Origin of the sequence: Photorhabdus hindustanensis (assembly GCF_002968995.1) — a bacterium.
Taxonomy (GTDB): Bacteria; Pseudomonadota; Gammaproteobacteria; order Enterobacterales; family Enterobacteriaceae; genus Photorhabdus; species Photorhabdus akhurstii.
This window is the reverse complement of sequence record NZ_PUWT01000007.1, coordinates 1-92101: the sequence shown is the minus strand read 5'-3', so window position 1 is coordinate 92101 and position 92101 is coordinate 1. Positions and strand designations below refer to the sequence as shown.

Genomic DNA, 92101 nt, shown 5'->3' with positions numbered 1-92101 from the left:
GCCTTCTGCGCCCGCAATCACGGCACACAGTGACGAAAACAGGATGTCAAATAAAGGATAGGTGACTTTCGCACTCTGGCGAGGGTCTTGGATTGCCGAAAAATGAAGGGTAAAGTTCTCAAGGCACATGATATAGGTTTTCACTCTCAAAAGAGAGTATAAGATCACAGTGCTTTATTTGAAGCAACCTATTTTATTTTTGGCTAAAAAACATTCGTGATCTTGCCCTGATTCACTTTATGATCTTCAAAAATACAGCAAAGCAATAGCCGAACAAGCAGATATTATGTTTAACGATATTCTAATTGCCGCTCTTAATAACTATAACAGTGAAGATTTTTATGAGCCAGAGACACAGGCAAAGCGCTCAATGATATATTGGACAAGTGACTATACTAATATTCAATCCCATTTAACTTTTGGCGCACAACGAAAATCTTCGCGTGTCTGTTTAGATCCAAATGACACAGATAATTTATTTATCGACCATAACTACAATAATATTTTTCTCGGCGATGTATTTTTGAATGGTGGTAGGTCATCTAGAAAAGGTAGCTATAATTATCTTTCAGCAACAGAACCACAAACGTATGAAAGGGGCCCGACTCAAATTACCTTACAGGTTAAATCGGCAGGACGGTATCGTTTACGAATGTATTATGCCTATATGTCAGATTCATTCAATTTTGATTCGGCAATTCAAATGAAGCTAGAACAATCAAACAGCACTATTTTCGATCAAAATATCAAATTCTTTACCGAAAAAGTTTTAACACCTTATAAATCAGGTTCAAACTACGGGCCGGTTGTATATCGGACAACTGAGGTTGATTTAAAGGCTGGGCCTCTAGTGTTAACATTACATGAAGAAGAAGGTAAACGTCTATCTGGTGAGGGATTAATTCAGCATATTGAATTTTTAGGACTATAATATTGCATGAGATTGTTACCGAGACCTTGATAACAATCTCCTTTATTATGGCTTTAGCCAGTTTAAGTAGCGTCAGCTTCTTAAACATAAAACCACCCGCTATGCGGGTGGTTATGATTTTAAACTGTGTTAATTCTGCGCTAGGAATTGTAATAAAAAGCATCCTACGATTTTGATATCTTATTTAACCTACTACGTAGATCTGCGGGGGCAATATAATAAGTTGTTCGTCTTATTTTTATAGGAAAAAATATATTCATTGCCTCAAGCTCCCTAAGTAACTTTCTGGCTGTATTTTCACTAACATCATATACATTCTGAACCGATTTTACTTTAAACAATCTTCCGGGTTCTTTTACACCTTTTTTAATTAAATCTTTCTGAATGAAGGTTAGCTTACTTTTATACTTTGAATTTTCCAACACATCGACAATTTCATAAAATTCTTTTGTTTTTACTCTTAAATACTCTTGTAATTCATCAAATGCGTTTAGAATAACATTAACATTAAAATCGATAAAATAAGTTAAATCCCCATAATCCTTTTGAACATAAAGATATGACATACCATAGTCTTTAGCGTGCTCCTTGATAACCTTGCTTATTGAAATATATTCAAAAATATCATATCCATTCTTTAACATGTACCAATAAAATATTGCCCTTGCAGTTCTGCCATTCCCGTCTCTAAATGCATGTTCATACCCCATCATAAAGTGAAGAATAATCGCTTTTATTACTGGTGGTATAAATTTCCGGCCATCCTCTCCATTATGATTTTCGTTAGCAAAAGCACATAATTCTTCTAACCTATTTTCTAACTCCTCATAGTTTGGCGGGTAAAATAATGGATTGTCATCATTTCCAATGTATATATCATTATTGCATCTAAATTCCCCCGGTATATTTTCGTTTTCAGATACACCATTAGTCGCTATTCTATGAAATTCAAGCATCAAATCCCTTGTAAGGGGTTCTTGTTTTCTTTTATCCGCTAGCTTTAATAGCATATAATTATTCAGAATCATTCTTTCATCAGGAGTGCTGGGCGCTAATTCTTCCTCTAGCATTTTTTTTGCGTCAGCTCGGGTAGTTGCCGCACCTTCCAATTGAGCGCTAGTGATGGCTTCTTCCATCAGTAAAGATGATACTAAGTAATTCTGTTGAATATTATCTGATGCTTGAGATCCTGCAATTGCAGCTATTTTACCTGCACCAAGTTGTACAATTTTGTGCAACTTTGGTTCTAGTGCATCATGTATACAAAAACTAAACTCATTCCCGCTTTTATCAAATAAGCCCGTACTTTTTTTTGCCTGATCTCTACAGAACTTTACCGCATACCAGATGTGTTCAGCTTCTTTACTAGGAACTCGCCACTTAAGCTGACTCCAATGAAGGTATCTTCCCTGTTTATCAGCAATACTATATTCACTGAGGTATTCCCCGAATTTAACAAAATCTAAATTTGAGAAATTAAGTTTAGGTGATTGTTCTACAGGATGTTTCGCCATATTACCTCACATTTTAAAATTTGATGTATAGGTAAGTATGATAGTAAATCCTTAAGGAGATCAACACGAATAAACCAGATTCATGAACTGTTTGAAAAGGAAGATATCTTTTATAAAGGACTCATATAAAGCTTTAAAGTATATTAAACACATTTATGAGATTCATATAGAACTCTTAAATATCCATATTCTCATATTTAGATTCTTGCAAAATAAGAGGTATAATAGAGTCTCTTAACTATAAAATTTAAACTTAAGAGGTGCATTTGTGGCTTTAATGCTTTATACCGAATCAGAGTTGCTGGCAGAACTTGGAAACCGCCTGCGAGAGCACCGACTGCGGCGCAACATGCTCCAGACAGAGCTGGCGCTCAGAAGCGGTATTTCCGTCTCTGCGCTCAAAAAACTTGAGGCCAGCGGACAAGGCACGCTTGAGAATTTTATGAAGGTCGCCTTTGCCCTACGACTGGAAGATGAAGTAAAGTCCCTGTTTATGCCACAACCAGTCAGTATTGCACAGCTTGAAGCTATGAAGGCACCGGTTCGTCAGCGCGCCCGGCGAACCCCACGCTCGGCCCGGAAACCTTCCGGCAATGGCCGCGCTCATCAATCAGAAGGCTCAAAAAAATGACAACGCGAAACTTTCAGTACCGGTCATTAAACCGACTACAAGTGGTCTACAGCGGTCGAGGGGAACAGTGGGTGTTGGGTCATCTGGCCGAAAGTACTGTGCGTGGCCGCTATTTATTTGAGTACACCCAAGAAGCTCTTGATAATGACATCGAATTCTCGCCCCTGAGACTGCCACTTTCCACAGAGACTTACGCGAATTTTGAGCACTTTCAGGACTGGCTCCCTGGCTTTATCGCAGATTCCCTGCCGGATGGCTGGGGACGGCTGCTTATGGATCGGTTCCTTCGCCGTAATAATGTCGACCCTGGCCGGATTTCCGTCCTGGAACGCCTGGCATTATTGAGCAATAACACAATGGGGGCTATGACCTACCAACCTGCTCTGCCTTTACCGGACGACCAGGAAGACAAATACAGTATTCTGAACTTGACCGGACTGGCCCAGCAAATCCGTCAAGAAGTAACGGGTCAGGACTCAGAGGCACTGCGCGAACTTTTTCTGCTTGGCGGCTCGCCCCACGGCGCCAGACCAAAGGCACAGGTAGAATATAATCCATCCACCGGCCAGATGAAAACAACTGCGTTCCCTGAGAGTGAGCCTTGGCTGGTTAAATTTCCCGCAGCAGAGGAAAGTCCTTGGGTTTGTGCCCTTGAAGAAGCTTACGCCTGTACGGCCAGAATGGCAGGCATTGATTTTCCCACAAGTCGCTACTTCCGCCTTGAAGGGGAGCTTGCTGCTTTCGGTGTCCAGCGTTTCGATCGTGAGAATGGAATGCGAGTGCCGGTACTGAGTATGGCCGGCGCCCTACATGCCGACTTCCGATTACCCTGTATGGATTACATAGATATCTTACGGGCAACTGGCTTCATCACGCGCTCTGTTGTTGAGCGAGAAATCCAAGCCCGTCGTATGGTGTTCAACGTGTTGATGCATAACCGTGATGATCATGTGAAGAATTTCTCCTTCATTCTAAATGAAAGCAATGAATGGGTGGTGTCCCCCGCCTATGATCTGACCTTTGCGGACGGTCCCGGCGGACAACATCAAACCTCAGTGGGTGGTCATGGCACGAATATCACCCGCACCATGTTGCTTAAGGTTGCCAAAGATGCAAGCATCGCATCGGCCAGAATGAATAACATTATTGATGAAATAGCAGATGTCGCCGCTGACTTCACCCATACGGCACGGAATGTAACTGATGATATTCCCACTGACGAACTCCATCAGGTCACGAACTGCATTAACCGTAATCTGTCTTGTCTCAAACGATAAATTCAACATACGGGCCTTCTGAATTCTTCCGTTATCAGAAGGCCAAGCATGCACATCAGCCGCGTTTCGGCCATCTCTTGAAAAGGATTACAGCCCTAACTCAGATAATCCAGGATGATCATCAGGACGGCGACCTAATGGCCAATGAAATTTGCGTTCGGATTCTTTTATCGGAAGATCATTAATGCAGGCATAACGGTTGTACATCAAGCCATCTTCGTTAAATTCCCAATTCTCATTACCATATGAGCGAAACCAGTTACCGGAATCGTCATGCCATTCATAAGCATAACGAACCGCTATTCTATTATCAGTAAACGCCCAAAGTTCCTTAATTAATCGATATTCATGCTCTTTCGCCCATTTTCTGGTTAATAAACCCTGAGCTTCTTTACGGCTATGCACGAATTCAGCGCGATTACGCCAATGGGTATCCAATGAATAGGCCAATGAAACCTTTTCAGGGTCACGGCTATTCCACCCATCTTCCGCCAAGCGGACTTTTTGAATAGCGGTTTCCCGAGTAAATGGCGGCACTGGCTGACGAATTTCTTTTGTATTAGACATATTGTCTCCTAATTATAATTAAATTTCATTAACTCACATCGCATTTATTCAGCAATGCCTTGGCAATATTCATCGCCTCTAAAGCATAGTGTGTATCATTCATCACATGCGCAGTTGTAATAGCGCCTTCTATTAAGAGTAGGAGCTTCCTAGCTAAATCCACTGATGAATCTGGCGATATTTCTTCACAAATAGAAAGCACGTAAGTAAAAACTTTCTCTTTATGTTCTTTAGCAATTATCCTTACAGGATCATCTGGATTAGGCCGTTCACCGGATGTATTGATAAATGCACATCCTCTAAAATCATCACCTTCGAACCATCGTTGTAATACCAGAAAAATATTCAGCAATTTTTCTTTAGGTGTTTTATATTCGGCTATTGATGAAGTAAACCACCGCATCCAGCGTTCATCTCGCCGACGAAGAACTTCTTCAATCAACCCCTCTTTCGTACCAAAATAACGATAAATTGTCTTACGTGAAGAACCTGTCGTGCGCGTTATCAGATCGATACCTGTAGCCGCAATCCCCCTTGTGTAAATCAATTCCTCTACAACATCCAACATGTTTTCCCTGATGTTGGGCGCCGGCTCACCTTCCATGTTTTTCATGGTAGAACGATCATTCTCCACAGTCAACCTCTTTACTAAAAAAATGGATTTAAATTGTTATCTTTATGATTTAAAAAGCAATTATAATACTCATCGCCTTTTTCATCAAAACTGCTCATTTCCACATAATAGCTCTTTTAAATAAAAATATTATCAAAGAAACGAAGAAATAATATTAAATTTCCTACTACCGTTTATTGATTATTATATCAATTTAAAAATATAAATTTATTTTTAAAAGTAAATATAATGTCAAAATATTATTTTTCAGAATATTTAAAATAATCTATTTATTGTGAATTATCTTTAATTAATAAATTAAGAATATTATTAATAAATAATAAAAACACTACCAATAATTAGACCAAGAAAATAAAATGAACGAAGGGCGAATATCCGCCCTTCTGTCAACCACCAGCTAATTTAACTGTCATTCCTTTAGCTTCAAGTAACTGTTTCAATAAATCCCTTTTATCACCCTGAATTTCTATTTCACCGTCCTTTACTGAACCACCACAGCCACATTTTTTCTTCAATTCAGCCGCCAGTTTAATCAGTGCCTGATCATCAGCATCAATCCCGGTAATTATACAAACCCCTTTTCCTTTACGACCACTGGTTTGACGTTGAATACGAACAATACCATCTCCTTTTGAGCGCTGAGGTTTAACCGTTTCTTCCTGAATACGGCCTTTATCTGTGGAATAGACTAGACGCGAATTATTATCTTGCATTAATCACTCCCGCAATAGATTGATTAATCTGACGCAATGCTGCCGCAGGATCGACGGCACGGGTAATCGGACGCCCAATAACCATATAATCAATCCCAGCCAATACCGCCTGCTCCGGCGTCATGATACGGCGCTGATCGCCCGCATCGCTGCCCGTCGGGCGAATTCCCGGAGTAACTAATTGAAAATCCTGACCACAAACCTTTTTCAGTTGCTGAGCTTCATGCGCAGAACAAACTACGCCATCTAGCCCACATGCCTGAGTCAGTTTTGCCAACCTTTCAGCCTGTCGCGCTGGCGTCATATCAATGCCAATACCTTGTAGATCCGATTGTTCCATGCTGGTTAATACCGTGACAGCAATTAACAACGGAGCGTCATGACCATAAGGCAGCAGCGCCTCTTTCGCCGCTGTCATCATTCTGGCGCCACCACTCGCATGTACGTTTACCATCCAAACGCCCATTTCAGCAGCAGCGGCTACCGCTCTGGCGGCGGTATTAGGAATATCATGGAATTTCAAATCCAAAAATAGTTCAAAACCACGTTGGTGCAACAACTTAACAAACTGCGGACCATGCAGGGTAAACATCTCTTTACCCACTTTCAGACGGCAATCCTGCGGATCAATTTTATCGGCAAAAGCCAGCGCCGCATCCTGATTATCGTAATCTAAAGCAACAATGACAGGCGAGCTAATCTGTCTACCGAACGATGTTAAGGTATGAGATGTCATTTTTTAACCTTTTTGACTAACAAAGCAACATTATGATGACACGGTGTCACTGACCATCTAATCCGCGGATCGGTTTAATTGAATCCCACGAACGACATGATGGACAGTGCCAATAAAGTGAATGAGAAGTAAAGCCGCATTTATGGCAGCGGTAATTAGGTTTAGTTCGAATTTGCTCGCCAACCATGTCCCTCAACAAGATAATACTTTCTTTCGCTCGCCCCTCTTCTGCCTCAGCCAAATGGTAATCCATCAGGCGATAAAACAGGCGCATGGTCGGATGACGCTCTAATCGATGGTTGATATAAATTTGCGCGACTTCATGCCCTTTTTGCTGCTCGATAATATCAGCCAGCAAAAGTTCGGCCGTGGCCCCACAATCTTCCTCTACACAACGTCTCAGGAAATCTTCCCATTCATCAGTCTGATTCAGATGCTGGTAACACTCCTGGAGAATAGGCAACACCTCACTAACCAACTTTTTATCTTGCTCAAGAACAGATTTTAAAGCATCCGCCGCTTTGATGTACTCTTGTTGGGCCATAAACAGGCGCCCCAACATGATAGAAACTCTGGCGCAGTTTTTATCTGCCTGAACCGCTTTATTGAGATAACCGATTGCCTCATCAAGATCATCCCCGCTCATCTCCTGTAAAGCGAGTTCACAATAAAAATGGGCAATTTTTTCCCGTAAATCATGTTTACCGGACTTGACTAATTTCTCAGCAATATCGATGGCTTTTTTCCAATCACTGGTTGCCTGATAAATAGTCAGCAGCGATTGAAGCGCATTTTGCCGAAAATCTTTTTCATTCACCAATTGAGCGAACATATTTTCAGCACGATCATACAAACCCGCCGACATATAATCACGGCCCAATTGTTGCGTCGCAAGCAGACGCTGATCAAATGTCAGAGAAGCGCTTTCCATAAGAGATTGATGAATGCGGATAGCCCGCTCTACTTCCCCCCTGGAACGGAATAGATTCCCCAAAGTCAAATGAGCTTCAAAAGCGGAACTGTCCTCTTTAAGCATTTCAAGAAACAGATCCACAGCTTTATCTTGCTGGTTTGAAAGGAGAAAGTTAACCCCGGCAACATATTCTCGTGATAAGCGATCAGCATTTTGTTGCTTATCCTGTTGAGCACTTCTGCGCCCCATATACCAGCCATAAGCAGCGGCCACAGGAAGCAACAGAAACAGCAGCTCTAACATAGGAGTTTATTCCTTGCTAAGTGCAAGCGATGAATGAGTAACCGAAGGTTCAGCAGGTTGCTCCAGTTGCGCTTCAAGTCGCTTAATCTTTCGTTCAGCTCTTCCTAATGACAAACGAGCACGAAGATAAAATAATCCACAAATAACCCAACCTAACACGAAACCGCTAGCAAACAATACAGCCAAAAGTGTAGATACAGAGTAATTCCCTTTAGCAATCAGATAGTTAAATGTAACCACCTGATCATTATTTGATCCGAGAGTCACCGAGATGACGAAGATCACCAACACCAGTAATAAAATCAGAAAATATTTCACATTTTTTCCTGTTATCTATTGTTGCTTGGACATTATGCTGGATAACGGCCCATTAAATTAGCATTTCCAGTCTGGATAAAGGAAGCAATTTATCATGATAAATGCGTCTTTCAGCTTTTTTACGATATCTTCTCATCGATTAAGTGTAAATAAGAAGCAATTACACCGCCAAATCCTTTTTGTCGTTAATCAACCGCCATTTTTCTGTGAGATAACAAATAGCCATCACTAATACCGCACTAATTAGCGTTGATGTGATAATATCCTGCGGCCAATGCATACCTAATGCCATCCTGCTAATCAAAACACTCATTGCCCATATCGTCACAATTATAGACAAAATATAGCGACGACGCGGCCATAAAAAACCTACTAAAAGTAGTGACAAACTTGCAGCAAACAAGGTATGCCCAGAAGGAAAAGCATATCCGGTCTCTCTTTTCCAATGATTGAGTTGCCATTGTGGAATACGGTCATCAGCTTTTAAATTGCGTTGCAACAACTCAGCCCGCTGTTTTCGCGAATGTTGATAAAATTCACCTGCTGGCATTTGATAGTTTTTTTCTAACCAAACAACATAGGGGCGAGGCTCTTTAGTGGTATTTTTTACCAAAACTTTTATGCCTTGCCCCGTTAAAAGGAGCATCATAACAATAGCGAGCAATATTCCTCCCTGTCTGGCCGAAGTCGCGAACAACCATAGCATCCCTAAAATAAAAAACAGAAAAACCAGATAACACCACGGCTCACCGGAAGTATTAGTAATCCAATACAGTACTTCAAGCCATAAACACTCTCCCATAGGCTGCCATTGCCAACCTGCCATCAATACAGCTATAGGTGGTAACAATAAAATCAGGGTTGCGACAATAATAGGTTTGGTAAATTGATTCATATCTGGCACCGGATTATTTTTATACACAATTTTAAAAACTTGTTCAGCGTTAACATGTTAGTGTTATAACTGCCATTTATATATGATTATCTGAAAGTTTTTGACAGATAATTTGCCGTAAATATGGCAAAATATCGCCGCATTATAATCAGAGAAAATCTTTTATGCAGTGTCCCCTGATTTCCCAGACCGGTATTGTTTTTCACATCTATGTCTTGTAACGAGTCTGAATCAACATATGAACAATAAAATGCAATTAAAACGAGTCGCTGAGGCCAAGTTACCCACTCCCTGGGGAGATTTTTTAATGGTCGGCTTTGAAGAAGTCGCCACAGGTCAAGATCATGTCGCATTAGTATACGGCACTATTTCTGGCAATGAGCCTGTCCTTTCCAGAATCCATTCAGAATGCCTGACCGGTGACGCCCTATTTAGTCTACGTTGTGATTGCGGTTTTCAACTTGAAGCCGCCCTTACCCAGATTGCTAAAGAAGGGCGAGGTGTATTACTTTACCATCGGCAAGAAGGTCGTAATATTGGCTTAATCAACAAAATTCGTGCTTATGCGTTACAAGATAACGGTATCGATACTGTAGAAGCTAACCATCAGTTAGGTTTTGCCGCCGATGAGCGTGATTTCACTTTATGTGCGGATATGTATAAATTACTCGGCGTTCAAGCTATTCGCCTGCTAACCAATAATCCCAAAAAAGTGGAAATTATGACCGAAGCAGGTATTAATATCGTAGAACGTGTTCCATTAATTACCGGCCGGAATCCTAAAAACGCTTATTATTTGGATACCAAAGCCAGAAAAATGGGTCATTTGTTACCTGAGCAAAATTAGTTTTTCAGCAAACTAGCCGGAAAAGACGGCGCTTAAATAATCAGTGCCGTCTTTAGTATGCTGTAAAATCTATTTCAACATGTGGCGAATAACATAATGCAAGATACCACCGTGGTGGAAATAATCTAATTCAGTTCTGGTATCAATACGACTATGAGCATTAATGATTTCCTTACGCCCATCCGCATAAGTCACTTTCACCGGTACAATCTGTCCCGGCTTGAGGTTATTCATCCCTTCAATATCAATTGTCTCACCACCTTGCAGATTTAGCGTCTTACGATTTACGTCCTGAGGGAATTCCAATGGTAATACCCCCATACCAATCAGGTTCGAACGGTGAATACGCTCAAATGATTCCGCAATCACCACTCTAACGCCTAATAATCGGGTACCTTTCGCTGCCCAGTCGCGGCTTGAACCGGAGCCATATTCTTTGCCCGCAATAATAGCCAATGGTGTTTTTTCTTCCTGATAACACATAGCCGCATCATAAATTGCTAATTGTGTCTGTGACGGAATATGGCGAGTATATCCTCCCTCTACACCAGAAATCATCTCATTACGGATACGGATATTGGCAAATGTTCCTCGCATCATGACTTCATGATTACCACGCCTTGAGCCGTAGGAGTTAAAATCCTTAGGTTCAACGCCATGTTCTTGAAGGTAACGCCCTGCTGGACTGTCAGCCTTGATATTCCCCGCCGGAGAAATATGGTCTGTAGTTACCGAATCCCCAAGAATAGCCAATATATTCGCACCGTGAATATCCGTTATCGCTTCTGGCTCGGCAGTCATCTCACTAAAGAATGGCGGGTGACGAATATAAGTAGAATCAGGTTGGAAGTGATAAGTTGCAGAACTTTCAACATCCAGCGACTGCCATGTTTCATCACCATCAAAGACTTCCGCATACTCTTTGTGAAACATATCAGCTTTAATTCGCTCAACGGCTTCAGCAATTTCTTTGCTATCAGGCCATATATCCTTCAAATAGATATCATTGCCTTGTTGATCCTGACCAAGAGGATCTTTAGTCAAATCCTTTTTCATATTGCCGGATAAAGCATATGCCACGACTAACGGCGGCGACGCTAGCCAGTTAGTTTTTATCAGAGGATGGATACGACCTTCAAAGTTTCGGTTGCCAGAAAGGACGGCGCCGACGGTAAGATCAGCCTGCTTAATCGCAGTTTCAATAGATTCAGGCAGTGGCCCAGAGTTACCAATGCAAGTTGTGCAACCGTAACCAACCAGATTGAAGCCCAGTTTCTCCAGATATGGCATCAAACCCGCCAGTTCAAGGTAATCCGTCACCACTTTCGAGCCGGGCGCCAGTGAAGTTTTCACCCACGGCTGGCGTTTAAGCCCTCTCTCAACCGCTTTCTTCGCCAACAAACCCGCAGCCATCAGTACACTGGGATTAGATGTGTTGGTACAGGAAGTTATCGCAGCAATGACGACAGCTCCCTCTTCTAACTCATACTTCTGGTTATCCTGATTAACTGGCGCTGAGGCGGCTTGCCCCTGGGATTTATTCATTTCCAGATCAACGGCTGATTGAAATACTTGAGGTACTTGCGCTAAAGCCACTCTATCTTGTGGACGTTTCGGTCCAGCGAGGCTCGCTTCCACTGTCGACATATCCAGCTCAAGAGTGCTGGTAAATACCGGTTCATCACCGGGATTTCGCCATAATCCCTGAACCTTACAATAGGCTTCCACCAACGCGATCTGCTGTTCTGTACGCCCTGTCAACCGCATGTAGCCTAGGGTAATATCATCTACCGGGAAGAAACCGCAAGTTGCCCCATATTCCGGCGACATGTTGGCAATGGTTGCTCTGTCTGCCAGCGGCAAATCAGCTAACCCATCCCCATAAAATTCTACAAATTTCCCGACCACGCCATGTTTACGCAGCATCTGAGTCACTGTCAGTACCAAGTCTGTTGCGGTAATCCCTTCACGTAACTTGCCGGTAAGTTTAAAACCCACCACATCAGGAATAAGCATGGAAACAGGCTGTCCTAACATAGCTGCTTCGGCTTCAATACCACCTACACCCCATCCTAAAACACCGAGGCCATTGATCATAGTAGTATGAGAATCGGTACCAACTAAAGTATCAGGATAAGCCAGCTCCCGCCCGTTCTGCATTTCATGCCAAACCGTTTTTCCCAGATATTCCAGGTTTACCTGATGGCAAATCCCGGTTCCTGGCGGAACAACACGAAAACGGTTAAATGCTTTTTGCCCCCAGCGCAGAAAGAGATAACGTTCATGGTTCCGTTCCATTTCTAATTGAACATTTTGCTCAAAGGCTTTTTCCGTGCCGAATTTATCCACCATAACTGAATGGTCAATAACCAAATCAACGGGTGATAATGGATTAACTTGTTCAACATCACCGCCAAGACGCTGGACCGCTTCTCTCATGGCCGCTAAATCAACAACGGCAGGAACACCGGTGAAATCCTGCATCAATACACGTGCTGGTCGGTAAGCAATTTCTCTGTCTGCATGGCCGGTATTTTGCCAATCAACAATGGCTTTCAAATCATCATCAACAACAGAATTGCCATCAATATTGCGAAGAAGATTTTCCAGAAGAACTTTCATAGACTTGGGTAAACGGGAAATATCCCCCAAATGTTTAGCAACCAGTGGTAAGCTGTAATAATCATATTGTTTACTTGCAGCGGAAAGTGTTGAAACACAAACCTTTTTCAAATCAAACGACATAACTCCTCCTTCTTCTTATACTGGCATAACTCAAAGCTACCTTAACGATAATGGCACAAATTAAACATAACATATAAGCAAATATTTGTTTTTTATTACCGCACAATGTGTCAATTCAGTGTATCCATCAGAATTTCAGTAATAAATTTTGATAATTTAGTCGGGTAAACAATCGAATGATAATCAGATAGAATTAGCTCGCTAACAATTCAATTGGATTAAAATTATCAATTAAAAAAACAAGGACAAAATAATGGATATAAAAAACGCAATTACTCATAACCAGGAACATATCGCAAAAATCAATGAAGCTAATACCTTCTTTCACATCGATGACGCTTATTTCAGTATAGAAAATACCAATAAATATAACGAAAAAGATGGTTTAGTTCAGTTCATTATAGCCAAACAATTATCTGATAAACCAGAAGTTATAGAGAAAACCAATAGTTTAAGTAAAACATTAATTGCACTTTCCTCCATCGCAACCAATTATGTCAATAAATACGCGGAAAAGTATGGAGAGCAATATAAAACAGATATGGACTTTTGGAGTAAAGTGGTTGACAAGTTACCACTAATGGGCACCAGCAAAGTTGAATCGAAAAATTACACCGATTCATTAAATGGTTTAAGCATCTCAAAAAGTTTTCTTAATTTCATTATGAATGTGGTTGTATTCGAAAATACAGATATGCTGCCGGATTTCGCTAAGTTCCTTACTAAACAAGGGGAAACGATCCGCTTAGGTATACGGAAAAATAAAGGCTTCTATTCTACTGTGACACTGACGATTGCTATCGATACCTTAATTGTAGGAGATAAGACCGTATATATTCCGAAACTAAAACTCTATCGCGTTAATTTTGATAGCACTAATGCAAACTTTTTATCAAGTTGTGCTTCTAATGAAAATGTCAACATTGATTTTGAGTATTCATCCTTGATATCGGTCTTAGACTATGAAGCGCTCGAAAATCCTGAGATTAAAGCCAGTTTTGATAGTTTCATTAATAAACAAAGAAAAACATCAATAGAAGAGTCTGATGATTTCTTCAGTGGTGAGTTTGAATCCAACTGATAAGCAAAATTAGGGAACTAATAGCAATATTAGCTCCCTAATTATTTCATTATACGATTGGTAATTTGATATCTTTAAACATCATTTCGATATCTTCATTCGAACGTAGAGCAACCGCCTGATCAATCACATCACGCGTCAGGTGAGGCGCAAAACGCCACATAAAGTCATACATGTAGCTGCGTAAGAAACTACTGCGACGAAAACCAATCTTAGTTGTGCTATAGCCGAATTTATCACGCATATCAATGCAAACCAGATCTTTATCCTGTACCGGATCAACCGCCATGTTGGCAATAACCCCCACGCCTAACCCTAACCGGACATAAGTTTTAATCACATCAGCATCCGTCGCAGTGAAAACAATTTTAGGTTTTAAACCTACTTTATCGAATGCAACATCTAACTCAGAACGACCAGTAAAGCCAAACGTATAAGTGACCAGTTGATATTCAGCCAATTCTTCAATTGAAACACTCTCTTTACCTGCCAGCGGGTGATCCGACGTCACCACCAGCGTCCTGTTCCAATGGTAACAAGGCAACATTACCAAATCTTCATATAAATGGAGCGCTTCAGTTGCAATAGCAAAATCAGCATTACCTTTACTCACAGCTTCAGCAATTTGCGTCGGCGACCCCTGATGCATGTGTAAAGAAACCTGCGGATAACGTTCAATAAAGCCTTTAATCACAGGAGGTAATGCATAACGAGCCTGTGTGTGGGTAGTAGCAATATATAGCGAACCACGATTCGGATAAGTATGTTCACTAGCAACCGACCGTATTGCATCAATCTTAGATAATACTTCACGAGAAATTCGGACAACCTCTTCACCTGCGGGAGTAACATGCGTCAGGTGTTTACCACTACGGGAAAAAATCTGAATACCTAATTCATCTTCAAGCATCCTGACTTGCTTACTGATCCCGGGTTGAGATGTATACAATCCTTCTGCCGTAGATGAAACATTAAGGTTGTGGTTTACCACCTCCACGATGTAACGAAGCTGTTGCAATTTCATATAAACACCATCCCAAAATAAACGCTGTGAACAATTATGACTTAGAAACCTGGACTGATATTGCTGTTTGCTATTTATTATAACGAATAGAAATAATATTGTTGTCGCATATAACCACTATAACACGATTATATATTTATATAACGAATAATTGAAAATTCATAATGAATGTTTAGCGCGATTCTAATTCATATATTTTAAGATACTGCCTATAGGTGAAAAAAGCCAACCTATAAGGTTGGCTTAATAGAAGAAAATAATCCCTTTTCTAAGAAAAAGAGAGTGTTGATTCTATCAGAAATTGTTACTTTTTATCTTTCTCAACCCATTTTCCATCAACATAAAACACGCTCCAACCTGTCGCCTTGCCATTTTTCTCCGAAGAAGCATATTGCTGTTTAGTTTTACGGCTAAAACGGATAACTGTTTTATTGCCTTCGGCATCTGCCACAGGAGCATCAGCCAAGTAACGTAATTTCTCCGGCAGACGCTCTTTAAAACGCGCTAGCTCTTCTACCAACGGCGCTCTGGTTTCTCTAGATTTAGGGAAGGTATTCGCTGCTAAAAATACGCCAGCAGCGCCATCGCGTAATACAAAATAGGCATCAGATTTTTCACAAGGAAGCTCTGGTAACGGAACCGGGTCCTCTTTTGGCGGCGCTACTTCCCCACTACGCAAGATCTTACGCGTATTTTTACAAGTTTCATCAGTACAGCCCATGTACTTACCGAAACGACCCATTTTCAGGTGCATTTCAGCGCCGCATTTATCACATTCGATAACAGGACCGTCATATCCCTTAATGCGAAATTCGCCCTCTTCCACTTCATAACCATCACAAGCAGGGTTATTACCGCAAACATGTAATTTACGTTGGTTATCAATGAGGTAGCTGTCCATCGCCGTACCACATTTTTTACAGCGACGACGAGCTCGCAACGCGTTTGTTTCCGCCTCATCCCCTTCCAAGATATTAAGAATTTCATTCTCAGGGATAAGGTTTATCGTCTGCTTACAACGCTCTTTAGGTGACAACGCGTAGCCAGAACAACCCAGGAAAACGCCAGTAGTTGCCGTTCGAATGCCCATAGAACGCTGACATGTCGGGCATTCAATAGAGGTAATAACCATCGGATTGGGCCGCATACCACCCTCTTCCGGTTCTTTATTGGCGACGTCTAGCTGTTCACTAAAATCAGTGAAAAATTCATCCAAAACCCCTTTCCATTCAGCTTTGTTACTTGCAACCTGATCAAGCTGATCTTCCATTCGCGCAGTAAAATCATAACTCATCAGCTCGTTGAAATTCTCTTCCAGACGATCAGTCACAATCTCTCCCATTTTTTCTGAGTAGAAACGGCGACTCTCTACGCGAACATAACCACGCTCCTGAATTGTGGAGATAATGGAAGCATAAGTGGATGGGCGACCAATACTGCGTTTCTCCAGCTCTTTAACCAGAGATGCCTCACTATAACGTGCCGGTGGCTTAGTAAAGTGTTGGCTTGGGAGCAGTTGTTGCAAATCAAGTTCTGTACCAATTTCAACAACCGGCAACGTGCGGTCTTCGTCACCTTTGCGCAATACAGGCATCACTTTTGTCCAGCCATCAAAACGCAATGTACGGCCTTTGGCACGCAATTCAAAATCACCCGCCTGTACAGTCAATGTTGTGGAATCGTATTTCGCCGGTGTCATCTGACAGGCCACAAACTGACGCCAGATTAGCTGATACAGCTTCTGTGCATCCGCATCCATATCTTTCAGTTGTTCTGCCATGATATCAACACTGGAAGGACGAATCGCTTCATGCGCTTCCTGTGAATTCTCTTTACTACTGTAAGTATTGGCGGTTTTTGGCAGGTATTTATCGCCAAAATTATCACCGATATAACCACGAACCATATCCAGCGCATCCTGACTCAGGTTAGTTGAATCAGTACGCATATAAGTAATATATCCGGCCTCATACAAACGCTGAGCCATCATCATGGTCTTTTTAACGCCAAACCCTAAACGCGTGCTCGCTGCCTGTTGCAATGTAGAAGTGATAAACGGCGCACCTGGTTTACTGGATGTCGGACGATCTTCACGATCAAGCACTTTGTAACGGGCTTTTTCCAGTAAAGAGACGGCGGCTTGGGTTTGTTCACTGTTAACCGGCTTAAACGGTTTACCCTGCTGATGAGTCACTTCCATATGCAGTGAAATTTCGCCTTTCGCCAGCAAATCAGCATGTAATTGCCAATATTCTACCGGTACAAACGCTTTAATTTCACGTTCTCTCTCTACTACAAGACGTACCGCCACCGATTGCACCCGACCGGCAGATAGCCCTCTGGCGACCTTTTTCCACAGTAGCGGAGAAACCATATAACCCACAACTCGATCCATAAAACGACGAGCTTGTTGAGCATTTATCCGGTGAATATTTAATTCACCCGGATTATCAAATGCCTGTTTAATGGCATTTTTAGTGATTTCATTAAAAACAACCCGGCTAAAACGATCGCCATCACCACCAATCACTTCCCGCAAGTGCCATGCAATGGCTTCTCCCTCGCGGTCAAGATCCGTTGCGAGATAAACATGATCAACTTTTTCAGCCAGCGATTTTAACTCTGCCACGACCTTCTCTTTGCCCGGCAAAATCTGATAATTCGCTTCCCAACCACGGTATGGATCAACCCCCATACGGTTGACTAATGCAGCTTTCTCATCTTTTTTGACCTTCTTCTTAGACTTATCGGTAGATGAGCTCGAACTCTTTTGGCTGGCTGAGCCACTGGTCGGCAAATCACGGATATGACCAACGCTGGATTTCACCACGTAGTCACTCCCCAAATATTTGTTGATTGTTTTGGCCTTTGCCGGGGACTCCACTATTACAAGAGCTTTACCCATAGTTATCTTTACCTAATTATCTTTTCAGATGGTGGAATTCACTGCGCCATATCACGGTATTTAAAACCTCTTTTTATATTGCGATAGATTCTCAATATATCAACTTATTTTTATTCAGTTGATTTCCCCAAACTCGAAACATATTGAATTATCTAAGGTATTTTAGATACCGCCCATAAGCTATGCAAATGAATGAAGTAATCACCGTAAACAAAATCTTCCATCTGCATGATGAAAAGTTCACACTCTACCTGATAAAAAATGATGCGCAACAAATTATTTTTGATAAGGACAGGAAAAGATAAAACCGAACAACACCGATTAAAGGTGAACAATGATAAAAAAAACCAGCCATATCATCCGTCAACATGAAGGTTTTATTCATGGCATGTATATAAGCAGCGTAGAGCAAAAAGGAGATGTATTAGTATTGATGGTGAATCTTTTCTAAGCGGAAATGGTTTACCTATAGGTAAAAGTACTACTATTTTCAATATGTTCAAACATCTGAAGCATATCCTACCGAAACAATATTATCTCGAAAATTAATAACAAAAACTTATTGAGCAATGAATAGGCAGATATATGAAAACGATATAAAAATATATCTGCCGGGTATATAAAATACCGCTGATGACAAACTACAGGTATTAATTACATTTCTAAGGTGAGATCAGAGAAAAAACCCGCCATCAAACGATTAAACAGCTCTGGAGCTTCCCAGAATGGTCCATGTCCCAAGTGGAGCAAGTTATACACTTGATCAGTCCAGAGATTTTTGTAGGTTATTCCGTTAATATAGTCAATATTAACAAATAAATCTTCTGCACCATTAACAATAGCAAGTGGTGTTGGGTTTGTTTCAACCAATAACCGTTGATCCATAACGTCCGGTGAAACCGACGCTTCAGACATATATTGCCGAGCCAAACCATCGGTCCGAGCCACTGCGGCTCTTAAAAATGGCTCGCAAAGTGCGTTTTCTCCATACAACGCCAGGGTATAATCCGTAATTTCCTCTTCTGTCAGCAAAGCCTTACCAGATATTGCCATAAACCGGCTTGGTTTAAATCCAAGCCTGACATTCTCAGCACCTGGGCTAACCGGCGGCGTACCACAAATCATTAGCCCAACAATCCCAGGGAATCGCGGGATCAACTCCAAACCGATATGCCCCCCCAGTGACCATCCGAAAACAGCAACTTTATCGATGCCTAACTTTTCCAGTACTTCGATGATGCAAAGAGCATAGCCGGATATCGAATAGGTCCGGCGAGGGTCCACTGCATTTGATGAAGCACCATGCCCTGGTAAATCAATCGCTAAAATCCGGTATTCGTCACCAAAACAGTTAATTTGATGGCGAAAAACTTCTTTACAACTTGAATTACCGTGTATAAGGAGGACCGGTAATCCATCACCTCCCGTATCAGCAACAGAGATGACAGCATGACTGGTATGAATATCGTATTGTGAAATAGCCATAATACTTTATTTCCTTATGAATATTATTGTAAGTTGCCATTCTTCGGGGATTTGCATAGTGCGTTTAAAGACGCCAATAGCGCTGTGCAAAAGTGACTTGTACTTGTTTGAAGATCAGCCCGGCAGAACAGATAAACGCAAAGCCAGAGTATCAACTATTGGTGTAGAAAAGCCTGCGGCTCCTCACAAGCAGGAAGGGGGATGTAAAGCAAATTATGTAATACCTGTAATATTTTAACAGGACCAAAATAGCGGGTTTTTCAGGGGAATAACATCATGATAATAAGCGTCGCGCTGTACAATTAGCACATATAGTTAAGCAATATATCAAGGCGTCCCTGAACGTCAAAATAGAACGCCTTGGGATACGCCAAGATAATTGATTCAAAATAGCGGAACTTTAATTAAAGCAGAGGCTTCTCCCCTCTTTGCCACCAACGCAATAACAGTTTATCAATACTTTCCATTGCACTGCCGGTGAAACGCTCTACCATGCGTTTACGACGTGTATAACTAACGCCAATAACTTCACAATTATCTATTTGAGCAATCAACAGATCATCGCTGACACCAATTTCGTCAATCAATCCCTTCTCTTTCGCTTGTGAGCCGTACCAGTATTCACCTGTCGCCACACTTTCCACGTCAAGTGATGGGCGATGTGTATGAATAAACGCTTTGAATAGTTCGTGAGTCTGATTCAGATCTTCCTGAAATTTTTTCCGGCCCTGTTCTGTATTTTCTCCCAACACAGTCAGTGTACGTTTATATTCACCAGCCGTATGAAGTTCCACATCGATATCATTTTTCTTCAATAGCTTATGAATGTTCGGAATCTGAGCGACCACGCCAATAGAACCAATAATGGCAAAAGGTGCGGCAACCACACGATCAGCAACACAGGCCATCATATAGCCCCCACTGGCAGCAACTTTATCTACGACAATAGTCAAGCGAATGCCTTTCTGACGCAAACGGACAAGCTGAGAGGCTGCCAGCCCATAGCCATGCACCATTCCTCCAGGGCTTTCCAAACGTAACAACACTTCATCTTTTGCATCTGCCACGGCCAGAATTGCGCTAATCTCTTCACGTAATGAATCAACTTCATGAGCATCCATACTCCCTTTAAAATCCAGCACATAAAGGCAAGGTTTCTGTAATCCTTTATGACCGGTTTTAGCGTCACTCTTCTTCTGTTTGGATTCGAGTTTTTGTTGTTTATTAAACTCTTTCTGCCAGATTTTCCCTTCCGCTTCTGTCATGCGCGCCCGCTGCATTTGACGCTGCTTATCCCGATATGATTCACCGAGATCGGTGAGTTTCAATTCTCCTTTTAGAGAGGATTTCCGCATTCCTATGCCGATACCGAATATTGCCAGAGCAATAACCGCCAGCACCAGAGTAACTACTTTGGCTAAAAACAACCCGTAAAGAGATAAGTACTCCACAAAACCCACCTTTTGTTTCTTAGATTATGAATTTACAATAAATGTATTTAATTTTTTTCATTTAAAAACAATATATTATAATTAACTCGCATTCAATAAACACGAATATGTACAAATAAAAACGCCCAGTATATCGGTCTCTGTAGCCAATTCTACACCATTAGATCGAGAAATGGGGAACCAATTCAAAAATGAGGGATTAAATTGCAGAATCACAAAAAACCCGGCGTTTCAACCAAGCACTATGATCGCTACGACTACCTGAAAGAGAAACAGGAAATTATCGAACAGCAGGAAAAGAGACCGTTATCGCTATAAATGATGCAATGGTTCGCTCCCTTGCCGCCGCTATGCATCTTGAAATCCATAGGGTATAAATATTACGGACATAAAAACCACCAGTATTAACTGATGGCTATTAGTGTATTTCAATACAACTTTATATTGAGGTCATAAATAATTCAGGTTGTATTTAACTAAACAAAATCATTACATAGTTCTTGTAATTTATTAATAACACGCCCCACATGAAAACCGTCACAAGCAGCATGATGCACCTGAATTGCCAAAGGCAACCGAGTTTGATTTCCATCTTGGTAAAATTTTCCCATTGTAAATATGGGTGGAAAATAATCCGTAAAATTCGCAATATCCAAGTTAAATCCATCAAAACTTACCCACGGCACCGACGATATGTGAAAATGGTTTTCAGGTAGTTCTGGTTTAGAAAAAAAGCAAAGATTATCTTTATAGGTTTCATAATCAGCAGAATAGTTTTTCATAAATTCTTCCAGATCGGAATTGAATTCAGTCCAAATCGATGAGAATGTTTCGGTTTCCTTGTGAAAGATTGTATACGCAGGATTTACATCATCCCATACAATTAATTCTTCATCTTTTATGGACATTCTGAACTCAGAATAAAAGTTCACAACTTTTGATATTAAATAAATCATGGTTGGGTAGAATTTATATTGTTTTTCTACCAACGAAGATAACAAATGGGTAATATCAATTTTAGTTGTCAGACTAAATCCGCATTGCACGACATTACGATAATGCAAGAAATGCTCTTTCCTATCCCAGCGATCTATCTCAATCTTTGAGTAATTCATATTTTCCCCTTCTAATGTAAAATTTAACAAATTGATTAAATTAGAAGGGCTGCTTTTTCCGTTTGTATTGGACTCATAATCACTCCGGTATGAAATTGGATTAAATACTCACTCTCTGACGAAGAAAAATTATATATTAGCCAGAAGCAAATAACTACCAACACAGCATTATCTTTAATAAATCAGACAACAAAAGACTCCACGCCATAAAAACTTACACAAACCTCTATCAACCCGCCATATTTTCCGTTTATACCCTATGGATTTCAAGTTGCATCGCGGCGGCCAGAGAGTGAATCCCCGGGAGCATAGCAAACTATGTGACCGGGGTGAGCGAGTGCAGCCAACAAAGAGGCAGCTTGAAAGATGACGGGTATATCTCCTGAGCAATCAACCTTGGCAAATTTGACTCAATATATAACTTTCTGTTTTGATAGCCCGAACGGCCTCCGACGGTAACAAATCGCGCCGTCAACAATAGGAAATCTTCAAATGTTACATTACCAACCAAAACATGACCTCCTACAACAACGTATTATTCTGGTGACAGGCGCTGGAGAGGGTATTGGCCGTGAAGCGGCTTTGACTTACGCCCGTTATGGCGCACAAGTGATCTTACTTGGCAGAACAACACACAAACTGGAAGCTGTCCAAAAAGAGATTGAACAAGTAGGCGGCGCACCTGCAACTGTTTACACAATGGATCTGCTTACCGTCACAGCCGAAGAGTGCCAGACATTCGCTGACAATTTAGCGCAACATTATCCGCGTCTGGATGGCGTATTGCATAATGCCGGTTTACTGGGAGCTGTCGCGCCGATGGCGGAGCAACCCGTCCAATTATGGCATGACGTTATGCAAGTCAACGTCAATGCGACCTTTATGTTAACTCAAGCTTTGCTGCCGCTATTATTGACGTCGCCTGACGGATCACTCATCTTTACCAGTTCGAGCGTTGGCCGCAAAGGTCGCAGTGGCTGGGGTGCTTATTCTGCCTCTAAATTTGCAACCGAAGGCATGATGCAAGTTTTAGCCGAAGAATATAAACACGCTTCTCTACGCGTTAACTGTATTAATCCCGGCGGCACTCGCACAAATATGCGCGCCCGCGCATTCCCTAACGAAAATTCTGCTAAACTGAAAACACCGGCAGATATTATGCCACTGTATCTTTATCTTATGGGCAGAGATAGTCTGCATAAAACAGGCATCAGTTTTGATGCACAACCCGGACGCAAAGCAGGACCAGCCGAATAATGACAATCAATGACAACCAACATCAGAAAAGGCAACAACGCCTAAAAGAAAAAGTGGATTCCCGTATTGAAGCCGCCCAGTTAGAACGGGGTATCCTCATCGTTTTTACCGGCAATGGCAAAGGCAAAACCACCGCTGCATTTGGCACAGTGACCCGTGCGATAGGTCATGGGTTTCGCGCCGGTGTGATCCAATTTATCAAAGGTACATGGGAGAATGGCGAGAAAAATCTGCTAGAACAACATGGGGTGAATTTCCATGTTATGGCGACGGGTTTTACTTGGGAAACTCAAAGTCGGGAAACCGATACTGTAGCCTGCCGTCAAGTATGGCGCCATGCGTTAGAGATGTTATCTGATCCCAATTTGGATCTGGTCGTATTGGATGAACTGACTTATATGGTGAGTTATGGCTATCTTCCTCTGGAAGAGGTTATTACTGCGCTTAACCACCGACCGGAGCACCAATCTGTTATTATCACCGGCCGCGGTTGTCATCGTGAATTATTGGAAATGGCAGATACCGTCACAGAGATGCGTCCGGTAAAACATGCCTTTGACGCCGGTATTAAGGCACAAAAAGGGATCGACTGGTAAAAAGGTCCCGCTATGACACGAGACCCAGAAAACTTAACGGCCTTTTGGTGCGGTTGTTCGCCCCGCGTTCTGGCGCGAACTGCCCTGACGTTTTCCTGCCGATGGACGTGATGTTACCTGAGCATGGCGTTTAACTGCCCGGCGGATTTGGTTAGCTTTAAGCCGACGTTGATCAGGCCCCACTGCCACCTTGGAAACCGTTTCTTCATTCAAACCCACTAATTGGCGTAAATAGTTAGTCTGCTCCAGACCCAGTTCTGTCCATCCCCCGCGTGGTAAACCTTTTGGCAAGCCAATATCGCCATAACGCACACGAATAAGGCGGCTCACCTGTACGCCAACTGCTTCCCAAAGACGACGAACTTCACGGTTACGCCCTTCTGTCAACGTGACGTTATACCACTGATTCATCCCCTCACCGCCTTTAAACGCGATAGTGCGGAATGAAGCGGGACCATCTTCCAGTTGAATCCCCTTAGCCAATTGCTTCAATTTAGCATCATCAACTTCACCAAAGACACGGACTGCATATTCGCGTTCAACTTCACGGCTTGGATGCATCAAACGATTAGCCAGTTCACCATCCGTGGTAAATAGCAACAAACCACAGGTATTCACATCCAGACGCCCAACCGCTATCCAGCGGGAACCTAGCAATTTAGGCAGACGATCAAAAACCGTTGGCCGCCCTTCTGGATCATGACGAGTACAAAGTTCACCTTCTGGTTTGTAATAAGCCAAAACACGGCAAATCGCTTTTTGAGATTCTTTGATACTTAATATCCGGCCATCAAGGCGAATTTTTGTGGCGGGCTGAACTTCAAGGCGATCGCCTAAAGTCGCAATTTTACCGTCAACACTGACGCGCCCTTGTTGAATATAACCTTCTATTTCGCGGCGGGAACCGTGACCGGAACGCGCGAGAATTTTCTGTAACTTTTCAGATTTCTGTGTTTTACCGCTCATTGAGCAACCTCTATTGTCGCCTTCACAGGCGTCGTGTTATATATCAATCAATACGTTATGGTGGAATTCAATCATAACAAACTGATTTTAATACATTTGATAGCATAGGATGTCAAAAAATACATCATAATCCTAACTCCGTGGTGGCGCATTCTACACGAATTTTAAAGTCAATGATTCTATAAATATATTCGTTGTTAACCTCCTCTAAAAAATTAAGAGGAGGTTTCCATTTGTGACGTTACCAAATGAGTTTCAGCAGAAGGTGTTCAAGAGAGTTTGCTCTAATCTTATAAGTCTTTAGTTCCAAATCATTTTGTATATATCCTTTAACAGGCACTAGCCGCTCAAAACTGGGTCGATAATGCCCTGAGTGATTAACTAAGAAAATTTTATTACCCGCTCGGTGAAGATACCCTGCACTTATCACACCACTCTTACCTGCAATTGCAGCCAGTGCAGGATGGGACAACATCTTAGGATCAACCTCTTTACTGATGCTACCTATTGCCAACTTTCCTTCTTGGTTAAAAACAAATTTATGCGATCGAGTTGTATCACTAAGAACATCCAAATCACTTGTTTTATGTACTACGGTCACAGTAGCCTCACCTTCACGTTGGGCCCACCCAGCAAGATTTTCCTCTACAGGATAGAGTTTTTGCTTGGTATTTTCCAATGTTCCCTCCCCAAGACCTGATGTTTCTACGGCACCACTAACATTACCAGCCGCATCCATCGCACCGATTTCTCCCGCAGCCTCAACCCCTGTGTCAGCACCAACTTCTGCACCAATAACCCCAGCATCCAATGCCGCCTCTTCAGGTATCGCAGCGCCACCCGTTACTATCGCCGCCGCAATTTCCGTTGTTACACCCAGTAATACCTCAAAAAGATCGACTACAGGCCCACGACCCGACGGATCGGTATTATTGATCGGGTTGCCATTATCAAACTCGTAACCATTGAAGCCCCCTCTACCAAACGGACTGGCTCGGTCCTGCGACATAAAACACCCAATGCGCGGGTTATAGCCCCTGTAACCATTCCCCAGCAACTGATCACCGCTCACTGGGTCTGTAGGTTGTCCAATATAACCTTTGTCTGGAACAGACAGATTTTCACTGCTACCAATTTTTGGCGTGTATCCTAGAGGAGTGTAACTCCGGTAATTTGTGCTTGTACTGCCCGTGATTTGAATGACTGACCCTTGGTTGTCAGTTCCCAGAAGCTGGGCCTGCCACCTTTCACCGTCATTTGTCAATGAAGCTAACCCCAACAGACAAGCTGCTTGCATATTTCCCTGGATTTCATTCACCAATGTCTGTCCTTGGTACCAGAAAGTCCGTACTGGCTGCTCTACCGGTTGTAACGCAATTTGTCGCCCCAGTGCATCGTAAGCATAACGAGCAAGCAATGTGCCGTTATTCTCAAAGATAGCAGTACGTTGATTGAGGCTGTTATAAGTCAATTGCCGCCCCTGCTCATCCGTTAACATATTGCCATTGCCGTCATAACTGAAGGTAGCATCCTGTTCCGTGTTAGGAACGTTGCTGATACTGATGAGTTGTGTTGGATCGGTATCACTGTACTGGTAAGTCGCCGTGTTACTGCTACTATCTGAATAATCAGTGATTAATGTTGCCACATTGCCATAGAGGTCAAAACTAAAACCCTGTCTATAAATAGCTTTCCCAGTTATATCCACCGGATACTCATTACCTTCGCAGGTATAGGTTCCCAGTTGCCCCAGTAAAGTATAAATGTAGGTCTCTGTCCGAACAGACACTGTGTTACGTAATAGCTCGCGCTGCGTGATTTGGTTGAGGGTATTGTAACTTAGTATCAACGTTTGCTGGTTACTCTCGCCATTCACCGTCGTATAAAATGTGCGGATTTTTTCCCGGCCAAAAGTGTCATTGGAAAGTAACAGTATCGCTGTATTCCCTGTATCACTATCCACAGCAGTGACTTTTTCTGGTTGCCCAAAGAAATTATAAGCAATATCAACAGCCAACATTTGTTGCGTACAACTATTCAGACGACCTAATGAATCATAGTGCAAAGTTTGTGTATTTCCGCACACATCCGTATAGGTAAGCAGTTTTCCTTTCAAAGTATAGGTATATTGCGTATTTTTGCTTGGTTGCGGGACACTTTCAATTGTTAAATCAAAACGTTCCGACTTTAGCTGACCAGAGCTAAAATAAGTCATGGTTGCCTGATTGCTATTGCCTACGTCATCTGTCAGTAAAGCAGTCAGCATGATACCGCTGATATCATCATAGCTGTACTGAGCAGAAGGGGTGAAATTACCACCTGGATCTGGACCTGCGGAAAGCAGGACATTCATTAACCGGGGCTGGTAGTTCAGAGTGATATTATCCCCTACTGGCGTGATCATCTTTTGTGGCTGCAAATCACCACTATCATCGTAGGTATATTGTGTGATACGTCCCCCAACCGTTTCGGTTACGATGCGGTTGAATCCATCAAAGGTGCGCTCTCCGAGCGTAACAATCCCATCATTTTCTGAAGCACGGACACCCACAGTTATCGGCAGTGCCTGTGTACTACTTGGAGCGTACTGCGTAACATTCTGCGTAAAATCAGGCCGGATTTGCACTGTTGGACGTTGATACACATCATAATCTGTACTTGTCACATTTCCCTGAGCATCAATGACCTGACGCTGATTCCCAACGCCATCATATGCATAAGTTGTAATAGCATAATGCTCTCCATTTGCATTCTGCATTTCCGTTGTGATTGGGACACCCAAAAACGACGATGTTGTCAACGTACACTGTACTCTCAGTTGCTCTTGTGCATCTGGAGAACTTTGCAGATAACTGAATGTCGTGTTGAAGATAGGATCTTGTATTGTGATGTGCTGATGACCATCACTGTATGTGACAGCACTAACATTTCCCCAAACATCATAGGAACGGGTTGTCGTCGCAGACTGAGACGGGTTGGTAGACGTATCCCCTGGAACGTAATCTATTGATGTGGTGCTAATAACACTACCACCAGCATTATAGCTAAACCGACGAACAAGGTAGAAATCTGTAGGAGCCGCAACAACACCATCCACATCTAAGAGAAATGTTTGAATCGGGTGACCGGCACCGTCATAGAGGGTCTTTAATTGTCCATTTTTAGCATCAGTTTGCAAAAGTGTAGCAGGTGTCTGTATCGACGACAGATTGGCATCAAACTCAGCAAAATTATACTTGTATGTTCGGATAGCCGCGTAACTAGTGTTGATAGCCGCAGCTTCGGATACTACCCGACTTAATCCGTCATACTGATAATCCAGAGTCGTGCATGTCTCCGGCTGATGACTATTTTGTACGATCCGTAACGATTTCCCAGCAGTACTGGTTACCGACTGGGTTTGCTGCAACAGTTCTCCAGCAAATAGAGTCGTAGTGGTACTCACTAAACCGGTGTAATTCAGCATTGGAGCCGGTGTCTGTGTCGAATCTCCCGATACATAGGTCATTATCTGTTGGGATACCGTACTGACTGGTTGAGCTCCAGAATAATCATACAATGTCGTGCTTACACTTTTTTGGCGACCATACACTAAAGCACTGTCACTAGCATCCAAAGAATCGTAATAGGCATATTTGACATCACTGTATAAGGATTCGGTGCTATCCACCGTGTAATACTGACTCTGATGCGTCGTGACAATATATTGCAACTCAGTATTGTCGTAACACGGCATAACTGCGTATTGATAGTGCATTCGGGAAATCGGGGCATCATCAAATAGAATTCCTTGTTCGGTATTAACCGGCGCAGGGGTTACCACCTTATCTTTGATATGCAAGGAAAAGTTATTAGGGTCAGGCGGACACTGGTTGTCACCATCGCTCTCTCCAGTAGCCGAATAATAACTAAACTCTGTGACAGTACCAGCTTTATCGGTTTTACTGACCAACTGACCATTTTCACTCCAATCAAGCTGCGTGGTTTCGGTACGAAAGAGTGCCGGAGAAACACTATTATCCTGGTAAGTAGCATCAGCTTGCGTTGGGAGTTTATACCTCGGATCTTGTCCGGTAATGTCAGAACTCTCATTAACATAACCATAAGAACTGTTTAGTGTTTGTGTGTGAACGCTATCATCCCTCGTTACCACTTTTCTCAGTAGCGAATGAAATTTGTCGTAGGTCTGTGTTGTCACAACGGTAGTGCTGTCATCAAACACGGTCTTCTGTTGGTTGGTGTAACAGTACGCCTGTGTGACATGCAATAAAGTGTCAAGATTACTGGTTAACGAGACATTTGGCGCGCCATAGCCGAAGAAATTGTTGCCTGTGTTATCCCCCTCAATCCCAGAATCCCCTGTACCGTAGGTGTAGGTACTCACCAAGTCAGGTGTCCCTACCCCCGGTGACTGAGTATATTGGGTAACCCCCCAAATATAGGTAGGATAACCCGCTGGAGGATTAGGCAGAGGAAGTTGCGCCAAGTATTCAACATTCTCAACCATCCCTGTAGCATGCACCACCTGGGTCAAGTAATACATATGCACATTATTGGGTGACAAATCCTGATACGTCAGAGTGTAAATCAGAGACTCTGGATAGGTGACCTTGGTCAATAATGCATTTTGGGCCGTGAGTGTAACGACATAGCTATCAGGGTTGTTACTATCAGCCTCCCAAGTTGTTCCATTCTGTACTGGGTAAAACAGTACATTTCCTCCAAGGCAAGGACCGTTACTATCTACATAACACAGCACCATACCGGTATCATCAATGATAGACTGCAACTCACCGCTCCCGGGCACATATTGAACAGTCAAAGAGCGCCCATTGGCAGAACGAATCGATGTCAGCAACGCATCCTGTAGGCGACTGCTATCTAAGCTGAAAGTGTAAGTCAATATTGTACCGTTGGCATAGGTGACCGTCAGCGTTTGTCCATCCTGTGCAATATTCACACGCAACGTCAGCAATAAATGCCCATCCAGAGGTTTATCTCCCGAAGTTAAACCGTCCAATACCACCCAAGACATACCTTGGAGCAAACTGAGCTGCCCACTATTAGAATCACTATCAAAACTGTATCGGGGAACTGAAAGTGTCCAACCATAACCCCAAGGTTTTTCAGGGTAATTCCCGGCGCTTTGAGTATAGGCTTGGTCACTCCAGGCAGTGAGTGGATCAAAGGCTAACGTTAGGGCTAGTGAAGGTCCATTGCCGGCATTGCCAACAACACTTCCCAACGTAAAACGTTTACTGAATAAGCCGGTTCGTAAATCTGGCTGACCGGAGAGATAACTGCTTTCGTTAAAAGCACTAGAATAAATAGGTGATGCCATGAAAGTACCTCGCAATTTATAAGATTATGAAATTATGTTGCGCTCATATGGCAAAGAAAGTAACGGTATAGATCATCAGATAAATACCACGGCAGAATTAACGTGCCGTGGTGTTTTTCCTTGGGATATGCCTAATTGTCGTTATCAACCATTGCTGATTTTATGGCATAAGTGACCGAACCATATTCAGGCTCATAACGAACATCCCCAGCATCACCGTGAATATTGTAAGACGTCCATTCGGCAATAAATTGAAATTTAATGATGTTGCCGAAATTGTCCCGGGCACGAAGATACCCCATATTATTGTGTTCCTGTTTAAGGCTCGCCGGTGGGTGTTGAATAGATGATGTATCAATGATAGTCAACCGACTCACCATCATATCACCTGGAACATTTGGCTTATGGAGATACCCCGCCCCACCATTATTAGTTCGCACTACGATTAGTCCTAGCCTATTAGCTGTCTTGGAAATGGTGTTTTCCCAATCATCCGCAAACGCTCCCCACAGAGAAAAAGGATCACTACTGGTAAAAGGTGGAATATGAGGCGTATACCAGAAGTTATAATAATTCTCGTACCAGTCGCTCCAAACTGGTGTGTATGGATTGTTTTCATCATAAGTAGTGATAGGAGGAAGATAGGTATTACCTTTAGCAATATAAAATGTTGAGCAGGGATAAGAACCAAAATAATTTGAAGGTTGGTCTACAGGTTTGAATGTATTTAACGTAAATCCCATAAGAATAGATTCGTTTTTCCCTGATTCTGCAACATTACAATGTGTTGCAGAAGCCATATCATCAGTATTCTCATCCATAATCCAGTCAATAAAACAAAAATTGGATGATTGCCCTGTCCAATAATCAGCATAATTAATTTCATCAATACTGAGTGAACCTGGGGTATCTGAGCCAGTAGGAAGTTCTGCTCCGGCAGTAATAACATTGCTGGTATAAGTAAAATCACTCGTACTAAATGTGGGTACCTGGCACTCTACCGTTACTCTTGAGCTGCTGTAGGTGGAAGCCGGATTCGTGTTCGATGTAGGAGATTGGCTATTACCGTCAACGCAAACAAATGTTTGAAAGGTCTTAGCTCCCATTGTAGAAGGAGGTAAAAGATAAAATGGTAGACTACCGGTAATTATTTCATTTTGAACATCGACATTTAGGCTATCTGTGGTCAAGTTTTCGGCATAAATATCGTGAGCATAAGCGGCGCCCGGATCATTAGTTTGGTTAAAACTTTGGATATTTAATTCATTAGATATGATTTCAGAGGGATTATCGTAATCGTAAAAGCTAATATTCTGCTGAATATAACTTTCTACATCACTTTGAGTTTCACTGCCTGTTGGTGTGTATTGATATCCCACATAAACAACACCAGTCATGCATCCGTTAATGTAAATATTACGTGTTTGATTTGTTGGTGAAGATGGAGCACTGTTAGTAATGGAAACCCAAAGAATAGATAAGTTGCTGGGAGTAATGTCAACTTCGATATTGTAGTTAGACGGATTTTTTTTCATATATAACTCACCAAATAATTATGGTTTAAGTAACCGAAACGAGAAAACTAACCCAAGTCAAAAACTAAGATCTTACTGATGAACAACGGTTTTCTCTATTCGAGTAAATAGGACGGTCGTAATTATCAACAACAATAAAAATATCTTTTACCTAATATTTCATAGAAATATTGAATATAACTATCTTATTTAAGTTGGTAGATTTAGGTTCGTCAAGGATAGCTGTAATTTTTTTATTATATACAACCCAAAGATAATTAATAGAAATGAATTAATTATTTAATTAGATTTTTTATCTTGGCATTAATCTATTAATCAACAATGAAAATAGAAACATTATTTCAATCATAATAGAGATATGATTATAAATAAAATGAATAAATAACTTCGCAAAATAATCTATCACTTAAAAGGGAACTCAATCCGGTTTTTGCAATCTGAGCTCTCGCCGGATTGAGTTATGCTAATAATAGCATCTGGGCTAATTGCTTTTTATAACTACCTACTCCATTAGAGCTACTTTATTTTCTATTACTTTGTAATAATTAATTTAGCAAACCAAAAATTTCATCACTCTTGAATTGGAGATGGATTTGCAATACTTTTCAGTGAATCAGGGATGGTTTCACTGAGATACATATCGCTGATTTTTGGCAAATTCTTAACATAAAGATCATATGGCATCCAGAATGATTTCCCTTCAAATCGGCTATTCTGGAATATATCATTTTGCACGTCTTCTGGAATATTTTTCCATTCAGCAGAACCAGGGGAATATGGACCTTTGTATTTAACGACATTCCACGGATTATGCAGTCGTACTAACTTAATATCATTCCATTGTTGAGCATCTAATATTAAATAAGCATGACCTGATACCAAATCCGTAGACGAACCCGTTCCTTGATAAGTTACATGATGTTTTACTTTGAAGATATCGATAAATTTCTCATCCCAAATACGATCCTGATTATCCTGATTAATACTGGTATTCGCAGTCGATTCTATACCAAAATAGACTTCATTACCGCCGCCTAAATTCTCATAGCTACCATGCAATTTCGCAAATGCTTTTTCAATCAGGTAATACCAAAATTCATTTTTATCTTCCATAGCAGAGAAACTAACGCGAGGCAGATCATCGTCAATCAGTAAATAACCAATTTTCGATTGATTGATGATTCTAACGGAATAAACGCCCGTTGAATTATAAACTGGCGGATAAATGGAAGAGAATAACACATTATGCCCTTCTGGATGGGACGCAATTGCTCCAATGGTGCTAACAAAGCCGCAATTACCAAGATAGAGCTGACCCATATCGATCATCTCTATCCCTTTAATAAACATGCTAGGGAATTCAATAAAATCTTCAATACGGCTATGCTTATCAACGCCTCCACTTTGCCATTGTTCAGGAGGATATGAATCATCCAATAAATAACCATTCTTCTCTGATAATGCTTTAATTAGGGCCAATACCGGATCTTTTGCATATAGAGTAACTCCGTTAAAGTCAAAAGGTTCACAGGTAGCCAGAATATCATTTAATTCACTTAATTTTATCGCTTTATCAGGATCTCCGATCAATGCTTCTTGCACTGATTTTTCAGCATATGCGTCACGCCCACATGCGGTTAAATCCCTATCTGGTGATTTTGGCCAGGTATGAACATTACTGACATCAACTGGTTGATCGGAGAAATTAACAACTGACATTTTCAATATCCCTTGATTTTATAATGGATGGATAACCTTACGCTGTTATTTATATTAAATAGCCAGCCCAAAGGTTTTATACCTAATAATATGATTAAATAATTAGCAAATATACTTACCTTAGGTGCGGTAAATATTTCCTTATCACGTTATTAAAATCAACTTAATTATTAAATAGATGATAATTTTATTTTATTGAATCAGTATTAATAATTCGAAATAACAATAACCATTTCGATTCCATTAAAAAATCAAAAATATAAAGCCTGCGTATAATACACAGGCTCTATATAGATTCTGAAAATAATTACTGCGGGGCTTATAAGAATGGCGTGATATTGCCAGCCCCTTCCCGTATTACAACCGGCGTATCCTCAGTTAAATCAATCACGGTTGTAGGCTGTTGCCCTAAATAACCCCCGTGAATAATCAGATCAACCAACTTTCCCAAATTATCTTTAATTTCTTCAGGATCAGATTCAGCAAAATCATTGCCCGGCAAAATCAGGCTAGTGGACATCAATGGTTCACCCACTTGTTCAAGCAGCGCCAAAGCAATTGGATTAGATGGAACACGTAACCCGATGGTTTTCCGCTTATCATTCATCAAACGACGAGGAACTTCTTTCGTCGCACGCAAAATAAACGTGTAATTACCCGGCGTATTATTCTTAATCAGACGAAAAGCTGAATTATCGACATAAGCATAGGTCGATATTTCTGACAAATCCCGGCACATTAAGGTGAAATTATGATGACTATCTAACTGACGGATACGGCATATCCGAGTCATCGAATCTTTATCTTCCAGATGGCAACCAATCGCATAACCGGAATCTGTTGGATAAACAACTACCCCACCCTTTTTAAGCACATCCACACTTTGCCCTATTAAACGCGGCTGCGGATTATCAGGATGAATATAAAAAAAACTGGCTCATAAATTACCTCTTAATTTTATGCAGCCCCTACAGTGACCAGTTACGCCATATTGGTACCACATCACCGGGCAACCACAATTTACGCCCTAACTCTATCCATGAACAAGGCTGGTGAAAATCAGAACCTAACGAAGCCATCAAATCATATTCCCGCGATAATTGACCGAGATATTGCCGCTCGTTAGGCGCCTGCTGGCACTGTGCAACTTCCATTGCATCACCACCATGTTGTTTAAACCAGACAATCAGACGCTTCAACCATTTAGTCGATAAATCATATCGTCCCGGATGAGCAATGACTGCTTGACCACCTGATTGATGAATGGCATCAATAGCTTGTTCAATTGTACACCATTGAGGTGGAACGTATCCGATTTTTCCTTTTGCCAGATACTTTTTAAATACTTTCGCCATTGTTGGCTCTTTGCCTATTTCAATTAAATAACGGGCGAAATGGCCTCGCGTCACTTGTCCACCCTTCGCTAACCGATTCGCCCCCGCCCAGGCATCGGGAATACCTACCTTTGCCAATCTACGGCCTATTTCAATTCCTCTCTCTTTTCTGAGTTCAGCTTGTTTACCGAGTAATGTAGCCATTGCGTTTGATTGAATATCAATGTCTAAACCAACAATGTGAATCTCCATATTTTGCCACAGGGTAGATATCTCAACGCCTGATATCAGTTTTAATGGCAAGTTGTGTTGGCTGATATGTTCATTAGCGGGCAAAATAGCATCCGTTGTATCATGATCCGTCACAGCCAATACATTAACGCCCATTGCTACTGCCCGTTCGACCAACTCTGATGGTGAAAGTAAACCATCCGATGCAGTCGTATGGCTATGCAGATCATAAATTGTCACCCATTCAGTCGTTGAATTTGTCATTATTCCGTTCTCTGATTAAATAGCTAGGTATAGCTTAGCGATAAACGGTGACATTTTACAGAATAGAACCCTATTCAGCCCTAAAATATCGGGCTGAATAGAGTAATTTTAAGAATGAAGAAATTCACGGATGAGAAATGCAATATCCCTTGTTATTGACAGAGAAGAATTAATCAGCGTTTTTCTTCATCTAGCCAATAGATTTCAAATAATAGGGCTTACCCGGATTATAGAGTGGCCCCATGTCGATGGTCTCATCATTAGATTTAGCGACATAACCCATCCCTTCTCTGGCCGCGTTCGCCAATAAACCACAATCCTGATCGCCTGACCAAGAAAATATACCGCCCAGTTTATTCTTAGCGACATACTCCGCTTTCTGTTTCACCGTGCGTGGTGTATCTAATGAGATAAAGTGTCCTGCTGTTTCACTAAACAAGAAATCGGCGTCAGCATTGGTATCCGTCATTAGCACAAAGCCATTTTTCCCGGTCGCTAGGGTGTGTTCGCTATCCAGATAATTATTAACAATATCAAAGAACTCAGGTGAACCTTTTTCCATTGTTCCTAACGCATCGCCAGTTTTATTATATTCACGGGTTTCAAGCTTTGCCCCTTTGCCTGCACGACCATAATTAGCATAACCTAAATGAATTTTCTCCAAAGGTATGCCAAGATCCTGATGTAAGTAATTGATAGCAACTTCCGCAGATAAATCAGACGCACCTGATGGATCAGGATCTTTTGGCGAATAGAGATTAGTATGATGGCCGATATAAGGCGCCCATCCGGTACCAAAATAGTCGTAACTCATTAAATAAATATTATCCAAACCATTCTTGACTAATTCGGCAATATTGGAGGTTTCTAATTTCGTTTTTACACCACTACAAGCAATGGAGATCTCTTTTCTGTCCTCTCGCCCAAATCGGCTATCCAAAGACTCACGTAATTCTTTAATTAACAGAGCGTAATATTCCCCATCTTTCGGATCGTAAACATTGCCATCTTCACCTGGGCTTCCGGGATATTCCCAGTCAATATCGACACAACTGAACATAGGAAAGCGTTCAAAAAAATCAACAATACTGTCAACAAAAACGCCACGTTTTGTTTCATCAGCCGCCATCACAGAGAAATAACCGGACATACTCCAGCCACCAATACTAAAAGCCAGTTCAAGTTTATGACCCGCTAAACGCGCCGTTTTTTGTAATTCGCGTAATCCGCCTAATAAACCGGACGCTTTCTTTTGTTGATAAAAAGGCAAAAATGTTCCTGCATTAATATCAGTATTCGCACTTTCCTTAGGTAATCCCACATTACGGGCAGTACCTAAATCACCATAAGGATCAAGAGGAACAATATGGCCTTCGGTAATTTTTATTTCACTCTGGCTATTCCAGCCATCCGCAACTTCTTTAATCGTCTTCCCTTTTACACCAGTATCACCGTAAATACCCAAGAAGCTGAATATTAATTTATCATAAGCAGTCACATTGATAGTGCTTAAATCAAATCCTCTTCCCCGATCATCCGCTTTTTCATCCTTACCATCTAAGCGCGCATCATATTGGCACCAATCAGTAATATAAGCAGAAAGTTTCGGTCTGGATTTATCGCTTTCATATTCATTAAACATCGGCCGACAAACACGCGTCGCAGTATAAGAAAGGTTGCCCGCTGAACCATCTGGTTTAAAATTAACATCCGGCCGTTGATAGGTTTGTTCTGTAATAGCATCCGGCTGTAAAACCGGTGAAGGAATATCTTCTGTCGGATCAACGCGCCCATCGGTAGGATTTCCGTGCTCTTTTATCTCTTCTTCCGTCGCTTGACGAATATATTTCCAGGCGTTATGCGGTGTTCCCTCTTTAGCCGTAGGATCGGGAATATGCCAGCGCTCAACCCAATAGGTATTGGTATAAACACCACCATTAAAAATAACATTATAAACTTGGCCGCCTGCCTGATTTTTCCATGCGGTTAATGGCTCACCAATAATATCACTTATGTCGGACATGGATTTCGATGAGGTATAAGTATATTTGTTTACCATTTATAAACTCCAATGAAATTTATATTTAGCCTCCACATGGATAGAAGAGGCTAATTTGAATGTTAATGATAACGAGTAAGAATTTTAAATTCAGATGACTGATTCATTTAATTCTTAATTCCCGTCATACCAAATCTGGGTATTCCTTTTTCAATAATGCTTTAACAGCCGAGCCAAATGATGCAGACCCTTCTTGCGCGGTATATCGAATATGAAGAATTACATCCGTCAAACTTTCTAAATCCTGCGATGTATTGGTAAATTGGAAATTCCAACTCGAGCCTACCCCCACTCCCTCAAAGGGTAAGAAACGTTCATCATCGAAATTAAGTGTGAACATTCCGCTGTCATTAATCCCTGTAGATAAAGCGATTTGTTGATTGGGCTGGATGCTGCGGGCCGTATAAGGCGTTTCCGCACGAGTTCCCTCTTTCAACATTTTTTCAACGGTTTTAAGATCCGCTTTGGTCGTATAACTGCTCACACCTGACAAACTTAATTTGGCACAGATATCTTCATAAGGACCAATTAACATAGGCAGCGTCACTGAAACAGATTTAATCCGCCGATTAAATAAACCAGTATAATCTGGAACAAAATGTTTGGTTTCATCCAAATTAAACGTAATTTGGTTATGCGATTTCAAGGCTTTAAGTTTTGTATCCCACTCCTCACTCAATAAAGATTTAAGCGAAATCGTTTTGATAATTTCCAATTGACGTGAATTTTGCTCAACATAAGTACGTTCCATACGTTGCAACGCCAATTTTAGATTTTCACCGACCAACAGCCCTTGATAGAGATCATTCCAGCTCGCACCATCAATAAAATTCTGCTCGCCTAGCCCAAGCTCATATTGTAAAGAGGATTGTGCGGATAAACACAATGAAGAAACAGCATCATAAGCCTGCAAATAGAGGCTTGAGATCTGGCTAATCATCCAGGTATATAAACTTTCATTAGTAAAACGGCTGGAGAAATAAGCCAACAGTGCCTGAGATTGTTGTTGCTGCGCTTCAACCTGCGCCAAACGCTTACGTGCGGCACCGACCTGCAACTGCTGAATATTAATTTGCTGATCAATAGACTTTACTTCCCATTCAGCTTGTTTATATTGCAGTTCCCACTCCTGCCGACGGCGGCGATAAGATTCAGAAACACTGAGGCTATCGGCTTTAGTACTATCGGACTGATGTTTCAACGTTGCTATTTCAGCAACCGCATTTAAAGCAGCCCCCCAATGAGATCCCCCAACGGCCAATCCATAAATATTGGGAACTAAATCTAGTGCCGCCGCAGCCGTTCTTGATACTTGTGAAGCTAACAGAGCAGAAGACGCCTGAGCCTGTAATTCAATAACCTGCTGTTCCGTTGACGAAATATTTTCATCATAAAGACTTTTATAATGTTCGTACCGATCCTGAGCAGATTGTTTGCTCACCTGCAACGCATCAAGACTGGCCTGATTAATATTGATATCTTGTTGCTGGAGGTCAACCGCAAAACGGTAGAGATCATTATTCTGAACCATCTGGAATGATTCAAAACTCAAATTATCTTTCCGTTCCAACAAGCTTAACAATGTGCTACCAAATTGTATCAACGTATCGACACCCGATTTCGCCCGCGCCAACATCGGTTCAAAACGATAATTGGGTACTCTGAAATTCATTCTGCTGGCATTTCTGGCGGCAACCACTCGCTGATAACGCTGATTCATTAATCCACGAGGAGAAATTTTCGAATCATAAAGATCCATAGAAATTTCTTTACCATCCAGCGTTAAATTATGCCGTAAATTGTAAATCCGGTTTTCTATTCTATCCCACAGGGCCGTTAACTCTTCATTAATCGGTTTCATGAATAGATCATTATCCAGCGCACGAATAGTTCTATCATGAACCACCGGGGCATAAGGCAAGGGATAACTTATCATCTCCAATGCTCGTACCGCGCTATTCTTCTTATATGATGCATCCTCAAGGGTTATTGGCTGCCAGGAACTGGCTAATTGGAGATCAGGACGCGCACCTAATAATGAACTTGCCGTTGCATAGCTCAGACGAGCCACCGTTCTGGCCGTTGGCTGTAGCTTGCGATATTCCATATCACCCTGATCGATAATATTCTTAACGTAGAAGTTAAAAATCGCTTTACGATAATGAATAGGTTCACTGGCAGAAATTGCATCAGGATCAGCCGGTTCTACCAGACTACGTAACCTCTTTGGCTCGTCAATTATCGGGCGACTATTCCAATAACGTGGCTTATCTTGTTCCAGCGCCGGTTCGTCATTACTTTCAAAAGGATTAAAAATAAACTTAGTCCAACGACTGGCTTCCTCATAACGCTGTTCCACATTAAACCGCCAGGCCACCATAAATGGCATATGGAAGAATAATTCCCAAAAATAAATACCATTTGCCCCTTTAAGGTCGATAGGTTTTGAAACATTACCGGTAATCGGCTCTTCATGAATATTTTGCGTTTCCCAACTGAGAACTTTATCCAGTTTTTGACTCGCCTTACTAATTAACTCTTTTGCAAACAGGGTATTTAAACGAATCGCCTTGTCAGAATACCAACTTTCTAATGGTTCCTCTGGTTGCTCTTCTTTTGGAAATTGCAAATATTGAGTTTGTTTAGTCTGTTTAATTTGAACCTTATCGCGAAGTAATTTACCCACACTAAGTTTAGTCTTAATTTTACCTGCAACATCTCCCGTTTCCGACGGCAAACTAAAACCCGTAACAACCGTTACATCATTTCTATCACAACGGTTCAATGTGACACTCAGCTTTGGATCATAATCTTCTGGAGTCAGTATCTTATAATTCAGCCAACAGCGTTCACCCTTGCTATCTTCCAACCAAATACAATAAAGGATATTTTTGCTTCTGCTAAAATCATATTTATACGTTGAAGTGGACGTAAGATACATATTCAATGTCCCGTCAACATAAGTCGCATCCAGCTTAAAATCGTCTATTTTACCCAGTTGTCCTTCAAATGTTGGTGGTTCGGCTATCGGCCATTTCATATTATTATTAACGGGATAAAGCACCAATTGCTTATATTCATCCGGCCCACCATTCGAGGGTTCCCGAAAATAGAACCAGACTAAAGCCGCGCCATATGCGTCCAGATCGGATAGCGTTGAAGTGGATTTAGGTAAATCCGTTGCTGCCATTAATAGATTGTCACAAACATAGGTGAAAACTTCATCATAATCATAAGGCCCGGTCTTCTCATCTGTACCTTTCAAGCGCACAAATGCCACCAAAGCCAAGCGTTCAACATCTCCGGTACGATCGAGAACCGCAATTAACTCTTTCATAGAATGATCAAGTAAATCTTCACGAACAGTAGTGCCGGTACTCCAGGTACCATCAAACGCTAAATGAGCTAGATTAAGTTTGGTACGATATTTAATACTATTATCTTTATCTTGTTTTTCTTCAGAAACTTCAAACCAACTAATATATAATCGGTTATTCAGGATAATTGGACGAATAATACCGTTATATGCATTTTCTAAAGGAACATTAATCAGCTTCCACTCACTCCAGGCGGTAGGATAGAGTTCATCAGTCTGATTATTACGCTGTTTGGCATCTAAAGTTCGCCAAAAATAACGGTAAGGTTGAGTTCGTGTTTTAGCAATGAAATAGATCTTATCATCGGCAATATCAACACCATCTTCGTAGCCGGCAATCACCTCTAAATTACTGACCTCTTCGAAGTTATTCAAATATCCCAATATCGCTTTCTGAGCAACATCATCGGTGAGCTTACCTTGATTAAGCGCACTTTCAAGTTGAAAGAAGAATTCCGTTTTGGTTAAACGTAATGTGGGATCAACATAGACTTCCGGATAAATAGCCAGTTGCTGATTTGCCGCCCAATAACCATAACGATTAGCAAACTCCTGCCAATTATCCGCATCTTCCTGAGTCATCGATAAACCTGACTCTAAGTTCAAAACAATACGGTTAATATATTGTTGTACAGATTGAGTAACATGTGCGACACGGGCTGTTTTTACTTTAGAAGAAACCTGAGTATCTAATAATAGAAAATCATATAAATCATCCACATTTTGAATTCTTTCACGCAAGGATTGAAAAGCGCTATCATGCGGCACAATCTGACCAAGATAATAATCAACTAACGCATCACGCAAATTTTCCTGTAATTTTGCTTCAATTAAATTAGACATTCTCATCATCTCCTTGCGCTTTTAATGCAGCCATTACCGCTTCCCCGATACTTTGGAAAGCTTCAAAATCTGAATTAACATCAAGTGCGCCAGCACCTAATAAAGGCTCAACGGACAAATTAGTTTTCACAGAAAATTGTTGCAATCGTCGTATCCAATCTATTTGGGATAAGGTCATTGCACGTTCTTTATCTAATCCTCCTTTCTTACAAGCAAGAGAAATTTCATCAGGGTCCCAATCTAAAATCTCAGCCAGTAATTGCGCACATTTATAATTGTCATCATCCTCTTCTCTTGTCTTCGGTGAAGTTTCACTGTTAGCAAAAGTAAAATATTCTTGAATTTTATCCTCATTCTGTTTCGCATTTTCCAGTAAATCCTGATAGCGATTCAGCAGGAAAATTTCATCTAATGATAATGATATTTCCGTTGTTTCATCCACGTTTAAACCCAACCATTTAGGATTCGTCAGACGCAATAACAACAGATTATTACTTATGCTCAATGCATTAATTAATTGAGTATAAACTAACAGACTATAGGTCAGGTCCAGAAACTCTTTCTTAATATCTTCAACTTTTTCTGGCGTATTATCTAATACCAGTTTCAGTACTGAATAGACACCACTTCCTAACCAGCGCAGTTGTAGTGGAACAATATCCCTTGATACTCCATATTCTCCCGCAATAGCGCTAGATAATAGACTTTCTTGCGCGGTTTTAGCTTGCAATATGATCTGCACAACAATATTAATTTGATTATTATCTGGATTTATCTTCTTCTCATTTAAAATATCTTCAATCTTTTTCCGCAAAGATTCTTCATCTGTTTTTCCCCATACTAATGGGATATCTTTGATTAAACCGTTATTCTTATCAAAAACACCATTTTCATCTGATAGAATAGTCCACCAATCAATATCATTGATTTCTTGCCGATTAAAATCAGACTGTTGTAAACGCACATTATCAGTCAAACCATCGGAAATTCCCTTATAAAAGGTTAACATGCCACTTGTTGGCACCACGGGAAGCTGAGTTTTACCTAATAATAAGGAAAGTTTGATTGGTGTCAGCTTTGTTTTAGCCAACCAAGCAGTCAAAACCTCCATTTGAGCAATAACACTGAGAATGTCATCTTTCTGCTCATCTTTTTCTTTAAAGACCGGAATATTCGCCAAATATCCCTCTTCACCTGTCAAAATACCGGCTAGAATTAATCCATCCTCCGCAGAAAAACCAAATAATCGCGGAATAGTTACCAAGCAATAAAGTCTGGACACGACATCAAGATTACGCACCAATTTGCCAGAAGAGAGCTTCAATGCCTTCTCAACGATAGGTGCAATCACTTGAAACGTGGATAAAGAAATAGCTAACCCTGCACACAATTGTTTAACTGTTTTCGCGCCCTCTCCTTGATTTTCTGCATAGCTAAATTCTTTCCCATCCAGTATTAAAGGTTGGTCAAAAAGTTTAGACTGATTAAACAGTTGATCAAAAAATGGAATATTATTGCTGATAGCAAATGGCGTAATTTGATATATCCATCCAGCAAATGCTTCCGGTAATACTTTATATTGTATTGATAAATGACGGAATAAACCTAATGCTCTTAATGTATTATTGGAAATAGTCAGATCGGTATTATTGGGTTCAGCTTTTATTGCTGAAATTATTAATAAATCAAGCTGATGATAAGGTAGCTCTAACCAACGCTGTAAACGAATAAAACGATTCATTCGATCATAACGAAAATCAGAAACTGCATCTATTTCTCGTCCAGAGTCCGTTCTCACAATGCTTAATGCATCTAATTGCCCGGCATTTATATAAACACCGCCATAGTGATAAGGTGCAGGAAAGTGTTCTGACGTTTGTCCACTATCGAAAATAGGGTTAGAAAATAGCACATTTGGCGAAACTAAAGGCCGGAAATCACCACTACTAAACAAATGTTCGAGATCTGTCACTTTCGATCCTGTTTGTTGACCAAAAGATAGAATCTCTTTTAATTTCACACTGTCATCCGCGGAAAGACCATAATTATCTTGGAAGAATTGTTCAGCTTCCGGCAATAATTCTGCTTGCGCAGTACCTTGTTTCGCAATCGCGAAGCGGTAAGTCATGGTCAGGAAGTTAATACCTTCAATATTTACAGCGGTATTATTTGTGCTTTCTTTGGGTACCGCAGCATAAACTGTCATTGCACCAAAGAAAGGACCATTATCTAAATTACCAATTTCACTATTATCGCCTTCTACATAGGTTAACTTTAATTGCCGACTAAATGGAGATGAATTATTAAATGGTTCCATCCTCGCTTTTACACGATTATAGGTCAGAATATTTTCACCACGAAGTTTAACTTTGATCGTCTCTTTCGCTTTATTTTCGCAAGTAATAATAATCTCGTCATAAGCTTTATCCACATTATTACTTAACAATGTCGGACCAGTAACATTACCATCAGCAAGAATAATATAAGCATGTTTTGAAATATCACGTTCAGGCAAGATTTCGGTTGTGCTGGTGCTGAAATAACTCTTAATAAGTTGTTCACGTGATAAAAAATTTTGCGCAAATGGGCTTTTCTCTGTCAGTAAAGTCATTTGCTCCTTACTCAATTGAGTATAAGCGAGCAAAGCCTGATCACGCTTTTCAGTTAAGATATGCCAGGGAAATTGCTGATCCACTTGCTGAATAATCGTGCCTAATTCTGTCCCTTCTTCGGCCAAGCCTTTATTTATCTGTTGGGAAGGTAAACTATAAGGTAGTGTAAATGGAAAACGAGTCTCTCCCAAAACCTGATTAACCGGTTTATCCGCATGGCCCGTCTGATCAATATATTCCCTGGCACTTTTCGACAAAACATCATTCACAATAGAGATTGCTGTAATCTCTTTATAAAGATTATCACTATTAAGTAATAAATCAGGAATATCAGCACGCCTTTGCTCCAATCCCACAGCACTATTGGAACCATCCAACTCTATTTGTTGTACAAATTTATAAAGATCAAGCAGGTAATTTACCGGACTATCAAGGGCCTCAATAGCATCTGGCTGACAGAAATCATCCCAAGGTTCAGGAAATAAGTTGCTATAATCAGGCAACTTTTCTTCCTCATCAGTATTGTCACTAATATAAGTAGAATATCTTGCCTGATAACTCGCTTTTGTTAATGATGCGCCATCGTAATCTCTCAATTGTCTTTGCCGATAACTTTGTACCAATTGATTAGCCGCACTCACTGCTTTATCAAAAATTACCTCGGCATGACCTGATAAAGATTCGTTATGGCGTTTAATAAAGCGCTGTTTTGATACTTCAATAATATCAAAAATTGAGTGATATCCCAGACGTTGAAGTGTATTGAGTAGCGTGACAGTAGAATTGTCTTCCTTCTGTTCTGAGTTCGCCAACATATAACGTGTCGGCAATATTGGCGATGCTGATGACTTTATCTCTGCCACCGCAGATAATAATGGCGATACTTTTGTTATATCCTGTTTTTCACGAGAAATGCTTTTATATTTATCCATTGTATTATTCCCAACCTAATTAATCGGAAACACCTGAATAGCACAGTTATAGAGACTATAACCACTTTAAATAGTGAGATTTTTTTAACGCATAAATTCAATTTAATTTACATGCTTCACACTGTTTCTCTTTCGGTTTATCGTAAGAAGGAAGATCACCTTCAAAATAGAACGGGTCCATTTTGATAACTTCTTTAATTGCTTTACGACCCAATCCTTCATGAGCAGCATTTGTTAACAAACCATTATCCTGATCACCGGTCCAAATAAATAAACCACCAAGCCCTTTTTCTTTAACATAACGGCCTTTTTCTCTGACTGAACGAGGCGTATCTAATGACATAAATACTTTGAGATCTTTATTGTAAATATAATCGGCCTTCGCCACTGGATCATGGAAAACCGTATAGCCATTACGACCTATTTGATTTTCATAATCAACATAATTATAGATAATATCTGTCCATTCAATTACGCTGTATTCGAAACCTCCTACTGTGGATGTTCCGTCAGTATATTTTCCAACTAGTTGCTCATTATCCTTACTCTCTAACTCCGCAGTTCTGGCATTACGAGTATAACCAGAATAACCGATATAGATAAATTTCTTATTAATACCTAAAGAGATAAGATAGTTAACTGCATCATCGACTGAATATTTAGAATACTGGTCATCCTTATTGCGATGAAGATTGGTATGATGAGAAAGTTTTCCGTCACCCAATGTAAAAAAATCATAAGTCATTAAGTTGATTTCATTGACACCGGCGGCGATCAATTGTGGAATATTCGCTGCTTTTATTTTTTCTATATCGGCGGGAGCAGCAATACTAATTCCTTTTAAATTACTGATATTTGCATTTTTTAAATCCTTAATAAGCTCAGCAAAATACTTATAATCATCTTCATCAAATTGATTATTTTCCCCCGCAGAACCAGGATATTCCCAGTCAAGATCAATGTGGGTTAGCATGGGGAATCTGGTGTATAAATCTTTGACCCCTTCAACAAACCGTTGGCGCAGTTTCTCATCACGACAAACTTTATAAAAAGCACCACTCATTGACCAACCGCCAACACTGACAGAAATTTCCAGATCTGGATTTTCCTCCTTGAGTAAACGTAAACCTCCTAATACCCCCTGGGCTTTATCCTGCTGATATAAGTCTACAGGATTGCCTGCCCACTGAGTAAAACCACAATTAAGGTAGGCTGCAACATCTGCCCAAGGATCAATTGGAATCGGTTTGCCTTCGTGATTCTCTAAAATATCTTGTTCAGCATCCCCCATTTGCCATCCATCTTTACCCGCCGCAGCAATGATGGTTGCTCTCTTATCCCCGGCATCTCCAATAATACCTGCAAAACTAAAGATGATTCTCTTAAACGGTTTTCCTTTTTCTTTATCGCCCTTAAAGCGCATTAAATCAGCACTTCTGCCACCATACTTTTTAAAATCATCTTCCGTTGCTGTGTCAACCAAACGCGCATCATAGATTGACCAATCAGATAAATAGCAGAAAACGCCAAAATCATCTTTCTCCTCGTAAATATTAAAAACCGTTTTAGCAAGTCTTGTCGGTGTATATGATAATACGCCATCAGTTGTTTTAGGATCAAAACCATTTAACCGATAAGTTTTTTGCGCCGCGCCCTCTTCTGAATCCTTAACTTTATGTGGATCAGTTTCATACACCAATTGGCTATCTGCTTTTGGTTTATTTTCACTCATATCTCACTCCACTAGCGATACAATTGTTTAAACATCAGAGAGTTAAATCATGGCAACCCATGCCAGAATTAAGTAGAGTCTTATAAGTATTCAGAGTTAGAAACCATTCACCAAGAATACCTATAACGTATTGAATACAAAGAATTACATAGCTTTAACTTATAAAGATTTAAATTCTAAATAACACGATATGTTAGAGCCCTGAATATTACTTCTTACAGTAATATTAGCTAAACCTCTTTTTTTCATATACAGATATAAAAATTAACAGTCTCTTTTTTCCTTCGGCCTATTGACTCAAATAAAATCCAGCCAATTCTGCGTGTTAGTCAAAATCTGTTATCGTTAATATTCTTTTTTAATAAAACATGATTTATATATTTAACATTACTAAATATATATTATGACTATATTATAAAATGATAATATGCATTATTTGTGACAGTGAAGTAATAGTTTTATTAAAATTAATAATCCTATAATTATTTTATTTCTAACTATTTTTTGTTACACCGTAACGAATGTGCGTACCAATTAACCTTTGCAAAAAATACTTGACACATAAATTACGATCCAGTTTACTAGTACAAGAGTGAGAAAGATATTGTCTTGTATACCATCTATTTATTAATACTAAAGAGGCACTGAAAATGGCTGCATGTATGACGTCTATCCGTTGGTGGCATAACTTCCCAGTAAGGGCGGTATGGTCACGCACATAAATCAACAGTGCCAAATTACCAAAACCCGCCTAAACAGCGGGTTTTTTTATATGCGTAACTTATTAACAGGACGAGAAAATGACGGATAAACAACCAAAAATCACAGTAATCGAGCAGGAAACAGCTTATCAACCCGATCCTACTCTGCTATTCAACCAACTCTGCGGTGAACGACCAGCAACTTTATTGCTGGAATCTGCGGAAATTAACAGCAAAAAAAATTTAAAAAGTCTGCTGATTATCGATAGTGCCTTACGTATCAGTGCCAACGGCAATCAGGTTACTTTTGACGCGTTGACCGAAAATGGCCGAAATCTATTACCCATTTTGGCCAACAAATTGGCCAGCAATGTCCAATCTGAAATGACACATGATGCTCTTCAAGTTACCTTCCCGCCAATTAATCACAATATAGATGAAGATAATCGCCTGAAAGAGGTATCCGTATTTGATGCACTGCGTGCCCTGCTTTCTCTGGCGGAAGAGCCATCACCATACAATTCATTTCCATACAATACAGACGCAATATTTGTCGGCGGTCTTTTTTCCTATGATCTGGTGGCCGGATTTGAGCCATTACCAACCGTAAAAACCGTTCAACGCTGCCCTGACTTCTGTTTTTATCTCGCAGAAACGTTATTAGTGATCGACCATCAGAATAAAAATGCACGTTTGCAAATCTCCCTTTTCAGTGATTCTCAAGCAGAAGAGCAACGCCTTAAGCAACGATTAAAAATATTAGCAGCACTTATTACCGAACCCATTGAGCCGGTAAAACAGATCCCTCTGCCAGCCATGAAAGTTTCATACAATCGGGATGATAAAGCCTATGCAGAAATGGTGGCACAGTTGCAGCAATACATTCGTCAGGGAGATATTTTTCAAGTGGTGCCATCAAGACGCTTCTTTCTGCCCTGCCCGGCACCGCTTCATGCTTATCAAAAGCTTAAGCACCGCAATCCAAGTCCCTATATGTTCTTCATGCAGGACAAAGATTTCTGTCTGTTTGGCGCTTCTCCTGAAAGCGCGCTTAAATATGATGCATCCAATCGCCAGATTGAAATTTACCCTATCGCCGGCACTCGCCCCCGTGGGCGCAATGCGGCCGGCGAGCTGGATGCCGATCTGGACAGCCGGACCGAACTGGAGATGCGAACAGATCATAAAGAACTAGCCGAACACCTGATGCTGGTCGACTTGGCCCGTAATGACCTGGCTCGCATTTGTGAACCGGGCAGCCGCTATGTCGCTGATCTGACAAAAGTTGATCGCTACTCCTTTGTTATGCATCTGGTTTCCCGCTTAGTGGGAACATTACGCCATGATTTGGATATCTTTCATGCTTATCAAGCTTGTATGAATATGGGCACCCTTACTGGCGCACCGAAAGTACGCGCAATGCAGCTTATCGCTCACTATGAAAATGAACGCCGGGGCAGCTATGGTGGTGCTGTCGGTTATTTCACCGGCAAAGGAGATATGGATAATTGCATCGTTATTCGCTCTGCCTACGTGGAAGATGGCATAGCGACTGTTCAGGTTGGCGCAGGTATCGTGCTGGATTCCGAACCTTTAGCAGAATCCGAAGAGACTCGTAACAAAGCAAAAGCAGTCATTCGCGCAATTATTGAAGCTCATCAGGCAGAGGAGATTTTCTAATGGCAAATATTCTGCTACTCGACAACGTGGATTCATTCACCTATAACCTCGTCGATCAATTACGTAATCATGGTCATCAGGTGGTTATCTATCGCAATACCGTTGCAACTGAAATGATTATGCAGCAATTAAGCATGCTCTCTTCTCCGTTATTAATGCTTTCACCGGGACCAGGTAAACCGTCTGATGCCGGTTGTATGCCTCAATTACTCCAACAAATCATCGGCAAAATTCCAGTGATCGGCATCTGCCTTGGGCATCAGGCCATTATTGAAGCCTATGGTGGAGAAATTTCTGCTGCTGATGAAATCCTACATGGCAAAGCTTCTCTGGCAGAACACGATAATCAGGCTATGTTCGCTAATCTGACAAATCCTCTACCGGTTGCCCGTTATCACTCTCTCGCGGGTAATAAAATTCCATCCGAACTGACTATTTCTGCCCGTTGTGGTGATACTGTTATGGCGGTTCGCCATAACGAACATAAGGTTTGTGGATTTCAATTCCACCCAGAATCAATTCTCACAACTCAGGGCGCTAAATTACTTGAACAAACTCTGGTCTGGGCACTAAATTAAAGGGGAGATGAAAATGCAGGCTATTTTCAACAAATTGTTTAATGCGCAGACACTGACGCAACAAGAAAGCCAGCAACTATTTGCAGCCATTATTCAAGGAGAATTAAGTGAATCACAACTCGCTGCTGTACTTATCAGCATGAAATTACGCGGTGAACAACCTCAGGAGATCGCCGGCGCAGCCCAAGCATTACTGGCAAATGCCCTGCCATTTCCACGGCCGGATTACACTTTCTGCGATATCGTCGGAACAGGCGGTGATGGCGCGAACAGCATCAATATTTCAACCGCCAGTGCCTTCGTCGCCGCGACTTGTCAGATTAAAGTCGCCAAACATGGTAATCGCAGTGTTTCCAGTCGATCAGGTTCTTCTGATTTGTTGGCAGCGTTTGGTATCGCTCTTGATGTCAGCGCGGAATGTGCCCGTAGCGCATTAGATGAAATCGGCATCTGTTTCCTATTTGCACCTCAATATCATCTTGGATTCCGTCATGCGATGCCGGTACGTCAACAACTGAAAACCCGGACGCTATTCAATATATTAGGTCCTCTGATTAACCCGGCTCGTCCACCACTGGCTTTAATTGGCGTCTACAGCCCTGAGCTAGTTGAACCTATTGCCCGCACTTTACAGGTTCTCGGCTATCAACGGGCGGCGGTTGTTCACAGCGGCGGCATGGATGAAGTCGCACTACATGCGCCAACGAAAGTTGCAGAACTTAATGATGGAGAAATTATCCATTATCAATTAAATGCTGAAGATTTTGGTTTACAACATCATCCAATATCCGCATTAAAAGGAGGTTCACCAGAGGATAATCGTGAAATGCTCAGTTTATTGTTACAAGGGCGAGGCAAGAAAGCGCATGCTGATGCCGTTGCGGCTAACGTTGCCCTGTTAATGAAAATTCATGGACAGGAAAATTTACGTCATAACACCCAACAAGCTCTCGAAGCCATTCACAGTGGCCGAGCTTATGAACGAGTCATAGCACTTGCAACAAGGAGTTAATCATGCAAGCCACCATTTTACAGAAAATTGTTAATGATAAAGCCGAATATCTTATTGATCGCAAACAACAGCAACCATTGGAAGGTTTTATTGATGCCGTTGTTGCCAGCAATCGTCATTTTTATCAGGCGTTAAGTAGTGAACAGACGGTTTTTATTCTGGAATGTAAAAAGGCATCTCCTTCTAAAGGCATTATTCGTCAGGATTTTGATCCCATTCAAATAGCGAAAATTTATCAGCCTTATGCTGCCACCATCTCTGTATTAACTGATGAAAAATATTTTCAGGGTAGCTATGAATTTCTTCGCTTAGTCAGTGATACTGTTCACCAGCCGGTATTGTGCAAAGATTTTATTATCGATCCTTATCAAATTTATCTTGCCCGTTATTATCAAGCCGATGCAATTTTACTGATGCTTTCTATCCTTGATGATCAGCAATATATTGCGCTGTCTGAACTTGCGCATAGCCTGAATATGGGCGTACTGACGGAAGTCAGTTCAGAGGAAGAGCGAGCCAGAGCAGTGGTGCTAAAAGCTAAAGTGATAGGTATCAATAACCGTGATCTGAGAGATCTTTCTATCGATTTAAACCGTACCAAGCAACTTGCGCCACAGTTACCAAAAGAAACAATTGTTATCAGCGAATCTGGCATCCACCAGCATCAACAAATTCGTGATCTTAGTCATTATGCTAATGGCTTTCTCATTGGCAGTGCTTTAATGGCCCAATCCAATCTGGACTTAGCATTACGTCAATTGATTTTGGGTGAAAATAAAGTCTGTGGGTTAACGCGTCCACAAGATGCTAAAGCAGCATTACAGGCAGGTGCTGTTTATGGTGGTTTGATATTTGCTGAACATTCACCACGTAATATTAATATTCAACAAGCCCAACAAATTATCAATGCAGCAAATCTCAAATATGTAGGGGTATTTCAAAATCAATCATCTGCATTCATCAGTCATACCGCCCGTACCCTTTCTCTGGCTGCGGTGCAATTACATGGCGCAGAAGGCGAAGTTTATATTACGGAACTGCGAAAAACACTGCCTGAAAATTGTCAAATCTGGAAGGCAATTGATATGTCGAAAGAGGCATTTCACGTCCAAGCCGAAAATGTTGACCGTTATTTACTTGATAACGGCAAAGGTGGAACCGGCCAAAGTTTCGATTGGCAATTACTTGAAAAGCAATTACTCGCCAATGTCATGCTAGCCGGTGGGTTAAATGAAGAAAATTGCCAACAAGCAGCAAAATATGGCTGTTGCGGACTTGATTTTAATTCTGGCGTCGAAAGCGCCCCCGGTATTAAAAGCAGTCATAAATTAAATAAAGTGTTTCAGCTTCTACGCTGTTACCAATAAGCAACAATTTCCCAGTTAATTACAATCTTCCGATTAATTACAATGGACAAATAGAATAATGAGTAAGCTTAACCCCTATTTTGGTGATTTCGGTGGACAATTTGTACCACAGATCCTTATTCCAGCCCTTGAACAATTAGAAGCCGCATTTATTGCCGCTCAACAAGATCCCGAATTCCAGCAAGAATTTCAAGATCTACTGAAAAATTATGCCGGCAGGCCAACGGCATTAACGTTATGCCGTAATCTGACAAAAGGCACCAAAACTCGTCTTTATCTGAAACGTGAAGATCTATTACACGGCGGCGCTCATAAAACCAATCAGGTACTTGGTCAGGCATTATTGGCGAAACGCATGGGCAAAAACGAAATTATTGCGGAAACCGGCGCTGGTCAACATGGTGTGGCAACCGCCCTCACTTGCGCACTTTTAAATATGAAATGCCGCATTTATATGGGTGCTAAAGATGTGGAGCGCCAATCCCCTAATGTTTTCCGCATGCGCCTGATGGGAGCCGAAGTCATTCCGGTCCACAGCGGCTCTGCTACCTTAAAAGATGCCTGCAATGAAGCATTACGTGATTGGTCTGGCAGCTACGATAAAGCCCACTATTTATTAGGGACTGCCGCTGGACCCCATCCCTATCCAACGATGGTTCGAGAGTTCCAGCGTATGATCGGCGAAGAAGCCAAATCCCAAATTCTGGCAAAAGAGGGACGCCTACCCGATGCCGTGTTGGCCTGTGTCGGTGGAGGCTCCAATGCCATTGGCATGTTTGCCGAATTTATTCCTGAAACATCAGTTCGCCTCATCGGTATTGAACCTGCCGGGCTAGGTATTGAAACCGGTAAACATGGCGCTCCACTGAAACATGGCAAATTGGGGATCTATTTTGGTATGAAATCGCCAATGATGCAGACAGATGAAGGCCAGATTGAAGAATCTTATTCTATTTCCGCCGGTCTGGATTTCCCTTCCGTCGGCCCTCAACATGCCTATCTGAACAGTATTGGGCGGGCTGACTATGTTTCTATCACCGATGATGAAGCATTAGAAGCGTTCAAAACGCTTTCCCGTGAAGAAGGTATTATTCCAGCCCTCGAATCCTCTCATGCGCTGGCTTATGCTTTAAAAATGATCCATCAAGCGCCTGATAAAGAGCAACTACTGATCGTTAATCTATCCGGTCGCGGTGATAAAGACATATTTACTGTCCATGATATTTTAAAATCCAGAGGGGAAATCTAATGGAACGTTACGAGCAGCTATTTAAACAACTGGAAAGTCGTAAACAAGGTGCTTTTGTCCCCTTTGTCACACTAGGCGATCCAAACCCGGAATTATCACTGGAAATTATTGATACTCTGATTGCAAGTGGCGCTGACGCTCTTGAGTTAAGTATTCCTTTTTCTGATCCACTGGCTGACGGCCCAACCATTCAGAACGCTAATCTTAGAGCCTTCTCCTCAAATGTAACCCCCACACTCTGTTTTGAGCTATTAACAAAAATTCGGGCAAAATATCCTGATATTCCTATTGGTTTATTAATGTATGCCAACCTAGTTTTTCATCATGGCATAGACGAGTTCTACCGCCGTTGCAAAGATGCAGAGGTCGATTCAGTATTAGTTGCAGATGTTCCCATATCAGAATCACGACCATTCCGTACCGCAGCGATGAAACATGGTATCGCTCCTATTTTTATCTGCCCTCCCAACGCGGAAGATGAACTATTACGTGAAATTGCTTCTTATGGACGAGGATATACCTACCTATTATCAAGAGCAGGAGTGACCGGTATAGAAAGACGAGGTGAAAAACCGTTAAATCATTTAGTCAATAAACTACGGGAATATCATGCTGCGCCACCGTTACAGGGATTTGGGATTTCAGAACCTAAGCAGGTAAAAGAAACATTAGCAAGCGGCGCAGCGGGAGCCATTTCAGGATCTGCCGTTGTTAAAATTATCGAAGAAAATCTTCTCCAGCCAAAAATAATGCTGGAAAAACTGGCTGAATTTGTATCAAAAATGAAGTCTGCCACTCAACTTTAATACAAAAAATGGGGCAAAATCTGCCCCATTTTTATATTAAAAGTGATAACCAACCCCAAACATAAATACCCACGGATCAAGCCGGGTATCAATTTTATATTGCTGGTCACCTGCTTTAAATTTCACATCCGTTTCAATGTTTACCCACCACACAGAGGCGTTCAACATCCAATTCTGATCTAACTCATAATCCAGACCAACCTGCCCCGCAACACCCCAGGAATCCTTCAAATCCAGACTATGTAAGTTATTATCTTTAACAGCCGAATTGCCGTTGAATTTTTCGTTAAAGAAAGTGGTGTAGTTAAGACCAACACCAACATAAGGACGGAAACTACTTTCTTTAGAACCGAAATAGTATTGCGCCATTAATGTCGGCGGGAGATGTTTTACTTTAGCAATATCACCAACACCCGGTAAACTTACCCGATGCTGGAAGGGTGTCCCTGCCAGTAATTCAAAACCAATATTATCGGTAATCATATAACTGAAGGTTAAACCCATCTGGGTATTATTATCCGCACTCAAAGAACCCACCCCTAATACATTGTCAGACCCCGTATTAGGTCTTACCGTCGCAGTACCTGTGCGGAAAATAAAATCACCCGCTTCATGAGCAAAAGCGAATGATGGTGCTAAAGTTGCCGCTGCTAATACAAATGCAGAAATTTTTTTCATTATTCATCCCATTACTGTGATTTAAAGTCAATTAAAATATACTCATATATTAGAATTTATGATCCAAGACAGATCACATCTTTCAAAGAATTTCAGTAAAACCGCATATTTATGATATTATTATTTCAATTAGGGATTATTTTAAATTGATCAAGATCAAAATTTATTTATTATTAATCAGTTATAAATCTTTTATTTATATATTCATTCCGACGTTTTATCTTTCCTTACCATTATATTTCAATTATGTTTTAATAAGGTTAATTTTATGTTTATTTTTATCTTAAGAATATAAAGTGAAGAACTTTTTTTCTACTATCAACAATCACAGTTAACCATTAATTTATCCGTATCATCTCGTTTCTACTATCCACATTTCCCCATAACAAGGTACAATCACCCCTTATGCATTGTTGTTTAACCTGATAGGAGCTGTCTTCATGCCAATCACGGCGAATACCCTGTACCGTGACAGTTTTAACTTTTTCAAAAATCAACTGTTAAGTACCCTGACTTTGGCCGTTCTGGCGGCTCTGGTTACCACCTTATTGGGGCACCTGTTTATTCCTGACAGCGAACAGATGAAGTTGCTGACAGAAGCAGAATTTACGTTTGCCACTTCAGGCAAGGCCGGTATTCAGGAGCTGGTGTCTCAAATGACCCCAGAGCAACAGTCAATGATCATGCGAGCGGGAATCGGGACCATTTTCTCAAGTATGATTGGCAGCGTGCTACTGGTCGGCGGCGTACTGACGCTGGTCGCGGCAGTTTCAGCGGGAAACCGTATTTCTTCATTACAGGCAATTGGTTTATCAGCAAGCCAATTACCGAAACTGTTCCTATTACTGCTTATCTGCACCCTGTTAATTCAACTGGGCTTGATGCTTATGCTAGTACCAGGCATTATTTTGTCTATCGCCCTGGCTTTATCACCCGTTATTATGACTGCTGAACGTCGCGGCGTTTTTGCTTCTATGAAAATAAGCTGGAAACTGGCATTTGCTAATATTCGCCTGCTGGTTCCGGCAATTCTTTTATGGCTGACCGCAAGGCTCTTGCTGGTATTTATTATTGACCGCCTAACATTCATTCACAGTGAGATGGCAGGGATTATTCTTGGTGTGTTCAATAACCTCATTTCAGCTATTTTGCTGATTTATCTGTTCCGGTTGTATATGTTGATTGCCTCTCCACAACCAAAATCAATATAAAGCAACTATTCAAACAAAACCCCATAGTGATAAAACTATGGGGATAAACAGAACAAGCTGTTATATCTGGATTGAACTAAAACGCAAAAAAATTCCCTGTTTTTCAACAGGGAATTCTATAGAAAAGGGAACTAATTAAATATTAATTAGAGAATTTCGGTTAGAACCGATAACCAACACCAACTACCCAAGTGCCTATTTTAATATCATTCAGTTTTGAATATTCATAGGATGTGTCAATAGTCCAATTTGGCATAGGGTTAAACTGTAATCCTAGGCCATAAGCCACTGATGTCTTATTGTATTTAAAGTCAGAGTTAGAGTTAGAACCTTCACTCTTTACCTTTCCATGTGCAGCACCAATCAGACCGTATGCACTGACATATTCATTAAAACGATATGTAGGACCCGCCATTAGAGAATAATAATCCATATCAGCTTTAACAGAAGGCATCGGTTCGATCCCCTTGTGTGTATATGTGAATGAACTAATAACCCCAAAATTATTATCCAATTCGTAGCGATATTTCAAGTTAAAGCCTTTTAGGTTTTCATCAAGATCAAGCTTTTTATCATTAACTTTATCAGCTTTCACATGACCCTGAGCATAACCACCCGAAATCGTGTGTTCACCGGCATTTGCCGCAAATGCAAATACAGATAAACTCGCTGCCACCACTGACGCTACCAATGTTCTTTTCATTGAAAATCCCTAATGTTATATAAAAATATAGAAAAGATTAATTACGGACCGCAATTATTTATCAGCAACCAATAGAAAACAACTCAATACTGTTTGTTGTTAAGTTTCCGTTTAACAAGATCAAGTAATAACGGTTTCCCACTTTGAGCAGAAGAATTTCTCCATTTTAATCGGATGTTTTTTGTACTTATTAGAATTTCATCATTTCACTATTGAGATAAAAGCAAAAAAATTCCCTGTTTTACAACAGGGAATTTTGTCTAGAATAATAGTGATAACTAATAAAGGAATAATCTTCAGATTATATGGCTAAACATGGACTAACAATTTCAACTAAATAGATATATGGAGACTAAACCAATACAAATCTATAAATAAGATTTTCTGACAAAAAGTAGTCACAAACATATATCCGGTTTTAATAATCCCTGATGAAAATCCGTACTCCCTGTCCTCATTATTTCGATAGCCTTGATGGATAAACTATCTGCCAAACTAAGCTAACAGGGAGTCGGTTCTAACATTACTTTATTATCTTCAGTCACTTAATGAGATTGCACAGAGCGCAAAAGTTGGACTGAATTCCCTTTAAAGGAACGACTACATTGGAAATACTATTTAGAATCGATAACCCGCACCAATTACCCAAGTGCCTACTTTGTAGTTACCTACTTTTGAATATTCATAAGACGCGTCAATAACCCAATTTGGCATAGGGTTAAACTGCAATCCTAAACCGTAAGCAGCAGATGTCTTACTTTCTTTATAGTCAAAGTCATAGTCATAGACAACACCCAACGCAGAAGTTTCACCCTTTACCTTCCCATGTGCAGCACCAACCAGACCGTATACACTCACATATTCATTAAAACGGTATGTAGGGCCAACCATCAAAGAATAATAATCTAAATCAGCCGTACCCACTTTGCCGCCATAATCGTAGAAATCATAGCCCTGATGTGTCAGCGTGAATGAACTAATAACACCCCAATTATTATCCAGCTCGTAGCGATATTTCACGTTAAAGCCTTTTGGGTTTTCATCAAGCTTTTCACCATCAACTTTCACATGACTCTGAGCATAGCCACCCGAAACCGTGTGTTCACCGGCATTTGCTGCAAATGTGAATACAGATAAACCAACTGCCACTGCTGAGGCTATCAATGCCTTTTTCATTGGAACGTCCTAAATAGTTATTGTACAAGTAATAATGATTTGCTTTGTTAAAATATACTTATCGAAAAACAAAATGTAATGTGGTATTAAATACTTAATGCTTCAATCATATTGTTTTTTAAAAAGAAATTTTAAAATAAGGCAGGTATTCAGAATCTGACATCTCAGATAATAGAAGAATAACGCTCAATAATCATACGTTCAGGAATTAATAACTATTTTTTCCAATTATAATTATCAAATGTGATTATTTTATTTCTCGTATTCACTCGCGGTTTTCAATAACGCTATTACAGTTGAATTATTATTCAATCAGACCCCACAGTGATAAAACTATGAGGCTGAAAGTTATAGACAAATTTACGTTGTGTTAATTTACATAGTATTAAATTTTCGATTTCAAGCTGCTATATTTTTAGCCCCACAAGATGACATAACCCTTTCATTAATTTCTTGCTCAATTTTTATTTCAAAATCAGTAAACAGTGCCTTTGGTTTTACACTTTTATTACTTTTTTCAAGCGTGACAAAACCATGTCGGCTAAGCGTCTTTAATGTGACTGACAAGTTGCTTGGTTTCCTTCCTGACAGATTAGCCAGCTCTGCGATTGTCTCTGGTTTGTGCTCATCGATAAGACGCAGAAGCGCAATATTGTCACTGCTAAGTACTTGAGCAAGCGCAATCATGGAAGTAAACCAGATTTTAGGCTCATCAGGTTGAACAACATATTCACCTTTAATAATAGCCAATGTGCGCTTGCGTATAAGCTCTTCATTCATCACGCCAATGAGTGCTTTCATCGTATTACCCTCTTTTTTCGCGTTCAGCGATAATTTCATCAATGACTCTCTGACCATGCAACCCAAGTAAGACGTCCAAACCTGAATCAAATTGCATGACTAAAACCTCCTTGTTTATTATGATCTAATCATATTCTTTTATTCAACGAACTTCAAGTGAACAACCAACTGTAAATTATTATCTTTTAATGTAATTCGAGTACCATTCAGGCTTACTTTGGATCATTCGTACCGCAAAATAGAGATCGGGCACCACAATCAGATCGTCATCACTACTTTGCAGTCTATTTTGTTTTATCCAACGGGTAAGTTCTGTCCGGCGTCCGGCGAGCACCAATGTGACATCTCTTACTTTCAATTCATTAATCAACTCATCAATGGCGGCAAATACACTGACATCATCATGGGTAAAACTCACAGCCGCATCGACAACCAGCCAACCCGGATGTTTTTGAGTTTTGTTAAGTTTTTGAATCCTGTCAACATGCTGCAACACCCGCTTTTTAAAATAGCTGACATTGAAATAAGTCAATGGTGAATTAAATCGATACATCATTACGCCATCTATTGGTTTAATATCATTGCCATGATTAATTGAATGAATCATTCCTTGGTCATTCACCCCTAAGAGCTGATCTGTCGGGCGGAATATAGTTCGCAAAAACTGTAATAAACCAAGCAAAACGGCGAAACCAACACCGTTAATCAAGCCAACCACCAGCACGGCAATTAATGTAAATAGTGATAAAGTAAATGCCTGATGATTTCTTTTCCTCAGTGACCAGATCCGCCGTAAGTCCAACAGTGACGATGCCGAATAAATCAACACCACACCAAGCGATGACAACGGGATATAAGCCAGGAAACTTGTCATAAATAACAAAATCAGCAGAATAATGGTCGCTGCGATAACCGAGACCAATTGCGTTTTCCCACCAATCGCATCATTAACCGCAGTACGACTGCTGGCAGCACTGACAGCAAATCCTTGTGATAAAGCAGAAGCGATATTCGCAATGCCTAAAGCTCTAAGTTCACAATCTGCATCAATCTGATAACCATTTTTACTGGCAAAGCTACGGGCCGTCATCATAAAACTGACAAAACTGATAACAGCAAGGTTCAACGATGGGATAACTAGCTCACGCATAATGCCTGGCTGGAAATCGGGCACTGGTACAACTGGTAATCCCCCACCGCTGACACTACCAACAATCTGGATGCCATATTTTTCCAGACCAAATTGCCAGCTTAAATAAGTCGCTAATACCATTGCCAACAAAGGCCCCGGCCAAGTCGGACGCAAGAAACGCACAGCGAGCAAAATCAACACCGTAGCAACAGACATTGCTAGCGTCGGTAAATGCGTACCCATCAGTTTGGCAGGTAATGCGATCACCCGTTCAATCAATCCCGCCGGAACGCCAGCAAAACCAAACACTTTAGCTAGCTGATCCACAATGATTGTCAATGCAACACCGTTCATTAATCCTTTCAGGATCGGTTTGGAAAGAAAATCAGCAAACGCGCCTAATCGGAAGTGACTGGCGAGAACACACCATATCCCGGTCATTAAGGTCATTACGATTGTCAGCTGCCAGCGTACATCTTCATTATCAAAAACCAATGGCGCGACAGCCGCTGCAATAACGGCACACGTTGCTGCATCTGGTCCGACAATCAACTGTCTTGAGGTACCAAATAATGCATAAGCGAACATAGGTAAAATGCATGCATAAAGGCCGATAATTGCACTTATTCCCATCAATTCAGCGTAAGCAATCGCAACCGGCAGCGCAACTGCGGCGACAGAAAGCCCGGCTCTTAAATCATGACTAAACCATTCCTTGCGATAATGAGAAAAATTGCCCAACCCTGGCATCCAACGCTGTAGTTTTTTCCACTGCATCTGGTTTATGCCCTCTTATTTTTCAACGGGTTTTAGCTATAATGCTGCGTTATATGCTCACTGACAACCGGAAGTTAATTACGCCGCTCTTTATGATAGAATTCTGCGAAACCGATCGATAAAAATCTTTTTTATTGAGAGATATACCCTATAGATTTCAAAATGACTAAAATCGGATGATAATCAGATGCCGGAATTACGATAGGTTCAAATATGAAACAACTTTTAGACTTTCTACCTTTAGTCGTCTTTTTTGTCGTATACAAAATGTATGACATTTTTTACGCTTCTGGAGCGCTGATCGCCGCCACCGGTTTAGCTGTCGCTATTACTTATTTCATTTACCGGAAAGTAGAGAAATCTTCCCTGATCACTTTTATCATGGTGGCTGTCTTCGGTACTCTGACTTTAGCTTTCCACAGTGATCTATTTATCAAATGGAAAGTTACAGTCATCTATGCATTATTCTCATTAGCCTTGTTAGGCAGCCAATGGTTTATGAAAAAACCACTGATTCAGAAAATGCTAGGAAAAGAGTTAGTTTTACCTGATCTTGTCTGGAACAAACTCAATATGGCGTGGGCGCTGTTTTTTATCGCCTGTGCGCTGGCTAATATTTATGTCGCATTTTGGTTACCACAAGATGTCTGGGTTAATTTTAAAGTATTTGGTCTGACTGCCCTGACTCTGGTTTTCACCGTGCTCAGTGTAGTATATATTTACCGTCACCTGCCACGCGAACAGAAGTAACCCCATTCCAATGGATACCTGCCTGCCATCGTCAGTAGGCAGGTATTATTTTTTCATCAAATAAAGTAAAGTTTTCAATGACACAACAACAATTACCTAACGGAGAGTTAGTCCTCCGCACACTGGCTATGCCCGCTGATACCAACGCCAATGGAGATATTTTTGGTGGATGGTTAATGTCACAAATGGATATTGGTGGTGCAATTCTGGCAAAAGAAATTGCGGAAGGCCGTGTTGTCACTGTCAGAGTAGATGGTATTACTTTCCTGAAACCTGTCGCCGTTGGTGATGTCGTCTGCTGCTATGCACACTGTCTCAAAACCGGTAACAGTTCGATTACCATCAACATCGAAGTCTGGGTGAAGAAAGTCGCCTCTGCACCTGTCGGTCAACGCTATCGTGCAACCGAAGCGGTATTCACTTATGTTGCGGTTAATGAAGATAATGCCTCCCGTCGATTGCCAGAAGGCAAAACCCACTTTCAACTCGCTAGCAGCACTAACGAATAAGGCTAATTATTAATGGAAAAAGGAGCGTGTTAATAATGCTCCTTTTTTATTTCCATTTCCCCGACAATCAGGATTGAGATATACCCGTAATTTTGAATTCAACGGTTGTGATATAACCAACCGCAGGTATTTTTTCAAAGCGCCATTTTCTCATCGCTTTTTTCACCTCCCTTTCAAAAATATTGGGTGGATTAGCGCCAATGACTTCTATATTTCTTACCCGTCCATCTTCATCAATATCATATTTGACTTTCACATAGCCTTCGGTACCCAATGCTGAAGCCCTGGATGGGTAGACAGGTAACGCTTTACTTAATGCCCTTGGCCCATTCTGCGGTTTAACCACCGGTTTATTCTGATTATTATCAGTACGGTTAGCCAGCGCATTCTGATTAAACTGCGGTTTTTCCGGTTGTTCAGCTCTCTTTTCAACGGGTTCAGATTGCTTTTTAACAACCTTCTTCTTCACTTCTGGTTTCGGTTTCTTCACCTCTGGTTTTGGAATTACCGGCTCCGGAACAGGTTCCGGTTCCTCCGGCTCTGATTCAGGCTCAGGCGCTGCCGGCTCCGAAACAGGAGCTTCTTCAGCCGCTAACTGAATCATAGCGACAGACATAAGTGCAACATCAGACTGTTTTTCCGGCATTGCAGAACAAAAAAGGGCGGCAGCAATAGAAATGTGCAAACAAACTGATAACAATATTGGCCAACGTATCCAGCGCATAAGGGAATTCTTGATTAGCAGCATAATAGTCAATCCTCGAATGACTGCTAGTTTAAATGCAAATAGCAATCATATTCAATAAAGATTGTAGGTGAGCGTGAATATAAGGCCAAAAATATTATTTTTTCAATGTATCCATTCGCCATGCTGAACAAACAATAAAGCTCGACGCTGTTTATAACCATTTAATTTACGTAGTGAATAAATGCGTAAATTACGTCTTGATTGCCCTTCCAGCCAACGGCGCCGACGGTTAGAATTCTGGCGTAACATCCGCCACCGCCCTACTTCATTCCGACTACGTTTCATAAAGTCATACCTATAAAAATATCACGCTCATTATAAGCCTTTAAAAAAGATATCCAAGGCGTATCTGGATAGTACTTTTTATATCAATAATGCGAAATGACCAATATCAAGTATGATGCTTGCAGTATATTTGCCGATTTTTTGGTAAATTCATCGGGTTAATTAGATCGTTTATATCCCGATCTTGAGGAAACTGTGTCAAACGCCACCAAAGATGTCTGAACAAAACAGGATTGATTGCCGAATATGACAACCTTTTATTCCGTCCTAAGTTGGCTTGCTATTTTCTTTTATTGGTTGATTGTTGCCAGTATCACCTTACGCATTCTGATAAAGCGTCGGCCGGTCACCTCCGCTATGACCTGGCTGTTGATTATTTATATCCTTCCCTTAGTTGGAATCATCGCTTACCTGTCGTTTGGCGAGCTGCATTTGGGAAAGCGCAGAGTTGAACAAGCAAAAGCCATGTGGCCTTCAACAACCGTATGGCTTGAAGAACTGCGTAAATCTCGTCATATCTTCGCCACGGAAAATAGCGAAGTCGCGACGCCTTTATTCCAGCTTTGCGAACGACGACAAGGGCTTGAAGGCGTTAAAGGCAATAAGATCCAATTGCTGACAACCTATGACCATTCACTGAAAACCATTATCAAAGATATTGAGAATGCCAAACACAGCATTGATATGGTGTTTTACATCTGGCAATCCGGCGGCTTAGTTGAACAAGTGACTGATGCTCTTATGGCCGCAGCACACCGAGGCGTCAGATGCCGTATTATGGTGGATTCAGCCGGTAGCTGGTTATATTGCCGTAGCCAATACCCGGATATCATGCGCCAGGCGGGAATTGAATTTGTTGAAGCTTTGCCGGTCAACATATTCCGCCTATTTCTACGCCGAATGGATTTGCGCCAGCATCGTAAAATTATCTTGATAGACGATTATATTTCTTATGCCGGCAGTATGAATATGGTCGATCCGCGCTTCTTTAAACAAGATGCCGGCGTTGGTCAATGGATCGATATCATGGTGCGCATGGAAGGACCAGTTACCACGACTATGGGGGTTATTTACGCCTGTGACTGGGAAATGGAAACAGGTCAACGTATCTTTCCTCCATCACCGGATAACAATATTATGCCATTTGAACAGGCTAGCGGGCACACAACTCAGGTTATTGCATCCGGCCCTGGATTCCCCGAGGAATTGATTCAACAATCTTTAATGACGGCCATTTTCTCTGCCCGTAAACAACTGATTTTAACTACCCCTTATTTTGTTCCCAGTGATGACCTGATAAATGCTATTTGCACCGCAGCCTTACGAGGGGTTGAAGTTATTATTATCGTTCCACGCAGAAATAATTTCTTCTTAGTGCGTTGGGCAAGCCGTGCATTTTTTGCTGAATTGTTAAATGCCGGTGTTAAGATTTACCAGTTTGAAGATGGCTTGCTACATACCAAAAGCGTTTTAGTTGATGGTCAACTCAGCATGGTGGGTTCAGTGAATCTCGATATGCGTAGCCTGTGGCTAAATTTCGAAATTACCGTGGTTATTGATGATGAAAACTTTGGTAATGATCTGACACTGGTGCAATATGATTATATCGCCCATTCTACATTGCTGGAAACCAAGGAGTGGGAACAACGCCCTTTGTGGCATCGTATAATTGAACGTATTTGTTACTTTTTTAGCCCACTACTGTGACCAACACCCTCGTCTTGTAAAGACGGGGGTACCAATCAACGCTTCAACATGCTTTAATTCCCTCATCATGACCCACGAATAAATCAATATGGACAACAGATCCTCACAAGCTATGGATTTAGACATCAATAACCGAATGACAGAAGATGAAACCCTTGAGAAAGCCTATGACATCTTTCTTGAACTGGCTTCATCCAACCTCGACCCCGCTGATATTCTACTGTTTAGCTTACAATTCGAAATACGTGGCGGAGCAGAATTACTACCCCCTCCTGATGAGTGGGTTAAATACGTGGATTTTGATCCGAACCCTGATTTTTTTGCCGAGGTCATTATCGGGCTGGCAGAATCTGAAGATGCCGAGATCAACGATGTTTTCGCTCGCATTCTTATTTGCCGGGAAAAATCTCACTCGATTTACCATATTTTGTGGAAAGATTGAAAAATTAAGGTCAGTGATTTTATCGGCTCTTTTCTTCTTCAAAGAGTGAGAGTTACCCGTTTTGACGCAGGTCTGAATCCCAACACAAAACCCAAAAAGTAACTCTCACATTTAATGCCTTACAATATTCCTCAGTAACTACAATCGATTAACCTTAACTACAATGGATCAACCTTTAAACAAGACACCGCATGGCGGAAACTTCCTTCCATCAATGGCCGTGTTTTAGCACACTCAGGATCTGCCATTGGGCAACGTGTACGAAAAATGCATCCTGATGGCGGATTGATGGGCGACGGTAATTCTCCCTCCAATAATTCAATGTGTTTATTTCGTTCTTTATCTGGATCAGGCACTGGCACTGCCGACATCAATGCTTTGGTATAAGGGTGTTGTGGATTATGATAAACCTCATCATAAGTACCCAATTCCACCGCATGTCCAAGATACATCACCAGTACACGATCAGATATGTGCTTAACCACCGCCAGATCATGGGCAATAAAAATTAGCGATAGCCCCATTTCTCGTTGTAATTCCTGCAACAGGTTTACTACTTGAGCCTGAATGGATACATCAAGTGCAGATACCGGCTCATCACAAATCACCAACTTAGGTTCAAGAATAAGTGCACGAGCAATCCCGATACGTTGACACTGACCACCAGAAAATTCATGCGGGTAACGGTTAATCAGATTCGGCAGTAATCCAACCTTCATCATCATTGTTTTTACCCGCTCTTTAATTTCCGGCTCTTTCATCTTTGGATGATAAGTGCGCAGTGGCTCAGCGATAATATCGCCAATCGTCATTCGCGGATTTAAGGATGCTAATGGGTCCTGGAATATCATCTGGATATCACTGCGAATATCTCGCCACTGTTTATCATCCATATCCAGCAGGCTTTTTCCCAACCAAGTTACTGAACCACCAGAAGACTTGACCAATCCGATAATTGCACGAGCAAAAGTCGACTTACCGCAACCGGATTCACCAACCACACCAAGAGTTTCCCCTTCGTATAACCTTAATGTAACGCCATCAACCGCTTTCAAGGTTTTTGTTGGTTGCCAGAACCACTGTTTGCCATCTTTGATATCAAAGTGAACTTTTAGATCTGCTACTTCCAGCAGCACTCGTCTTTCTTCAATCGGGCTCATACCAATTCCTCCGGTGCCTTAAAGCAAGCTCGCAAACGCCCGTTGCCAAATGTCTCTAACCCCGGTTCACAATCTACACAACGGCCTACTGAAAACTGACAGCGTGGCTGAAACGGACACCCTTTCGGCAATCGTAATAAGTTAGGCGGATTTCCGGGAATGGTCGTCAATGCTACTTCATCACCATCAAGACGTGGAACAGCATTAAGCAGGCCAATAGAATAAGGATGAGTTGGTTGATAAAACACTTCACGAGCCGAGCCATATTCCATCGTTCTCCCCGCATACATCACCAACACTTTGTCACAAATACCGGCAACTACCCCCAAATCGTGAGTAATCATAATAATCGCGGTATTAAATTCCCGTTTCAGCTCATTCAGTAGGGTCATAATCTGAGCCTGAACTGTGACATCAAGTGCGGTTGTCGGTTCGTCAGCAATCAACAATTTTGGTCGACATAACAACGCCATTGCGATCATCACACGCTGACGCATTCCACCAGAAAATTCATGCGGATACATCCGCATTCGTTTAAGCGCTTCCGGCATTTTGACGGCATCCAGCATCCGAATCGATTCAAGGTATGCCTCGCTTTTACTCATATGCTTATGCAACATCAATACTTCTGTCAGTTGATCGCCGATACGCATATAGGGATTGAGAGATGTCATTGGGTCTTGAAATATCATTGATATCTCTTCCGCTCTCATGCGGTTAAGCGCTTTTTCTTCAAGGTTAAGAATTTCCCTACCATTAAAAATAGCGGAACCGCCAATTTTGCCGTTTCTGGCAAGTAGCCCCATCAAAGCAAAAGCAGTTTGTGATTTTCCAGAACCAGATTCACCCACAATCCCTAGTGTTTCCCCTGCTCGTAAATCAAAATTCAGCTTGTTCACCGCCGTAACATCCCCGTCCGGGGTACTAAAAGTTACGTCCAACTCTTTAACAATTAACAACGGTTCAGAACTTTTCTGGTTTTTAACGCTGTCCATGTTACCTCCTTAACGATCTTTCGGATCGAGGGCATCACGCAAGCCATCGCCGATAAAGTTAAAACAAAACAGTGTCACCACCAGAAAACCGGCAGGAAACAACAGTAACCACGGGGAAACTTCCATCGAATTCGCACCATCGCTTAACAATGCTCCCCAACTGCTTAACGGTTCTTGAGTTCCCAATCCCAGAAAGCTAAGAAACGATTCAAACAGAATCATACTAGGCACTAATAAAGATGCATAAACTACCACCACTCCCAATACATTAGGGACAATATGGCGCAGCACAATATGACGGGTTGACACACCACACACCAGCGCCGCTTCAATAAACTCCTTACGTTTTAGGCTCAATGTCTGACCACGGACAATACGCGCCATATCCAGCCATGACACCATACCGATGGCGACAAATATCAGAAAAATATTCTGTCCGAAGAAGGTCACCAACAGAATCACAAAGAACATGAATGGAAATGAGTTCAGAATTTCCAGCAGACGCATCATTACTGAGTCTATTTTTCCACCCAAATAGCCAGATAATGATCCATATAAGGTTCCGACGACTACCGCCACCAAAGCGGCTGCAATCCCAACCATCAACGAAATGCGTCCTCCAATAGCAACACGCACCAGCAAATCACGTCCAGAAGAATCTGTACCAAAATAGTGACCTGACTCAGAATCAGGCGGCATCGACATCATGGCCCAGTCAGTATCATCATAAGTGAATTGAGCCAACATCGGCGCCAGGATCACAAACAAGGTAATCAAAGATAACAGACACAAACTGGCAATCGCTGCCCGGTTGTGAATAAAACGGCGTCGTGCATCCTGCCACAAACTACGCCCTTCGATTTCTAATTGCTCAGAGAAATTTTCCAGAGCTTCGCTGTTTTGTTTGTTAACTATCATTGCGTGCTCCAGTCTTAATAACGAATTTTCGGATCGATAACAGCGTACAACACATCAACAATCGCATTGAAAAAAATAGTCAAGCTACCAACTAAAATCGTCAGACTTAACACTAACGAATAATCACGGTTTAATGCGCCATTAACAAACAATTGCCCTATTCCCGGCAACCCGAAGATCGTTTCAATCACCATCGAACCAGTAATGATGCCGACAAAAGCAGGCCCCATATAAGAGATAACCGGTAACAATGCAGGCTTTAAAGCATGGCGGAAAATGATGACACGTAATGGCAACCCCTTGGCACGCGCAGTACGGATAAAGTTAGAGTGCAACACTTCTATCATCGAACTACGGGTAATACGGGAGATACTGGCGATATAGGCCAAAGAGAGTGCTACCATCGGTAAAATCATATATTTTGGCGCACCGCCATTCCAACCTCCTCCCGGCAACCATTTAAGATGAATAGCAAACCCCAGTACTAACAACGGCGCTACAACAAAACCTGGGATAACAACCCCCGTCATGGCGAATCCCATCACCGTATAATCCCACTTGGTATTTTGGTTAAGTGCAGCAATAACCCCGGCGCTGACCCCCAAAACAACCGCCATGATAAATGCCGAAGCCCCTAATTTAGCCGATACTGGAAACGCTGTTGCGACGAGATCGTTAACCGAGTAGTCCTTATATTTAAAAGAAGGCCCGAAATCTCCTTTAGTGAGTTGAATTAAGTAATCAAAATATTGTTTATAAATTGGGTCATTCAAATGATATTTCGCTTCAATGTTTGCCATCACTTCTGGCGGCAATTTCCGCTCGCCGGTAAATGGGCTGCCTGGCGCCAGCCGCATCATGAAAAACGAAATAGTGATAAGAATAAAAAGTGTCGGGATCGCCTCTAAACAACGGCGTAAAATAAACTTAAGCATCGCCCGTTCCTATGTGTTGGCCCTTAACCCTGGCCTTAAAATAATTTGGCACTAAAGCAGCCCTTTCCGGGCTGCTTTACAACGATTAGTGTTTGATAATATAAAAATCTTTGGTGTGTAAATTATCCAAAGGATCTTTCCCTGTATAGCCACCAACATAGGGCTTCACTAACCGGGTATTCACATAGTAATAAAGCGGGACAATAGCCGAATCTTTGTCTAACTGCGCTTCTGCTCTCTGGTAAACAGCAGCACGTTCATCATCTGTTGCCACTTTCAGAGATTCTTTCATCAGTTTATCAAACTCATCACTCTTATAATGAGATGTGTTATTACTACTATAAGAAAGCATTGAATTCAGGAATGAAGATGGTTCGTTATAATCCGCACACCACCCCGCACGAGCTACGTCATAATTCCCCTGATGTCGAGTATCAAGGAAAGTTTTCCACTCTTGGTTTTCTAAACGAACATCAGCACCTAAATTTTTCTTCCAAATAGAAGCTACCGCGATTGCAATTTTCTTATGCAGATCGGAAGTGTTATAAAGCAAGTTAAATTTCAGTGGGTTATCTTTATTATAACCTGCTTCAGCCAGTAATTTTTTGGCCTCCTGGTTGCGCTGTTCCTGACTCCAACCAGTAAACCACACTGGTTTCATCTCTTTCATACCATCAGTAACCGGCGGTGTATAACCGGAAGCCGGGATATCACCCTGTGCTTTTACTTTATTAGCCACAATATCTCGGTCCATAGCCAATTTCAGTGCAGTACGGACGCGGGGATCATTAAATGGGGGTTTTTCGTTATTAATTTCGTAGTAATACGTACATAAAATTGGGTTAATATGCAACTCGTTCGGGATCTCTTTTTTCAGTTTCTGGAATAGCTCAATCGGCAAATTGGTATAAGTCATATCAATTTCGCCACTGCGATAACGGTTTACATCCGTGACCTCTGACGAAATTGGCAGGAAAGTCACCTGATCAATAACGGTATTTTTGTTATCCCAGTAGGTCGGGCTGCGTTCCATCACAATACGTTCGTTAACTACCCAATTTTTCAGTTTATAAGCCCCATTACCAACAAAATTCTGTGGCTGAGTCCATTTTTCGCCATATTTTTCTACCGTAGCTTTATGCACCGGCGCCATCGAAGAGTGAGCCAAAAGCCTTGGTAAATAAGGAACCGCTTCGCTCAATGTAAGCTGCAATGTATAGTCATCCAGCGCCTTTACTCCCAGAGCATCTGGTTTCTTTTTGCCACCGATAATGTCGTCAATATTGGTGATATGGGCATACTGGAGGTAACTTTCATAGGGAGAAGCAGTATTAGGATCGGCCAGACGTTGCCAACTGTAAACAAAATCATGGGCCGTGACAGGATCGCCATTAGACCACTTAGAATCTTTACGCATATGGAATGTCCAGACGGTAAAGTCTTTATTTTCCCAACTGGTCGCAGAACCTGGCAAAATTTCGCCATTCGGGCCAACGATGACAACACCTTCAAACAGATCACGGGCCAAATGTGATTCTGGCACTCCTTCAATCTTATGTGGATCTAACGATTGCGGTTCAGAGCCGTTATTACGGACTAAAACCTGTTTATCAGCCAATTGAACGCCATCAGGCACTTTTGCAGCAAAGACCTGACTTGCCATTACCATACTCAGTGCAGCGCTGATGCTGGCAGTAAGTAGTCTCTTTTTCGTTGTGTTTATCATCTTTTTCTACTCCAATTTTATACCGTCAGACTTGTTCGGCCGACGGCCCAGAAATAAGGGGTGGATTACTACCCGCATCCAAAAGGAACGATTTTGTTTGCAGGATCTCAGTAACTCTTTTGAATAAAGCTACTGTTTAATTTTTTTCATATACAGTCGCTTAATATCCATATAATCCAATGGGTCTTTCCCTGAAAACCCTCCCACTGATGGGCTAACAAGCCTTACACTCACCCGGTAATAAACGGGAATCAGCACCGAGTCTTTATCCAGTTGAAACTCAGCTTGTTGATATAATTTCTTACGCTCAATAGCGTCCTTAGCGATTAATGCCTGCTCCAGATAGCTATCAAAATTTTTATTCTGATAGAAAGCCGTATTATTACTGCTGTCTGACAGCAACATGTTTAAAAACGCCGTAGGTTCATTGTAATCAGCACACCAAGTTGCTCTAGTCACCTCATAATTCCCTTGATGGCGGCTTTCAAGAGAGGTTTTCCATTCCTGATTCTGCAAAATCACATCCGCTCCCAGATTCTTTTTCCACATGGAAGCGGCAGCGATAGCCTGCTGCTTGTTTTGCTCAGATGTGTTGTATAACAGTGTGAACTTCAATGGATTCGCCTGATTGAAACCGGCCTGAGCTAACAATTCTCTCGCTCGTTTATTACGCTGCTCCTGTGTCCAGTTAGCCCATTCAGGCTTAATAAAATCGCCGCCACCGATAAATATTGGCGTAAAACCATAAGCCGGTATTTGCCCCTGCCCCATAATTTTTCCGGCAATAATATCCCTATCAAGACTTAACTTGACGGCTTCGCGGACTCTGACATCAGTAAACGGCGGTTTTTTATTGTTAATTTCGTAGTAAAACGTACAAAGATAAGGACTGACGTGAACCTGATCAGGGAGCTCTTTCTTCATTTTCTGATACAAAGTCGGAGGAATGGCGCTGTTGGTGATATTTATCTCCCCACTACGATAGCGGTTAATATCACTGGTTTCGGATTGAAGGGGTAAAAGAGTCGCTTGATCAATAACTGTTTTTGCATTGTTCCAATATCGAGGGTTGCGTTTGATCACTATCCGCTCATTGACCACCCACTCTTTCAACGAATACGCCCCATTACCGACATAATTTTCTGGCAGCGTCCATTTATTACCCAACTTTTCAACTACATCCTTTTTCACCGGTTTCATTGCCGTATGACTGAGCATACTGACAAAATAAGGCACGGGATGCGTCAGAGTCACCTGTAAACGATGATCATCCAGCGCTTTGACGCCCAACTGATCAGGCGATTTTTTACCCCTCAGAACATCACCAACATTTTCAACGTAAGCATATTGAAGATAGCTGGCATAAGGTGAACCCACTTTGGGATCAGCTAATCGCTGCCAGCTATAGACAAAATCGTGGGCAGTGACAGGCGTTCCATCACTCCATTTAGCATTATCACGTAGATAAAAAGTCCATACCTTGTAATCCTGATTTTCCCAATGGGTGGCAACGCCTGGCACGACTACTCCCTCGGAGCCGGTACTCACTAACCCTTCCAAGAGATTAAGAATAATGTTGGTTTCTGGTACGCCTTCAACTTTATGTGGATCAAGCGAGGCAACTTCCGCGCCATTATTAATAATAATTTGCTGTTTATCCGCAAGTTTCACACCATCTGGAAGTCCAGCGGCAGACACGGCTGTAACAGGAGATGCTGATAATAAAAATATACAGCAAATAAACTTATATAATTCTAATTGTTTGATCTTCATTTTTTACCTCCAATTTGATGGACTTGTTCATTCCACATATCCCATCAAGGCCGGTATCTTCACATTATTTAGCCCAAAGTAACGGATTAAATATTAAAGCGGACTTATCATATCAACTGTTAAAATATCGCACCCATATTGCAAAAATCATCCTTACAAACAACTTAGTGCGACCTATTACATTAATTGATAAAACACGCCAATAACCACTATAACTAACTGATATTTATCAAATTATCAACTTTAAACTTAACTAAAATAGTAAACAAAGCTAGACCAAAGATGAAAATAAACATAATTTTAACAAATTGCAATCAATGCAAATTAAAAACCTACATTCATCACAAAACAGTGGTGGAAGCAACCAGTTACACATAGAGCTAATAGGAAAGAATAATTTAGAAAAATATTGGGTTATTTGTATAAAATTCAGGGAGTACCGGTAAAAGAAGTGAGAAAAGCCTATGATATAAGCTTTATAATAAAAATGATAAGAATATTATAATTTGTAATTTCACAAGAAAGAAACTAACACCTTTTATCGTAAATCATATCAAAGCAACCCTGGGAATAGCGCTCTGATCCCTGTCACAATCAGTTCAATGCCCAAAGACATCAACAACAGCCCCATAATTCGAGTGATAACGTTAATGCCTGTTTGCCCCAGATATTTGACGACTAAAGGCGCAGATCGAAATAATAACCAGCAGCAAAAAGCAAACAATGCACTGGTAAGCGCCAACCCAAGAAAATTCTGCCATCCTTGATAACGAGAACTCCAGACAATACAAGAACTGATTGCGCCGGGGCCTGCCATTAACGGCAATGCCAGCGGCACAACACCAACACTTTCTCTAATGGCGGTTTCCGACTTTTCCTGCTTATTCTGTTTGTCCTCTCCAAGCTTACCGTTAATCATCGACATCGCGATGGTCACCACCAAAATTCCGCCAGCAATACGAAAAGAGTCAATGGAAATGCCAAACATACGTAGTATCGAGTCACCTAACAGTAAAGCTGTCCATAAAATGATGGCAACAGAAGTATTGGCAATCAAATTAGTTCTATTACGAGCCGACTGGGCTTGGTAGTGAGTCATACTGATAAAAACCGGCAAAATACCAACAGGATTGACCAGTGCAAACAACCCAACAAAAAACTTAATGTAACCAGAAAGATCCAGCAGTAAGTCACCCACAAATAACCTCTACAAAGTTACGCTGTGTTATTAAAAACACCCTCATGATTGTTCACCCAAAAATCATAGAAAACTTAATTTTTTCTTCACTTTATACTGGTAAAGTTCCATTTTCCATCGACCACAACGTATTTTACAATTTAAAATATCTTATATAACAAGTTGTTAACTCAATATTTTCATCAGATTAGAAATTTAACCTTATTAACTCTAATTTACACCCATCCAATAATACTATCACCGACCTAAGCTGAAAGGAGTCAGCTTGGGGTTTATGTGATTAAGATCAATATATATTTAATACCAAATGGTAACCTGTAGCTACCAAAAAATCACCAGGCTAAATAGTCTAAAAAATACTTATTCATTGATATTAAAAGATTTTTAATATTTTCAGGAGTACTTCTTTATGACTGTAACTCATGTTACTGAACTGGACGAACTGGTTGCCAAGGTAAAAAAAGCACAACGTGAATTTGCTAACTTTTCTCAGGAGCAAGTTGACAAAATCTTCCGCGCTGCGGCCCTTACAGCAGCAGACGCCCGTATCCCCTTAGCAAATCTTGGTTTATCCGCTACTGGTGACCGGACTGTCACAAAAATTGAAAAACTATTAGCCTGGCTAGAAAAACTCAAATCTGAGCTAGGTATTCCAACATCTATCCGCGAAGCGGGCGTTCAAGAGGCTGACTTCCTGGCAAAAATTGATAAATTATCTGAGGATGCCTTCGACGACCAATGTACCGGCGCTAACCCACGCTACCCACTAATTTCTGAGTTGAAACAATTGCTGGTGGATTCATACTATGGACGAGAATTCACTGAAACCATCGCAGCAGAAGAAAGCCGATAAGAACAAATTTATTAACTGATTGAATATCACTTAAGGGCGCTAATATCAGCGCCCTTTAACTCACCGCTATGCCCTATTGTTAATACAAACTCGTAAACAGAGCATCCTGACTACTTCACAGAAAAGCTATCCATTACCCACTACATGTTGCTTCTTTTGCTTTTCCTCACTTCACTGACAGCATCCATATAGTGCTTACGGCAAACAGAAACATATTTTTCATTGCCGCCGATATCAACTTGTTCGCCATCATAAATGACCACACCTTCGCTATCCAAACGTAATGTACGGTTTGCCTTGCGACCACAGTGACAAATAGTTTTCAACTCAACTAACTTATCAGCCCACGCCAAAAGATACTGGCTACCGCTAAAAAGCTCGCCTCTAAAATCAGTTCTCAGCCCATAACAAAGAACCGGAATATCATCATAATCAGTCACCTTACATAGCTGTTCAATCTGTGCTTGCGTGAGAAAATGGCACTCATCAATCAGCACACAATGCACTTTTGCCTGCTTATTTTCATTTCTGATCAACTCACCAATATCTGTTTGCTGACTAAACAGAAGTGCATCAGAAGATAATCCAATCCGAGAATTGACTTTTCCCTTTTCAAACCGGGTGTCAATTTCTACGGTAAACACCAGCGTTCTCATCCCTCTCTCATTATAGTTATAAGAGGATTGCAACAGGGATGTCGATTTCCCAGCATTCATTGCGGAGTAATAAAAATAAAGTTGAGCCATCAGCCCTACCCCTTAACAAAATTTATAAAGCCATATAGTCAGATGAGTTTACCATAAACTCTCGTCGTGATTATCCATCCCAGTAAGCTGTCCCGGTTGATATAGCGAAATATTTAGCTTAGTGATGTCTTAATGATTCATGACCATCATCACACCAGCCAAGTAATAAAGCACATTTGAATGACAAATGCTCATGTTTAAATTAAGAAATGAAAGCCAGACGGATTTGTTGCATATCGTATGCAAATTAATAATGTGCGTGATTGACTTCCAGAAAACGGTAACAGTAAATCGGCGATAACTCATGGATTAGTCATAAGTTTTTTTTAACTTAGTATTATTCTGCTTTAGCAGGTATGATAAGAAACAGTTAAAATTACTTACCGATTTAGTATATACCTGGTTTATAAATTAGAGAGATTATCATGTCCCCTCTTTGTTAAAGGTACCCTGAACATGTTATTGGGGAATGACAATCGAAATAGCTGTATAAAAAGCGCTATATAACTTTTGTAAAGAAATTACGTTTAAAAAAAAGAGCCATTTTATCCGAATATGATAAATTGACTATTGCAGAAAATAAAATAGCATTCTATTATTATATCCACATCAGCCATCATCATTAATAATTTGAGACCAGGACAATGAGCGATTTAAAAACCCTAAATAACATCCGTACTTTACGAGCACAAGCAAGAGAATGCCAACTTGAGTTCTTGGATGAAATACTTGAAAAACTGACCGTCGTTGTTGAAGAACGCCGTGAAGAAGAAAGTCAGGTACAAGCTGAATTAGAGGAACGTACACGTAAATTGGAAGAAGTTCGTAAAATGATTCTTGACCAAGGAATTGATCCAAGCGAATTACTTCAGACAATGAGCGCCGGCAAATCTGCGGGTAAAACAAAACGTCCCGCTCGTCCAGCAAAATACCAATATGTTGATACAAACGGTGAAACTAAAACTTGGACTGGCCAAGGCCGTACACCTGCTGTTATCAAAAAAGCAATTGAAGATGAAGGAAGAACTCTGGAAAGCTTCTTACTCTAATTCATTGTTTTTGAAGTTAATTTAATTAAAAACACCCTTTTAAAATAGAAGGGTGTTTTTATTATTAAACAGCTTAGGTAACAAAAGAATTAATGTCTATCGAATGAGCGTGTATAAGTATCCTTGGGAATGATTTAGCCGGATTGCACGTTTTTCTATCATTTCTTAACGATAAAGCAGGCAAGTTACTCGCTTAACCAATGCCTGGGTAAATTAATAGTCTAACAAGCGCAACTATTTACTTCCCTCTGATCACTGTCGTTGACTCAATAGAAAAGGAGCCAATGGCTCCTCATCTTATTTAGACTTATGATAGAAACTCAAATACCACTCGACAAACTGCTTCACACCCTGCTTCACAGGTGTATTTGGGGCAAACCCTATTTTTTGAAAAATGTCACTTGAATCAGCGCAGGTTGACAGAACATCACCATCTTGCATGGGCATAAAATTTTTTTTAGCCTGAATGCCTAATGATTCTTCTATGGCCTCAATAAAATCACCTAGTCTAGTTGGTTGACCATTACCAATATTATAAATACAGTAAGGGGCAGAGCTGGCAGATATTTGCCCATCTTCAACCGTCCAGCTCTCATTTGGTACGGGAATGATGTCTTGCAATCTGATTATCGATTCAACGATATCATCTATATAAGTAAAATCCCTAACCATCTTACCGTGGTTATAAACATCAATAGGCTGCCCTGATAACATAGCCTTGGTGAACTTAAATAAAGCCATATCAGGACGTCCCCACGGGCCATATACGGTAAAAAAACGCAAGCCTGTCGTTGGCAACTGATAAAGATGAGAGTAACTGTGAGACATTAATTCATCTGACTTTTTCGTTGCTGCATATAGTGAAACTGGATGATCAACTGAATCGTTTGTAGAAAACGGTTGCTTTCTATTTAATCCATAAACAGAACTAGAAGAAGAATATAATAAATGCTCAACATTATTGTGACGGCAACCTTCCAAAATATTGATATGCCCTATTATATTCGAATCAATGTAAGCCATTGGGTTTTGCAACGAATAGCGAACACCCGCCTGAGCTCCTAGATGGATAACCCGCTGAAATTGGTGTCGAGAAAAAAGATCAGGAATGGCTATTCTGTCAGCCAAATCCAGCTTTTCAAATTTAAAACCTGGCTTATCAAATAATAGATCTAACCGTGCTTGTTTGAGACTCACATCATAATAGTCATTAAGGTTGTCGATACCCACAACCTCATGCCCCATTTGCAATAATCTCTGGCTCACATGAAAGCCAATAAAACCAGCAGCGCCTGTGACTAAGAATTTCATTGTATTACTCAGATAACCGGATTAATGGATGCACCACGACCAATCCCATAATAAATAAAACCCCGGGATTGCAGGCGCTCAGGATCATAGAGATTTCGGCCATCAAAGATAACCGGCGTCTTGAGAGACTCTTTTATGACATCAAAATCTGGCGCACGAAAACTTTTCCATTCAGTACAAATGATCAAGGCATCGGCCCCTTTCAGCGCCGCTTCTTTAGTCCCCATCAATAATAAATCATCGCGCTGACCATAAATACGCTGAGCTTCCTGCATCGCCTCCGGATCGTAAGCCTGTATTTTGGCTCCCGCCTGCCATAATGCTTCCATCAAAACACGGCTTGACGCTTCACGCATATCATCAGTATTCGGTTTGAACGATAATCCCCAGACAGAAAATGTCTTACCGGATAAATCTTCACCGAAATGGCGCGTAACAAAAGAGGGCAATTTATACTTTTGCAGTTCGTTCACTTGCTCTACAGCACGAAGAATTTTAGGCTGATAACCAATTTGCTCTGCGGTACGAATCAACGCCTGCACATCTTTTGGGAAACATGAACCACCATAACCACAGCCCGGATAGATAAAATGATAGCCAATACGGGAATCAGAACCAATTCCTTGACGAACATGCTCAATATCAGCGCCAAGCATTTCTGCTAAATTAGATATCTCATTCATAAAACTGATTTTCGTTGCCAACATACAGTTAGCAGCATACTTCGTTAGTTCTGCGCTACGGATATCCATCACAATCATACGATCATGATTACGGTTAAATGGTTCGTACAATTCATGCATCAGGTCAACGACTCTTTCATTGTCACACCCAATAATAATCCGCTCAGGGCGCATACAATCTGCAACAGCCGCTCCTTCTTTAAGGAACTCAGGGTTAGAAACCACATCAAATGGAATATCAATATTACGTTGACGCAAAGTCTCATTAACAACAGCATTAACTTTATCCGCGGTACCAACAGGAACCGTAGACTTATCAATAATAACCTTATAGCTATCCATATGTTCCGCAATAGTACGAGCAACCGCTGTCACATACTTTAAATCTGCTGAACCATCTTCATCAGGAGGCGTGCCGACAGCAATAAATTGTAATTTACCGTGCGCAACACCGGCCTTTGCATCCGTACTAAAATTCAGGCGGCCTTCTTCATAGTTTTTTTTTAACCAGTGGCGCTAAACCAGGTTCAAAAATAGGAATTTGACCATTTTTCAAATTTTCAACTTTATTTGCATCTATATCAATACAAAAAACATCGTGACCGACTTCAGCTAAAACCGCCGCCTGAACTAAACCAACATAACCGATACCAAATACCGTAACTTTCATATAATACCTAAATTCCCGTAAAATTATTCTTTAACCCGATCCTGCAAAGCCACTAACCAATCAGTAAACTCTTTACCCAAAGCATGATGTTTCATACCATACCGGACAAATGCTTGCATATAACCAAGCTTATTACCGCAATCATGGCTTACACCCTGCAAGTGATAGGCTTCCACAGACTCCTTCTCTATTAACATCGCAATTGCGTCAGTAAGTTGAATTTCATCACCGGCGCCTGGTGCTGTTTTTGCTAATAATGGCCAAATTTTCTCGGATAATACATAACGGCCAACAATAGAAAGATTTGATGGTGCTTCTTTCGGTTCAGGTTTTTCAACTACACGCTTAATGGGTTTGCTGTCACCGGGTTGCAGATTTTCTCCCTGGCAATCGACAATACCATAACTAGAAACCTCTTCATGAGGTACAGGTTCTACTAATATTTGGCTGGCGCCCGTTTCATTATACCGAACTAACATTTCGCTCAGATTATATTTAGTCAGATCTGTACTAAACTCATCAAGAATAACATCAGGGAGTATCACAGCAAAAGGCTCATCACCAATTAAAGGCTTGGCGCATAACACCGCATGCCCTAATCCTTTAGCAATTCCCTGACGAGTTTGCATAATGGTGACATGACTTGGACAAATAGATTGAACTTCATCCAACAACTGACGCTTCACCCTTTTCTCAAGGATAGCCTCTAACTCAAAACTGGTATCAAAATGGTTTTCAATTGAATTTTTTGATGAATGGGTCACTAAGATAATTTCATTAATGCCAGCGGCAATACATTCATTAACGACATACTGAATAAGCGGTTTATCCACCAAGGGCAACATCTCTTTAGGAATTGCTTTCGTAGCAGGCAACATCCTCGTTCCCAAGCCCGCTACTGGAATAACGGCTTTCTTTACTATTTTTTCTACTGATAGTTTTTTTTACTAATGGTTTGTTTACTGATGGCATTAATCTTTCTCCCGATGTTTTTTGGCTGAAACAAATCCGTCTTCAACTCAAAATCCGTGCCGATTCTTTAATAAGGCATCATTATTACTGATTATTTTGTGTCAATAAACCGAGCGCAGAAACCGATGCAGACACAGAGTTCACTGCCTTGTTTACCTCTCTGACCACGCAAAAAGTTATCACTTTTACCTGAGCAACGCTAAATCCGCTCTTTGCACCAAAGAGCGGTAAATAAAATCGCCTGATTAGATAGATTCCAAGCATAATAGGCCAAGTATACCAGCTAATTCCCTCCGATAAACAGCACCATTCTGTTTAATTACATTACCGTGACCTAATGTTTAAAATCCATTTTAAACAAAATTCCACCTTGGTAATATTCACCCAGAATATATTGAAGAAAGCATCAGATTTATTTGACTATTTGTATTCCAAATCCGACATTGCCATTCAGCACTATGCGAACAAACCTGATTCGAACAAATCGTTCTCAACGTCCCAAGAGGAACACCACTATCTAATTGGATTTGACGATTACCCGATTTAATACTGGCATGTAACCCCGCGGAAGTGAGCAAAACCGTTTTATTGATTGTATGATAATACCCAAGCAGCAATGGAAATTGCCCTTGTAACCCTGCACCTGCCAACAAGTTATTAATTCTATTTAGAATACCTGCCATACTGGGTAAACGCCGGGAATGGTGAACGATATGCTCTTGCAACAAACTGTTAAATACGACTCTAAGTAATAATGCCGAAATCACACCATACTCTTTTGAGCGGCTAATATCTAGACAATAAAAAGCCAATTCATTGTCAGATAACGCCGCCATATCGAGAATCAACCCTGGTTTATCAATCATATTCAATTTTCGGTAATTCACTTTACAGTGAGCGATAACTTGAGACACTGGAGGTTGTAACTGCTTAAGCATATTTAATGCTTCATCTGAATTATGCTTTAGCGTTAACCAATCCTTATTCAAGTTATTCTGCTCAATCGCGCCAGACATAAAGACCGTAGGATGTAAATAGGCCAACACCGATTTTTTTATCTCATTAAGATCTGAAACAGGTTTTAATAAAACATCTTTTGCTCCCAAACGAAGCACCTCATCAATTTCAGCCATCTTGTTAGTTGCTGAAATAATAATAACTGGAATACTAATACCCTCACTCGTCAATTTCGCAATAAATTCAATGCCATTCATAATCGGCATATCCAAATCACATAAAATAAGTTCAATATGAGCTTCGCGTCCTAGCACCTGTAGTGCAACAGCCCCATTAGATGCGACTAATACCTTAGCGCCCAACGTTTGCAAATACCCTGCCAGTAAAGAACAAAAAACAGGTTCGTCCTCCACAATCAGAATTTTTTTGCCTGCCAATGCCTTTTCCATAAATGCGCTCCCTTACCTTAATATTGCGACCTTCACCTTTTCTTAGGTACTATCACTCATATTAGTTCAATTGAGTGACTATCATTTGTCCTCTTACGTTTCTTTGCAATAGAAAACCCATAAAAATGGTATTTCACCCTTTACAATTGGAGTTATTTTGACAGAGCTATGTCCTTGTGGTAGTGGAATAGATTTTGCGGATTGCTGTTCCCCTTATCTCCAAAACATAAAATTTGCCCCGACAGCCGAATCACTGATGCGTTCTCGATACAGTGCCTATGTAAAGCACAACGCCGATTATCTTATTACCAGCTGGCATCCTGACTGCCAGGCTGAAAAGTGGCGTTTAGATCTAGAACAGAGTTTTATTGTTACCCAGTGGCTCGGACTAAATGTTATTACAACTGAAAAAGGCAAAAATGATAACGAAGCCTATGTTGAATTTTCAGCTTGCTTTCTTGATCAGAAATCCCAAGATAAGCAACTTATTCATGAGCGTTCACGTTTTCTTCGTATAGACCAGCGTTGGTACTATATTGATGGCATAAAACCTATTGATGGCGTAAAACCTCAAATTGGCCGTAATAGCCCCTGCCCATGTGGTTCAGGTAAAAAGTACAAAAAATGTTGTGGTTAAGATCCACAAACAGAAAACGCAAAATATTTAAGGACAATCCCATTCATGCAACATCAACATATACAAAAGAAAATTCTACGCACTATTTGCCCTGATGCCAAAGGACTGATCGCCAAAATTACGAATATTTGCTACAAACACCAACTGAATATAGTTCAGAACAATGAATTCGTCGATCATCGCACCGGCCGCTTTTTTATGCGTACTGAGCTTGAAGGAATCTTCAATGATGAGACATTTCTTGCTGACTTAGATGATGCACTTCCGGTGGGTTCTCAACGGGAATTAAATAGTGCGGGGCGTCGACGTATTGTCATTATGGTGACAAAAGAAGCGCATTGTCTTGGGGATTTGCTCATGAAAAGCGCTTATGACGGGCTTGATGTTGAAATTGCTGCGGTTATCGGCAACCACGCAACATTACAATCGTTGGTCGAGCAATTTGGCATTCCTTTCCATTTGATTAGTCATGAAGGTTTAACCCGTGAACAACATGATGAAAAACTGATTGCCCAGATTGACCAATACAAACCTGACTACGTGGTATTAGCTAAATACATGCGAGTACTGACGCCAGAATTTGTCCAGCATTATCCAAATCAGATTATTAACATTCACCACTCCTTTTTACCTGCATTTATCGGGGCGCGTCCTTATCATCAGGCTTACGAGAGAGGGGTAAAAATCATCGGAGCAACCGCGCATTATGTGAATAATAACCTGGATGAAGGTCCAATCATTACTCAGAAGGTCATTAACATAGACCATACATACACTGCTGAAGATATGATGAGAGCGGGCCGGGATGTTGAAAAAAATGCTCTGAGCCATGCTCTATATTGGGTTCTTGCTCAGCGGGTTTTTGTTTACGGCAACCGTACTGTAATTCTTTAAAACTGAATTAATTAAGCCCAAAAGCAGCACACAGTAGCTTCTTTTCAAGCATATGCTTTACAGCGGCGATTGATTTAATGTGATCCTAACCGCTGTAAGCAATAGCAGTGACTTTTCAAAAGTGGCAAGTCATCCTTCCCCCGCCACCACAAACAGCCACTTATTTGTTCACAACAAGATCAATAAGGCTGGAAAATCAGCATATAGTCACTTATTTTTCAATATATGCTTTACAGCAGCGGTTCATCTGATATGATTCCGTCCGCTGTCAACAACAGTGATACATTTCAAAATCTGGTGGGGTTCCCGAGCGGCCAAAGGGAGCAGACTGTAAATCTGCCGTCACAGACTTCGAAGGTTCGAATCCTTCCCCCACCACCAAAAATGTCCTTCAAGCCTTACAAACAAACCCAATAAGAACGCATTCCTCATTTGGGGAAAAGTCGAGAGCCTTCGTCAAGGTTCAAATCGTCATCCACAGCCCCAGACTAACTAACACCTCTAAAAGAACTCAACTAAACGCGCTTACCCACCTTAGTGTGCTCTCACAACCCTATTTTCTATCACACCATTATGTGAAACTTAACATTCCACAACCACCCAACATAAACCATATAAATCAAACAATTAAAATAAAAACCATCTTCAAACAGCAGGCATTCGAATGTGATAACCATCGTGTATTTGTGAAATTTCGTGTGAAATAATTATAAAAAATAACAAATTATAACAACAACACCAGGGAACCATCATGAACCAATCAACACAAAAAATAGGAATTATAGGATTGGGGGCTATGGGGATGGGAATTGCCCGCGCGTTAATACGCGCGGGTATTCCCACATATGGATTTGATTTAAATCCAAAAGCCTGTGACCAGCTTCTGCAAGCGGGCGCTAAAGTAGCAACAAACAACGCAGCAAACTGGGCATCAGAGCTGGATGCTATCCTACTCGTCGTCGTCAATGGCGCTCAAATAGAAAGCATCCTGTTCGAAGGCGAAACACCGCTAGTCAACCAACTAAAACCCGGTACGATCATTGTGCTTCACAGTACCGTTGCCGCAGGACAAGCTAAAGATTTTGCCCATCGTCTTAACCAATACAACCTCAACATGCTGGACGCACCTATTTCAGGTGGCGCACTGAAAGCCGAACAAGGCCAACTTACTGTTATGGCTTCTGGTGAGCCCGCATTATTTGAACAACTAAAACCCGTATTTGATGCCACCACCGAACGCCTCTACCATGTCGGAAATGAAATTGGTCAAGGATCTACCGTTAAAACAATCCATCAATTACTTGCAGGTATACATATTGCAGCCGCCGCAGAAAGTATGGCATTGGCAGCTAAAGCCGGTATTTCCCTAGAATTGATGTACGATATTGTAACCCACGCTGCCGGTAACTCTTGGATGTTTGAAAATCGCGTCCCCCATATTCTGACGGGAGATTACACTGCCAAATCCTCTGTAGATATTTTTGTCAAAGATCTGGGATTAGCATTAGAAACAGGTAAGGAGCTGAAATTCCCACTACCATTATCAGCCACTGCCCATCAAATGTTCCTTGCCGCCAGTAACGAAGGTTTCGGCCAATGGGATGACAGCGCGGTTATCAAAACATTTAAAGGTATCACTTTGCCGGAGAAAAAATAATGACCATTAAATTGGGCGTTATCGCCGATGACTTTACCGGCGCAACCGATATCGCCGGTTTTATGGTGCAAAGCGGCTGGCGAGCCGTCCAGATACTGGATACGCCTAGTGAAAATACCGCTATTCCACAGAACATTGATGCTATTGTTATCAGCCTGAAAAGCCGTTCCTGCCCGATAGACGAAGCGGTAAATAACGCGGTGGAATCCTGCCGTTGGTTACGTCAGAAAGCCGGTTGTCGGCAGATATTCTTCAAGTACTGCTCAACTTTTGACTCCACCAGTAAAGGCAATATTGGACCGGTCACCGATGCCCTGATGGATGAACTGAAAACAGACATCACGCTGATCTCTCCTGCCCTCCCGGTTAATGGGCGAACAGTTGTACATGGACATCTATTTGTTAATGGTCAACTACTTAATGAAAGCGGTATGCAACACCATCCCGTAACACCAATGACAGACGCCAATCTGCTACGTCTAATGGAACAACAGGCTCAGGGGAAAGCAGATCTGGTGGATCTGGCATGTGTACACCAAGGAGAACAGGCAATCCGCGAGCGGATAGATCATTTACAGCAACAAAACATACGTTACGCGGTAACAGACACCCTCTCTATGAATGACCTGTTGCCTATTGCCAGAGCGGCATCAGAACTGAAATTAATCACTGGTGGTTCCGGCCTTGGCGCTGCCCTTGCCAGCACAGACACCGGTAAGCCATTGATGCCATGCCAACTGGAAGGGGCAACCCCACCCGCCGAGAATAGACGCACTGTGATCCTTTCCGGCAGTTGTTCCGTCATGACCAACCAACAAGTTGCCCTGTACCAGAAACTGGCCCCTGCTAAGGCCCTGAATATTGATTCATGCATCAAAGATCCACAATATGCCGAAAAACTGGTTGCATGGATTATTCAGCAATCCAAAAACCATCTGGCGCCCATGCTATACGCAACTCAACCCCCAGAAACATTACAGAAAATCCAACAACAATACGGCGCCGCCACTGCCAGTGAAGCAATAGAAAACACCTTCGCCAAGGTTGTAAAAAGCCTATGTCAGCTCGGATTCAACACCTTCATTGTCGCAGGCGGCGAAACCGCCGGTAAGATAGTACAAAGTCTAGACATTCAACAATTCAGTATCGGCGCGCCAATTACCCCGGGCGTACCTTGGGTACACGATCGACAACACAATTATTGGCTGGCATTAAAATCAGGCAACTTCGGCAATATTGATTTCTTCCTGCATGTACAGGAGATGTTTCATGAGTGAACACGCACTACGGATAGAATTAGTCGAATGGGCTCGCTCAATGTTCTACCGAAGTTATAGCAGTGGCGGTGCAGGTAACATCAGTGCCAAACTGGAAGATGGCGCGATTATCATCACGCCGACCAACTCCAGTTTTGGCGACTTGCAAGCCGATCGCCTGAGTAAGCTGGATGCAGAAGGTAACTGGCTATCCGGTGACAAACCCACCAAAGAAGTTTCCATGCACCTGGCAATGTATCGCAACCGTCCCGAATGCCATGCAGTGGTCCATCTACATTCCCCTTGGTTAACCGCCCTTTCCTGCCTATCCAATCTGGATAAAAGTAACTGTCTGCCACCCATTACGCCCTACTATGTGATGCGAGTTGGAAAACTGCCTCTGGTCAAATATCTACCACCAGGAGATGAAAGAATCGGCGAGGAAATTGCGAAGCTGGCCGCAAAACACAACGCAATCCTCCTATCCAACCACGGACCTGTTGTCGGCGGCAAAACTTTACGGCAAGCTTTTTTCAATGCAGAGGAATTGGAAGATACCGCCCGGCTCTATTTAACGTTACTGCCACATGGTTTTACCACATTAAATGAAGAGCAAGTGCAAGAACTTGAAACTCGTTACCCCAAGAACTGAGTAAACAAACAAGGAATTCATCATGGCTAAATTTGCGGCAAACTTGAGCATGATGTTCAACGACGTACCTTTCACAGAACGTTTTGCCCGTGCAGCCAAAGCTGGATTTAAAGGCGTTGAATATCTGTTTCCTTATGAAGTGGCAGCGGAAGAACTGGCTGCCCTATTAAAACAGCATCAATTAACCCAAGTTCTGTTCAACATGCCCGCCGGAAACTGGGCTGCGGGAGAAAGAGGGATCGCCTCTATTCCTGGTCGTGAAAAAGAATTTGTCGAAGGTGTACAAACCGCGCTGAAATATGCACTGGCGCTGAACTGCAAGCAAGTTCATGCGATGGCAGGAAAACTGGATGCCCAATTTCTGATACAACAACGCGAGTGTTATATCAGCAACATTCAACATACCGCTGATGTGATGGCAGAACATAACATCAACGTATTAATTGAACCGATTAATACTCGTGATATGCCAGGTTACTTTCTGACAACTCAGCATCAGGCTGAAACATTACTCAAAGCAATTGACCGTCAAAATGTTTTTATCCAGCTAGATCTTTATCACTGCCAGATTATGGAAGGAGATTTGCTCCGCACCATTGAACGTCTATGGGGTAAATTCAGTCACATCCAGATTGCTTCCGTGCCCGAACGCCATGAGCCGGATAGCGGCGAGGTGAACTATCCGTGGCTATTTAACAAACTAGATGAAATGGGCTATCAAGGGTGGTTTGGCTGTGAATATCACCCCGCTGGTCACACAGAAGATGGTCTGAATTGGTTGACCAAAGTACAGAAATAATCAGGAGAAAATATGCTTCCATCAGAGCGTAGAGACTTTATTTATCGTTACGTACATGAATATCAGACAATTTCCATCAGTGCGCTGGTTAAACTGATGAATGTCTCACATATGACAGTACGGCGGGATATTCACACTCTGGAGGAGGAAGGAAAGGTCGTTAGCGTCAGTGGCGGCGTGCAACTTAGTGATGTTTTACGTCAGGAATTGCCCTGGAATGAAAAAGCCCGGCTTAATCATCGTCATAAGCGGGAAATTGGTCACTATGCGGTATCGATGGTTGAAGATGGACAAGTGGTCTATCTTGACGCCGGCACCACCACGTTTGAAATTGCCAGGGTTCTGGCTGAGCGTTTTAACCTCACTATCATCACGAACGATTTTTCCATTACCCAATACCTGATGAACAAACCCCAATTAAATCTGTTCCATACCGGGGGACAGGTAGATAAGAGAAATCATTCCTGTGTTGGCCCTATCGCCGCTATGTTGCTTCGCAACTTAAATGTGGATATTGCCTTTATTAGCACCAGCTCATGGGATCTGGAGCATGGAGTCTCCACGCCGCATGAAGAAAAAGTTTTAGTCAAACAAGCAGTATTGGAAATCGCCCGCCGACGTGTTTTGGTGTCTGATAGCAGTAAATATGGCAAATACGGCATGTTTCGCGTCTGCCCGCTTTCAAGTTTGGATGATATTGTCTGTGACAGCCAGCTTCCACCGAAAGTGCAGCAACAATTACGAGAACACAATCTGATATTGCATACCGTCAGCGTATAAGGATATACCCTATGGATTTCAAGATGCATCGCGACGGCAAGGGAGCGAATCCCCGGCATAGATAACTATGTGACCGGGGTGAGTGAGTGCAGCCAACAAAGAGGCAACTTGAAGGATAACGGGTATAAGAACCTTATATAACCAAAGCTATTAAACAAGGAGAGTCGCAATGAAAGTAATCATCACTGGTGGAGCCGGTTTTCTGGGTCAGCAACTAGCCAGCGCTTTACTAAACAACCATCAAACATTAAATTTCGACCAACTCATATTGACCGATATTCAATGTCCTGTATCACCGGTTAACGATCCCCGCGTCCAATGTCTGGCACTGGATTTAACTCAATCAGGAGCCGCGGAAAAACTGATCGATGAAAACAGTGCGGTACTATTCCATCTCGCTGCCATTGTCAGTAGCCACGCTGAAAGCGATTTTGATCTCGGTTTGCAAGTTAACTTTGATGCTACTCGCAACTTATTAAACGTTGCACGGGTCAAAAATCCACAATTGAAATTTATTTTCACCAGCTCTTTGGCTGTATTCGGCGGAGAATTACCCGCAACCATTACCGAACAGTGTGCGGTTAATCCTCAATCATCCTATGGCGCACAGAAAGCCATGTGTGAATTGATGATTAACGACTACTCCCGCAAAGGATATGTCGATGGCCGAGTTCTCCGTCTACCGACAATCAGTATCCGTCCCGGGAAACCAAATAAAGCAGCCTCCTCTTTTGCCAGTGCTATCATCCGTGAACCTCTGCACGGAGAAAGCAGCATCTGCCCGGTTTCCCGCGATCTTACTTTATGGCTTTCCAGCCCTGAAACCGTGATCCGCAACTTTATCCATGCGGTTCAAATTCCGGCGGAAAAATTTGGTCTTTCCCGTACAGTTAATTTACCGGGTATGAGTATCACGGTTCAGGGCATGATTGACGCATTGGCAGAAGTTGCCGGGCAGAAAACAGTGGAACTCATCCGCTTCGAACCAGACGAAAACATTAACCGTATTGTTGCCAGTTGGCCGGGTCACTTCGATATCAGTCGTGGCTTATCACTGGGTTTTCATGCTGATAATACTTTCAGTGATGCAATCCGGGCTTTTATCACCAATAACTTGTCCCTATCTGGAGGCTAATTATGGAACTCTACATTCCGGTCATTGGTCTGGGTGTAGCCGTATTTACGTTGATCTTTCTGGTGCTACGTACCCGTGTTCATGCTTTATTAGCAATGCTCATCGCAGCGGCGATCGCCGGGCTATCTGGTGGCTTAACCGCAGCAAATACCATTGATGTTATGACTAAAGGTTTTGGCTCCACACTAGGCAGTATCGGCATTGTTATCGGTCTGGGGGTCATGATGGGACGAGTGCTGGAAGTTTCCGGCGCCGCGGAACAGATAGCCTACAGCTTTATCAAATGGTTAGGTAAAAAACGCGAAGAGTGGGCATTAGCGATCACCGGCTATATTGTCAGTATTCCGATTTTTGTCGACTCTGCCTTTGTTATTCTCTACCCACTGGCAAAGGCACTCGCGAAAAAGGGAAAACGTCATCTTCTAACACTTGGCGTGGCGCTGGCCGGAGGATTGGTTGTTACCCACCACACTGTTCCGCCAACACCGGGGCCACTGGGGGTTGCCGGCATTTTTGGTGTAGATGTCGGCGCCATGATGTTAACCGGTATGGTTCTGGCAGTGCCTTGCGTTATTGGCATTGTATTTTATGCCAAATGGTTAGCAGTAAAATATCCTGAATTTCAACCCATTGATGAAGCAGAAGAAGCGCAAGATCTACAAACAATCCACCAACGCTACATGGAAGAAAAGGCGAACAAACCGCTACCGAGCCTATTTTTCTCCCTATTGCCGATTATCGTTCCTATCGCTTTAATCTTCATTAAAGCCATTAATGGCCTGTTATTAAACACTGAAACTTTTACTGGACAAGAAAACAACTTCTATTTCCAAGCATTTGATTTCCTTGGCGCACCGGTTATTGCCTTAGCCATCAGTGTATTGTTGGCGGTTTATACCTTGATGCCAAAAGTCAATAAACATGAAGTGATTGATCGTCTGGAAGAAGGTTTACAGGCTGCCGGTATTATTTTATTGGTGACAGGAGCAGGCGGTGCGTTAGGAGCGGTACTACGTGAAAGTGGTACCGGCACCATTCTGGCGCAATATATAGCCAATCTCCCCCTAACACCGGTATTGATTCCATTTATCATTGCGACATTGGTTCGCTTAATTCAAGGTTCCGGCACTGTGGCAATGATTACCGCTGCTTCTATCTCCGCACCAATTATTAGTCAAATTCCGGGGATCAATATGCTGGTTGCCGCACAAGCAGCAACGATGGGCTCATTATTCTTCGGTTATTTTAATGACAGCCTATTCTGGGTCGTCAATCGTATGATGGGAATCAAAGATGCCAAACAACAGATGATCGTTTGGTCAATACCAACCACTATTGCATGGGCGATTGGCTTATGTGGTGTCATCATCTTGGATCTGGTGTTATAAACACAAAATCATTAGCAAAACTATCATTTAGCCTCTTTAAAAATTAAGAGGCTAAATTAATACATTGATCATACTATAACCTATTATAAAATTTCATTTATCAATTATCGAGGTATCCATTTTCCAGTGCTTCTATTAGATCAAAGACCTAAGCCGATGGCTAGACCTTTGTCATTAATCCGATAAGGTTATTAAGATCCTACATGATGTTTACTGACTTCATTTTCTAGCGCTTGATTCACGAAAGCATTAACCGTCACATCTTCTTCAAGTGCTAGTTCTGCAATTTTTCTATGCAATTCTGGATTAACTCTAACATTAAAAACCCCTTTGTATGGCACATCAGGGTTCTTGTTTAATTCCTTGCAGTCTTGCAAATACAAATCAATTGAGATTTTAAATTCATTTTCCAATTCTGCAATTGTTTTGGCTTCATAAGTCACTAAATCGCGGATATATTCCAATTTACCAAAAAGAGTATTGTTTTCCAGGTCAAATTCAATTGTACCTAAATAACCTTTATATTTTAAATATTTCATATCAACCCCACTTCTTTTAGAATCTGTTTCACCGCTTTTAATGTGCTACCTTTAATGTAATTTTCCGGATGAGGGCGGTGCATTAAAATTGTGTGAATCAATGATTCATTGAAGAATCGTACCTTTGAACCTTGCTTTTCTTGTTTCTCATAATTTAATAGACTTAATAACACAACAAGTTTAGACCATTCAAAAGTTTTTTGGCTATTAAGAAACTTTTTTATCAGTTTCTCCGCTTTACTTACATATTCGTCCTTTCTCTCAAGGATGTAACTAATGATAGTTACATAAATCAAGTAAATCAAGTTTCTTGTGCAACAAAATGGCATTAATATCCTTCAGATCGATTAAATGATACCATTACTATATATCTTCATAATATCATTCAATAAAATTGAAATATAATTTTAGATATTTAATATTTTTCTATTCTTCTTGACACTATTAATTTCAATAATATTTTTAATTACCAAAATAAATCATGCATTTAAATAAATTTTCAAAATAATAGATCACTGGAAGGGAACTCAGTCCGATTTTTGCGATCTGATCAATTGCCAAAAATCCCAAACCTCAACACGGACTGAGTGATGCCTATCATAGCACCCATACCTCAAAATGAATGCCAGAAAATGAGAAAACTTATCCATAAAACCCGTGATAAGAACTATTCCCGTCGATTGACGGCGTTATTGATGCTCAATGAGGGATTGACGGTGACTTATGTCGCTAAAACCCTTCATGCCGCACGCTCTTCCATCAATCGTTGGGTTGA

General features: G+C 41.3%; 73 protein-coding genes, 1 tRNA gene, 4 pseudogenes and 1 other annotated feature. Of the genes and pseudogenes, 33 read left to right on the top strand and 45 right to left on the bottom strand.

The window, feature by feature from the left end; genetic code table 11:
- The coding region (locus C6H66_RS03315) for a transposase family protein (protein WP_146111016.1) at positions 1-129 on the bottom strand (129 nt) is incomplete at its 3' end.
- A 157-nt stretch (positions 130-286) separates the two neighbouring features.
- On the opposite strand from C6H66_RS03315, the gene C6H66_RS03310 reads away from it, so the two are divergent.
- The gene (locus C6H66_RS03310; protein WP_105394807.1) at positions 287-931 is read left to right on the top strand and encodes a hypothetical protein; all 645 of its coding nucleotides are present in this window, start codon (positions 287-289) and stop codon (positions 929-931) included.
- Positions 932-1095: 164 nt separating this feature from the next.
- Here the strand turns inward: C6H66_RS03310 and C6H66_RS03305 are convergent, their stop codons facing one another.
- Entirely contained in the window at positions 1096-2445 is a 1350-nt protein-coding gene (locus tag C6H66_RS03305; protein WP_105394806.1) for a Fic family protein, read from the bottom strand.
- A gap of 277 nt (positions 2446-2722) precedes the next feature.
- On the opposite strand from C6H66_RS03305, the gene C6H66_RS03300 reads away from it, so the two are divergent.
- Together C6H66_RS03300 and C6H66_RS03295 are read left to right on the top strand one after the other, a co-directional pair.
- Entirely contained in the window at positions 2723-3076 is a 354-nt protein-coding gene (locus C6H66_RS03300) for a helix-turn-helix domain-containing protein (RefSeq protein ID WP_236548258.1), read from the top strand.
- On the top strand, positions 3073-4353 hold the full coding sequence (locus C6H66_RS03295; RefSeq protein WP_105394804.1) for a type II toxin-antitoxin system HipA family toxin: 1281 nt from the start codon (positions 3073-3075) through the stop codon (positions 4351-4353). Before C6H66_RS03300 ends, C6H66_RS03295 begins: the two co-directional genes overlap by 4 nt.
- Positions 4354-4440: 87 nt before the next feature.
- Here C6H66_RS03295 and C6H66_RS03290 read toward each other — a convergent pair whose 3' ends face one another.
- From C6H66_RS03290 to pgpB, 7 genes are all read right to left on the bottom strand, one after another.
- The gene (locus C6H66_RS03290; RefSeq protein ID WP_046396505.1) at positions 4441-4920 is read right to left on the bottom strand and encodes a nuclear transport factor 2 family protein; all 480 of its coding nucleotides are present in this window, start codon (positions 4918-4920) and stop codon (positions 4441-4443) included.
- Positions 4921-4948: 28 nt separating this feature from the next.
- Entirely contained in the window at positions 4949-5554 is a 606-nt protein-coding gene (locus tag C6H66_RS03285) for a TetR/AcrR family transcriptional regulator (RefSeq protein WP_105394803.1), read from the bottom strand.
- Positions 5555-5940: 386 nt separating this feature from the next.
- Entirely contained in the window at positions 5941-6267 is a 327-nt protein-coding gene (gene yciH / locus C6H66_RS03280; protein WP_046397903.1) for a stress response translation initiation inhibitor YciH, read from the bottom strand.
- Positions 6257-7003: an orotidine-5'-phosphate decarboxylase gene (gene pyrF / locus C6H66_RS03275; RefSeq protein WP_105394802.1), complete on the bottom strand. Its 747-nt coding sequence runs from the start codon at positions 7001-7003 to the stop codon at positions 6257-6259. The genes yciH and pyrF overlap by 11 nt, the downstream gene beginning before the upstream one ends.
- A 46-nt stretch (positions 7004-7049) precedes the next feature.
- Positions 7050-8219: a lipopolysaccharide assembly protein LapB gene (gene lapB, locus C6H66_RS03270; RefSeq protein ID WP_105394801.1), complete on the bottom strand. Its 1170-nt coding sequence runs from the start codon at positions 8217-8219 to the stop codon at positions 7050-7052.
- 6 nt (positions 8220-8225) lie between these two features.
- The gene (locus tag C6H66_RS03265; RefSeq protein WP_036805770.1) at positions 8226-8537 is read right to left on the bottom strand and encodes a LapA family protein; all 312 of its coding nucleotides are present in this window, start codon (positions 8535-8537) and stop codon (positions 8226-8228) included.
- A 160-nt stretch (positions 8538-8697) separates the two neighbouring features.
- Positions 8698-9432 carry a phosphatidylglycerophosphatase B gene (gene pgpB / locus C6H66_RS03260; RefSeq protein ID WP_105394800.1) on the bottom strand — a complete coding sequence of 245 codons (735 nt, stop codon included), beginning with the start codon at positions 9430-9432 and terminating at the stop codon, positions 8698-8700.
- Between the two features lie 250 nt (positions 9433-9682).
- On the opposite strand from pgpB, the gene ribA reads away from it, so the two are divergent.
- Positions 9683-10279 (top strand): GTP cyclohydrolase II, encoded by a 597-nt coding sequence (gene ribA, locus C6H66_RS03255; RefSeq protein ID WP_065388677.1) that lies wholly within the window; start codon positions 9683-9685, stop codon positions 10277-10279.
- 69 nt (positions 10280-10348) lie between these two features.
- Here the strand turns inward: ribA and acnA are convergent, their stop codons facing one another.
- Entirely contained in the window at positions 10349-13024 is a 2676-nt protein-coding gene (acnA, locus tag C6H66_RS03250; RefSeq protein WP_105394799.1) for an aconitate hydratase AcnA, read from the bottom strand.
- A 253-nt stretch (positions 13025-13277) separates the two neighbouring features.
- Here acnA and C6H66_RS03245 point away from each other — a divergent pair, with 253 nt between their 5' ends.
- Complete coding sequence (locus C6H66_RS03245; RefSeq protein ID WP_105394798.1) at positions 13278-14105, top strand: hypothetical protein; 828 nt, start codon at positions 13278-13280, stop codon at positions 14103-14105.
- Positions 14106-14154: 49 nt separating this feature from the next.
- Here the strand turns inward: C6H66_RS03245 and cysB are convergent, their stop codons facing one another.
- Together cysB and topA are read right to left on the bottom strand one after the other, a co-directional pair.
- Positions 14155-15129, bottom strand: a complete 975-nt coding sequence (gene cysB / locus C6H66_RS03240) for an HTH-type transcriptional regulator CysB (RefSeq protein ID WP_036805759.1) — start codon at positions 15127-15129, stop codon at positions 14155-14157.
- A gap of 304 nt (positions 15130-15433) precedes the next feature.
- The gene (gene topA, locus C6H66_RS03235) at positions 15434-18034 is read right to left on the bottom strand and encodes a type I DNA topoisomerase (protein ID WP_046397491.1); all 2601 of its coding nucleotides are present in this window, start codon (positions 18032-18034) and stop codon (positions 15434-15436) included.
- A gap of 334 nt (positions 18035-18368) precedes the next feature.
- Between topA and C6H66_RS03225 the strand changes: the two are divergent.
- Positions 18369-18583: pseudogene (locus C6H66_RS03225) on the top strand (DUF2498 family protein).
- Positions 18584-18688: 105 nt separating this feature from the next.
- Here the strand turns inward: C6H66_RS03225 and C6H66_RS03220 are convergent.
- Positions 18689-19519: an alpha/beta fold hydrolase gene (locus C6H66_RS03220; RefSeq protein WP_046397492.1), complete on the bottom strand. Its 831-nt coding sequence runs from the start codon at positions 19517-19519 to the stop codon at positions 18689-18691.
- 404 nt (positions 19520-19923) lie between these two features.
- On the bottom strand, positions 19924-20970 hold the full coding sequence (gene sohB / locus C6H66_RS03215; protein WP_105394810.1) for a protease SohB: 1047 nt from the start codon (positions 20968-20970) through the stop codon (positions 19924-19926).
- 204 nt (positions 20971-21174) lie between these two features.
- Here sohB and C6H66_RS03210 point away from each other — a divergent pair, with 204 nt between their 5' ends.
- Complete coding sequence (locus C6H66_RS03210) at positions 21175-21288, top strand: integrase (protein ID WP_235319350.1); 114 nt, start codon at positions 21175-21177, stop codon at positions 21286-21288.
- A 158-nt stretch (positions 21289-21446) separates the two neighbouring features.
- Here C6H66_RS03210 and catA read toward each other — a convergent pair whose 3' ends face one another.
- Positions 21447-22085, bottom strand: coding sequence for a type A chloramphenicol O-acetyltransferase (catA, locus tag C6H66_RS03205; RefSeq protein ID WP_105394796.1), 639 nt, complete (start codon positions 22083-22085; stop codon positions 21447-21449).
- 492 nt (positions 22086-22577) lie between these two features.
- Between catA and C6H66_RS03200 the strand changes: the two genes are divergently transcribed.
- Positions 22578-23342, top strand: a complete 765-nt coding sequence (locus tag C6H66_RS03200) for a YciK family oxidoreductase (RefSeq protein ID WP_105394795.1) — start codon at positions 22578-22580, stop codon at positions 23340-23342.
- Positions 23342-23938, top strand: a complete 597-nt coding sequence (cobO, locus tag C6H66_RS03195; RefSeq protein ID WP_422615628.1) for a cob(I)yrinic acid a,c-diamide adenosyltransferase — start codon at positions 23342-23344, stop codon at positions 23936-23938. Before C6H66_RS03200 ends, cobO begins: the two co-directional genes overlap by 1 nt.
- 33 nt (positions 23939-23971) lie before the next feature.
- Here the strand turns inward: cobO and rluB are convergent, their stop codons facing one another.
- From rluB to C6H66_RS03145, 10 genes are all read right to left on the bottom strand, one after another.
- Positions 23972-24904, bottom strand: coding sequence for a 23S rRNA pseudouridine(2605) synthase RluB (rluB, locus tag C6H66_RS03190; RefSeq protein WP_040148667.1), 933 nt, complete (start codon positions 24902-24904; stop codon positions 23972-23974).
- Between the two features lie 241 nt (positions 24905-25145).
- Positions 25146-30245: an RHS repeat-associated core domain-containing protein gene (locus C6H66_RS03185; protein WP_105394794.1), complete on the bottom strand. Its 5100-nt coding sequence runs from the start codon at positions 30243-30245 to the stop codon at positions 25146-25148.
- Positions 30246-30376: 131 nt separating this feature from the next.
- On the bottom strand, positions 30377-31780 hold the full coding sequence (locus C6H66_RS03180; RefSeq protein WP_105394793.1) for a hypothetical protein: 1404 nt from the start codon (positions 31778-31780) through the stop codon (positions 30377-30379).
- A 570-nt stretch (positions 31781-32350) separates the two neighbouring features.
- Complete coding sequence (locus C6H66_RS03175; protein ID WP_248000598.1) at positions 32351-33499, bottom strand: C2 family cysteine protease; 1149 nt, start codon at positions 33497-33499, stop codon at positions 32351-32353.
- Positions 33500-33818: 319 nt separating this feature from the next.
- The gene (locus tag C6H66_RS03170; RefSeq protein WP_105394791.1) at positions 33819-34421 is read right to left on the bottom strand and encodes an L-threonylcarbamoyladenylate synthase; all 603 of its coding nucleotides are present in this window, start codon (positions 34419-34421) and stop codon (positions 33819-33821) included.
- Between the two features lie 46 nt (positions 34422-34467).
- Positions 34468-35328 (bottom strand): RNase RNM, encoded by an 861-nt coding sequence (rnm, locus tag C6H66_RS03165; protein ID WP_105394790.1) that lies wholly within the window; start codon positions 35326-35328, stop codon positions 34468-34470.
- A 190-nt stretch (positions 35329-35518) separates the two neighbouring features.
- Positions 35519-37387 (bottom strand): glycoside hydrolase family 18 protein, encoded by a 1869-nt coding sequence (locus C6H66_RS03160; RefSeq protein ID WP_105394789.1) that lies wholly within the window; start codon positions 37385-37387, stop codon positions 35519-35521.
- Between the two features lie 124 nt (positions 37388-37511).
- On the bottom strand, positions 37512-41606 hold the full coding sequence (locus tag C6H66_RS03155) for a Tc toxin subunit A-related protein (RefSeq protein ID WP_105394788.1): 4095 nt from the start codon (positions 41604-41606) through the stop codon (positions 37512-37514).
- A complete protein-coding gene (locus C6H66_RS03150; protein ID WP_105394787.1) occupies positions 41599-45150 on the bottom strand; it encodes a Tc toxin subunit A in 3552 nt (1183 codons plus the stop codon). The genes C6H66_RS03155 and C6H66_RS03150 overlap by 8 nt, the downstream gene beginning before the upstream one ends.
- Positions 45151-45247: 97 nt before the next feature.
- Positions 45248-46882 (bottom strand): glycoside hydrolase family 18 protein, encoded by a 1635-nt coding sequence (locus C6H66_RS03145; RefSeq protein WP_105394786.1) that lies wholly within the window; start codon positions 46880-46882, stop codon positions 45248-45250.
- A 671-nt stretch (positions 46883-47553) separates the two neighbouring features.
- Positions 47554-47654 (top strand) — a sequence feature (Trp leader region).
- A 28-nt stretch (positions 47655-47682) separates the two neighbouring features.
- Between C6H66_RS03145 and C6H66_RS03140 the strand changes: the two genes are divergently transcribed.
- From C6H66_RS03140 to trpA, 6 genes are read left to right on the top strand one after another with little or no spacing between them, the layout of a single operon-like run.
- Positions 47683-49263, top strand: coding sequence for an anthranilate synthase component 1 (locus C6H66_RS03140; RefSeq protein WP_105394785.1), 1581 nt, complete (start codon positions 47683-47685; stop codon positions 49261-49263).
- Positions 49263-49841 carry a glutamine amidotransferase-related protein gene (locus C6H66_RS03135; protein ID WP_040148654.1) on the top strand — a complete coding sequence of 193 codons (579 nt, stop codon included), beginning with the start codon at positions 49263-49265 and terminating at the stop codon, positions 49839-49841. Before C6H66_RS03140 ends, C6H66_RS03135 begins: the two co-directional genes overlap by 1 nt.
- Before the next feature lie 13 nt (positions 49842-49854).
- Positions 49855-50853: an anthranilate phosphoribosyltransferase gene (trpD, locus tag C6H66_RS03130; protein WP_046397257.1), complete on the top strand. Its 999-nt coding sequence runs from the start codon at positions 49855-49857 to the stop codon at positions 50851-50853.
- Positions 50854-50855: 2 nt separating this feature from the next.
- Positions 50856-52220, top strand: coding sequence for a bifunctional indole-3-glycerol-phosphate synthase TrpC/phosphoribosylanthranilate isomerase TrpF (gene trpCF, locus C6H66_RS03125; protein ID WP_105394784.1), 1365 nt, complete (start codon positions 50856-50858; stop codon positions 52218-52220).
- 58 nt (positions 52221-52278) lie between these two features.
- On the top strand, positions 52279-53469 hold the full coding sequence (gene trpB, locus C6H66_RS03120) for a tryptophan synthase subunit beta (RefSeq protein ID WP_046397255.1): 1191 nt from the start codon (positions 52279-52281) through the stop codon (positions 53467-53469).
- Complete coding sequence (trpA, locus tag C6H66_RS03115) at positions 53469-54275, top strand: tryptophan synthase subunit alpha (RefSeq protein WP_105394783.1); 807 nt, start codon at positions 53469-53471, stop codon at positions 54273-54275. The genes trpB and trpA overlap by 1 nt, the downstream gene beginning before the upstream one ends.
- A gap of 36 nt (positions 54276-54311) precedes the next feature.
- On the opposite strand, the gene ompW is transcribed toward trpA, so the two are convergent.
- Positions 54312-54953 (bottom strand): outer membrane protein OmpW, encoded by a 642-nt coding sequence (gene ompW / locus C6H66_RS03110; RefSeq protein ID WP_036805710.1) that lies wholly within the window; start codon positions 54951-54953, stop codon positions 54312-54314.
- A 440-nt stretch (positions 54954-55393) separates the two neighbouring features.
- Here ompW and C6H66_RS03105 point away from each other — a divergent pair, with 440 nt between their 5' ends.
- Positions 55394-56164 carry a YciC family protein gene (locus tag C6H66_RS03105; RefSeq protein WP_105394782.1) on the top strand — a complete coding sequence of 257 codons (771 nt, stop codon included), beginning with the start codon at positions 55394-55396 and terminating at the stop codon, positions 56162-56164.
- Positions 56165-56324: 160 nt separating this feature from the next.
- Here C6H66_RS03105 and C6H66_RS03100 read toward each other — a convergent pair whose 3' ends face one another.
- From C6H66_RS03100 to C6H66_RS03085, 4 genes are all read right to left on the bottom strand, one after another.
- Positions 56325-56867, bottom strand: coding sequence for an Ail/Lom family outer membrane beta-barrel protein (locus C6H66_RS03100; protein WP_105394781.1), 543 nt, complete (start codon positions 56865-56867; stop codon positions 56325-56327).
- 618 nt (positions 56868-57485) lie between these two features.
- Positions 57486-58043 carry an Ail/Lom family outer membrane beta-barrel protein gene (locus C6H66_RS03095; RefSeq protein WP_105394780.1) on the bottom strand — a complete coding sequence of 186 codons (558 nt, stop codon included), beginning with the start codon at positions 58041-58043 and terminating at the stop codon, positions 57486-57488.
- A 399-nt stretch (positions 58044-58442) separates the two neighbouring features.
- Complete coding sequence (locus C6H66_RS03090) at positions 58443-58844, bottom strand: HVO_A0114 family putative DNA-binding protein (protein ID WP_046397249.1); 402 nt, start codon at positions 58842-58844, stop codon at positions 58443-58445.
- A gap of 178 nt (positions 58845-59022) precedes the next feature.
- Positions 59023-60753 carry a SulP family inorganic anion transporter gene (locus C6H66_RS03085; RefSeq protein ID WP_105394779.1) on the bottom strand — a complete coding sequence of 577 codons (1731 nt, stop codon included), beginning with the start codon at positions 60751-60753 and terminating at the stop codon, positions 59023-59025.
- Between the two features lie 213 nt (positions 60754-60966).
- On the opposite strand from C6H66_RS03085, the gene C6H66_RS03080 reads away from it, so the two are divergent.
- Entirely contained in the window at positions 60967-61503 is a 537-nt protein-coding gene (locus C6H66_RS03080; protein WP_046397247.1) for a septation protein A, read from the top strand.
- Positions 61504-61580: 77 nt separating this feature from the next.
- The gene (gene yciA, locus C6H66_RS03075; protein ID WP_036805693.1) at positions 61581-62012 is read left to right on the top strand and encodes an acyl-CoA thioester hydrolase YciA; all 432 of its coding nucleotides are present in this window, start codon (positions 61581-61583) and stop codon (positions 62010-62012) included.
- A gap of 67 nt (positions 62013-62079) precedes the next feature.
- On the opposite strand, the gene tonB is transcribed toward yciA, so the two are convergent.
- Together tonB and C6H66_RS03065 are read right to left on the bottom strand one after the other, a co-directional pair.
- A complete protein-coding gene (tonB, locus tag C6H66_RS03070; protein WP_052105680.1) occupies positions 62080-62760 on the bottom strand; it encodes a TonB system transport protein TonB in 681 nt (226 codons plus the stop codon).
- A 102-nt stretch (positions 62761-62862) separates the two neighbouring features.
- Entirely contained in the window at positions 62863-63045 is a 183-nt protein-coding gene (locus C6H66_RS03065; RefSeq protein WP_036777128.1) for a YciY family protein, read from the bottom strand.
- A 246-nt stretch (positions 63046-63291) separates the two neighbouring features.
- Here C6H66_RS03065 and cls point away from each other — a divergent pair, with 246 nt between their 5' ends.
- Positions 63292-64752, top strand: a complete 1461-nt coding sequence (gene cls / locus C6H66_RS03060) for a cardiolipin synthase (RefSeq protein ID WP_105394778.1) — start codon at positions 63292-63294, stop codon at positions 64750-64752.
- 112 nt (positions 64753-64864) lie between these two features.
- Positions 64865-65194, top strand: coding sequence for an HI1450 family dsDNA-mimic protein (locus C6H66_RS03055; RefSeq protein ID WP_105394777.1), 330 nt, complete (start codon positions 64865-64867; stop codon positions 65192-65194).
- 158 nt (positions 65195-65352) lie between these two features.
- On the opposite strand, the gene oppF is transcribed toward C6H66_RS03055, so the two are convergent.
- From oppF to C6H66_RS03020, 7 genes are all read right to left on the bottom strand, one after another.
- A complete protein-coding gene (gene oppF, locus C6H66_RS03050) occupies positions 65353-66354 on the bottom strand; it encodes a murein tripeptide/oligopeptide ABC transporter ATP binding protein OppF (RefSeq protein WP_105394776.1) in 1002 nt (333 codons plus the stop codon).
- Positions 66351-67349 (bottom strand): ABC transporter ATP-binding protein, encoded by a 999-nt coding sequence (oppD, locus tag C6H66_RS03045; RefSeq protein ID WP_046397244.1) that lies wholly within the window; start codon positions 67347-67349, stop codon positions 66351-66353. Before oppD ends, oppF begins: the two co-directional genes overlap by 4 nt.
- Before the next feature lie 9 nt (positions 67350-67358).
- On the bottom strand, positions 67359-68267 hold the full coding sequence (gene oppC, locus C6H66_RS03040) for an oligopeptide ABC transporter permease OppC (protein WP_036777138.1): 909 nt from the start codon (positions 68265-68267) through the stop codon (positions 67359-67361).
- A gap of 14 nt (positions 68268-68281) precedes the next feature.
- Positions 68282-69202 carry an oligopeptide ABC transporter permease OppB gene (gene oppB / locus C6H66_RS03035; RefSeq protein ID WP_036777141.1) on the bottom strand — a complete coding sequence of 307 codons (921 nt, stop codon included), beginning with the start codon at positions 69200-69202 and terminating at the stop codon, positions 68282-68284.
- A gap of 85 nt (positions 69203-69287) precedes the next feature.
- Positions 69288-70928, bottom strand: coding sequence for an oligopeptide ABC transporter substrate-binding protein OppA (gene oppA / locus C6H66_RS03030; protein WP_105394775.1), 1641 nt, complete (start codon positions 70926-70928; stop codon positions 69288-69290).
- A gap of 129 nt (positions 70929-71057) precedes the next feature.
- On the bottom strand, positions 71058-72701 hold the full coding sequence (locus C6H66_RS03025; protein WP_105394774.1) for an ABC transporter substrate-binding protein: 1644 nt from the start codon (positions 72699-72701) through the stop codon (positions 71058-71060).
- A 553-nt stretch (positions 72702-73254) separates the two neighbouring features.
- Positions 73255-73899, bottom strand: a complete 645-nt coding sequence (locus C6H66_RS03020; protein WP_046397240.1) for a YchE family NAAT transporter — start codon at positions 73897-73899, stop codon at positions 73255-73257.
- A gap of 559 nt (positions 73900-74458) precedes the next feature.
- On the opposite strand from C6H66_RS03020, the pseudogene C6H66_RS03015 reads away from it, so the two are divergent.
- Positions 74459-74752, top strand: a pseudogene (locus C6H66_RS03015) (bifunctional acetaldehyde-CoA/alcohol dehydrogenase); the annotation flags it as partial.
- 140 nt (positions 74753-74892) lie between these two features.
- On the opposite strand, the gene C6H66_RS03010 reads toward C6H66_RS03015, so the two are convergent.
- Positions 74893-75498 carry a thymidine kinase gene (locus C6H66_RS03010; RefSeq protein WP_105394773.1) on the bottom strand — a complete coding sequence of 202 codons (606 nt, stop codon included), beginning with the start codon at positions 75496-75498 and terminating at the stop codon, positions 74893-74895.
- 644 nt (positions 75499-76142) lie between these two features.
- On the opposite strand from C6H66_RS03010, the gene hns reads away from it, so the two are divergent.
- Positions 76143-76547 carry a histone-like nucleoid-structuring protein H-NS gene (hns, locus tag C6H66_RS03005; protein ID WP_046397237.1) on the top strand — a complete coding sequence of 135 codons (405 nt, stop codon included), beginning with the start codon at positions 76143-76145 and terminating at the stop codon, positions 76545-76547.
- Positions 76548-76844: 297 nt separating this feature from the next.
- On the opposite strand, the gene C6H66_RS03000 is transcribed toward hns, so the two are convergent.
- The 4 genes and pseudogenes from C6H66_RS03000 to rssB all read right to left on the bottom strand — a co-directional run bounded on the left by C6H66_RS03000 (position 76845) and on the right by rssB (position 81589).
- Positions 76845-77858, bottom strand: a complete 1014-nt coding sequence (locus C6H66_RS03000; RefSeq protein WP_036805656.1) for an NAD-dependent epimerase — start codon at positions 77856-77858, stop codon at positions 76845-76847.
- Positions 77859-77866: 8 nt separating this feature from the next.
- Positions 77867-79211 (bottom strand): annotated as a pseudogene (locus C6H66_RS02995) (UDP-glucose dehydrogenase family protein).
- Positions 79212-79234: 23 nt separating this feature from the next.
- Positions 79235-80134 (bottom strand): UTP--glucose-1-phosphate uridylyltransferase GalU, encoded by a 900-nt coding sequence (gene galU, locus C6H66_RS02990; RefSeq protein WP_105394772.1) that lies wholly within the window; start codon positions 80132-80134, stop codon positions 79235-79237.
- A 429-nt stretch (positions 80135-80563) separates the two neighbouring features.
- Positions 80564-81589, bottom strand: coding sequence for a two-component system response regulator RssB (gene rssB / locus C6H66_RS02985; RefSeq protein ID WP_046397234.1), 1026 nt, complete (start codon positions 81587-81589; stop codon positions 80564-80566).
- A gap of 157 nt (positions 81590-81746) precedes the next feature.
- On the opposite strand from rssB, the gene C6H66_RS02980 reads away from it, so the two are divergent.
- From C6H66_RS02980 to C6H66_RS02935, 10 genes are all read left to right on the top strand, one after another.
- Positions 81747-82226, top strand: coding sequence for a YchJ family protein (locus tag C6H66_RS02980; RefSeq protein ID WP_046397233.1), 480 nt, complete (start codon positions 81747-81749; stop codon positions 82224-82226).
- A 45-nt stretch (positions 82227-82271) separates the two neighbouring features.
- Positions 82272-83120, top strand: a complete 849-nt coding sequence (purU, locus tag C6H66_RS02975; RefSeq protein ID WP_046397232.1) for a formyltetrahydrofolate deformylase — start codon at positions 82272-82274, stop codon at positions 83118-83120.
- A gap of 296 nt (positions 83121-83416) precedes the next feature.
- A tRNA-Tyr gene (locus tag C6H66_RS02970) sits at positions 83417-83501 on the top strand.
- A gap of 370 nt (positions 83502-83871) precedes the next feature.
- Positions 83872-84777 (top strand): L-threonate dehydrogenase, encoded by a 906-nt coding sequence (gene ltnD, locus C6H66_RS02965; protein WP_046397685.1) that lies wholly within the window; start codon positions 83872-83874, stop codon positions 84775-84777.
- Entirely contained in the window at positions 84777-86054 is a 1278-nt protein-coding gene (otnK, locus tag C6H66_RS02960; RefSeq protein ID WP_105394771.1) for a 3-oxo-tetronate kinase, read from the top strand. The genes ltnD and otnK overlap by 1 nt, the downstream gene beginning before the upstream one ends.
- Positions 86047-86685 (top strand): 3-oxo-tetronate 4-phosphate decarboxylase, encoded by a 639-nt coding sequence (gene otnC, locus C6H66_RS02955; RefSeq protein ID WP_105394770.1) that lies wholly within the window; start codon positions 86047-86049, stop codon positions 86683-86685. The genes otnK and otnC overlap by 8 nt, the downstream gene beginning before the upstream one ends.
- A gap of 22 nt (positions 86686-86707) precedes the next feature.
- Positions 86708-87484, top strand: a complete 777-nt coding sequence (otnI, locus tag C6H66_RS02950; RefSeq protein ID WP_105394769.1) for a 2-oxo-tetronate isomerase — start codon at positions 86708-86710, stop codon at positions 87482-87484.
- A 12-nt stretch (positions 87485-87496) separates the two neighbouring features.
- Positions 87497-88264, top strand: a complete 768-nt coding sequence (locus C6H66_RS02945) for a DeoR/GlpR family DNA-binding transcription regulator (protein ID WP_036805631.1) — start codon at positions 87497-87499, stop codon at positions 88262-88264.
- A gap of 169 nt (positions 88265-88433) precedes the next feature.
- A complete protein-coding gene (denD, locus tag C6H66_RS02940; protein ID WP_105394768.1) occupies positions 88434-89399 on the top strand; it encodes a D-erythronate dehydrogenase in 966 nt (321 codons plus the stop codon).
- Positions 89400-89401: 2 nt separating this feature from the next.
- A complete protein-coding gene (locus C6H66_RS02935) occupies positions 89402-90787 on the top strand; it encodes a GntP family permease (protein WP_105394767.1) in 1386 nt (461 codons plus the stop codon).
- Between the two features lie 191 nt (positions 90788-90978).
- Here C6H66_RS02935 and C6H66_RS02930 read toward each other — a convergent pair whose 3' ends face one another.
- Positions 90979-91326, bottom strand: a complete 348-nt coding sequence (locus tag C6H66_RS02930; RefSeq protein WP_040148744.1) for a type II toxin-antitoxin system HicB family antitoxin — start codon at positions 91324-91326, stop codon at positions 90979-90981.
- A gap of 590 nt (positions 91327-91916) precedes the next feature.
- Between C6H66_RS02930 and C6H66_RS02920 the strand changes: the two are divergent.
- Positions 91917-92101: pseudogene (locus C6H66_RS02920) on the top strand (IS630 family transposase); the annotation flags it as partial.

Bases quoted from the DNA above. Each gene is read 5' to 3' on its own strand.
- C6H66_RS03000 (WP_036805656.1), bottom strand. From the start codon at position 77,858: ATGAAATTCTTAGTCACAGGCGCTGCTGGTTTTATTGGCTTTCATGTG.
- hns (WP_046397237.1), top strand. From the start codon at position 76,143: ATGAGCGATTTAAAAACCCTAAATAACATCCGTACTTTACGAGCACAA.
- C6H66_RS03055 (WP_105394777.1), top strand. From the start codon at position 64,865: ATGGATTTAGACATCAATAACCGAATGACAGAAGATGAAACCCTTGAG.
- C6H66_RS03010 (WP_105394773.1), bottom strand. From the start codon at position 75,498: ATGGCTCAACTTTATTTTTATTACTCCGCAATGAATGCTGGGAAATCG.
- trpB (WP_046397255.1), top strand. From the start codon at position 52,279: ATGAGTAAGCTTAACCCCTATTTTGGTGATTTCGGTGGACAATTTGTA.
- C6H66_RS03160 (WP_105394789.1), bottom strand. From the start codon at position 37,387: ATGGTAAACAAATATACTTATACCTCATCGAAATCCATGTCCGACATA.
- C6H66_RS03290 (WP_046396505.1), bottom strand. From the start codon at position 4,920: ATGTCTAATACAAAAGAAATTCGTCAGCCAGTGCCGCCATTTACTCGG.
- C6H66_RS03175 (WP_248000598.1), bottom strand. From the start codon at position 33,499: ATGTCAGTTGTTAATTTCTCCGATCAACCAGTTGATGTCAGTAATGTT.
- C6H66_RS03295 (WP_105394804.1), top strand. From the start codon at position 3,073: ATGACAACGCGAAACTTTCAGTACCGGTCATTAAACCGACTACAAGTG.
- C6H66_RS03085 (WP_105394779.1), bottom strand. From the start codon at position 60,753: ATGCAGTGGAAAAAACTACAGCGTTGGATGCCAGGGTTGGGCAATTTT.
- C6H66_RS03065 (WP_036777128.1), bottom strand. From the start codon at position 63,045: ATGAAACGTAGTCGGAATGAAGTAGGGCGGTGGCGGATGTTACGCCAG.
- acnA (WP_105394799.1), bottom strand. From the start codon at position 13,024: ATGTCGTTTGATTTGAAAAAGGTTTGTGTTTCAACACTTTCCGCTGCA.
- C6H66_RS03245 (WP_105394798.1), top strand. From the start codon at position 13,278: ATGGATATAAAAAACGCAATTACTCATAACCAGGAACATATCGCAAAA.
- oppC (WP_036777138.1), bottom strand. From the start codon at position 68,267: ATGATAGTTAACAAACAAAACAGCGAAGCTCTGGAAAATTTCTCTGAG.
- lapB (WP_105394801.1), bottom strand. From the start codon at position 8,219: ATGTTAGAGCTGCTGTTTCTGTTGCTTCCTGTGGCCGCTGCTTATGGC.
- C6H66_RS03025 (WP_105394774.1), bottom strand. From the start codon at position 72,701: ATGAAGATCAAACAATTAGAATTATATAAGTTTATTTGCTGTATATTT.
- denD (WP_105394768.1), top strand. From the start codon at position 88,434: ATGAAAGTAATCATCACTGGTGGAGCCGGTTTTCTGGGTCAGCAACTA.
- purU (WP_046397232.1), top strand. From the start codon at position 82,272: ATGCAACATCAACATATACAAAAGAAAATTCTACGCACTATTTGCCCT.
- ribA (WP_065388677.1), top strand. From the start codon at position 9,683: ATGCAATTAAAACGAGTCGCTGAGGCCAAGTTACCCACTCCCTGGGGA.
- oppF (WP_105394776.1), bottom strand. From the start codon at position 66,354: ATGAGCCCGATTGAAGAAAGACGAGTGCTGCTGGAAGTAGCAGATCTA.
- ltnD (WP_046397685.1), top strand. From the start codon at position 83,872: ATGAACCAATCAACACAAAAAATAGGAATTATAGGATTGGGGGCTATG.
- catA (WP_105394796.1), bottom strand. From the start codon at position 22,085: ATGAATTACTCAAAGATTGAGATAGATCGCTGGGATAGGAAAGAGCAT.
- yciA (WP_036805693.1), top strand. From the start codon at position 61,581: ATGACACAACAACAATTACCTAACGGAGAGTTAGTCCTCCGCACACTG.
- C6H66_RS02930 (WP_040148744.1), bottom strand. From the start codon at position 91,326: ATGAAATATTTAAAATATAAAGGTTATTTAGGTACAATTGAATTTGAC.
- rssB (WP_046397234.1), bottom strand. From the start codon at position 81,589: ATGGAAAAGGCATTGGCAGGCAAAAAAATTCTGATTGTGGAGGACGAA.
- C6H66_RS03150 (WP_105394787.1), bottom strand. From the start codon at position 45,150: ATGGATAAATATAAAAGCATTTCTCGTGAAAAACAGGATATAACAAAA.
- C6H66_RS03095 (WP_105394780.1), bottom strand. From the start codon at position 58,043: ATGAAAAAGGCATTGATAGCCTCAGCAGTGGCAGTTGGTTTATCTGTA.
- trpD (WP_046397257.1), top strand. From the start codon at position 49,855: ATGCAGGCTATTTTCAACAAATTGTTTAATGCGCAGACACTGACGCAA.
- trpCF (WP_105394784.1), top strand. From the start codon at position 50,856: ATGCAAGCCACCATTTTACAGAAAATTGTTAATGATAAAGCCGAATAT.
- C6H66_RS03105 (WP_105394782.1), top strand. From the start codon at position 55,394: ATGCCAATCACGGCGAATACCCTGTACCGTGACAGTTTTAACTTTTTC.
- C6H66_RS03155 (WP_105394788.1), bottom strand. From the start codon at position 41,606: ATGTCTAATTTAATTGAAGCAAAATTACAGGAAAATTTGCGTGATGCG.
- ompW (WP_036805710.1), bottom strand. From the start codon at position 54,953: ATGAAAAAAATTTCTGCATTTGTATTAGCAGCGGCAACTTTAGCACCA.
- oppB (WP_036777141.1), bottom strand. From the start codon at position 69,202: ATGCTTAAGTTTATTTTACGCCGTTGTTTAGAGGCGATCCCGACACTT.
- C6H66_RS03310 (WP_105394807.1), top strand. From the start codon at position 287: ATGTTTAACGATATTCTAATTGCCGCTCTTAATAACTATAACAGTGAA.
- C6H66_RS03220 (WP_046397492.1), bottom strand. From the start codon at position 19,519: ATGGCTATTTCACAATACGATATTCATACCAGTCATGCTGTCATCTCT.
- otnI (WP_105394769.1), top strand. From the start codon at position 86,708: ATGGCTAAATTTGCGGCAAACTTGAGCATGATGTTCAACGACGTACCT.
- oppD (WP_046397244.1), bottom strand. From the start codon at position 67,349: ATGGACAGCGTTAAAAACCAGAAAAGTTCTGAACCGTTGTTAATTGTT.
- topA (WP_046397491.1), bottom strand. From the start codon at position 18,034: ATGGGTAAAGCTCTTGTAATAGTGGAGTCCCCGGCAAAGGCCAAAACA.
- otnK (WP_105394771.1), top strand. From the start codon at position 84,777: ATGACCATTAAATTGGGCGTTATCGCCGATGACTTTACCGGCGCAACC.
- cls (WP_105394778.1), top strand. From the start codon at position 63,292: ATGACAACCTTTTATTCCGTCCTAAGTTGGCTTGCTATTTTCTTTTAT.
- otnC (WP_105394770.1), top strand. From the start codon at position 86,047: ATGAGTGAACACGCACTACGGATAGAATTAGTCGAATGGGCTCGCTCA.
- yciH (WP_046397903.1), bottom strand. From the start codon at position 6,267: ATGCAAGATAATAATTCGCGTCTAGTCTATTCCACAGATAAAGGCCGT.
- C6H66_RS02945 (WP_036805631.1), top strand. From the start codon at position 87,497: ATGCTTCCATCAGAGCGTAGAGACTTTATTTATCGTTACGTACATGAA.
- pgpB (WP_105394800.1), bottom strand. From the start codon at position 9,432: ATGAATCAATTTACCAAACCTATTATTGTCGCAACCCTGATTTTATTG.
- trpA (WP_105394783.1), top strand. From the start codon at position 53,469: ATGGAACGTTACGAGCAGCTATTTAAACAACTGGAAAGTCGTAAACAA.
- C6H66_RS02935 (WP_105394767.1), top strand. From the start codon at position 89,402: ATGGAACTCTACATTCCGGTCATTGGTCTGGGTGTAGCCGTATTTACG.
- pyrF (WP_105394802.1), bottom strand. From the start codon at position 7,003: ATGACATCTCATACCTTAACATCGTTCGGTAGACAGATTAGCTCGCCT.
- C6H66_RS03100 (WP_105394781.1), bottom strand. From the start codon at position 56,867: ATGAAAAGAACATTGGTAGCGTCAGTGGTGGCAGCGAGTTTATCTGTA.
- C6H66_RS03185 (WP_105394794.1), bottom strand. From the start codon at position 30,245: ATGGCATCACCTATTTATTCTAGTGCTTTTAACGAAAGCAGTTATCTC.
- oppA (WP_105394775.1), bottom strand. From the start codon at position 70,928: ATGATAAACACAACGAAAAAGAGACTACTTACTGCCAGCATCAGCGCT.
- C6H66_RS03200 (WP_105394795.1), top strand. From the start codon at position 22,578: ATGTTACATTACCAACCAAAACATGACCTCCTACAACAACGTATTATT.
- C6H66_RS03305 (WP_105394806.1), bottom strand. From the start codon at position 2,445: ATGGCGAAACATCCTGTAGAACAATCACCTAAACTTAATTTCTCAAAT.
- rluB (WP_040148667.1), bottom strand. From the start codon at position 24,904: ATGAGCGGTAAAACACAGAAATCTGAAAAGTTACAGAAAATTCTCGCG.
- C6H66_RS03135 (WP_040148654.1), top strand. From the start codon at position 49,263: ATGGCAAATATTCTGCTACTCGACAACGTGGATTCATTCACCTATAAC.
- C6H66_RS03080 (WP_046397247.1), top strand. From the start codon at position 60,967: ATGAAACAACTTTTAGACTTTCTACCTTTAGTCGTCTTTTTTGTCGTA.
- cobO (WP_422615628.1), top strand. From the start codon at position 23,342: ATGACAATCAATGACAACCAACATCAGAAAAGGCAACAACGCCTAAAA.
- C6H66_RS03090 (WP_046397249.1), bottom strand. From the start codon at position 58,844: ATGAAAGCACTCATTGGCGTGATGAATGAAGAGCTTATACGCAAGCGC.
- C6H66_RS03180 (WP_105394793.1), bottom strand. From the start codon at position 31,780: ATGAAAAAAAATCCGTCTAACTACAATATCGAAGTTGACATTACTCCC.
- C6H66_RS03145 (WP_105394786.1), bottom strand. From the start codon at position 46,882: ATGAGTGAAAATAAACCAAAAGCAGATAGCCAATTGGTGTATGAAACT.
- cysB (WP_036805759.1), bottom strand. From the start codon at position 15,129: ATGAAATTGCAACAGCTTCGTTACATCGTGGAGGTGGTAAACCACAAC.
- rnm (WP_105394790.1), bottom strand. From the start codon at position 35,328: ATGACAAATTCAACGACTGAATGGGTGACAATTTATGATCTGCATAGC.
- C6H66_RS03300 (WP_236548258.1), top strand. From the start codon at position 2,723: ATGCTTTATACCGAATCAGAGTTGCTGGCAGAACTTGGAAACCGCCTG.
- tonB (WP_052105680.1), bottom strand. From the start codon at position 62,760: ATGCTGCTAATCAAGAATTCCCTTATGCGCTGGATACGTTGGCCAATA.
- C6H66_RS03140 (WP_105394785.1), top strand. From the start codon at position 47,683: ATGACGGATAAACAACCAAAAATCACAGTAATCGAGCAGGAAACAGCT.